Annotated in this window: 103 protein-coding genes and 1 pseudogene (1 of these 104 cut by a window edge); 54 read left to right on the top strand and 50 right to left on the bottom strand. The window is 69.4% G+C overall.

From position 1 onward, the window contains the following. Window positions 1-505, top strand: the 3' portion of a protein-coding gene (locus ABD882_RS15690) for an aspartate/glutamate racemase family protein (RefSeq protein WP_345188318.1). Its footprint begins 140 nt before the window's first position; 505 of the gene's 645 nt are visible here — the last part of the coding sequence; its start codon lies off the left edge, out of view; it ends in the stop codon at window positions 503-505. On the opposite strand, the gene ABD882_RS15685 is transcribed toward ABD882_RS15690, so the two are convergent. Next, window positions 490-1494 (bottom strand): sugar-binding transcriptional regulator, encoded by a 1005-nt coding sequence (locus ABD882_RS15685; RefSeq protein ID WP_345188317.1) that lies wholly within the window; start codon window positions 1492-1494, stop codon window positions 490-492. The genes ABD882_RS15690 and ABD882_RS15685 overlap by 16 nt on opposite strands. Continuing rightward, window positions 1494-4118, bottom strand: coding sequence for a family 78 glycoside hydrolase catalytic domain (locus ABD882_RS15680; RefSeq protein ID WP_345188316.1), 2625 nt, complete (start codon window positions 4116-4118; stop codon window positions 1494-1496). Before ABD882_RS15680 ends, ABD882_RS15685 begins: the two co-directional genes overlap by 1 nt. 26 nt (window positions 4119-4144) lie before the next feature. On the opposite strand from ABD882_RS15680, the gene ABD882_RS15675 reads away from it, so the two are divergent. Continuing rightward, on the top strand, window positions 4145-5044 hold the full coding sequence (locus ABD882_RS15675; RefSeq protein WP_345188315.1) for an NAD-dependent epimerase/dehydratase family protein: 900 nt from the start codon (window positions 4145-4147) through the stop codon (window positions 5042-5044). Window positions 5045-5075: 31 nt separating this feature from the next. Here the strand turns inward: ABD882_RS15675 and ABD882_RS15670 are convergent, their stop codons facing one another. Genes ABD882_RS15670 through ABD882_RS15640 form a run of 7 tightly spaced genes read right to left on the bottom strand, consistent with a single transcriptional unit; the run spans window position 5076 to window position 12744 of the window. Beyond that, complete coding sequence (locus ABD882_RS15670; protein ID WP_345188314.1) at window positions 5076-6797, bottom strand: D-apionate lactonase family protein; 1722 nt, start codon at window positions 6795-6797, stop codon at window positions 5076-5078. Window positions 6798-6813: 16 nt separating this feature from the next. Then, a complete protein-coding gene (locus ABD882_RS15665) occupies window positions 6814-7674 on the bottom strand; it encodes a phosphogluconate dehydrogenase C-terminal domain-containing protein (RefSeq protein WP_345188313.1) in 861 nt (286 codons plus the stop codon). After that, a complete protein-coding gene (locus ABD882_RS15660) occupies window positions 7671-8465 on the bottom strand; it encodes a sugar phosphate isomerase/epimerase family protein (protein ID WP_345188312.1) in 795 nt (264 codons plus the stop codon). Before ABD882_RS15660 ends, ABD882_RS15665 begins: the two co-directional genes overlap by 4 nt. Further along, complete coding sequence (locus tag ABD882_RS15655; RefSeq protein ID WP_345188311.1) at window positions 8462-9241, bottom strand: triose-phosphate isomerase family protein; 780 nt, start codon at window positions 9239-9241, stop codon at window positions 8462-8464. The genes ABD882_RS15660 and ABD882_RS15655 overlap by 4 nt, the downstream gene beginning before the upstream one ends. After that, window positions 9241-9711: a ribose-5-phosphate isomerase gene (locus tag ABD882_RS15650; RefSeq protein WP_345188310.1), complete on the bottom strand. Its 471-nt coding sequence runs from the start codon at window positions 9709-9711 to the stop codon at window positions 9241-9243. The genes ABD882_RS15655 and ABD882_RS15650 overlap by 1 nt, the downstream gene beginning before the upstream one ends. Continuing rightward, the gene (locus ABD882_RS15645) at window positions 9704-11476 is read right to left on the bottom strand and encodes a dihydroxyacetone kinase family protein (protein WP_345188309.1); all 1773 of its coding nucleotides are present in this window, start codon (window positions 11474-11476) and stop codon (window positions 9704-9706) included. Before ABD882_RS15645 ends, ABD882_RS15650 begins: the two co-directional genes overlap by 8 nt. Next, window positions 11473-12744: an MFS transporter gene (locus ABD882_RS15640; RefSeq protein WP_345188475.1), complete on the bottom strand. Its 1272-nt coding sequence runs from the start codon at window positions 12742-12744 to the stop codon at window positions 11473-11475. Before ABD882_RS15640 ends, ABD882_RS15645 begins: the two co-directional genes overlap by 4 nt. 204 nt (window positions 12745-12948) lie before the next feature. Between ABD882_RS15640 and ABD882_RS15635 the strand changes: the two genes are divergently transcribed. Beyond that, the gene (locus ABD882_RS15635; protein WP_345188308.1) at window positions 12949-13695 is read left to right on the top strand and encodes a FadR/GntR family transcriptional regulator; all 747 of its coding nucleotides are present in this window, start codon (window positions 12949-12951) and stop codon (window positions 13693-13695) included. Between the two features lie 43 nt (window positions 13696-13738). Here the strand turns inward: ABD882_RS15635 and ABD882_RS15630 are convergent, their stop codons facing one another. From ABD882_RS15630 to ABD882_RS15585, 10 genes are all read right to left on the bottom strand, one after another. Further along, entirely contained in the window at window positions 13739-14632 is an 894-nt protein-coding gene (locus ABD882_RS15630; protein ID WP_345188307.1) for a hypothetical protein, read from the bottom strand. 281 nt (window positions 14633-14913) lie between these two features. After that, complete coding sequence (locus ABD882_RS15625; protein ID WP_345188306.1) at window positions 14914-15756, bottom strand: tetratricopeptide repeat protein; 843 nt, start codon at window positions 15754-15756, stop codon at window positions 14914-14916. After that, window positions 15753-16808, bottom strand: coding sequence for a vWA domain-containing protein (locus ABD882_RS15620; protein ID WP_345188305.1), 1056 nt, complete (start codon window positions 16806-16808; stop codon window positions 15753-15755). Before ABD882_RS15620 ends, ABD882_RS15625 begins: the two co-directional genes overlap by 4 nt. Beyond that, window positions 16805-17791 (bottom strand): VWA domain-containing protein, encoded by a 987-nt coding sequence (locus ABD882_RS15615; protein WP_345188304.1) that lies wholly within the window; start codon window positions 17789-17791, stop codon window positions 16805-16807. The genes ABD882_RS15620 and ABD882_RS15615 overlap by 4 nt, the downstream gene beginning before the upstream one ends. Beyond that, window positions 17782-18273, bottom strand: a complete 492-nt coding sequence (locus tag ABD882_RS15610; RefSeq protein ID WP_345188303.1) for a hypothetical protein — start codon at window positions 18271-18273, stop codon at window positions 17782-17784. Before ABD882_RS15610 ends, ABD882_RS15615 begins: the two co-directional genes overlap by 10 nt. Further along, window positions 18257-19252, bottom strand: coding sequence for a DUF58 domain-containing protein (locus ABD882_RS15605; RefSeq protein ID WP_345188302.1), 996 nt, complete (start codon window positions 19250-19252; stop codon window positions 18257-18259). Before ABD882_RS15605 ends, ABD882_RS15610 begins: the two co-directional genes overlap by 17 nt. 208 nt (window positions 19253-19460) lie before the next feature. Further along, on the bottom strand, window positions 19461-20426 hold the full coding sequence (locus ABD882_RS15600; RefSeq protein ID WP_345188301.1) for an AAA family ATPase: 966 nt from the start codon (window positions 20424-20426) through the stop codon (window positions 19461-19463). Window positions 20427-21272: 846 nt separating this feature from the next. Then, window positions 21273-22883, bottom strand: a complete 1611-nt coding sequence (locus ABD882_RS15595; protein ID WP_345188300.1) for a hypothetical protein — start codon at window positions 22881-22883, stop codon at window positions 21273-21275. 301 nt (window positions 22884-23184) lie between these two features. Then, window positions 23185-24075 carry a hypothetical protein gene (locus ABD882_RS15590; protein ID WP_345188299.1) on the bottom strand — a complete coding sequence of 297 codons (891 nt, stop codon included), beginning with the start codon at window positions 24073-24075 and terminating at the stop codon, window positions 23185-23187. Window positions 24076-24134: 59 nt separating this feature from the next. Then, window positions 24135-25091 (bottom strand): DMT family transporter, encoded by a 957-nt coding sequence (locus ABD882_RS15585; RefSeq protein WP_345188298.1) that lies wholly within the window; start codon window positions 25089-25091, stop codon window positions 24135-24137. Window positions 25092-25316: 225 nt separating this feature from the next. On the opposite strand from ABD882_RS15585, the gene ABD882_RS15580 reads away from it, so the two are divergent. Then, window positions 25317-26603 carry an adenylosuccinate synthase gene (locus tag ABD882_RS15580; RefSeq protein ID WP_345188297.1) on the top strand — a complete coding sequence of 429 codons (1287 nt, stop codon included), beginning with the start codon at window positions 25317-25319 and terminating at the stop codon, window positions 26601-26603. A gap of 79 nt (window positions 26604-26682) precedes the next feature. Further along, window positions 26683-27810, top strand: a complete 1128-nt coding sequence (locus ABD882_RS15575; protein ID WP_345188296.1) for a lactonase family protein — start codon at window positions 26683-26685, stop codon at window positions 27808-27810. Window positions 27811-27965: 155 nt separating this feature from the next. Here ABD882_RS15575 and ABD882_RS15570 read toward each other — a convergent pair whose 3' ends face one another. The 5 genes from ABD882_RS15570 to ABD882_RS15550 are packed head-to-tail and all read right to left on the bottom strand — an operon-like array spanning window position 27966 to window position 32808. Beyond that, window positions 27966-29072 (bottom strand): adenosine deaminase family protein, encoded by a 1107-nt coding sequence (locus ABD882_RS15570; protein WP_345188295.1) that lies wholly within the window; start codon window positions 29070-29072, stop codon window positions 27966-27968. Further along, window positions 29069-30160, bottom strand: coding sequence for an extracellular solute-binding protein (locus ABD882_RS15565; protein ID WP_345188294.1), 1092 nt, complete (start codon window positions 30158-30160; stop codon window positions 29069-29071). Before ABD882_RS15565 ends, ABD882_RS15570 begins: the two co-directional genes overlap by 4 nt. A 37-nt stretch (window positions 30161-30197) precedes the next feature. Beyond that, a complete protein-coding gene (locus tag ABD882_RS15560) occupies window positions 30198-31193 on the bottom strand; it encodes an ABC transporter ATP-binding protein (protein WP_345188293.1) in 996 nt (331 codons plus the stop codon). After that, complete coding sequence (locus tag ABD882_RS15555) at window positions 31190-31987, bottom strand: ABC transporter permease (protein ID WP_345188292.1); 798 nt, start codon at window positions 31985-31987, stop codon at window positions 31190-31192. Before ABD882_RS15555 ends, ABD882_RS15560 begins: the two co-directional genes overlap by 4 nt. Further along, complete coding sequence (locus tag ABD882_RS15550; RefSeq protein WP_345188291.1) at window positions 31984-32808, bottom strand: ABC transporter permease; 825 nt, start codon at window positions 32806-32808, stop codon at window positions 31984-31986. Before ABD882_RS15550 ends, ABD882_RS15555 begins: the two co-directional genes overlap by 4 nt. Window positions 32809-32968: 160 nt before the next feature. Between ABD882_RS15550 and ABD882_RS15545 the strand changes: the two genes are divergently transcribed. Further along, window positions 32969-33946, top strand: coding sequence for a LacI family DNA-binding transcriptional regulator (locus ABD882_RS15545; RefSeq protein WP_345188290.1), 978 nt, complete (start codon window positions 32969-32971; stop codon window positions 33944-33946). Between the two features lie 42 nt (window positions 33947-33988). Here the strand turns inward: ABD882_RS15545 and ABD882_RS15540 are convergent, their stop codons facing one another. Together ABD882_RS15540 and ABD882_RS15535 are read right to left on the bottom strand one after the other, a co-directional pair. Further along, window positions 33989-35080, bottom strand: coding sequence for a flavin-containing monooxygenase (locus tag ABD882_RS15540; protein ID WP_345188289.1), 1092 nt, complete (start codon window positions 35078-35080; stop codon window positions 33989-33991). Between the two features lie 142 nt (window positions 35081-35222). Beyond that, complete coding sequence (locus ABD882_RS15535) at window positions 35223-36833, bottom strand: LuxR C-terminal-related transcriptional regulator (protein WP_345188288.1); 1611 nt, start codon at window positions 36831-36833, stop codon at window positions 35223-35225. Between the two features lie 355 nt (window positions 36834-37188). Here ABD882_RS15535 and ABD882_RS15530 point away from each other — a divergent pair, with 355 nt between their 5' ends. The 6 genes from ABD882_RS15530 to ABD882_RS15505 all read left to right on the top strand — a co-directional run bounded on the left by ABD882_RS15530 (window position 37189) and on the right by ABD882_RS15505 (window position 42371). Next, on the top strand, window positions 37189-38607 hold the full coding sequence (locus ABD882_RS15530; RefSeq protein ID WP_345188287.1) for a dihydrolipoyl dehydrogenase family protein: 1419 nt from the start codon (window positions 37189-37191) through the stop codon (window positions 38605-38607). 125 nt (window positions 38608-38732) lie between these two features. Beyond that, entirely contained in the window at window positions 38733-39065 is a 333-nt protein-coding gene (locus ABD882_RS15525) for a DUF427 domain-containing protein (protein ID WP_345188286.1), read from the top strand. 13 nt (window positions 39066-39078) lie between these two features. After that, a complete protein-coding gene (locus ABD882_RS15520; protein WP_345188285.1) occupies window positions 39079-39966 on the top strand; it encodes an ABC transporter ATP-binding protein in 888 nt (295 codons plus the stop codon). Between the two features lies 1 nt (window position 39967). Further along, window positions 39968-40669 carry an ABC transporter permease gene (locus tag ABD882_RS15515; RefSeq protein WP_345188284.1) on the top strand — a complete coding sequence of 234 codons (702 nt, stop codon included), beginning with the start codon at window positions 39968-39970 and terminating at the stop codon, window positions 40667-40669. Further along, window positions 40666-41406, top strand: a complete 741-nt coding sequence (locus ABD882_RS15510; RefSeq protein WP_345188283.1) for an ABC transporter permease — start codon at window positions 40666-40668, stop codon at window positions 41404-41406. The genes ABD882_RS15515 and ABD882_RS15510 overlap by 4 nt, the downstream gene beginning before the upstream one ends. Window positions 41407-41453: 47 nt before the next feature. Beyond that, the gene (locus ABD882_RS15505; RefSeq protein ID WP_345188282.1) at window positions 41454-42371 is read left to right on the top strand and encodes an ABC transporter substrate-binding protein; all 918 of its coding nucleotides are present in this window, start codon (window positions 41454-41456) and stop codon (window positions 42369-42371) included. Between the two features lie 58 nt (window positions 42372-42429). On the opposite strand, the gene ABD882_RS15500 is transcribed toward ABD882_RS15505, so the two are convergent. Both ABD882_RS15500 and ABD882_RS15495 read right to left on the bottom strand, forming a co-directional pair. Next, entirely contained in the window at window positions 42430-43200 is a 771-nt protein-coding gene (locus ABD882_RS15500; protein ID WP_345188281.1) for a dienelactone hydrolase family protein, read from the bottom strand. 342 nt (window positions 43201-43542) lie between these two features. After that, on the bottom strand, window positions 43543-44976 hold the full coding sequence (locus ABD882_RS15495; RefSeq protein WP_345188280.1) for a gamma-aminobutyraldehyde dehydrogenase: 1434 nt from the start codon (window positions 44974-44976) through the stop codon (window positions 43543-43545). A 100-nt stretch (window positions 44977-45076) separates the two neighbouring features. Between ABD882_RS15495 and ABD882_RS15490 the strand changes: the two genes are divergently transcribed. The 3 genes from ABD882_RS15490 to ABD882_RS15480 all read left to right on the top strand — a co-directional run bounded on the left by ABD882_RS15490 (window position 45077) and on the right by ABD882_RS15480 (window position 47418). Further along, on the top strand, window positions 45077-45544 hold the full coding sequence (locus tag ABD882_RS15490; protein ID WP_345188279.1) for an Lrp/AsnC family transcriptional regulator: 468 nt from the start codon (window positions 45077-45079) through the stop codon (window positions 45542-45544). A gap of 120 nt (window positions 45545-45664) precedes the next feature. Further along, entirely contained in the window at window positions 45665-47074 is a 1410-nt protein-coding gene (locus tag ABD882_RS15485) for an NAD(P)/FAD-dependent oxidoreductase (RefSeq protein ID WP_345188278.1), read from the top strand. Then, window positions 47071-47418: a cupin domain-containing protein gene (locus ABD882_RS15480; RefSeq protein ID WP_345188277.1), complete on the top strand. Its 348-nt coding sequence runs from the start codon at window positions 47071-47073 to the stop codon at window positions 47416-47418. Before ABD882_RS15485 ends, ABD882_RS15480 begins: the two co-directional genes overlap by 4 nt. 49 nt (window positions 47419-47467) lie before the next feature. On the opposite strand, the gene ABD882_RS15475 is transcribed toward ABD882_RS15480, so the two are convergent. Next, window positions 47468-47989: an Lrp/AsnC family transcriptional regulator gene (locus tag ABD882_RS15475; protein ID WP_345188276.1), complete on the bottom strand. Its 522-nt coding sequence runs from the start codon at window positions 47987-47989 to the stop codon at window positions 47468-47470. A gap of 92 nt (window positions 47990-48081) precedes the next feature. Here ABD882_RS15475 and ABD882_RS15470 point away from each other — a divergent pair, with 92 nt between their 5' ends. Genes ABD882_RS15470 through ABD882_RS15440 form a run of 7 tightly spaced genes read left to right on the top strand, consistent with a single transcriptional unit; the run spans window position 48082 to window position 56300 of the window. Continuing rightward, window positions 48082-48972, top strand: a complete 891-nt coding sequence (locus ABD882_RS15470; RefSeq protein WP_345188275.1) for an MBL fold metallo-hydrolase — start codon at window positions 48082-48084, stop codon at window positions 48970-48972. Window positions 48973-49016: 44 nt separating this feature from the next. Continuing rightward, window positions 49017-51077 (top strand): hydantoinase/oxoprolinase family protein, encoded by a 2061-nt coding sequence (locus ABD882_RS15465; RefSeq protein ID WP_345188274.1) that lies wholly within the window; start codon window positions 49017-49019, stop codon window positions 51075-51077. Beyond that, window positions 51074-52879 (top strand): hydantoinase B/oxoprolinase family protein, encoded by a 1806-nt coding sequence (locus ABD882_RS15460; RefSeq protein ID WP_345188273.1) that lies wholly within the window; start codon window positions 51074-51076, stop codon window positions 52877-52879. The genes ABD882_RS15465 and ABD882_RS15460 overlap by 4 nt, the downstream gene beginning before the upstream one ends. Window positions 52880-52925: 46 nt before the next feature. Then, a complete protein-coding gene (locus ABD882_RS15455; RefSeq protein WP_345188272.1) occupies window positions 52926-53888 on the top strand; it encodes an ABC transporter substrate-binding protein in 963 nt (320 codons plus the stop codon). Then, window positions 53888-54718 carry an ABC transporter permease gene (locus tag ABD882_RS15450; protein WP_345188271.1) on the top strand — a complete coding sequence of 277 codons (831 nt, stop codon included), beginning with the start codon at window positions 53888-53890 and terminating at the stop codon, window positions 54716-54718. Before ABD882_RS15455 ends, ABD882_RS15450 begins: the two co-directional genes overlap by 1 nt. Next, window positions 54715-55521 carry an ABC transporter permease gene (locus ABD882_RS15445; protein WP_345188270.1) on the top strand — a complete coding sequence of 269 codons (807 nt, stop codon included), beginning with the start codon at window positions 54715-54717 and terminating at the stop codon, window positions 55519-55521. The genes ABD882_RS15450 and ABD882_RS15445 overlap by 4 nt, the downstream gene beginning before the upstream one ends. Further along, complete coding sequence (locus ABD882_RS15440) at window positions 55518-56300, top strand: ABC transporter ATP-binding protein (RefSeq protein ID WP_345188269.1); 783 nt, start codon at window positions 55518-55520, stop codon at window positions 56298-56300. Before ABD882_RS15445 ends, ABD882_RS15440 begins: the two co-directional genes overlap by 4 nt. A 199-nt stretch (window positions 56301-56499) precedes the next feature. Here the strand turns inward: ABD882_RS15440 and ABD882_RS15435 are convergent, their stop codons facing one another. After that, complete coding sequence (locus tag ABD882_RS15435) at window positions 56500-58020, bottom strand: PucR family transcriptional regulator (protein WP_345188268.1); 1521 nt, start codon at window positions 58018-58020, stop codon at window positions 56500-56502. Between the two features lie 189 nt (window positions 58021-58209). Between ABD882_RS15435 and ABD882_RS15430 the strand changes: the two genes are divergently transcribed. Continuing rightward, window positions 58210-59724 carry a CoA-acylating methylmalonate-semialdehyde dehydrogenase gene (locus tag ABD882_RS15430; RefSeq protein ID WP_345188267.1) on the top strand — a complete coding sequence of 505 codons (1515 nt, stop codon included), beginning with the start codon at window positions 58210-58212 and terminating at the stop codon, window positions 59722-59724. Window positions 59725-59742: 18 nt separating this feature from the next. After that, complete coding sequence (locus tag ABD882_RS15425; RefSeq protein ID WP_345188266.1) at window positions 59743-61146, top strand: aspartate aminotransferase family protein; 1404 nt, start codon at window positions 59743-59745, stop codon at window positions 61144-61146. A gap of 109 nt (window positions 61147-61255) precedes the next feature. Here the strand turns inward: ABD882_RS15425 and ABD882_RS15420 are convergent, their stop codons facing one another. Together ABD882_RS15420 and ABD882_RS15415 are read right to left on the bottom strand one after the other, a co-directional pair. After that, a complete protein-coding gene (locus tag ABD882_RS15420; protein WP_345188265.1) occupies window positions 61256-61879 on the bottom strand; it encodes a histidine phosphatase family protein in 624 nt (207 codons plus the stop codon). 92 nt (window positions 61880-61971) lie between these two features. Then, window positions 61972-63201: an AI-2E family transporter gene (locus ABD882_RS15415; protein WP_345188264.1), complete on the bottom strand. Its 1230-nt coding sequence runs from the start codon at window positions 63199-63201 to the stop codon at window positions 61972-61974. Window positions 63202-63344: 143 nt separating this feature from the next. On the opposite strand from ABD882_RS15415, the gene ABD882_RS15410 reads away from it, so the two are divergent. The 6 genes from ABD882_RS15410 (at window position 63345) to ABD882_RS15385 (ending at window position 68573) form a co-directional block, all read left to right on the top strand. Further along, a complete protein-coding gene (locus tag ABD882_RS15410; protein ID WP_345188263.1) occupies window positions 63345-63641 on the top strand; it encodes a chorismate mutase in 297 nt (98 codons plus the stop codon). 325 nt (window positions 63642-63966) lie between these two features. Further along, window positions 63967-64881, top strand: coding sequence for an SIS domain-containing protein (locus tag ABD882_RS15405; RefSeq protein WP_345188262.1), 915 nt, complete (start codon window positions 63967-63969; stop codon window positions 64879-64881). A gap of 11 nt (window positions 64882-64892) precedes the next feature. Beyond that, a complete protein-coding gene (locus tag ABD882_RS15400) occupies window positions 64893-65921 on the top strand; it encodes an ROK family protein (protein ID WP_345188261.1) in 1029 nt (342 codons plus the stop codon). Beyond that, window positions 65918-66925 (top strand): 1-phosphofructokinase family hexose kinase, encoded by a 1008-nt coding sequence (locus tag ABD882_RS15395; RefSeq protein ID WP_345188260.1) that lies wholly within the window; start codon window positions 65918-65920, stop codon window positions 66923-66925. The genes ABD882_RS15400 and ABD882_RS15395 overlap by 4 nt, the downstream gene beginning before the upstream one ends. Next, window positions 66922-67800, top strand: a complete 879-nt coding sequence (locus ABD882_RS15390) for a class II fructose-bisphosphate aldolase (RefSeq protein ID WP_345188259.1) — start codon at window positions 66922-66924, stop codon at window positions 67798-67800. Before ABD882_RS15395 ends, ABD882_RS15390 begins: the two co-directional genes overlap by 4 nt. Beyond that, window positions 67797-68573, top strand: a complete 777-nt coding sequence (locus ABD882_RS15385; protein ID WP_345188258.1) for a DeoR/GlpR family DNA-binding transcription regulator — start codon at window positions 67797-67799, stop codon at window positions 68571-68573. The genes ABD882_RS15390 and ABD882_RS15385 overlap by 4 nt, the downstream gene beginning before the upstream one ends. A gap of 155 nt (window positions 68574-68728) precedes the next feature. Here the strand turns inward: ABD882_RS15385 and ABD882_RS15380 are convergent, their stop codons facing one another. Continuing rightward, the gene (locus ABD882_RS15380; RefSeq protein WP_345188257.1) at window positions 68729-69505 is read right to left on the bottom strand and encodes a nuclease-related domain-containing protein; all 777 of its coding nucleotides are present in this window, start codon (window positions 69503-69505) and stop codon (window positions 68729-68731) included. Window positions 69506-69780: 275 nt separating this feature from the next. Then, window positions 69781-70542, bottom strand: a complete 762-nt coding sequence (locus ABD882_RS15375) for an SDR family oxidoreductase (protein ID WP_345188256.1) — start codon at window positions 70540-70542, stop codon at window positions 69781-69783. A 101-nt stretch (window positions 70543-70643) separates the two neighbouring features. On the opposite strand from ABD882_RS15375, the gene ABD882_RS15370 reads away from it, so the two are divergent. Beyond that, window positions 70644-71498 (top strand): helix-turn-helix transcriptional regulator, encoded by an 855-nt coding sequence (locus tag ABD882_RS15370; protein ID WP_345188255.1) that lies wholly within the window; start codon window positions 70644-70646, stop codon window positions 71496-71498. A gap of 304 nt (window positions 71499-71802) precedes the next feature. On the opposite strand, the gene ABD882_RS15365 is transcribed toward ABD882_RS15370, so the two are convergent. Beyond that, window positions 71803-73764, bottom strand: a complete 1962-nt coding sequence (locus ABD882_RS15365) for a DUF5107 domain-containing protein (RefSeq protein ID WP_345188254.1) — start codon at window positions 73762-73764, stop codon at window positions 71803-71805. Window positions 73765-73830: 66 nt separating this feature from the next. Here ABD882_RS15365 and ABD882_RS15360 point away from each other — a divergent pair, with 66 nt between their 5' ends. The 4 genes from ABD882_RS15360 to ABD882_RS15345 all read left to right on the top strand — a co-directional run bounded on the left by ABD882_RS15360 (window position 73831) and on the right by ABD882_RS15345 (window position 78439). Continuing rightward, the gene (locus ABD882_RS15360) at window positions 73831-75018 is read left to right on the top strand and encodes a class I SAM-dependent methyltransferase (protein WP_345188253.1); all 1188 of its coding nucleotides are present in this window, start codon (window positions 73831-73833) and stop codon (window positions 75016-75018) included. A 263-nt stretch (window positions 75019-75281) separates the two neighbouring features. Beyond that, a complete protein-coding gene (locus ABD882_RS15355; protein WP_345188252.1) occupies window positions 75282-76586 on the top strand; it encodes a quaternary amine ABC transporter ATP-binding protein in 1305 nt (434 codons plus the stop codon). Beyond that, window positions 76583-77473: an ABC transporter permease gene (locus tag ABD882_RS15350; protein WP_345188251.1), complete on the top strand. Its 891-nt coding sequence runs from the start codon at window positions 76583-76585 to the stop codon at window positions 77471-77473. The genes ABD882_RS15355 and ABD882_RS15350 overlap by 4 nt, the downstream gene beginning before the upstream one ends. Before the next feature lie 75 nt (window positions 77474-77548). After that, window positions 77549-78439, top strand: coding sequence for a glycine betaine ABC transporter substrate-binding protein (locus ABD882_RS15345; protein ID WP_345188250.1), 891 nt, complete (start codon window positions 77549-77551; stop codon window positions 78437-78439). 66 nt (window positions 78440-78505) lie between these two features. On the opposite strand, the gene ABD882_RS15340 is transcribed toward ABD882_RS15345, so the two are convergent. The 8 genes from ABD882_RS15340 to ABD882_RS15305 all read right to left on the bottom strand — a co-directional run bounded on the left by ABD882_RS15340 (window position 78506) and on the right by ABD882_RS15305 (window position 85904). Beyond that, a complete protein-coding gene (locus tag ABD882_RS15340; protein ID WP_345188249.1) occupies window positions 78506-79474 on the bottom strand; it encodes a Gfo/Idh/MocA family protein in 969 nt (322 codons plus the stop codon). A 4-nt stretch (window positions 79475-79478) separates the two neighbouring features. Then, the gene (locus ABD882_RS15335) at window positions 79479-80309 is read right to left on the bottom strand and encodes a hypothetical protein (RefSeq protein ID WP_345188248.1); all 831 of its coding nucleotides are present in this window, start codon (window positions 80307-80309) and stop codon (window positions 79479-79481) included. A gap of 42 nt (window positions 80310-80351) precedes the next feature. Further along, the gene (locus ABD882_RS15330) at window positions 80352-81086 is read right to left on the bottom strand and encodes a DUF2786 domain-containing protein (protein ID WP_345188247.1); all 735 of its coding nucleotides are present in this window, start codon (window positions 81084-81086) and stop codon (window positions 80352-80354) included. 165 nt (window positions 81087-81251) lie between these two features. Continuing rightward, on the bottom strand, window positions 81252-81947 hold the full coding sequence (locus ABD882_RS15325; protein ID WP_345188246.1) for an SGNH/GDSL hydrolase family protein: 696 nt from the start codon (window positions 81945-81947) through the stop codon (window positions 81252-81254). A gap of 40 nt (window positions 81948-81987) precedes the next feature. After that, the gene (locus ABD882_RS15320; RefSeq protein ID WP_345188245.1) at window positions 81988-82134 is read right to left on the bottom strand and encodes a hypothetical protein; all 147 of its coding nucleotides are present in this window, start codon (window positions 82132-82134) and stop codon (window positions 81988-81990) included. Between the two features lie 41 nt (window positions 82135-82175). After that, window positions 82176-84503, bottom strand: coding sequence for a phosphoribosylformylglycinamidine synthase subunit PurL (gene purL / locus ABD882_RS15315; RefSeq protein WP_345188244.1), 2328 nt, complete (start codon window positions 84501-84503; stop codon window positions 82176-82178). Between the two features lie 115 nt (window positions 84504-84618). Then, on the bottom strand, window positions 84619-84954 hold the full coding sequence (locus tag ABD882_RS15310) for a DsrE family protein (RefSeq protein WP_345188243.1): 336 nt from the start codon (window positions 84952-84954) through the stop codon (window positions 84619-84621). 5 nt (window positions 84955-84959) lie between these two features. Next, window positions 84960-85904 (bottom strand): sugar-binding transcriptional regulator, encoded by a 945-nt coding sequence (locus ABD882_RS15305; RefSeq protein WP_345188242.1) that lies wholly within the window; start codon window positions 85902-85904, stop codon window positions 84960-84962. 174 nt (window positions 85905-86078) lie between these two features. On the opposite strand from ABD882_RS15305, the gene ABD882_RS15300 reads away from it, so the two are divergent. The 5 genes from ABD882_RS15300 to ABD882_RS15280 all read left to right on the top strand — a co-directional run bounded on the left by ABD882_RS15300 (window position 86079) and on the right by ABD882_RS15280 (window position 92577). Then, window positions 86079-87443 (top strand): MFS transporter, encoded by a 1365-nt coding sequence (locus tag ABD882_RS15300; protein ID WP_345188241.1) that lies wholly within the window; start codon window positions 86079-86081, stop codon window positions 87441-87443. Further along, window positions 87440-88870 carry a sulfatase family protein gene (locus ABD882_RS15295; RefSeq protein ID WP_345188240.1) on the top strand — a complete coding sequence of 477 codons (1431 nt, stop codon included), beginning with the start codon at window positions 87440-87442 and terminating at the stop codon, window positions 88868-88870. Before ABD882_RS15300 ends, ABD882_RS15295 begins: the two co-directional genes overlap by 4 nt. Then, entirely contained in the window at window positions 88870-89901 is a 1032-nt protein-coding gene (locus ABD882_RS15290; RefSeq protein WP_345188239.1) for an NAD(P)-dependent alcohol dehydrogenase, read from the top strand. Before ABD882_RS15295 ends, ABD882_RS15290 begins: the two co-directional genes overlap by 1 nt. 13 nt (window positions 89902-89914) lie before the next feature. Further along, window positions 89915-90892 (top strand): carbohydrate kinase family protein, encoded by a 978-nt coding sequence (locus ABD882_RS15285; protein ID WP_345188238.1) that lies wholly within the window; start codon window positions 89915-89917, stop codon window positions 90890-90892. Window positions 90893-90975: 83 nt separating this feature from the next. Then, window positions 90976-92577 carry an APC family permease gene (locus ABD882_RS15280; protein ID WP_345188237.1) on the top strand — a complete coding sequence of 534 codons (1602 nt, stop codon included), beginning with the start codon at window positions 90976-90978 and terminating at the stop codon, window positions 92575-92577. Between the two features lie 446 nt (window positions 92578-93023). Here ABD882_RS15280 and ABD882_RS15275 read toward each other — a convergent pair whose 3' ends face one another. Further along, on the bottom strand, window positions 93024-94019 hold the full coding sequence (locus ABD882_RS15275) for an SDR family NAD(P)-dependent oxidoreductase (protein WP_345188236.1): 996 nt from the start codon (window positions 94017-94019) through the stop codon (window positions 93024-93026). Window positions 94020-94125: 106 nt separating this feature from the next. On the opposite strand from ABD882_RS15275, the gene ABD882_RS15270 reads away from it, so the two are divergent. The 3 genes from ABD882_RS15270 to ABD882_RS15260 all read left to right on the top strand — a co-directional run bounded on the left by ABD882_RS15270 (window position 94126) and on the right by ABD882_RS15260 (window position 96321). Next, window positions 94126-94698, top strand: coding sequence for a TetR/AcrR family transcriptional regulator (locus ABD882_RS15270; RefSeq protein ID WP_345188235.1), 573 nt, complete (start codon window positions 94126-94128; stop codon window positions 94696-94698). 181 nt (window positions 94699-94879) lie between these two features. After that, window positions 94880-95461, top strand: a complete 582-nt coding sequence (locus ABD882_RS15265; RefSeq protein ID WP_345188234.1) for a hypothetical protein — start codon at window positions 94880-94882, stop codon at window positions 95459-95461. 551 nt (window positions 95462-96012) lie between these two features. Beyond that, entirely contained in the window at window positions 96013-96321 is a 309-nt protein-coding gene (locus ABD882_RS15260) for a hypothetical protein (protein WP_345188233.1), read from the top strand. A gap of 37 nt (window positions 96322-96358) precedes the next feature. On the opposite strand, the gene ABD882_RS15255 is transcribed toward ABD882_RS15260, so the two are convergent. The 4 genes and pseudogenes from ABD882_RS15255 to ABD882_RS15240 form a co-directional block, all read right to left on the bottom strand. Beyond that, the gene (locus tag ABD882_RS15255; protein ID WP_345188232.1) at window positions 96359-98092 is read right to left on the bottom strand and encodes a DNA/RNA helicase domain-containing protein; all 1734 of its coding nucleotides are present in this window, start codon (window positions 98090-98092) and stop codon (window positions 96359-96361) included. 71 nt (window positions 98093-98163) lie between these two features. Further along, window positions 98164-98481: pseudogene (locus ABD882_RS15250) on the bottom strand (nucleotide pyrophosphohydrolase); the annotation flags it as partial. Between the two features lie 13 nt (window positions 98482-98494). Further along, window positions 98495-101392 (bottom strand): DEAD/DEAH box helicase, encoded by a 2898-nt coding sequence (locus ABD882_RS15245; protein WP_345188474.1) that lies wholly within the window; start codon window positions 101390-101392, stop codon window positions 98495-98497. 9 nt (window positions 101393-101401) lie between these two features. Then, a complete protein-coding gene (locus tag ABD882_RS15240) occupies window positions 101402-101800 on the bottom strand; it encodes a (deoxy)nucleoside triphosphate pyrophosphohydrolase (protein WP_345188231.1) in 399 nt (132 codons plus the stop codon). A 152-nt stretch (window positions 101801-101952) separates the two neighbouring features. Here ABD882_RS15240 and ABD882_RS15235 point away from each other — a divergent pair, with 152 nt between their 5' ends. The 7 genes from ABD882_RS15235 (at window position 101953) to panB (ending at window position 108582) form a co-directional block, all read left to right on the top strand. Further along, window positions 101953-102213 (top strand): hypothetical protein, encoded by a 261-nt coding sequence (locus ABD882_RS15235; protein ID WP_345188230.1) that lies wholly within the window; start codon window positions 101953-101955, stop codon window positions 102211-102213. Window positions 102214-102256: 43 nt separating this feature from the next. Further along, window positions 102257-103945 carry a hypothetical protein gene (locus tag ABD882_RS15230; RefSeq protein WP_345188229.1) on the top strand — a complete coding sequence of 563 codons (1689 nt, stop codon included), beginning with the start codon at window positions 102257-102259 and terminating at the stop codon, window positions 103943-103945. A gap of 144 nt (window positions 103946-104089) precedes the next feature. Beyond that, a complete protein-coding gene (locus ABD882_RS15225; RefSeq protein WP_345188228.1) occupies window positions 104090-105442 on the top strand; it encodes a plasmid pRiA4b ORF-3 family protein in 1353 nt (450 codons plus the stop codon). A gap of 159 nt (window positions 105443-105601) precedes the next feature. Next, a complete protein-coding gene (locus tag ABD882_RS15220; protein ID WP_345188227.1) occupies window positions 105602-106369 on the top strand; it encodes a DUF2520 domain-containing protein in 768 nt (255 codons plus the stop codon). Window positions 106370-106472: 103 nt separating this feature from the next. After that, on the top strand, window positions 106473-107324 hold the full coding sequence (panC, locus tag ABD882_RS15215) for a pantoate--beta-alanine ligase (RefSeq protein ID WP_345188226.1): 852 nt from the start codon (window positions 106473-106475) through the stop codon (window positions 107322-107324). Continuing rightward, a complete protein-coding gene (gene panD, locus ABD882_RS15210; protein WP_345188225.1) occupies window positions 107324-107716 on the top strand; it encodes an aspartate 1-decarboxylase in 393 nt (130 codons plus the stop codon). The genes panC and panD overlap by 1 nt, the downstream gene beginning before the upstream one ends. Further along, window positions 107713-108582 (top strand): 3-methyl-2-oxobutanoate hydroxymethyltransferase, encoded by an 870-nt coding sequence (panB, locus tag ABD882_RS15205; RefSeq protein ID WP_345188224.1) that lies wholly within the window; start codon window positions 107713-107715, stop codon window positions 108580-108582. The genes panD and panB overlap by 4 nt, the downstream gene beginning before the upstream one ends. 28 nt (window positions 108583-108610) lie before the next feature. On the opposite strand, the gene ABD882_RS15200 is transcribed toward panB, so the two are convergent. Further along, a complete protein-coding gene (locus ABD882_RS15200; RefSeq protein ID WP_345188223.1) occupies window positions 108611-109357 on the bottom strand; it encodes a ribonuclease H family protein in 747 nt (248 codons plus the stop codon). Between the two features lie 286 nt (window positions 109358-109643). On the opposite strand from ABD882_RS15200, the gene ABD882_RS15195 reads away from it, so the two are divergent. Together ABD882_RS15195 and ABD882_RS15190 are read left to right on the top strand one after the other, a co-directional pair. Further along, entirely contained in the window at window positions 109644-110240 is a 597-nt protein-coding gene (locus ABD882_RS15195) for a PadR family transcriptional regulator (protein WP_345188222.1), read from the top strand. Beyond that, a complete protein-coding gene (locus ABD882_RS15190) occupies window positions 110240-112030 on the top strand; it encodes an ABC1 kinase family protein (RefSeq protein ID WP_345188221.1) in 1791 nt (596 codons plus the stop codon). Before ABD882_RS15195 ends, ABD882_RS15190 begins: the two co-directional genes overlap by 1 nt. Window positions 112031-112102: 72 nt before the next feature. Here ABD882_RS15190 and ABD882_RS15185 read toward each other — a convergent pair whose 3' ends face one another. Continuing rightward, window positions 112103-113326: an MFS transporter gene (locus tag ABD882_RS15185; protein WP_345188220.1), complete on the bottom strand. Its 1224-nt coding sequence runs from the start codon at window positions 113324-113326 to the stop codon at window positions 112103-112105. Window positions 113327-113405: 79 nt separating this feature from the next. Between ABD882_RS15185 and ABD882_RS15180 the strand changes: the two genes are divergently transcribed. Then, a complete protein-coding gene (locus ABD882_RS15180; protein ID WP_345188219.1) occupies window positions 113406-113726 on the top strand; it encodes an ArsR/SmtB family transcription factor in 321 nt (106 codons plus the stop codon). A gap of 242 nt (window positions 113727-113968) precedes the next feature. After that, a complete protein-coding gene (locus ABD882_RS15175; RefSeq protein WP_345188218.1) occupies window positions 113969-114349 on the top strand; it encodes a Fic/DOC family N-terminal domain-containing protein in 381 nt (126 codons plus the stop codon). The last annotated feature ends 39 nt before the right edge of the window (window positions 114350-114388 follow it).

Genomic DNA, 114388 nt, shown 5'->3' with positions numbered 1-114388 from the left:
CGCGGCGTCCGTTCCGGAGCGGGTCAACGACCTCGTGCGTGCCGCCGCGGCAGGGGGAGCGGATGCCGTGATGCTCACCTGCTCTTCCATTTCCGAACTGGCCGAGCCCGCGGCCGCGGCGGCCGGCATCCCGGTGCTCCGCGTCGACGAGGCCATGGCGGACGCCGCCGTGCGCACCGGGCGACGGATCCGGGTCCTCGCGACGCTGGCCACGACGTGCCGTCCGACGATGGCACTGATCGAGGAGCGCGCCGCTCTCGCGAACGCCCAGCCCGAGCTGACCAGCGAAGTCATCGAGGGGGCGTTCGCGGCGGTGTCGACGGGCGACCGCGCCACGCACGATCGACTTGTCAGAGCCGCGATCGGACGGGCTGCGGCGCACGCAGACGTCGTGGTCCTCGCCCAGGCGTCGATGGCATCGGCCGCGGTCGACTTCCCCGTGGATGTGCCCGTGCTGGCCAGCCCGCGTCTCGGCGTCGAACGTCTCGCTCAGCGCGCGGGCTGAGCCGCCGACACGTCGGGGGCTCGATCGATGAGAGCCTCGGCGGTACGCACGTCGGTGACGAGGGCGTTGACCCAGCCACCGGCGATCGCACCGTGAACCGCCTCCAGTTTGCGCTCGCCGCCGGCCACGCCGACCCGTCGCGGGATGCGACGAAGGTCGGCGGCGGGGATCGCGATGATCCGGTCATCGAGCGCGCCGAGCACCGGCGAGCCATCCGCGCGGAAGATCCGATGGCAGATGTCGCCCACCGCGCCCTCGTCGATGAGGGAGGCGGTCTCCGCAGCGGAGAACGCATTGCCGCTGGACGCCAGCAGATCGGACGGCTCCACGCTGCCGATGCCCATGATGGCCATCGTCAGGTCGCGCCAGCGCAAGGTCACCTCGCCGAGCGCCCCGTCCAGAATGCTGTCGCGGATGTCGGGACCGGCCACGACCCCGGGTGCCTGCACGTAGACGGCTTCCGCTCCGAGCATGCGGGCGAGCTCACCCAGAAGTCGATTCGAGTGGCTCTGCACCTCGGCGACGCCGACTCCGCCGAGCAACTGCACGACATCGGTGGCGCCGCGGACGGTGAAGGGGCGCATGCGATCGACCATCGCGAGGAGGGTCTGACTCCACGACGAGATGCCGATGCGGTCGGCGCCCGCGAGGGTGGCCTCCAGGTATGCGGCCGCGCCGGCGCCGATCGCGGCGATGGTCTCGGAATCGTCCGCGTCGGGGCTGACGTCGACGACCACGGCCTCGGCGAGCCCGTACCGCTGCTCGAGCTTCTCCTCGATGTCGGCGTACAGGCCGGGAGCCACGGTGACCGTGGTGCGCACGATCCCGACGTCGACCGCCCGCTTGAGCAGACGCGACACCTTCGCCTGAGAGATGTTCAGCGCGGTGGCGATGTCGGCCTGGCGGACGCCGCGCTCATGGTACATCCGAGCGACCTTGGTGAGCAGGCGCACCTGCCCGTCCAACGGGCGTGCATGGCCTTGCGTCATCAGTGTTCCCTTCCAGGGTCGGCGACTACCCTAGCGCCTGCCACGACACGCACGTGCTCGCCGTGGCCCACGGTCTCGAGTTCCGAGCCGGGCAGGTCGATGGTCGCCGAGGAGCCCACGGGGACGGACATGGTCGCGTGCAGATCGTCCCCGTCCCAGCGCCACGATATCGCCGCGTCGCCGTACGGGGTCCTGTGCCGGGCCGCGGCGTGGGTGAGCCCGCCGCCCGGCCTCGGGGCGAAGCGGATCCGTCGGTACCCCGGGTCCTCCGCGGCGAGCCCCGCGACGACGCGGTACATCCAGTCGGCCACGGCGCCCAGTGCGTAGTGGTTGAAGGACGTCATCTTTCCCGGGTTGACCGTGCCGTCGGGCAGCAACGAGTCCCAGCGCTCCCAGACGGTGGTGGCCCCCATGTCCACCTGGTAGAGCCACGACGGACACTCCCGTTCGAGGAGGAGGGCGTATGCCGCCTCGATGTGGCCCGCTTCCGTCAATGCATCCGAGACGAGCGGCGTGCCCACGAACCCCGTGGCGATGCGATTCCCGGATTCCGCGACGAGGGTCGCGAGGCGGTCGCCCGCGGCCCGCCGTCGCTGCTCGTCCCCGATGAGTCCGAACCGCAGTCCGAGGGCGTACGCGGTCTGCGCGTCGCTCGTCATCGTGCCATCCGGCCGAACGTAGGCGTTCTCGAACGCCGCCGTGACCTCATCCGCGAGGGCTCCGTAGCGGTCGGCATCGTCCGCCCGCCCCAGCACCCCCGCCATGCGGGACAGGATCCGTGCGGAGTGCGCGAAGTAGGCCGTGGCGACGAGGTACCGGTCGGTGCGGCCGGCGGCCGGATCCTCCGGCGGTGCGGCAGGATCCAGCCAGTCGCCGAGCTGGAAGCCGGAGTCCCACAGTCGATCCGGTCCCGTGAGACGGGAGACGAGATCCACCCAGGCGCGCGCGCTGTCGAACTGATCGCGGAGCACCGCTTCGTCGCCGAACCGCTGGTAGAGCGTCCACGGGAGAAGCGTGGCGACATCGCCCCACGCGGCTCCAGGGCGCAGCGGGGTCCACTTGTCGACCGCCGGGATCACGGGGACGTACCAGGGCACCGTGCCGTCGGGCAGCTGCTCGACGGCGAGATCACGCAGCCACCCGGTGAGCATCCCCGACACGTCGAACAGGGTTGCTGCGGTGGGCCCGAACACCTGGATGTCACCCGTCCATCCGACGCGCTCGTCGCGCTGCGGGCAGTCGGTGGGAAGGTCGACGATGTTGCCCCGCATCCCCCACACGACGTTCTCGTGCAGCTGCTGCAGGGCAGGATCGGAGAGGGTCAGCCACCCCGTCCGCTCGAGATCGGTGTGGTAGACGCGCGCCGTGAGCGCCCCGGCGGCCGCGTCGGCGTCGAGGTCGCCGGGCCACCCCGTGATCTCGACGTACCGGAAGCCGTGGAACGTGAATCGCGGCTCCCATTCCTCGTGAGCCCTCCCGGCGAGGGTGTACGAGTCGCTCGACCGCGCGGACCGCAGCGGCCGCGTGTAGAGCTCTCCGTCCTGCAGGACCTCGGCGGTGCGCATCGTGACCGTGGTTCCGACCGGCCCCGACACGCGGATGCGCACGCGCCCGACCAGGTTCTGGCCGAAGTCGAGGATCCGCGTCCCGGAAGGAGAGGTGAGCACCGCGATCGGCGCCAGCTCCTGCGTGCAGCGGACGGGCGGGGCTGTCGGGGCGACGAGCGTCGCGGGATCGCGGTGACGCTCGGAGACGACGTCCCATCCGGCGTCGTCGAAGTCGGGCAGCGACCATCCGGTCTGCTCTTCCCGCGCGTCGTAGTCCTCGCCGTCGTAGATGCCGCTGCGAAGGATCGGGCCGGCCGCCGACCGCCAGGACCAATCCGTGCCGACGGTCTCGCGATGGCCATCGGAGTACAGGAGCTCCAGCTGTCCCAGGAAGGACTGGTCGTCGCCGTAGAGGTTGCGGAACCCCCCGTACCAGCCGAGGCGACCCCGGTACCAGCCGTCACCGAGCCAGGCGCCGATCGCGTTGCTGCCGGTCCGCAGCAGTGGAGTGACGTCGTAGGTGTAATAGCGCAGCCGGCGTCCGTACACGGTCCACCCGGGCGAAAGGGCGTCGTCACCGACGCGGTGCCCGTTGATCTCGGCCTCATAGAGCCCGTGCGCCGTCGCGTACAGGCGGGCGCTGACGAGTCCGTCGTGAACATCGAAGGCCCGGCGCACGAGGGAAGGCCGGCGCTCATCCGAGTGCGGGTCTTCGGTGCGAACGGCGCCGACCGGACGAGCGATCCAGTCCGACGGAACCAGCAACCCGACCTCCAGCCGCGTGGGCGCCGAAGGCTCGGACCAGATCCCGTCCGCCCCCTGTACGCAGACGCGCACCGAGGCGATGTCGCGTGAGCGCAGGGGGTCACCCGGCCAGGGAACCAGGATCTGCTCGGCCGAGGAGACCTCGTGCTGCTCCCCGCGGCCGTCCCGGTCCACGAGCAGTCGGTAAGAGACCTGCCGCCATCCGGCGGGCGCGACCGCGACGGACCACGACACACGAGGGGTGCTCTCCCCGATGCCGAAGGGGCGGCGATGGTGCTCCAGGCGCGGTGCGTCGACGCTGACGAGGGACATGTACTCTCATTTTCTTGCAGATGTGTATGGTTATTCATATCCTAGCAACGGTCGCGTGGATGCGGCCAGTCCCGGAGGGAGCAGCCATGATCATCGGCGTCACCGGAAGCGGAGGAAAACTCGGACGCGCGACGGTCGAGAGACTCAGATCCGACGGTCATCGAGTGATCGGGTTCGATGTCGCGGGGCCGGCCGGTCCCGGCTTCACCCGCGTCGATCTCACCGATTTCGGCCAGACGATCGATGCGCTGTCATCGATCACCGCTCGTCATGATGGTCTCGACGCACTCGTGCACCTCGCCGCGATCCCCGTCAACGGCATCGTCCCGGACGCGGCGACCTTCCACAACAACACGACGGCGAGCTTCAACGTCCTCTTCGCCGCCTACCGGGCTGGCATCAAGACGGTCGTCACCGCATCCAGCATCACCGCGATGGGGTTCCCGTTCGACCAGGCTCCGCCCTCACTGCCCGTCGACGAGACTTTCACACGCGCGCACAACACGTACGGGCTGGGGAAGGTCGCCGAGGAGGCGATCGCGGCGCAGCTGGTCGGCTGGACCGAAGGCATGTCGATCACGGCGCTGCGCTTCACGAACGTCGTGGCTGCGGATGAGTACTCCACCTTCGATCGCGCCGGCGACGTCGACTACCGCCGCGATCTCCTCGGATCCTGGATCGACGCGCGAGACGGCGCCGCCGCGATCGCACTCGCGCTCGGTGCGGCGGAGCCGGGGTTCGAGGTCTACGTCGTCGCCGCGCCGGAGTCGGGGTCCCGGCATCCCTCGCGGGAGCTTGCGTCCCGCTGGTTCCCCGGGACGCCGGTCGCCGATGATCTCGGCGAGTACGAGTCGCTGCTGTCCACGCGCAAGATCCAGGAGCGGTTGGGCTTCCGCGCAGAGCACGACTGGCGACGCGCCGGATGAGGTGAGGCGATTCGTGCGCTGATCGCCCGCATCACGCCCTGCGCGTCGACCAGCTTCCGGCAGGGAGCTCGGCCGACAGGTCCGTGCGGGGGGTGCGCACCGTGATCGCGCGCTCGCGGCGATCGACGTTCGCGACCAGGATCGTCTCGGTGCCGTCCGGCAGGAGGCCTCCGATCGCCCACACCAGCCCGTCCGGGCTGGCGCCGTGCAGCAGACGCGCGCCGCGGAGGGCGTCCAGGGCGCGGACGGCATCCGCGACGGCGCGATCCGCCCCGTCCGACGAACGCACGCCGCGCGGGCCCCACTCTTCGAAGAATGCGATGCTCGCGGTCCCCGGCACGGCGAGTGCCGCCGCGGACGCGATCGTCCACGCGGCGAGCTCGGGGGCATCCTGGCGCTCATCGTCGGCGTCGATCAGCGCGGGTCCGTATCCGTCACGCAGGTCGGCGTGGGCCGGCATCGGCGGGGGTGTCGTCGCGGCGTCGTTGAACCGGGGACGGAGCGCGATCGGGCCGACGTGCACGGGAAGCGCTCCCGCGAGCCGGACCGCCTGCTCCACGATGAGCCGCTGCATCGCGAGCGACTCGACGAGCTGCTCCGTTCCGCGCGCATGGAACAGCGGCGTGGTGCTGAAGACGAGACCGTCGAGGTCGTCCGGCAGGCGGTGGCGCTCCCGGTTCAGCTCGGTGAAGTGCGAGCGCGCCCCGCCGACGATGGGAATGGTCTCACCCGCCGCGGCCAGCGCACGTCGGAGCAGATCGACCGCGGCCGCGTCGGACACGTGCCGCGCATCGCCGGACCGCTGGAATGCAGCCACCCGCCGCACGTCGAGGTCCCGCAGGGCGCCGGCCGCGGCGAAGAGCGCGTCGGGGTCGTCGTCGGCGAGGACGAACCTGACGTCGAGCGGTTGCCCGGAGCGCGCGGCACGGTCGAGCGCGGCGTGCCAGGCGGAGGAGGCCAGGTCGAGCTCCACGAGCACGGCCGCGCCGAGACGGTCGGCGACAGGAGCGGGATCCGGCGCGGTCGCGGCGCCCACCACGATGTCCGGGAACACGCCGCTCTCCGCGAGGGTGATCGTGCCGGACCCTGCCGGGGTGCTGGCCGCGACGACAGCCGCGCGCATCTCGACGCTCTGGCGGATCCGAGATCCCGCGGCGAGCCGGTAGGGGAAGGGAAGGGCGAGCGGACGACTGTACGTCTTGAAGGACGCATCGCTCCAGTTGCGCTGGTCCTCCATCTCGAAGACGTCGCCGGAGAACCGCAGATCGACGGCCAGCCCGTCCACGATCCAGCCGAGTCCGGCGATGTCGAACGCCGGCTGGTGCGCACTGATCTCAGCGGGGAATTCCGAGTGCTCGACCGGGCCGCTCGCGTGGATGACCTCGAGGGGACATCCGGCCACTCCCGCCGGATGCAGGACGACGAGTCCCGTGCGATTGGTGTCGACGTCCGCAGCGGTCTCGAGGTCCAAGCTCACGCGCAGGGCGCTCGTCGCATCGACCTCGACGTGGACGCTTCCTCGCAGGTCGAAGCCGAGCTCCGTGGTTCGCACATGCAGGGTCGCTGTGGTCGCGGTGGAGTCGATCCGGTCGACCGTGAAGGCAGCGGTGGCCCACTCCCGATCGCGGACCACGGCGCGGATGCTGCGCAGCGCCACCCGTCCCTCGTAGGCGATGTCGGCGAGCTCGTCGTCGCGCAGATCGAGAGACCACGGGCCACTGCGCCACGCGGGCCATGCGGTGTGCCAGGTCATGTCAGAGCAACGCTCCTCAGCGCTCGATGTGGTCCAGGTGCAGCATCCGCGCGAGGTTCTTGTCGAGCTCGTCATCGCGGAAGATCTTCTTCCAATCCTCCTTGATGATGCTCTCACGGCCGTAGTCCATCGCGATGAGGCAGGCATCCGAGAACGGGTTGTCACCCCGGAGGCCGTTGGCGAGGGCCACCTGCGTGTGGCCGAGGAGGATGCTGCGCGCGGCTGCCTCCGGCACGCCCATGGTGTTGACCGTCTCCTGCAGCGCCTCGTTCAGGAGCGCGCCGATCATGCACGCGACCGTCTCCACCAGGGTGGGCTCGAGCTGGGCGAGCTGCTTGATGGTGACGAAATGCACATCGATCACCGGGGCGTAGATCGCGCGCACCGTCGCCTCGACGGTCGCCCGCTTCGCAGGCTCGTCGGACTCGACCGCGGCGATCGCGTCCTGCGGCGCCGCGATGCCGCCGAACGTGTCGGCATACTCCTCAGGGGTGGTGCGCTGCAGGAAGATCGAGGGATGGCACGGATGTGCGACCGCGCGCACGACGTCATCGCGGTCGGTGAGCAATCCCGCGTACGCGGCAGCCGGGTCGAGGGTCAGCGCGATCGCGCCCGCGCGCATCTGCGGGACGAGCTCCGCGGTCACGGCCTGGAGGGCCAGGTCCGGCACGGCGAAGACGACGATGTCCGCGTCGGCGACCGCGGTCGCCGCATCCGTCAGCTCCCGCCCCGCATCGCGCGTACGCTGCTGGCCCGCGGGTGAGTTCTCGACGTACGAGACCACATGATCGGTCCGGACCAGGTTGTCGGACACGCGCATGCCCATCTTGCCGCCCGCGCCGATCACGGCGATGCGGTAGAGATCCGTGCTGATCATTTCGTGCTCCTCAGGTATTCCAGGGTCGTGCGGGTCCATTCCCGCTCCGTTCGGATGGTGGTCTCGGCGTCGCCCTGCCAGCTCAGCCAGTGCTCGACGATCTCGTCGACACCGCGGTCGCGGGGCTGAACGGCGTCGAGCAGGTGCCGGTAGTCGTGCAGCCCGGCGCCCATCGGGGCGCCCCCGTAGGTGAAGCCCACCCAGCCAGGCTGCCGGGCGAAGGCGAAGTCCTTCGCGTGCACGTTCTTGACCAGGCCAGCGGTCAGCTCGACGCAGTCCCTCGGGAGTTCGAGCCGCGCGACCACGTTCGCCGGATCCAGGCACACGCCGAGCCGGTCGCTGCCGATCCTGTCGATGAGGGCGACCAGATCGCCGGTGGCGACCTGCTCGTAGGTCTCGAGGGCGAGGGTCACACCGGCCGCCTCGTATCTCGGCAGCATGCCGCGCAGCCAGTCCTCCGCCTGACCGGGAGTCGGTCTCGAGTCGGGTCCGTACAGCATGCTGCGCACGAGGCCCGCATCGAAGACGCCGGCGAGATCGAGATAGCGGTGCAGGCGATCGGGCTCGATCCCCTTCGTCCCGAGCTGGACGTGAACACCCAGGTCGCGTGCCGCAGCGGCGGCATCCTCGAGCTCGTGCGCGTCCATCTCGTCCAGCGGCGCGTAGTCGCAGATCTGGAACAGGTCGACGTCGAGTTCCCGGGTCGCCTCGAACGCGCCCACCAGCGACAGCGGCTCCGGCACCAGGTCGGAGTGCTGCCAGAAGAACGCATAGGTGCCGAGGCCGATCACGACGGGACGCTTTCGCGGGCCGACGCGAGGGCCGATGCTTCATCGAGCACGGCGACGAGTGCGTCGAGCTCGTGCGCGAATCGACCGAGAAACAACCCGTCGACATCGTGGCCGACTCGGCCGAGGAGTCCCGGCCCTGCGGAGCCGCCGTAGATCACCGCGCTGCCCGCGCGGGCGGGATCCGCGGCCAGGGCCACGCGCAGTGCGCGCGTCGTGGCGCGGATGTGCTCGTCGTCGGCGGGTTCGGATGCGCCGATCGCCCACACCGGCTCATACGCGACGATGACGGGTCCGGCCGGCACGCCGGCCAGTGCGTGCGAAAGCTGCGCCACATTCGCGAGCGCGGCAGCGGATCCCGGCAGCCGCTCGGACTCGCCGATGCAGAGCACCGGCGTGATGCCGTTCGCGATGGCAGCCGAGGCCTTTCGAGCGGTCACGATGTCCGTCTCGCCGAAGAAGCGGCGCCGCTCGGCATGGCCGATCTCGGCGAGCGAGACGCCGGCCTCGGCGAGATCCTCGGCGGTGACCTCGCCGGTATAGGGGCCGCGAGGGAACTCCGACACGTCCTGGGCCCCCACCAGCACGGGCGTCCCACGGAACGCCGTCAACGCCGGCAGCACCTGCAGATACGTCGGGACGACGAACAGCCGCACGCGACCCGCGGCGACCGCCGGATGCACGGACGATCGTCGTGCGAGCTCGGCGAACCACGCCTGCGCCCGCTCCTGCCCGAAGTACGCCTTGAGGCTCACGCCGACGGTGACCGGGGGTGTCATCAGCAGGTGCCGGAGCTCTCGTACTCGCCGATCGCGGCGACCTTGGCGGCCGACGCGGATGCGGGGTCGAAGCGGTACGTCAGCCACTCGCGCACGAGACGCCGGGCCACTTCGATGCCGATGACCCGCTGGCCCATCGTGAGGATCTGCGCGTCATTGGAGAGCACGCCGCGCTCCACCGAGAAGGAATCGTGCGCGGTGACGGCACGGATGCCGGGCACCTTGTTCGCCGCGATCGCGACTCCGAGACCGGTGCCGCACACGAGCAGCGCGCGATCCGCGGTGCCGTCGGCGACGCGCTGCGCCGCAGCGATCGCCACCTTGGGGTACGGGGTGTGTCCGTCGGCATCGACCCCGACATCGATCACCGACGCGACGCCGGGATTCAGCTCCAGATCCTTCTTGAGGATCTCCTTGTAGTCGTATCCGGCGTCATCCGCGCCGATCACGATGCGCAGGGGCTCAGCCATGTGCGTTCTCCTTCTTGGCGTCTTCCGACGTCTTCTCCGCAGCGAGCAGCGTGCCCACGGCGGTCACGATCAAAGCGAGGGATACGGCTCCGGGATCGGGGGTTCCCAGGCTGTGGGCACCGTGCGTCCTGGCGCGCCCCATCCGGGGGAGCAGATCAGCGGTCGCGGCCGCGGCGCGGGTCGCCGCCTCCGCCGCCGTGAGCCATGCGTCGACGAAGCCCGATCCGCCCGCGAGTTCCTCGGAGAGGGTCGTGCTGAACGGGACGAGGGCGTCGACGAGCGTCTTGTCGCCGACGACGGCCTTGCCGTACGCGGTCACGCCCGCGGATCCGGCTGCGACGCCCGCTGCGATCGATGAGGCCGCAGGTGCGCCCTGATCGCCGAGCTGCGCGGCCAGGGCGGACAGGATCACGCCCCACAATGCTCCCGAGGTGCCGCCGGCCTTGTCCGACCAGGCATCGGCCGCATGCTCGAGCGTGGTGGCCGCACCCGCCCCGCTCGCCACAGCGGTGACGGCCGCATCGAGGGCGGCGTGCGAGCCGCGCTGCATGCCGATGCCGTGATCGCCGTCTCCGGCGATGGCGTCGAGGCGGCCCAGCTCTTCGACGTGCGCATCGATGGTGGCGGCAACCGTGCGCACCGCGGCGAGCACGGTGCGGGCGGCCGCGTGCGAGGCATCGTCCCCTGGCGCGATCTCGGCGGCCTCCGCCACCGCGGCCTCCGCCACGGCGGCGGCCGCCTCGCCCCGCTCTCTCGGCGCGATCGTGCCGCGGCGGTAGGCGGGCGTCTCCACCGGGGTCTGCCAGAGCGTCTCGAGCTCGTCGTCCAGCCAGAACAGAGTGAGCGACCCGCCGGCCATGTCGAAGCTCGTGCAGTACTCGCCGACGTGCGGATCGATGATCTCAAGCCCGGCGGCTCGCAGCAGGTTCGCCACTCGCCGGTACACGACGAACAGCTCCTCGTACTTCAGGGAGCCGAGACCGTTCAGGATCGGCACGATCCGCGCGCCGGCGGTCGCCACGCCTTCGGGGATCTCGGCGAGCACCCGGGACACGAGCAACTCGGCGAGCCCGTCCGCCGTGGGGATGCCGGCCTCGTCGATGCCGGGCTCGCCGTGGATCCCGAGGCCGATCGCCATCCGCCCCGTGGGGACGGTGAACAGCGGCTGGGCGGCTCCCGGGAGCGTGCATCCCGTGAATGCGACGCCGATCGAGCGCGTGCGCTCATTGGCGCGCGCGGCGACCCTGGTCACCTCGTCGAGGTCGTAGCCGGCTTCGGCCGCTGCGGCGGCGATCCGGAAGACGGTGAGGTCCCCCGCGATGCCGCGGCGCCGGTGCCGCTCCGTCGCCGGTGCGCTGCTGATGTCGTCCGTCACGGTGACCGTCTCGCAGGCGATGCCGTCGGCGCGGAGCCGCTCCTGCGCCGCATCGAAGTTGAGGACGTCGCCGGCGTAGTTGCCGTAGCTGAAGAAGACGCCGCCGCCGTTGTCCGCGGCCTGGGCGACCGCATGGATCTGCTGCGCGGACGGCGAGGCGAAGAGGTTGCCCATCGCGGCGCCGTGGGCGAGCCCCGGGCCGACCAGTCCGCCGAACGCCGGGTAATGGCCGGAGCCGCCGCCGATCACGACCGCGACCTCGCGGGCGGGGCTCGCACTGCTGCGCACGACTCCGCCCGGGACCCGCCGCACGTGACGTTCGTTCGCGGCGACGAAGCCGTCGATCATCTCGTCGGCGAAATCGGCCGGGTCGTTCCAGAGGCGCGTCATCGCTGGTGCTCCTCGACGAGCGGCATGGGAGCGTCACTGCGGAGACGGCGATCCTGTCGGGCGAGCAACACCATCAGCACGGCCGACAGCAGCATGAATCCGCCGACGATCACCATCGGCACCTGGTAGCCCCCGGTCCAGTCGTGCACGGCGCCGGTGATGTAGGGGGCGCTGAACCCGGCCAGGTTGCCGACCGTGTTGATGAGCGCCACGCCGGCGGCGGCGGCGATGCCGGTCAGGAAGCGCGTGGGAAGCGTCCAGAAGTTCGGAAGTGCCGCGAAGATCGCGCACGCGGTGATCGTGATCACCGTGATCGTGGCCGCGGGTGAACCGGTGAACAGTGCGAGCGGGATGGAGACGGCGCCGGCCACCGCCGGAATGACGATGTGCCATGTCTTGAGCCCGCGGCGGGACGCGCTGCGTGACCAGAAATACATGACGACAGCCGCCGGCAGATAGGGGATGGCGGTGATCAGCCCCTTCTGGAAGACATCGAATGTCGTGCCGAACTGCTTCTGGAATCCGTCGATGATCGTCGGCAGGAAGAAGGCCAGCGCATACAGTCCGTAGATGAAGCCGAAGTAGATGAACGACAGCATCCAGACTCGGCCGCTCGAGAAGGCGAGCCACACGGAGGGGTGCTTCTCGCGGGTCTCCGTCTGGGCGGTCTCCTTCTCGAGAGCAGTGGTCAGCCAGGATTGCTCCTCAGCGGTGAGCCACTTCGCGTCGGCGGGCCTGTCCTTCAGGTAGAACCACGCGATGACGCCGATGACGATCGCGGGGATCGCGACACCGAGATACATGAAGCGCCATCCCTCCAGCCCGAACACGCTGTGCTGCTGGATGAGCCAGGCGGCGAACGGTGCACCGATGACGGTCGTGAGCGGCTGCGCCAGGTAGAAGAGCATGAGGATGCGTCCGCGATGCCGCGAGGGCACCCAGAGGCTCAGGAAGAGGATCGCGCCGGGGAAGAACCCGGCCTCCGCGACACCCAGGAGGAAGCGGAGCGCGACGAGCTGCTCGACGTTCTGCACCCACGTGAACAGCAGAGCGACGATGCCCCAGCTGACCATGATCCGCGCGAGCCAGCGGCGGGCGCCGAACTTGTGCAGAGCGAGGTTCGAGGGCACCTCCAGCAGGATGTAGCCGATGAAGAAGACGCCGGAGGCGAAACCGAACTGCGCGGCGGAGAGCCCGAGATCCTGATTCATCCCGTTGGGGGCGGCGAACCCGATCGCGGTGCGGTCCAGATAGTTGATGAAGAACATCAACGCGACGAAAGGGACGAGACGGATGGCGATCTTGCGGATCGCGGACTGCCCCACAGGTGGGGTGAGGGCGTCGGGTAAGTCCACGGTGACTCCTGATATCGGCGGTGATCGAATGCGCCTCGGAGGACGCGTAACTCATTTTGGCAAACCGGTTGACCAATTGCAAGACCTTGACTGCTTTTCTTCCGATAGGTTGTGCGCATGCCCGCGTTCTCCGACTCGTCCGCTGAGATCGCGGCCGCGCTCGACGCCCTGCCCAGTGGCACACCGGCGTCGGAGGTCGCGCGCCGGCTGCTCGACCTCTTCACGAGCGGATCCATCGCCGCCGGAACCCGCCTGCCGCCGGAGCGGCAACTCTCTACCACCCTCGGGGTGGGTCGATCGGCCGTGCGGGAGGCACTCGCCGCCCTCGAGATCCTCGGCATCGTTGACGTGCGTCCCGGCTCCGGAACCTATCTGCGGGGAGCCGCCAGCGAACTGCTGCCGCAGACTCTGCGCTGGGGTCTGCTCATCGGACGCCAGAGCACCACCGAGTTGCTGGAACTCCGCTCCGGCCTGGAGATCTACGTCGCGAGGCTTGCGGCAGCGCGCGCCGACGACCGCGCACGTGCCGAGCTCGGGCGGCACCTTGAGACGATGCGAGCCAATCTGCAGGATCTCAGGGCGTTCGCGCGTGCCGATCTGGAGTTCCACGGGACGCTCGCCGTGTCGGCACGGAACACGACTCTCGTCGATCAGCTCCACGTCGTGCGGTCGTTGCTGCAGGTGTACTCCGATCGCGCCGTGCACGATGAGCAAGGAGCGCGGACAGCCCTCGCGGAGCACGAGGCCATCCACCGTGCGATCCTCGCCGCCGATGAAGACGGTGCCGCGTCCGCCATGGCCGTCCACATGGCCACGGCATCCACGCGGCTTCAGGCGGAGACGAAGCCCGCCATCACGCCGTGACACCGCAGGGCGGGGATCCGACAAGGGCGGGCGTCGTGACGGATCAGGGGTACTTCGAGAGCGCCTTCTTGAACGCGTCGACCTTCGAGGCGCTGAGCATGTAGCGTCCGACCACCGCGAGCTGCAGGCCCTCGAGCGGCTCGCCGGTGCGCTGCGAGGTCTGCTCTCTCGAGGCGCGGTACTGCCCGCTCGCATCGTTGGCGAGGTCGGTCATGGTCGCGTAGAACCAGCCCGGATCCGGCTGCTCGTCGCTGAACCACTCCCAGTCGACCTGGGTCTGCGGGGTCGCCCCGCCGTACATCTTCGGGATCACGCTGGGATCGACTCCGCTGGCCGGGTCGTTGAACGCGATCATGCCGCGCCAGCCATGCTGCGCGATGATCGCATCGATGGTCCGCATGACCTCGAGCTTGTGCGCGTAGCCGGTGACGGGCTGCGTGGTCGCCCACACCGGCGAGGCGTATCGCACGAGCATCGACTCCCCGCCGTAGCCGTTGCGCTCCGGGCGATCCTGCGCGTCGCTGACCTTGACCCAGGTGAAGCCGTACTCGGCGGTGAGCCGGGTGCGGATGTCGGTCATGGTCTCGTCGGCGATCGTCTGCAGCTGCTCGAGCGACTGCTGCGTCAGGAACCGGTTCGGATCCTTGTCCTTGATGCCCGGATACGCCTCCCAGAGCTTCTGCTTGTCGGTCTTGTGGCCGGCGTAGGATCCCGTCGCCGCCACGCGCACCGCGGTCAGCGCGCCCAGCGTGCCGACGTTCAGCACCAGGGCGACGGTGAGCGCGGCGGCGCCCAGCGTGCGGCCGCCCCGGGTCGCGAGGGCCGCGACGACGAGGCCGACCACCACGAGCTGCAGCACGAGCATGGTCGCGCCGAAGAACGCGTCGGCGTTGCCGACCGCGAGCAGGATCAGCATCACGATGGCGAACGCGATCACGGCGCCCAGGGCGACCCAGCCGAGGAGGCTCCGCTTCGGTCCGGTCGCTGAGCCATCTGGGGTCGTTGAGCGAGGACGGAGCGCCAGCGACGACGGAGACGAAACGCGGTTCTCCGCGGGAAACCACGTTTCGTCTCGCGCCTCCTTCGTCGGTGCTCGCTCAACGACCCCCACCGGCACCTGGCCGAGCAGGGCGCGGCGCGCGCCGCGGTAGCCGCCGGGGGGTGGGACGGGCGGGGCGCCGGCCGAGTCGGAAACGTATCGGGGCGGATCGCTGCGCTCTACCATGGCTTGTCCGTTCCGGTGCTGCCGCCGTTGTCGGTGCCGTCCTTCTGGTTCTGCTGACGATCCTGCTCGCCCTGCTGCAGCTTCTTCTGCAGGTCGTCGAGCTTGCCCGGATCGGGCTGCGGCTGCGGCTGCTGCGGAGGGTCGTTCTTGCCCTGGTCGGGGTTCTGTTGCTGCTGTTCCTGCTGCTTCTGCTTCAGACGGTCCTGCTGATCCTTGTTCGACTGGCTCATGTCGCGCTGCGGATCCGGGGACTGCTGCTGGGCCTGTGTGCTGTCGCACTCCTTGGGCTTGTCGGCGTTGATCTGCAGGGCCTGCGCGTAGTACTCGAGCGCGGTCGTCGGATCCTGCTTGTCGGCCGCCGCATCGCCCTCGCGCTCGAGCACCAGGGCGAGGTTGAAGCGCACCGCGCACACCTCGAGGCCGTGCGCGAGCTTCAGCGACTCCTCGAACTTCTTCTGCCCGGCGGCGAGCTTGCCGGAGTCGGCCAGGCCCACGCCCTGATCGAACGGCGCCTTGTACGGCTCGAACCAGTTCGCCGGGTTCAGACCCTCCGCGGCCGCGACCGATCCGCTGTAGTCGCCCGCGACATACGCGGTGATCGACTGGTACGCGAAGGCGTACAGGCTCACGAGCTTGCCGACGAACAGGACGGCGACGAGCAGCAGCGGCAGCGATCCCCACGCGATCCAGCGGCGGATCGTGCGGCGGCGCCGGTTCGCGGCGCGCAGCCGTGCGAGAGCCTCAAGGGCCGAGGGGGCCTCAGGGGCCGAAGCGGTGGCGGAACCAGAGCGATCCGAGATGGACGGATCCGCGGGGGAGGTCAGCGCGTGCGTCATGAGTCACCGCCGGATGTCGTGGCGGCCGTCGCAGGTGCCTCGGACACCGAGAGCCCGCGCATGCGCACGATGAGCACCGTGGCCCGGGCGATCTCGACGAGCAGCAGCGCCACGACGACGAGAGCGACGATCCAGGACAGGTCGGTCGGCTGGGTGAGCGGGTCGTTCTCGCGGTAAGCCGTGGTCGAGCTCGGCGCGGGCGGGAACACGGCCTTCTGCTTCGCGGTGCGGTGCTGGTAGGTCACGCCGAGCTCGCTCGCGATCTTCTGCAGGTTCTTCTCGTCGATCCTGCTCAGCGCGTCGGATCCCTGGTACTGGATGTAGCCGCCGCCCGAGCCCGCCGAGGGGGCGCCGAGCGCGCCCGTGGTCTCGCGCATGGGCCCGCCCTCGGTCGTGCCGTAGCCGAGCACCCCGCCGCCCGACGCGTACTTCTTGGCGTCGGCGAACGACTCGGGATCGCTCGACACGGTCTGCTCGCCGTCGCCGAGGTAGAACACCAGGCGCGCGCGATCCGGCGAGGCCTTCTGCGCGTTCTGCAGCGTCTGCGCGACGAGCTGGTGGGCGATGCCGATCGAGCTGCCCTTGGACTGCCGGGTCACCTCGGGCTGCAGCACGTCCACGGCCGAGACGAGGGCTCCGCTGTCGGTGGTCATCGGCAGCCGCAGCACGGGCGTGGCGTCGAACGTGATCAGCGCGAACCGGGCGCCGGGATAGGCGGCGATGATCGCCCGCACGTCCTGGCGGACGCCGTCCATGCGCGGATCCTTGCCGTTCCAGTCCTCGGCGACCATGCTCGCGGTGGTGTCGACCGCGATCAGCACGTCGGTGGCCGAGGCGAGCGTGCGCACCTGACCGCCGGGCACGCCGGGACGCAGCAGCAGGATCCCGCAGGCGAGCACCAGCGCGACCCGGAGCGCCCAGATCGCGGGGCCGCCGGATCCGCCCCCGTTCGTCCGGCGGATCGCGCGCACCAGCATCCACACGGCGGCGCCGAGCACGGGAAGCACGAGCAGGATCGCCAGGAACGGCGCGATGACGGGTTGCAGGATCACAGGCGCACCCTCCACAGCAGCACGACGAAGCCGAGCGCGAGCACGATCAGCGCGGCGATCCACAGTTGCGGCACGTCGGTCCAGATGACCGTGGACTGGCCTTTGAGCTGCGACGCCTCCTGCTTCTGCACCTCGGTGATGATGTCGCTCACGGTCGTGGTCGCGCGCAGCGCGTAGGCCTTGCCGCCGGTGGTCGTGGCGGCGTCCGCGAGGGTCTTGCTGTTGGGCAGGTCCACTCCGTCGACCGGGTTGATCGTGTAGATGCGGATCTTCTTCGAGGCCGCGTAGTCGGCGGCCTCGGCCAGCGTCACGATCGGGGATCCGTTCAGCTCGTTGTCGGTGGCGAGGATGATCGAGCGCGCGCGCTGCTGGTCGGCGTGATCGAACCGGAGCACGCACGAGGCGAGCCCGTCGCCGATCAGTGAGGCCCCGACGCCGTTCATCGTGCCGACCCACTGCTCCGGCACCGTGGTCGAGTAGTCGAAGCCCTTCATCAGGCTGCGCAGATGATCCTGGATGAACGCGTAGTCGTCGGTCAGCGGGAAGACCTGCACGGCGGAGCTGTTGAAGATCGTCAGGCCGATCCGCTCGCCTTTGAAGCCGTCGGCGAGCTTGTCGAAGATCGACACGATCTCCTTGTCGACGTCGGTCATGGACCCGGAGACGTCCAGGCACAGCATGATGTCGCGATTCGTCGAGACGGGCTGGATCGTCCGCTGCGCCACGGGACGGGCGGCGACCACGCCGCCGAGCGCGACCGCGAGGATCCCGAGCGCGACGATGCCCGCGAGCGCAGCCTGACGCCGGCGGACGGCGCGACGGAACGCGGGCAGGGCACGGATCCGCTCGGCCCGGGAGATCGGAGCCCCCGCAGCGGAGGAGCCGGTGCCGCGGCCGCGCAGGCCGAGCAGCACCCCGACGACGATCGCGACGACGAGCGCGCCGAGCACGGCGTACAGGATCCAGGCGTTGGTCAGTACCACGTGGTCACCACCGTGCGGGCGGCCGCGGCGCCGACGAGCGGGTCGATCGGAGCGGTGCGCCGGAAGATGCTCGGGTAGTAGTTGCGCCCGATCGCGTCGATGAGCGCGGGGTGCACGCCCATGCGCACCAGGTCGTCGAGGGCCAGCACGGGCGCCTCGATGCCGCTGTACTCGTTCACGAATCTGCGCACCGTGTGGCTGAGATCGAGATGGGCGCGCCGGGCGTCGGTCGCGCCTGCGCGGTAGTCGGCCTCGATCTCTGCGATCGCGGCCAGGTACTCCTGGCGGAGGAGGGTCGCCACGTCGGCGGTCAGGCCCGGCAGCGGAGCCGGCGCCGACGCGACCGCGAGCGCGCGCCGCGGGCGGGTCAGCACGATGACGAGCCAGGCGATCCCGGCGATCAGCACCAGCACGCCGATCGCGAGCAGGGCCCAGCCCCAGCCGTACTGGGCGGGCGGGTAGAGCTCATCCGTGCCGGACATGCGACCTCGCATCCAGCATCTCGAGCAGCGCGCCGACGGCCTCGTCGTGTTCGGCGAGGGCGACGTGCGTGATCTCGAGCTTGCGCAGCAGCGTCTCGGTGCGCGCGGTCTCGGCGGCGTCGGCGGCGTGCAGTTCGGCGGCGAGCTCGGCGTCGCCCTGCAGGAACTCCGGGATCGCCCAGTGCGACGCGACGTCGCGGCGGGCGCGCTGTGGGGTGGCCGGCCCGGTCCGCTCGGTCTCTGAGCCTGTCGAAGGGCCCCCGGTCCCTTCGGTCCCTGAGCCTGTCGAAGGGCCCCGGCGCCGCCCTGCCCGCGCCGGCGCCGTCTCGAGCACCGGCTCGGCGTCGCGCAGCGTGATCCACAGCACGTCGTGCTGCACGCGCAGGCGGCGCAGCAGCCGCTCGGTCTCGGCGCTGACGGGAGTGTCGTCGGTGAGCACGACCACGATCATGCGCCGGGCGATCGTGCGGGCGACATAGGAGAGCAGCTTGTCGCGGTCGCTCGGCGCCGAGGCGTTGTCGACGGCGCGATCGATCGTGCGCAGCGTGTGCTCGAGGGCCGCCTCCGAACGACCGATCTGCCGGCGTCCGACGGATTCGGAATCACCGCTGACCAGGCAGAAATCGTCACCGTGTCGGAGTGCGAGCAGGCCCAGCACGCCGACCGTGAGGATCGCGAGATCCTTCTTCGGCTTCTCGTCGTGCGCGAGAGCGGTCATGGACAGCCCGGTGTCGACCGCGAACAGCACCGTGTGCATGCGGGTGGCGAGCGAGCGGCGCACCACGGCGGATCCGAGCCGGGCCGTCGCCTTCCAGTCGATGTCGCGGATCTGGTCGCCGTACTCGTAGCCGCGCAGGTCGTCGAAGTCGAGGCTGTGGCCGCGCAGCAGCGACGCGTACGCGCCGTCGAGCGCATGCGTCGACCGGCGCGACGACTGGATGAAGAGCTTGCCCTTCACCGGTGTCAGCAGGCTGGCCATGGTGTCTCTCCCGTCGCCGGCGACCCCGCGCGTTCCGCCATCGCTCTCGCCGGAGATGGAAAACGTCGCCCGACTGCGCGTCCGGGGTGCGAAATCCATCCCTGAGCCGAACGGCTGGCGCGGCGGGGATGGAAAGGGTCGCTCGCCAGCGACCCGGAGAGGCGTAAGCCATCTCCGACTCGGACGGGGTGGGCGTACCGGGTCATGGTCAGGGGGTCGGGACGGCGCCGAACACGGCGTCGATGATGTCTTCGCTGCGCACGTTCTCGGCCTCGGCCTCGAAGGTCAGCAGCACGCGGTGCCGGAGCACGAGGTGGCGGAGGCTCCGCACGTCCTCGGGGATCACGTATGAGCGTCCCGCCAGCAGCGCGAGCGCGCGCGACGCCTGCAGGAAGGCGATGGATCCGCGCGGGCTGGCGCCGTACTTGATGTAGCCGCCGAGCGTCTCGCCGATGTAGGGGACGGGGTTTCGTGTGACGTACACGAGCGACACGATGTAGTTGCGGATCGCCGGATCCACGTAGACGCGGGAGGAGATGTCCTGCAGTTGCTCGACGTCGGCGAGCGAGATCGTCGTCGTCGCATGCCGATCCGGATCCAGGGCTCCGGAGTCGATGCGCGCGAGCACCTCGAGCTCGTCGGCCGGGCTCGGATACTCGACGATCTCCTTGAGCAGGAAGCGGTCCATCTGCGCCTCGGGCAGCTCGTACGTGCCCTCCTGCTCGATCGGGTTCTGCGTCGCGATCACCAGGAACGGCCGCGGCACCCGGTGCACCTCGCCGCCGATCGTGGTCTGCCGCTCCTGCATCGCCTCGAGCATCGCCGACTGCGTCTTGGCGCTCGAGCGGTTGATCTCGTCGAGCAGCACGAAGTTCGCATGCACCGGCCCGAGCACGGTGCGGAAGGTGCCGCTGGCCGCGTCGTAGATCTGCGTGCCGGTGATGTCGCTCGGCAGCAGGTCGGGCGTGCACTGGATGCGCTTGAAGTCGGCCTTGACCGTGTCAGCGAGGGTGCTCGCGGCCGTGGTCTTGGCGAGGCCGGGAACCGACTCGAGCAGGATGTGCCCGCCGGCCATGAGTGCGAGCAGCAGGCTCGTGCGCAGGCGCTCCTGCCCGACCATGCGCGTGGAGTACGCGGTGGAGACGGCGCCGAGGATCTCCCGCGCGCGAGCCATCTCAGCCTCGCTCGGAGCAGGCTTGGCCGGGGTCGCGGTCGCGGCCGGCGCGGCGGTTCCTGAGCCGGTCGGGGTCCCTGAGCCTGTCCCTGAGCCTGTGCCGGTCCCTGAGCCTGTCGAAGGGCCCGCCACCGGTGCGCCCCCCACAGGTGCGCCCGCCACCGGTGCGCCCCCCACAGGTGCGCCCGCCACTGGTGCCGGCGGCCTTGGTGGCGCAGGCGGCATCACGGGCGCAGCGGTGAAGCTCCCTGCAGGCGGTGCAGGCGGGTTCACGCCGGGGGTGCCGGGGTACTGCGGCGCGGCGTCGTCGGTCTGGCTCACGTGAGGATCCCCCTGATTCCGGCCGCCCGTGAACGGCCTCTGACAGCGTAACCGCCGCCCCTGACCACGATGGGTCGGATGGGCAGTCCTGCCCATCCGACCCATCTTCCGGTCAGTGATCCGGGGGCGATCCACCGACGTCCGCGAGTGCACGGGTTGCCGTCGAGCGCACCGGGAAATCACGTCAACAGGCCGTGCGCTCGGAAACAAGCCGTGCACTCGGCGCTGCGGGAGACTGCCCTCGTGTGCCCTTCCGCGCCAGCCGGCAGGGAGCCTGCTCAGATCACGCCGGTCAGGCCAGGATCGGCGGAAGTTCGAGATCCCCGGTGATCGACCAGACCTCGGTGATGAGATCGCCGCGCGTCGTCGAGGCGCTCCACCAGAGCTTCGACACGTGGTGCGAGACGGATCCGGCCAGCTCCTCGGGGAGCGCCGCGTTGCCGTACCGTATCCGAGATGTCCATCTCTGCCTCCGGCAGGGAGTGATTGCCGTGGAGTCCTTGCCGATGGTGGCGAACCTCGTGGCTAGGCGTGCCTCACCAGCCACGAATCCGCGCCGAGATGCGACAACGCGCGGGAACTGAGCTGGAGTCGGACATCTGCCCAGAGCCGCGCGACGGACTCGTCGAATTCGCTCGGGGTCAGCAGCCCCTCCTCGACGGCGTCCTCGTCGGCGATCAGACCCCCCAGCAGCACCATCTCCGGCGTCGCTTCACGGGCGAGCGCAGTGAGGAGGTGATGCCTCTGCGTCGTATCCAGTTCCTGATGTCCGCGCACGGCGCTGAGCGCGAATGCCCACCGCCACTGCGACGCCGACGGCGCACTGTGACCGCGCAGCGTCAGGATCTCCCCGATCGCGCCGTCGATGTCGACGGATCGCGCCGAGCGATCCTCGCAGAGTTCGATGAGTGTGCACAGCGGGAGGTCCAGCTCAGCCTCGGCCGTCGGCAGCCAGCGCAGCGAGGCCACTCCCAGCCCGTCTCGATCGTGTGCGTCACCTGCGTATCGGATCAGGGCGCGGAGCCACGCCACTTCCCGAGACGCCCTCGCGCCCCCATCCCGACCGCGCTCGATCTCGCGGGGAGCACTGGATGTCAGCAGAAGATACGACTCCCCGTCGTAGACCGAGACGAGTATCGCGACCACCGCGTCGACGACGACGTTGCGCACGTGCTCATCCACCAGTCCACGTCGACTCAGCCCCAATTCCTCGGGCGTCCCTCTGCACACGAATGCGTTCAGTGGAAAGCCGGACGAGACGTGCAACAGGCGGATGCCTGCGTCGTCGCTTGCGGACAGGGCTGCCCAACGCAGCACGCGATCTTCGACGAAGGCCAGATCGCCGATCAGTCCGGAGTCGCTTGTGCGTGCGAACTCGTCTTCCACGATCAAGGTCGTCACGCCCGTCGATGCCATCGCAATGAGGACTTCGCTTGCCGTCTGGTCCGATTCGCCCGCAGACAGCCCGCGACTGCGATTATCGAGAGTGGAGTCGGTGAACTGCTCTCGGGTGAGCACCGCTGCAGCATCCATCTCCTCAAGACGCCGAACGAGAGCCGATGAAACGGCGGATCCCTGCGACAACGACGCGCGCGCCCACGCGGCAGCGGCGTCAGGGTCTACAGCGCGCACATCCCCCATCGTCGAGGGCCTCAGGGGATCGACCCCTGCGGCGGGCGCGCGAGGCGCGGCTCGCAGCGTCGGAGGAGGCGATGTGACGATGCCGTTCTGCGCGCGCCAGCTGTCGAAACGCACGAAAGACTTCAGCGTTCCGATGGGGACGAAGACGTGGCGCGCCGAAAGCTGTGTCAGATGCTCCGACGCGAGGGCCCGAGATCGTCTCCGCGCGCGAGTCCAGAGCGTCAGCACAAGAACCGTCACGCAGAAGTAGGCGATGACGAGCCCGACCAGGATCGGCCTGTAGCTCTGCGGGCCGGCGATCATCACGATCGCACCGCCCAGTGCCCCGGTGAAGAACGCGAGCGGCGTGAGCAATCTGACGAACATCCACAGCATGACCTCGCGCCAACGCTGCTCCGCCGCGGTGGGACCGATCCGATCCGACCACGCGGTTACCGTCGGTGCCTTTCTCGTCCGCCACCACGGTGCTGGCAGCCTCCTCGTCGCTCCCGGCACCGGCGATCCTTCCTTCGAGCCCGCTTCGGGCGACTGTGCGATCGCCGCCGCCGACCCGGATGCCGCGATGGTAAGTCGCGGAAGATATCAGCGGGCTGGCAGAGGCGAGATGCGTCGGCGGACGTGACCGATCTCGATCCCTGACCTCACCGTCGTCGTCGAGTGCACCGGGTGCCGTCGAGTACATGGGGAGATTCACGTCAACAGGCCGTGCGCCCGGCAACAAGCCGTGCACTCGGCGCTGCGGGAGACTGCCCTCGGCGGCTGCGGGCACCGTACCGTGCGCCCTGCGCCAGTCCGCTCAGAGCGCGCTGCGCCGGGCCTGGATCGGAGCGCCAGCGGTGCCGTCGGAGTACGCGACGCGGATCACCGGATCGCCGAGGCCCAGGTCGAGCAGGCCGCCGCCGACGGTGAGCGAGGCGCGGCCGGCCCCGTCGAAGGTAACGGATCCGACCGACGTCGAGTCGTAGCTGACGCTCGCCGTCGACCCCGGCTGGCCGGACAGCGAGAGCGTGTCGCTGCTGAGGATCCGGATCCCGAGGAGACCGATCGTGGAGTGCTGGGTGAGCCCGGTGAAGGCGAGCGGACGCGGGGCGGCGGGGGCCGGAGCAGCGGGTGGGGTGGTCGGGCTGCTCGGGGCGGCCGGGGCAGACGGGCCGCTCGGGGCGGAGGGCGCGTTCGGCGTCGAGGGCGCGCCGGCATCCCCGGGCGCGGGAAGCGTTCCGCCCGTGACCGGCACAGCGGGCGACGAGCCGTTCGGGGCCGTGGGGTCTGCCGGGTGTGGTCCCTCCGGCACGGCCGTGGGAACGACAGGCGTCGGGGTTGCACCGGTCGGCAGGTCGGGCGCGGTCGGCGATCCACCGCCCTCGCCGAGCAGGGCGTTGACGGATCGCGGCGCATCGCCGGAGTCCGACGCGCTGGTGGACAGGTCGTATCCGGCAGCCGGATTTGCTTCCGGCGACCCGTTCCAGACCCCGACGACCGTGGCGACAGCGGCGCCGAGCAGCAGCACGACGGCGATGAGCCCGAGGATCAGGAGTGCCCGGCGCCGGCGAGGAGTGGGAGATCCCGTGCCGCTGTGCGTGACGGGCACGGCGACCGGAAGCACGGCGGGCGTGGGCTGGCGGAGCCGGGCGGAGCGTCGCGATGGCTCGGCACGCATCGCGGCGTCGCGATCCGCGTCCTGGGTCATCCGTGCTCCGTTCGGCGGCGGACGCACTCGCGCGCCTCCCGCTTCACGATATCCGACCGTCAGGCGGGGTCGCCCGGCCGTCGCCACCGGAGCCGCGTGACCAGCACCCCGAGCAGGCAGAGCGCACCGCCGAGCAGCATGAGGGGCGTCGGCACCTCGCCGAGGATCAGCCAGGAGAGCAGGATCGCGATCGCCGGCACGACATACGTGGTCGCCGAGGTCTGACCGGCCGTGCTGCGCTGCAGCACGTAGGCCCAGGTCGTGAACGCGATCGCGGTCGGGAAGACACCGAGGTAGACGACCCACAGCGTGGCTTCGAGCGGAGCCGTCTGCAGTGCGCCGACCAGGCTGCCGGACCATGGCAGCAGCGCGACCGTTCCCGCCGCGGCGCCGAGCCACGTGAGCGTCGTCGCATCGGCCCCGGCACTCAGCAGTCGTTTCTGCAGCAGTGTGCATCCGGCGTACATGACCGCCGCGAGCAGCGCGAGCAGGAGGCCGACGATATCGAAGCCGTTGCCCTTCCCCGAGTTCATGCCGATCAGCACGACCCCACCGAACGCGATCGGGGCACCGATCAGCAGCGGCCGGGGGAAGCCTTCGCGCAGGAACAACCCGCTGAACACGACCACCATGAGCGGGGCGAGGTTCACCACCATCGCAGCCGTCCCCGCGTCGAGCGTGTGCTCGGCGGCATTGAGCGCCAGGTTGTAGACGCAGAACCAGCCCACCCCCCACACGGCGACCTGGAGCCACTGCTCGCGGGCCGGCATGCGGATGCCGCGACGCAGCGCGATGGCGCCGAGGGCGACGGTTCCGACGACCATGCGCAGCAGGGCGAGGGAGCCGGGGTCGAAGTGCGGTCCGGCGCCGCGGATCCCGATGAAGGCCGATGCCCAGAGCAGGACCGTGACCAGTGCCGCGATGAGAGTGAGCGCGCCGGTGCTCTTCGGACGTACCGCGTTCGCCCCATCCGCCCCTGCGGGCTGCATCGATCGTCCCTGTGTCGTGTCCGGCATCCTCCGATCGTCTCAGCAGCCACCGACATCCCACGAGTGCGCCGACCGCCATCGTCCGCGGAAATCCGGCCAGCCGTCCGCTCCGGGCCTCCCCGCAAGGGCGTTCTCCGCAACGGCGTCCGGGCCCTCAGATAGGATGGATCCGCCCGATCGGGCCAGCTCATCTGCCGGTGCAAACCCGGCGAAAGCACGGCGGCTTCCGCCGCATGCAAGGGGGATGCACCCATGCCAGGAATCGTGATCGTCGGCGTCCAGTGGGGCGACGAGGGCAAGGGCAAGGCCACCGACCTGCTCGGTGAGCGCACCGACTGGGTCGTCAAGTTCAACGGCGGCAACAACGCGGGCCACACGGTCGTGGTCGGCGACGAGAAGTATGCGCTGCACCTGCTCCCCTCCGGCATCCTCTCGCCGGGCGTCACCCCGGTGATCGGCAACGGCGTCGTGATCGACCTCGAGGTCCTGTTCCACGAGCTCGAGGCCCTCGCTTCCCGCGGCATCGACGTCTCGCGCCTCAAGGTGAGCGCGAACGCGCACATCATCACCCAGTACCACCGCACGCTCGACAAGGTCACCGAGCGCTTCCTCGGCAAGCGCATGATCGGCACCACCGGCCGCGGCATCGGCCCGGCCTACGCCGACAAGATCAACCGGGTGGGGATCCGCGTGCAGGATCTGTTCGACGAGAACATCCTGCGTCAGAAGGTCGAGGGAGCCCTCGACCAGAAGAACCACCTGCTCGTGAAGGTGTTCAACCGCCGCGCGATCACCTGCGATGAGATCGTCGACGATCTGCTCGCGTACGCCGAGCGGCTGCGCCCGATGGTCGCCGACACCGGGCACCTGCTCGACGAGGCGCTCGGCCGCGGCGAGGTCGTCGTGTTCGAGGGCGGTCAGGCGACCATGCTCGACGTCGACCACGGCACCTACCCGTTCGTGACGTCCTCCTCGGCGACCGCGGGCGGCGCCGCGACCGGTTCCGGCGTCGGGCCCGGGCGTCTGGACCGCATCGTCGGCATCGTGAAGGCGTACACGACCCGGGTCGGATCGGGCCCGTTCCCCACCGAGCTCTTCGACGAGCAGGGCGACTGGCTGCGCGCGCGCGGCTTCGAGTTCGGCACCACCACCGGGCGTCCGCGCCGGGTGGGCTGGTACGACGCTCCGATCACCCGGTACGCGACCCGAGTGAACGGCATCACCGACCTCGTGCTCACCAAGCTCGACATCCTCGACGGGCTGGAGCAGATCCCGGTGTGCGTCGCCTACGACGTCGACGGCGTGCGCTTCGACGACGTGCCGGTGAACCAGAGCGACTTCCACCACGCGAAGCCGATCCTGGAGTACTTCCCCGGGTGGAGCGAGGACATCTCCTCCGCGCGCCGCTTCGAGGATCTGCCGAAGAACGCGCAGGACTACGTGCTCGCGCTGGAGAAGATGAGCGGCACCCGCATCTCGGTGATCGGCGTCGGTCCGGAGCGCGACCAGGTCGTCGTGCGGCACGACCTCGTGGACTGACGACCACCCGCCACGGACGAACACCGGCCGCGGGGGACGACCACCCGCTACTGACGTGCACTCGCGAGAGGAGGATCCGATGACGCGATTCTGGATCGGCGGCTACGGCCCCGAGATGAACGGCGCGGCCGACGGGATCGGGCTGCTCGCGGTGGACGAGGGGCATGGGCCGACGACCCTCGCCTACCGCGGTGCGGTGACGCCCGTCTCCTCGCCGTCGTGGCTCGCGCAGCATCCGAAGCTCGACGTCGTGTACGCGGCGCTGGAGGGATCCGGCGAGGTCGCGGCCTTCGTGCGCTCCGGCGAAAGCGCGCTGCGTCCGCTCGGACGTCCGGTCGCCGCCGGCCAGTACGTGTGCCACCTCGCGGTCGCGCCCGATGGCCGCTTCCTCGTCGCCAGCTGTTACGGCGATGGGCGGGTGGTGCGGATCGGGCTGGGCGCGGACGGCGGGCTGGTTCCCGATGCGCGCGACAAGGCGGCAGAGCTGCGTGCCGCGCTGTTCGGCGACGAAGCGGAGGACGATGCGAGCCTCGAGGCCGCGGACCCGCACGCCGCCGTCGATCCCTACGCCTCGGATCCGCACAGCCTGGATCCGAACGGCGACCCCCGGGTCTCGCACGCGCATGCCGCCGGGTTCCTGCCCGACGGGCGGATCGCCACGACCGACCTCGGCTACGACCTGGTGCGGATCTGGCGTCCTGCTGCATCGGGGCTGACGCTCGACCACGAGGTGGTGCTCCCGCGCGGAGCCGGCCCGCGGCACATGGTCGTACATCCCAGCGGGCACCTGCACGTCGTCACCGAGTACTCGTGCGAGTTGTTCACCCTGGCCGCCGATCGCGAGGGCCGGTGGGGGCTCGTGGCCGGCACTCCCGTGTCGGCGATCGCGACACCAGGGCACGACTATCCGGCCGAGGTCAGCCGATCCCGCGACGGCGAGACCCTGTACGCCGGGGTGCGGGGCAGCAACACGATCGCCGCGTTGCGCGTGCGCGGATCCGGGGAGGTCGTCGATCCCCTCGCGCTCACCGACGCCGGCGTCGGCTGGCCCCGCCACCACCTCCTGCACGACGGAGCGCTGCTCGTCGCCGGCCAGCGCTCCGACGAGATCAGCGTGCTCGATCTCGACGAGCGCACCGGCGTCCCGGGCCGTGTTCGGCACCGCGCCCTTGCGCCCGCACCGACGCACCTGCTGCTCGCGCGCTGAGGCCGGCCGCCCACCTGCGGCCCCGGGGTCGGGCCGCTTCCACCGCCGCGGCTCGCCGGGTGGATCCGACACGAACGCCCGGGGCAGGATGGCGCCTGCTCCGGGCGTTGGTGATTGCCGGCGGCCCTGAAGGGGGCATCAGGGCCGCCGCCGGCTCACACGCCGGCTCTGTCCAGCTCAGCCAGCGACTCCTCGACCTCGGCACGCAGGGCGCCTCGCTCGGCGTCGGGCAACCAGGATGCGTCTACGGCGCGCAGAGCCATGCGGCTCAGCTGCTCGCGGGACGCGCCGATCTGCTCGTTGAGGATGGTGTACTCGTTCGCGAGGGTCGTCGGGAACATCCCGGGGTCATCCGAGCAGGGGATGACGTTCAGCCCCTCGTCGAGCATCGCCCGGATCGACGCGCGTCGCCACGACCGCCAGGAGCGGCGCGACGTGGTGGAGCCGACCGTGAACGCGACGCGATCATCCCGGACGCGCGCGACGACCTCCGGATCCTCCAGCACGTAATAGCCGTGATCGATACGATCACAGCCCAGCAGATCGAGGCAGGTGATCGTGTTCTGTGCACTCGGAGCGTGCTCCGAGGAGTGCGCAGTGCGCTTCAGCCCCGCCTCGCCGGCCAGCCTGTAGGCATCCGCGAACCGCTCCGGCGGGCCGACCGTCTCCAGGTTGTCGAGGCCGATCCCGGCGACGTACTCGTTCGGGTTGGCAACCATTTCTCGCACCCGCTCGAGCGCCTCTTCGCCGCTCTTGGAGCGGTCGATGCCCTTGATCAGACGGCCGGACATCCCGAAATCGCGCTCCGCCATGCGGATGCCCTCGGCATAGGCCGCCACGCTGCCGGCGTAGCCGAGCGAGGCGAGATGCTCGGGCACATCGTCGAAGAACAGCTCGAGGTGACGCACACCGCTCAGGCGGTGTGCGTCCTCGAACGCTTCGTAGACGATGCGAGTGAGGTCGTCCGCTTCGCGCAGCGCCTCGATCACCCACGCGGATGCCTGGAAGAGCGAATAGGAGACCTCCGGTTCATCCGGCGATCGCTCCTGCGGCACCGGGATCACCGTATCGCGATACAGGGAGGGATCCGGCGGCAGGGAGTTGATGTCCGCGAAGATCCGCTCAGGGTCGTCCGGCAGCTCCAGATGCGCGCGCCGCGCGAGGTCCGCGAACGTCGTCGCACGCACGGTGCCGATGAGGTGACAGTGCAGTTCGACCTTGGGAAGCTTCCGGATCCACTCGTCCGAGACGGCGGGCGTCACTTGGACGTCACCTCGCGGGCGAAGCGGTCGACCCAATCGCTGCGGGTGGGGACGAGCTTGGCCGGGTCGAGCGTCTTGTACCCGGCTGCCACCGGATCCTTGGCGATGTCGCCGACGACGGCCGTGGCGTCCGCCGGGATCTCCGCGGACGGGTTCACGGGCAGGTCGCCCACGATCTTGGCCGACGCGGTCTGAGCCTCGGTGCTCAGCAGGTAGTCGATGAACTTGTACGCGGCGTCGGTGTGCGCGGCGCCCTTGGGGATCATCGCACGGTTGGTCGCCATGTAGGCGCCCTTCGCCGGCGCGGTCCAGGCGATCGGCTGACCGGACGCGATCAGCTTCGTGGCGAAGCCGTTCAGCGTGTCGGCGGCGACGATCTCCTTCTGAGTGATCAGGTTCGTGACCTCGGTCGACGAGCTGTAGAACTGCAGGATGTTCGGCGCCCAGCCGTGCATCGTCTTGAATGCGGTGTCGACGTCGTACGGGCCCTTGCCGTACGCGGTGCCGACCCCGCTGATGGTGAGCTGACCGGCCGTCACGGCGATGTCGGGCAGCGCGAGCTTGCCGGCGTAGGCCGCGTCGCCGTACAGACCCCAGTCTGCGGCCTGCTTCTTGTCGAGCACGTCGGTGCGGTACATGGTGCCGTTGAGCTGGTAGCTGTAGGCGGGGCCGTCGTACGCCTTCTCCTTTGCGAAGTCGGCGATCTTGCCGAGCCCAGGGATCTTGGACGCGTCGACCTTCTGGAACAGGTCGTCCTTCTGGCCGAGGGCGGCATAGAAGTCGCTGATCAGCATGACGTCGACGCCCGGATCGACGCCGCCGGCGAGCTGGAGCTTGGAGATGCGGTCGGCGTTCGCGCCGGTATCGATCTCGACCTTGATTCCCGTCTTCTTGGTGAACGGATCGAGGATGGCCTGCTTGAGCTGGTCGGATCCGAACGAGAAGGTGCTGAGGACGAGCGTCTTCGAGGCCGTGGTCGGCTCGGAGGAGGCCGCGGGGGCCCCGGACGAGCTGCAGCCGGCGAGGGCCAGGGCGGATGCCGCGACGGCGGCGATGGTCGCGACCGTGCGGAGGTGAGGCGTGGTCATGGACGTTCCTTTCGGGGAGGATTAGGGAGGGAGGAGGTCAGTCGGTGAGGGCGATGAGGTGCCTGGGCCGGGCCGTGACGGTGACGGCCTGCCCCGGGGTGAGGCGGGGTGCCTCCTCCGCTCGCACGTGCGAGCGGAGGAGGATCGCCTCGGATCCGTCGGGCACCTCGACGGTGGTGAGGATGTCGACGCCGCGATAGGCGATGTCGCGTACGGTGCCGGGCAGCGCGAGCCCTTCGGCGGCGGACGTCTCTCCTGGCACGAGGACCACGTGCTCAGGGCGGACCGTGACGAGGCCGTCCGCGGTCGACACGAAGTTCTCGTAGCCGAGGAAGTCGGCGACGAAGCGGTTCGCCGGGGCGCTGAACACGTCGGCGGGTGCCCCCTGCTGCATTATCCTGCCAGCGCGCATCAGCACCATCTCGTCGCTCATCTCGAGCGCCTCGTCCTGGTCGTGAGTGACGAGCACGACGGTGAGCCCGGTCTCGTGCTGGATGCGGCGGATCTCCGCGCGCATTTGCACGCGCAGGCGCGCATCGAGGTTGGACAGCGGTTCGTCCAGCAGCAGCAGCTTCGGGCGGATCGCGATCGCGCGGGCCAGGGCGACGCGCTGCTGCTGGCCGCCGGAGAGCGCGCGCGGCTTGCGAGCGGCGAGGTGGCCGAGGCCGACGAGCTGGAGGCTCTCGGCGACCCGGGCGTCGCGCTCTTTGCGGCCCGTGCCGCGCAGCTTGAGGCCGTAGGCGACGTTCTCCGCGACGGTCATGTGCGGGAACAGCGCGTACGACTGGAACACCATGCCGAGTCCGCGCTTCTCCGGCGGCATACGGGTGGCGTCGACGCCGTCGATGAGGATGCGTCCGCTGGTCGGCCGGGTGTAGCCGGCCAGCATCCGCAGCGACGTCGTCTTGCCGCATCCGGACGGGCCCAGCAGCGTGGTCAGCTTGCCGGCCGGGATGGTGAGGTCGATGTCGTCGACGGCCGTGAAGTCGCCGAAGACCTGGGTGACGGATTCGAACTGCGCTGCGGCGTTCACTTGTTGATGCCTCCGAAGATCTTGGCGAAGCCCACGGTCTTCTCGGCCAGGATGGCGATGACGACCGTGACGGCGAGGATGAGGGTGGATGCCGCGGCGACCATGGGGTCGTAGCTCTGCTGCACGTAGTCGAGCATCGTGACGGGCAGCGTCCGGGTCGTCCGGCTCTGCAGCAGGAGCGACAGCGGCACATTGTTGAACGAGGTGATGAAACTCAGCAGCGCGGCCGAGAAGATCCCCGGACGAAGGATCGGCAGCGTGATCGTCCAGAACGTCCGCCAGGGCGACGCGCCGAGGCCGCGCGCAGCCTCCTCGAGGAACGGATCCGCGCCGGCGACCGCCGCGCCCGTCACGCGCACCGCGTAGGGCAGCAGCAGAGCGGTGTGCCCGATGAGCAGGACGAACCAGTTGTCGATCCGGAACGCGACGATGAGCTGCTGGAACAGCGCGAGGCCGACGACCAGCTCGGGCACGATCAGGGGCGAGAGGAAGAGGCCCTCCACGATCCCCTTGCCGGGCAGCTTCCCTCGGTGGATCGCGAGCGTCGCCGGCACGCCGACCAGCAGGGCCAGAAAGGTGGCGAGCAGGCCGATCTCCAGGCTGGTCAGCAGCGCGCCGACGAACGGCTGGTAGGCGATCGCGGCGCCGAACCAGCGCAACGAGAACCCGTGCGGCGGGAACTGCAGGGTGGGCCGGTCGGTGAACGCCACGGCGACGACGAACAGGATCGGGACGATCATGACGATGTAGCCGGCAACGGCGAACGCCGTCGCGACGGGGCGTGAGGTCTTCACGAGGTTGCTCCCTTCCGGCCGATGATCGAGGCCACGGCCGAGACGGCGAACACGAGCACGGTCATGATCAGGGCCGTCGCGCTCGCGCCCGCCCAGTCGATGGTCACGCTGGCGTAGTTGAACAGCTGCGTCGAGAGCACGCGGTTGGCGGATCCGCCAAGCAGGTACGGGGTGGTGTAGGCGGTGACGGATCCGGCGAAGACGAGCGTCGACGCGACCACGAGCCCGGGTAGCGACAGCGGCAGTACGACGTCCCAGAAGGTGCGGGTGCGCGAGGCGCCGAGGCCGCGCGCCGCGTCGTCGAGGCCGGCGTCGACCTGCGACACCGCGGAGTAGCAGGTGATGATCGCGAGGGGGAGGAACAGCTGCGTGAGGCCGAGCACGATCGCGAGCGGCGTGTACAGCAGCTGTGGCGCCTTGTCGATGATGCCGAGTCCGGTGAGCAACTGGCCGAGCGCGCCGTTCGAGCCCAGCACGACCAGCCACCCGAAGGTGCGCACGACGTTGCTCAGCAGCAGCGGGAAGATCGCCAATGCGAGCAGCACCCCCGACCACTTCGACGTCGAGCGTGCGAGGAGGTAGGCGATCGGGAAGCCCAGCACCACGCAGACCACGGTGACGACCAGCGCCAGCAGGACGGTGCGCCCGATGATCGCGAGGTCGTACGGATCCGTCAGCATCTTCCCCACGCGGACGAAGATGTCGAGGGTCTTGGTGCGCGGCGGTGCGAACAGCATCGCGAGCGAGGGGATCAGGAACCCGACGAGCAGGAATGCGAGCCCCGGCAGCAACAGCAGTGTCGGTGTCAGTCTGCTCCGCATCGAATCTCCTTTGATCGGTTTGAAGTACTGTAACCGGTTACATTCGATTGCGCAACGAAGAGGGTCAATGATTTCAGACAGGCATGCGCGATTTGTCGGTGCTTCAGTAACCGGTTGCAGGAAGTCGGTCAGTAAGCTTGCCGAAGGACAAGGAGCACTCATGGCCACGATCGCGGATGTGGCGCGACTCGCCGGCGTGTCGAAGGCGACGGCATCGCGCACCTTCACGCGCCCCGAGGTCGTGACGGCCGAGACGGCCAAGCGGGTTCGCGCAGCCGCAGAGAAACTCGGCTTCGTCGTCAACAACGCTGCGAGACTGCTCGCGGGCGGCCGCAGCGGGATCCTCGCCCTGGTCGTGCCGACGCTCGACAACAGCTTCTTCGCGCCCATCATCGCCGGGGCTCAGATCCGGGCGGATGCGGAAGGCTACCAGCTCACGGTCGTGGTTCACCCGCTCGAGTCGGCGTCCGAGATCCCCGCGTTCGAGCGACTGAGGCGTCAGGTCGACGGGCTTGTCGTGCTTGCGCCGCGAGGGTCGGATGAGTTCATCCGCGCCGCCCTGGGCGAGACGCCCGCCGTCCTCGTGGACCGCGAGATCGACGGGATCCCGTCGGTGATCGCCGACTCGGCGTCGGCATTCGGCGCGCTCGTCGCGAGCCTCATCGCGGGCGGGCACCGTCGCATCGCCTATCTGGGCGGGCCCGCGGGATCCTGGCAGGACGGGCAGCGCACCGCCGCTGCCCGTGCGGCGGCGACCGGGACCGACGCACACATCACGGTGCACGGCCCCTACGATTCGACGTTCGCCGCCGGCATCGACGCGTCGGCGTCGGTGCGCGACGGCGCTCCCACCGCGGTGGTGCCGTACGCCACGGCTCTCGGACTGGGGGTGCAGTTCGCCTATCTGTCGGCGGGGGAGCAGCCCCCGCTGGTCAGCTCCGAGCGCGCGATCGTGCGTGCGCTCGGCAAGGAGGACACCCCGGCGATCGACGCCGACGGGCACGAGCTCGGCCGCACCGCCGCTGAGATGCTCATCGATCGGATCGGCGCACCGGACGCGCCCGCGGCCAGAGTGCGCCTGGATGTCGTGCTCGATCTCGGCCGGACGCTCTCGTCCACCCCGTCTTCGCGGATCTGACGCAGTGGCGCCGGCAGTCCCGCGTCCCGTGCGGACCCGGGCTCACGCCGCCCGCAGCACCGGGGAAGGCTGCAGCAGCCGCTCGACCACGTACTCTGCGTCGCGGCCCATGCCCATCAGGGTCGGCGAGGCGATCGAATACTGGAACGGCAACCCCATGAACGCGAGCCCTGGCACGACCATGGACATGCCGCGTTCGTGCCGGACCCCGTCCCCGTCCGCGAACCCGGGGATGTCGATCCAGTCCAGGATCGGCCGGGATCCCGTGCACCACACGATCGTCGCCGGATCCAGCCATTCGCCGCCCTCGAGGATCGGGCGACCGTCGTCGACCGCAGTGACTCTTCCGACCTCGCGGATCCCAGCCCTGCGCAGATCCGACATGTGGTTGCGCACGAGGTTCACGCCGTGCCCGCGCCGCTCCTCCCACGCGCGACGCCCCTTCTCGGTGTCGCTGGTGGCGTTGCGGAGCCTGCGGATGAAGATCTCGCTGATCAGGTTGCCGATCGGGGTGTCGATGTGGCCGGGGACCTGCCCGGGATTGCGTCCCGCGATGATCGTCTCATGTCCGGCGGCCGCCGCCTCGAGCGCGATGTCGGTGCCCGAGTTCGCGGCGCCGACGACGAGCACCGGTCCCTCCGCGAGGTCCTCGGGGCCGTGATAGTCGAGCGAATGCAGCTGCCGGATCGAGGGATCCGCCGCGGCCGCGAACGGAGGCACGATCGGGCGGTGGTGCACACCGGTGGCTACGACCACGCGCTCCGCGACGACCTCCTCCCCGGTGTCGAGCGCGACTCCGAACAGCCCGTCGTCACCGACGTGCAGGCGCTGCACGCGCGTGGCCGTGCGCACCGGGATCTCGAAGGTCTCGGCATACCGTTCCAGATAGTCGGCGAGCTGCGCGGCGGTGGGGTAGTCGAACATGCCGATGCCGAGTCGCAGGCCGGGCAGCTCGGCCCAGCGCCGAGGGGTGAACAGGCGCAGCGAACGGTAGCGCTCCCGCCAGCTGTCCCCGATGCGGGCGTGCGCGTCGAAGACCTGGATCCTCGCGCCACGATCCAGGGCGCGCCGGGCGGCGTGCAGTCCTGCGGCCCCCGCGCCGATGATCGCCAGGTCGAGTGTCGTGGTGGACATGGTCGCCTCCTTCTCAGGCTTTCCCGCACGATATGGCGGGTCACGGGGGCGCGGCATCGGCAGAAATGACCATTCCCGGGGCGAAGTCCGGATCCCGGTCGGGGTCCGCAGAAACAGCCCCCCCGGACGGATACGGCTGGGCTCAGGCCGCGGCGACGAGGCCGTGCGCGTACGCGTAGGCGGTCGCGGCGGATCTCGACGGCACCTCGAGCTTGCTCAGGATGCTGCCCACATGGCGGGCGACGGTCCGATCGCTGAGGAACAGGTGCTCGGCGATGCGCCGGTTCGACCAGCCCCGGGCAACGAGCTCGAGCACCTCGCGCTCGCGGCGGCTGAGGCCCGGATCCGCGGGCGTCGGCGGCGAGGTCACCGCGAGCCGTTCCAGTCGGACGAGGTCGGGCACCGCGCCGAGAGGTTCCAGCACCGCGCGGGCGGCGTCGAACTCGAGCTGCGCACCCTCCTCATCGCCGGCCGCACGGGCGGCGGATCCGATCGCCACGCGCACCAGCGCCGCCGCGTGGGGAGCGTCGAGGTGGCGCCAGTCCAGCCATGCGGCGCGCAGCAGTGTCTGAGCCTCGGCGGCCTTCCCCTCCCTCAGTGCGACCGCGCCCCGCGCCTGGGCGGCGAGGGCGCGCATCGACAGGGTGTTGAAGACCGCCGCGCACGCGCCGAGCTCCTCGACCGCGATCCGGGCGGCGGGGATACGTCCGCGATCCAACGCGACGAGCACCGCCGCGGCGAGCACCTCCGCGCGCTCGGCGGGACCGAGCACGCTCGCCCTGGCCCGCTCGAGGCCGCTCCAGGCCGTGTCGAGCTCGCCGGCGTCGCGGTGCAGCAGTGCGAGGCCTGGCTGGATCTGGGTTCCGAGCGCGGCGGCCCGGCGGAACGCGTCGCGCGCCTGCGCCGCCCGGCCGGCGACGCGATGCAGTTCCGCGGCCCGATACCACGCATTGCCGAGCGTCTCCGGGCGCTTCTCCGTGCGGCAGACCTGCTCCGCGGCCTTCGCCGCCGCACTCCATTCGCCGCCGAGCTGCATCACCGTCGCCCGGTGCAGGGTGCACTCGCCCCGGAACGGCTCCAGGCCCCGCTGCGTGTCGCACCAGTCGCCGAGATCACGCGTCCACACCCGCGCCCGCTCCAGATCACCGCGCGCGAGAAGGCTCGCCACCACGGCGCAGAACGCGGGCCCGGCCGCCCGGTCGCTCACCCGCCCGGAGCCGATCAGGAGCATGACCCGATCCAGGCAGTCGAAGCCCTCCTCCGCCTGACCGAGCTGCACGAGGGCTCTGCCCAGGCCCATCGTGGCGAGCGCGTCGAGGTCGCCGTCCGCCACGGCGACGGCCAACTCGGCCGCCCGGCGATACAGCGGAGCGGATCCTGCGACGTCACCCTGGGCGAACCGGGCGACCGCAAGGCACAGCTCCTGGAACGCATCCGTGCGCGGATCCGCATCCGCGCGGGCGCACAGCTCGAGCAGCCGGCCCATCCAGGTGCGGGCGAGCACCGGCTCCCCGTGTTCATGGTGCGTGAAGCTCAGCCAGAACACGCACCGTACGGCCGCCGCGAGGTCACCCGCATCGAGGAACGCCAGGTGTGCGCGCTCCCAGGCGCGGGCGCTGACCTCGTCGCGGCCGGTGAACCACGCCGCCTGCCCGAGGTCCTCGAGCTCGGCCGCCCCGAGGAGCGCTTCGCGCGCGACGAGCCGATCGAATCGCCCGGTCCAATCCATCACGGGCGTGCCCCGGATCGCCATGCGCACAGTATGTTCCCGAGTCGGGCGGGCGACAAGGGTGGGAGGGGGATCCGGGGGTGGTCCCGTGCGGTTCGCCGGGATGACGCGCGCGCCCGCCCCGCTGGCCCCGCAACTCTGCAGGACGTATGCAACTCTGCAGGATGAACAGCGCCGAAATGTCCGACAGAGTTGCAAACGTCCTGGATCCTTCGGGGGCGGACGGACTCGCTCGCCGGATCCCTCCGGCCCGCCCCGCCCCATTTCTGACGATTCCGTAGGAATTCGTGCCCTGCGGCGCGCGTTCTGGCATCGTGAACCGAACGTCCTCGGCGGTAACCGGCCGAGCGGCCGAGTATCACGGGATGACGGAGGCGGCATGACCGACGAATACGACCTGATCGTCCTGGGCGCGGGTCCGGTCGGCGAAAACGTGGCCGACCGGGCGGTGCAGGGCGGACTCACCGCGGTGATCGTGGAGAGCGAGCTCGTCGGCGGCGAGTGCTCGTACTGGGCGTGCATGCCGTCGAAGGCGCTGCTGCGCTCGCCGCAGGCGCTGCGGGCGGCGCAGCACGTCGGGGGAGCCGCCGAAGCCGTGACCGGCGACCTCGACGTGCGAGCCACGCTGGATCGCCGTGACTCGTTCACCAGTCACTGGAAGGACGACAGCCAGGTCGCCTGGCTCGATTCCGCCGGCATCGACCTCGTTCGCGGCCACGGCCGTCTGAGCGGCGAACGGCAGGTCACGGTCGCCGGATCCGACGGGGCCGAGCGGGTGCTCACCGCACGGCACGCGGTCGCGATCAGCACCGGATCCGACGCCGCGGTCCCGCCGATTCCGGGCCTCCGCGAAGCGAACCCGTGGACCAGCCGCGAGGCCACGAGCGCGGAGGAGATCCCCGCCTCTCTCGTCGTGATCGGCGGCGGCGTGGTCGCCGCCGAGATGGCCACCGCCTATGCGTCGCTCGGCGCGACGGTCACCGTGCTGGCCCGCGGCGGACTGCTCGGATCCGTCGAGCCGTTCGCCGGCGAGCTGGTCGCGGAGGGCCTGCGCGCACTCGGCGTCGACGTGCGCACCGGCGTCGCGACGCTCTCGGTCGTGCGTGACACCGACGGGGTGACGGTCACCACGGACGGCGGCGAGGTGCGTGCCGCGGAGATCCTCGTCGCGACCGGGCGCACGCCCCGCAGCCGCGCCATCGGGCTCGAGGTCGTCGGGCTCGAACCCGGCCGCTCGATCAACACCGACGACACCCTGCGCGTGCTCGGATCCGACTGGCTGTACGCGGTCGGCGACGTGAACGGCCGCGTGCTGCTCACCCACCAGGGCAAGTATCAGGCGCGCGCGGCGGGCGACGTGATCGCGGCGCGGGCGCGGGATGAGGCCGTACACGACGGCCCGTGGGGACGGCACGCGGCGACGGCGGATCGGGCGGCCGTGCCGCAGGTGGTGTTCTCCGAGCCGGAGGTCGCCGCGGTCGGTGTCACCGAGGCCGCCGCGCGGGATGCGGGGCACCGGGTGCGCGCGGTGGACGTGGAGTTCTCCTCGGTCGCGGGAGCCTCGCTGCACGCCGACGGCTACCGTGGAATGGCGCGGATGGTCGTCGACGAGGATCGCCAGGTGCTGCTCGGCGTGACCTTCGTGGGGCCGGATGTGGCTGAGCTGATCCACGCCGCAACGATCGCGGTGGCAGGCGAAGTGCCGCTCTCCCGCCTCTGGCACGCGGTGCCGTCCTACCCCACGATGAGCGAGATCTGGCTGCGCCTGCTCGAGGCGTACGGGCGCGGATCTGCGTGAGATCCGGGACGGATCCGTCGCCGTCGGGAATCCGGAACGCAGGATCCCTGTTCCCGATGTCGGAGGGTCCGCGTACTGTCGAAACGGCGCAAGCCGTAGCAAGACACCCTGAGGAGGGTCGACGCATGCAAGCCGTATACGAAGGAACCGTCATCGCCAACGCCGAGGACGCCGATGTCGTGCTCATCGAGGGCAACCGGTACTTCCCGCCGACCTCGATCACGGAGGGCGCGCTGCAGGAGAGTCCGACGCCCTACACGTGCCCGTGGAAGGGCGAATGCCAGTACTACTCGATCCGCGTGAACGATCAGGTCACGAAGGATCTCGCCTGGGCGTACCTGCACCCGTACCCCACGGCGATCGAGCGCGTCGGCGCGGACTTCTCCGGCTATGTCGCGTTCGATCCGACCGTGACCATCCGCGAGGGTGTCGTGCCGCGGGAGGGATCCCTGCCCTGAGGGCGGGCCGCCGATGATCGAGTTCCGCTCCGTCTCCAAGACGTTCCCCGACGGCACGCACGCTGTCGATGACTTCAGCCTGGTTATTCCGGCGCGAAAGACCACGGTGCTGGTCGGCTCGTCCGGATCCGGGAAGACCACGCTGCTGCGCATGATCAACCGCATGGTCGAGCCGACCGGCGGCACGGTCGAGATCGACGGCGAGAGGGTGCGAGATCGGGATCCCGTGGCGCTCCGCCGCAGCATCGGCTACGTCATGCAGAACTCGGGGCTGATGCCGCACTTCTCGGTGATCGACAACGTCGCCACGGTGCTGCGCCTGAACGGTGTCTCCCGGCGCGCGGCGCATGGGCGTGCGCGTGACCTGCTCGACACGGTCGGCCTCGACCAGGCGCTCGCCGACCGCTATCCGAGCCAGCTCTCCGGAGGGCAGCAGCAGCGCGTCGGCGTTGCGAGGGGCCTCGCGGCCGACCCCAACATCCTGCTCATGGACGAGCCGTTCGGCGCCGTCGACCCCATCGTGCGCACCGAACTGCAGCAGGAGCTGCTGCGTCTGCAGCGCGAGCTGGACAAGACGGTGGTGTTCGTCACGCACGACATCGACGAGGCGTTCCTGCTCGGCGATCAGATCGTGATCCTCGACAAGGCCGCGCGGATCGTGCAGCGCGGTACCCCGGAGGAGATCCTCTCGTCTCCCTCGGACGACTTCGTCGCCGCGTTCGTGGGCGCGGACCGGGGCAAGCGCGCGCTGCATCTCAAGCAGACGCCGCACGGCACCGTGATCGTCGACGCCGACGGGCGTGCCCAGGGCACCCTGGTGCAGACCCCCGCCTCGTTGCTGGATGCTCATCCGCCGCGGGCGGCTGACGACGTCGCCATGGACGCAGGGACCGCAGGCTGACATGACCTGGATCATCGACAACCTCGGGCTCATCCTCGGATACGCTGCCGTGCATCTGCAGCAGAGCATGATCGCGCTCGTGCTCGGGGTGGTCGCGTCGGTGCCGCTCGGGTGGATCGCCTGGCGGTACCGCCTGGTGCGCGGTCCCGTGATCGTGCTCACCGGGCTGCTCTACACGATCCCCTCGCTCGCCCTGCTGATCCTGTTGCCCGCGCTGCTGGGCTACTCCGCGATCAGCCCGACCAACCTCGTCGTGGCTCTCACGATCTACAACGTCGCGATCCTGGTGCGGGCGGTCGCCGACGGCCTCGACTCGGTCGATGCCGACGTGCGCCGCGCGGCGACGGCGATGGGCTACGGATCCTCGCGCCGGTTCTGGACGGTGGAGCTTCCGCTCGCCGGTCCCGTGATCCTCGCCGGCGTCCGGGTGGCGGCGGTGAGCACGATCGCGCTGGCGACCGTCGGAATCCTGGTCGGCGTCAGCAACCTCGGCTATCTCTTCACGAACGGGCTCGATCGGCGCCTCATCGAAGAGGTCTTCGCGGGTGTGATCGCCGTGGTCGTGCTGGCCCTCCTCGTCGACCTGGTACTGGTGCTGGTCGGGCGCGTGCTCATGCCGTGGCAGCGGGCGGACCGGGCACAGGCGCGTGGTGTCCTTCGGCCTGTCGAAGCGCCCGCCGTCGTGACGGGAGGCGCGGCATGAACCTCTTCGCCGATGCGATCCGCTGGCTGCTCGATCCGGCTCAATGGACGGGATCGTATGCGCTGCCCGTGCTGTTCGGGCAGCACCTGCTCTACACGTTCCTGTCGGTGCTGGTCGCCGCCGCGCTCGCGATGCCCGCGGGCTGGCTGATCGGGCACACGGGACGCGGCCGCGAGGCAGCCGTGGCGATCTCCGGGGCGGCGCGCGCCATCCCCTCGTTCGGCCTGCTGATCCTGCTCGTGCTGCTGTTCGGGGTGCTGCAGGTGCCCGCCGCGGCCCTCGTGACCTTCGTGCTGCTCGCGATCCCGTCGCTGCTCGCCGGCGCCTACACCGGGATCGAGGCGATCGACCGGCGAGTCATCGACGCCGCCAAGGCCGTCGGGATGACTCCCTGGCAGGTGTTCTGGAAGGTCGAGTTCCGGCTTGGGCTGCCGCTGCTCATCGGCGGGCTCCGCGCCGCGACCCTGCAGGTCATCGCCACCGTGACGATCGCCGGCTACGTCAACCTCGGCGGCCTCGGCTATCCGATCATCCAGGGGATCCCCCTGGGCCGCTTCGACGAGGTGCTCGCCGGAGCCCTCCTGGTCGCCGCCCTCGCGCTCATCGCCGACCTGCTGTTCGCGATCGCCCAGCGTGCCTCCGTCCCCGCAGGCGTGCGCGCCGCGAACGGGGCCCGCAGCGAGGACGAACCCCGCGCCCGCATCCGCCTGCGCGCCCCGCGCCTCGCGCGCTCCTGATCCTGTCCCGCACCACAGACCCCGAATTCGTCGAAGAGAGGAACACCATGTTCACCGCTCGAATCCCCCGCATCGCCGCCACGGCCGTGGCCGCTGTCGCTATCGCCCTCGCGCTCAGCGCGTGTGGATCCAGCAACCCGCTCGACAAACCCACCTCGACCGCCGGATCCGGATCATCCGACACGATCGTGATCGGATCCCAGGCGTACTACTCGAACGAGATCATCGCGGAGATCTACGCGCAGGCCCTAGAGAAGGACGGGATGAAGGTCACGCGCCAGTTCAACATCGGCCAGCGCGACGCCTACATGCCCGACGTGAAGTCGGGCGCGATCAGCCTGTTCCCCGAGTACACGGGCAACCTGCTGGAGTACCTGGGAGGCAAGGCCGACACGAACAGCCCGGACGAGGTCTACGCCGCTCTGAAGAAGGCGCTGCCGAGCGGGCTCGTCGCGCTCGACTACGCCCAGGCCGCCGACCAGGACACCTACACGGTGACCAAGGCCAACGCCGACAAGTACGGGCTCTCCTCGATCGCCGATCTTTCCAAGGTGCCGGCCCCGGTGACCGTCGGCGGAGCTCCCGAGTTCGAGAAGCGCCCGTACGGCCCCGCCGCGGCGAAGACCGACTACGGCGTCGACCTGGCGTTCTCGGCCACCGGGCAGACCACGCTCGAGGCGCTGCAGGCCGGCACCGTGCAGGTCGCCGACATCTACTCGGCCGACCCCGCGTTCGAGAAGGGCGACCTGGTCGCGCTGAAGGATCCGAAGAACATGATCCTGTCGTCGAACGTCGTCCCGATCGCGAGTGCGAGTGTCTCCGACAAGATCTCGAAGGCGATCAACGCGGTCAGCGCCAAGCTCACCACGGCGGAGCTTGTGAAGCTGAACGTGCAGAGCACGGTGGACAAGAAGCAGCCGGCGGACATCGCGAAGGCCTGGCTGAAGGTCCAGGGCCTGAGCTGACCCTGCATGCCTGAAAGGACGGCCCCGGGAGCGGATCCCGGGGCCGTCCTTGTGCCGGTCAGCCTCGCGCCGCGAGGTGCCGGGCGAAGAACCGCCCGGCGTCCTCACCGGCGTGCGCCGGGACACCGGTGTGCCCGCCGAGGTTCGCCTGCAGGGTCTTCTCCGCGGATCCGAACGCGTCGAACACGTCGAGCGCGCGCTGCCGGTCGTTGCCCTCGTCGTCCCACTGCAGCAGCACGTGCACGGGGATTGTGATGCGGCGCGCCTCGTCGAACATCCGGAGCGGTACGTAGCTGCCGGCGAACAGCCCGGCCGCGACGATCCGCGGATCGATTGCCGCGAGCCGGATCCCGATGGCCAGCACGCCGCCGGAGTAGGCGACCGGGCCGCCGACCTCAGGGAGGGCGAGCAGAGCATCCATGACGGCCTGCCACTCGGGGACGACTTGTTCGACCAGTGGGAGGACCAGCCGGTCGATCACGTCCTCACTCGGGCGCGTGCCGGTATCGAGCGCCTGCCACAGGTCGGCACGGGCGCTCTCGAGCGTCGGTGGGGCGGGGCGGTCGCCACTGCCTGGCATCTCAAGTGCGGCAGAGGCGAAGCCGAGTTCTGCCGCCGCGCGGGCGCGGGCGTCCAAGCGGGGACGCATCCGTTCCAGGCCGATCCCGCTCGGATGGCCGAGCAGGATCAACGGCACCGGGGTGGATGCGGAGGCGGATCCGGGTGTCCAGAGGATTCCCGGGACGCCGCCGAGGGTGAAGCCGCGCTCGACGATGCCGTCGTCGCGCCGGTTCTCAAAGGTGAATTGCAGTTCAGAGGTGGAGTTCATGGTCGTGCCTTTCGGGAGTGCTGAGTACGGCGCTCCCGGACGACCTATCGCCCGACCGTGACCCCAGAAAGGAGCACCCACGTCGATTCGTTCATGGGTATCACCTCCTTCATCCGGGCCAGCACGGCGTAGGTGACAGTAGCACTTCTGGCGGCGGCTGGCGAGGAACCGGCGACGGCGACGGCCCGTTGTGCAGGGTCGGGCCGCAGTTGTGCAGGGTCGCGCGATGTCGCAGCCAGCTGAGGATCGGAAACCGGGGCCTCGGGACGCGGCGGATCGTGCGTGACCCTGCACAACGACCGGGGCTCCCTGCAGAACCGCAGCCCGCCCCAGGGGCGCAGGTCAGTCCAGGGCGCTCATCACGTGCTTGATGCGGGTGTAGTCGTCGAAGCCGTACTGCGAGAGGTCCTTGCCGTAGCCGGAGTGCTTGAAGCCGCCGTGCGGCATGTCCGACACGAACGGGATGTGCGTGTTGATCCACACGCACCCGAAGTCCAGGTCGCGGGAGAAGCGCAACGACCGGGTGTGATCCTTCGTCCACACCGATGCCGCCAGCGCGTACGGCACGTCGTTCGCGAACGCGAGGGCCTCCTCGTCGTCCTGGAAGGACTGCACGGTGAGAACAGGCCCGAAGATCTCGCTCTGCACGGCCTCGTCATCTTGCCGCATGCCCGAGACGATCGTGGGCTCGAAGAAGTAGCCGACGTCGCCCTGACGGCGCCCGCCGGTCTCGATCTTCGCGTGCGCGGGGAGGCGGTCCACGAAGCCCTGCACCTGCGCGAGCTGTGCGGCGCTGGAGAGCGGCCCGAAGAACACGCCGTCCTCGTGCGGCGCGCCGGTGCGGGCGTGGGTGCGCACGCGCTCCACGAGCGCCTTCAACAGTTCGTCGTGCACCGAGGCGTGCACGATCACGCGTGTTGCCGCGGTGCAGTCCTGACCGCCGTTGAAGAACGCGCCCGTGACGATCCCCTCGGCGGCCTTGGAGATCGAGGCGTCGTCGAACACGATCGCGGGTGCCTTGCCGCCGAGCTCGAGGTGCACGCGCTTCACGTCGGCCGCGGCCGATTCGGCGACAGCCATGCCGGCCCGCACGGATCCGGTGATGGCGACCATCTGCGGAGTCTTGTGCGCGACGAGTGCGGCGCCCGTGCCGCGGTCGCCGAGCACGACGTTGAGCGTGCCGGCGGGGGTGTGCTCGGCGACGATCTCGGCGAGCAGCAGCGTGGTGAGCGGCGTCGCCTCCGCAGGCTTGAGCACGACGGTGTTGCCGGCGGCCAGGGCGGGGGCGATCTTCCAGACCGCCATGTTCAGCGGGTAGTTCCACGGCGTGACCTGCCCGATCACGCCGATCGGCTCGCGGCGCACGTAGGAGGTGTGCCCAGCCAGGTACTCCGCGGCGGCCCTGCCCTCGAGGCTGCGTGCCGCGCCGGCGAAGAAGCGCAGCTGGTCGACGGACTGGTCGATCTCGTCGGTAACGAGGTTCGCGCGAGGCTTGCCGGTGTCCTGCGACTCCAGGTCGGCGAACTCCTCGGCGCGCGCGGCCATCGCGTCGGCGATCCGGAACAGCGCGAGCTGGCGCGCGGCCGGCGTGGTGTCGCGCCAGAACGGGAACGCGGCTGACGCAGCGGCGTAGGCGGCGTCGACGTCGATCTGATCCGAGATCGGGGCTTGGCCGTACACCTGCTCGGTGACGGGGTCGATGAGGTCCATCCGGCCCTCGCCGTGGGCGGCGACGGAGCGGCCGCCGATGAAGTTCTGCAACAGGGAGGTCTGCATGCTGATCAGGATAGGCCAGAATCAACGAAATCTGAAGAAATCTGGATGGAAAACTTCGATATCGGTTGCGACGGATGGTTTCGAATGTCAGGATCGTCACATGAACGATAAGCCGAAGGTGCCGGTGCTGGACGACGTCTCGAAGCGGATCATCGAACTCCTGCAGGAAGACGGCCGTCGACCCTACGCCGAGATCGGCCGCGCGGTCGGGCTCAGCGAGGCAGCGGTGCGCCAGCGGGTGCAGCGGCTCACCGACAGCGGGGTGGTGCAGATCGTCGCGGTGACCGATCCGCGGCAGCTCGGGTTCGACCGGATGGCGATGCTCGGGATCCGCGTCGACGGCGATCCTCGCGTCGCGGCCGAGGCGATCGCGAATATTCCGGACATCGCATATGTCAATGTGACGCTCGGATCCTTCGACATCCTCGCCGAGGCCATCTGCGAGAGCGATGAGGATCTGCTCGCGCTGATCGCGACGCAGATCCGCACCATCCCGGGCGTCTCGCACACCGAATGCTTCCTTTACGCGGGGCTGCACAAGGACCTCTACAACTGGGGCACGCGCTGATCCGCTGACCATCCCATCACATCACCCTGGCCGCAGCACACGGCTCCGGGGCGCCGATCGCGCCCGGGATCGAGTACCGCACCGCAACATCCACCACCATCCCGAACAAGGAATCCACTCATGGGAACGACCGTCTTCGAACGACGGCAGCCGAGCGCGGCGGTCATCGAGCGCTCACTCGAGAACACCGCGCACGGCGCGTTCTGGCTCGACGACGTCGAGCGCCCCGCCTACCCGCAGCTCACCGGAGAAGTGCGCGCCGACCTGGCCATCGTCGGCGGCGGCTACGCGGGCCTGTGGACCGCGATCCGCGCGAAGGAGCGGGATCCGCAGCGGTCGGTGGTGCTGCTCGAGGCGAATCGCGTGGGCTGGGCCGCGTCCGGACGCAACGGCGGATTCTGCGAGGCGAGCCTCACTCACGGCGAGGAGAACGGCCGGAACCGCTGGCCGGATGAGCTGGATACGCTGGAGCGCCTGGGGCTGGAGAATCTCGACGGCATCCAAGAGACGGTCACGCGTTACGGCATGGATGTCGACTGGGAGCGCACCGGCCAGATGGCGGTCGCCGTCGAGCCGCATCAGGTCGAATGGATGCAGGGCGAGCACTTCCTCGACCAGGCTGCGGTGCAGGCCGAAGTCGCCTCGCCCACGTACCTCGCCGGATCGTGGGACCGCGAGGGCTGCGCGATGGTGCACCCGGCAAAGCTCGCGTTCGAGCTCGCCCGCGTCGCCACCGAGCTCGGGGTGCAGATCTTCGAGCGCACCCGGGTGACGGGGCTGCGGGGGTCAGCAGCGGGCGGCAAGGGCGTGCAGACGGTCACGGCGGAGACCGGATCGGTGGTCGCCGATCAGGTCGCCCTCGCCACGAACGTGTTCCCGTCACTGCTCAAGCGCAATCGGCTGATGACCGTGCCTGTCTACGACTACGCACTGATGACCGAGCCGCTGACCGCCGAGCAGCACGACGCGATCGGCTGGAAGAACCGGCAGGGTCTCGCCGACAGCGCGAACCAGTTCCACTACTACCGGCTGAGCGCCGACAACCGGATCCTGTTCGGCGGCTATGACGCCGTCTACCACTTCGGCGGCAAGGTGCGCGAGGAGTACGAGGAGCGACCGGAGAGCTTTCGCAAGCTCGCGTCGCACTTCTTCACGACGTTCCCGCAGCTCGAGGGGCTGCGGTTCACGCACCGCTGGGCGGGGGCCATCGACTCGTGCAGCCGGTTCTGCGCTTTCTTCGGCACGGCCCGCGGCGGCCGTGTCGCCTACGCCACGGGGTTCACCGGACTTGGGGTGGGCGCCACCCGATTCGCCGCCGACGTCATGCTCGATGAGCTCGCCGGTCTGTCCACCGAGCGCACCCAGCTCGAGATGGTGCGCACCAGGCCCATCCCGTTCCCGCCCGAGCCCGCCGCCTCGATCGGCGTCAACCTCGTACGCGCCGCGATGAACCAGGCCGATCACAACGACGGCAAGCGCAACCTGTTCCTCAAGGCGCTCGATGCGGTCGGCATGGGTTTCGACTCGTGACCGCGCTGCCTGCGGCCGGGACGGCCGTGGTCGCGGATCTCGCCCTCGCGCACGAGCCACTTCCCGTGTCTGAGGTGGTGGACGGATCCCCCGCCACTGCGGTCGCCGTGCTCGATGACACCGGCGACCGCGAGATCGGGATCTGGGAGATGACGCCCGGCACGGCTCGCGACACTGAGGCGGACGAACTGTTCGTCGTGCTCTCGGGGCGCGCGACGATCGCGTTCGAGGATCCTTCGTTGGTCGATCTCGAGGTCGGACCGGGATCCGTCGTGCGGCTCGCGGAGGGCATGCGCACGGTCTGGACCGTGACCGAGACGCTGCGCAAGGTGTACATCGTCTGAGCCTTGTCGGCGCGAACGCGCCGTCTCGTCTCGCTCCTCATCCCGGCGGTCAGCTCGTCGTGGTAGAAGCCGCTTCCGTGCCCTTTAGGGCGTCATGGCCGCTGGCGGCGCGCAGGAGCGGGCCGAGTCGCGTCGGGATCAGCTCGTACATGACCAGCGTCGACCGCGTACGCACGATGCCCGGAGCACGAAGGATCCGCTGGGTGACCCGGTAGAGGTGCCCGTTGTCACGAGCGGCGACCCGGGCCATGAGGTCGCCGTCGCCGCTGACGGCGTAGACATCCAGCACCTCGGGGATGTCTCGCAGCGACTCGGCGACGGAACGCGGATTCCCCTGCACGAGCTCGATCGCGACGAAGGCCAGCACGGGGTGACCGAGGGCCTTCGGAGCGATGCGATGGCTCGGCGCACCCAGGACATCCGCCTGCTCCAGGCGCTTCAACCGAGCCTGCACGGTATTGCGTGAAAGGCCGGAGATGCGTGCCAGTTCGACGCTGGAGGCGCCGGGAGACCGGTCTCGGGCGAGCAGGATCCGCCTGTCGATCTCGTCCAGCTCCGGCGAAGTGCTCACGGGGTGCCATCCTCTCGAGTCATTGATGTGCGTTCTGCATGTTGATAGCATGATTTGGTGGTCGTAACGCATACGGAGTATACGCTCACGGCATGCAACGAACACCGTCAGCGACGACGGTCGCCGGTCCTCGGACCGAGCGCCCCGCCCAGGCCCGCCTGCACCTCCTCGGCACCGCCGGAGGACCGACGCCTAAGCAGACGCGCTCCGCTCCGGCGCAGGCGATCGAAGTCGAAGGACGGATCTACGTGATCGATGCCGGCAATGGTGTCGCGCATCAGATCCGCCGTGCCGGAATGGACCTCGCAGACCTCACTTTCGTCGGCATCACGCACCACCACTCGGATCACAACGCTGACCTCGGTACGCTCCTGCACCTGGCCTGGTGCGACAGCCTGAGGACGCCGGTCGAGGTCCGCGGGCCGCGCCCGCTGGACGAGATGATGGAGGCCTTCTTCCGGTTCTCCGACGCGGACGTCTCCACCCGCATCGCAGACGAAGGTCGCCCGCCGTTCCGAGGGCTCGTGCGCCATGCGGAGGTGCACCAGGCCGGGGTCGTGTTCGAGGACGACCTGGTGCGCATCAGCGCCGCCCGGGTGGAGCACCCGCCGATGGACGCCTTCGCGTACCGCATCGACACCGCAGATCGCTCGTTCGTGATCTCCGGCGACACGGCGCCCTCCGAGGCGCTCATCGACTTGGCTCGCGGCGCCGACGTGCTCGTGCACGAGGCGATCCACTTGCCCTCGATCGAGGCATCCGTCGCGCGCAGCAACGGCACCCGGCTGCGGGAGCACTTGATCGACTCGCACACCAGTGTGGACGACCTCGGCCGCATCGCGACCGCCGCCGGCGTCGGCACGCTCGTCGTCTCGCACCTCGTGCCGGCCGATGCCGCGCTGCCCGACGAGGATTGGATCGGGCCGGCCCGGCGCACCTTCTCCGGTGAGGTGCTCCTCGCCCACGACTTCCGAGTCATCTGAGCAGTCTCCGACCGATACTTCTGAGACAAGGATTGGATCCGCACATGCAAGGAACCCTCCCCGGCTGGCGTCTCGCCGTCGACGTGGGCGGCACGTTCATCGACTTCGCCCTCGTGCACGCCGAGACCGGCCGTGTCATCGTTGAGAAGCAGCCCTCGGATCCGCGAACCCTCGTCGACGAGTTCATGGCAGGCCTCGCGCGCCTGCCGGTCGCACCCGGCGACCTCGACCTCATCGTGCACGGCACCACGCACGGGCTCAACGCCCTTGTTCAGGAGACCGGAGCGAGCACGGGACTGCTGACCACGCGCGGTTTCCGCGATGTGCTGCAGATCGGCCGTGCCGCTCGCGTGAACATGTACGACCCGCACTACGCCCCGAGGCCGCCGCTCATCCGCCGCTCCCGGATCCACGAGATCTCCGAGCGCTTCGACGTGCACGGCGAAGAGATCCTGCCGCTCTCACTGAGTGACGTCGACGAGGCTGCCGACGCGCTCGTCAGGGTGGGCGTGCAGTCCATCGCGATCGCCTTCCTGCACTCTTACCGCTACCCCGCGCATGAGCAACGCGCGGCGGAGCGGATCCGGGAACGGCATCCGTCGATTGCGGTGACCTGCTCGAGCGACCTCACCCGGGAGTGGCGAGAATACGAGCGCAGCTCGACCGCGGTGGCGAACGCGTTCATCCAGACCGGTTTCGCGGCTTACGTCGACCTGCTCCAGCAGCGGTTGCGGGAGGCCGGCTACGCCCGCGACATCGTCTTCGTGCAGTCCAACGGCGGCACCATGCCGGCCGGAATCGCCGCGGCCCAGCCCGTGCGCACCCTGAATTCGGGCCCCGCCGGAGGCATAACCGGTGCCGGAGATCTGGCCCGCCGGCTGGGGCTGGACAATGTCATCGCGACGGACGTCGGCGGCACCACCTACGACGTCGGACTCATCCTCGGCGGCGAGGCGCAGGAGCGCTCGATCACGACCGCGGGCGGTCGCCCGATTCTCGCCCCCTCGATAGACATCGTCTCGATCGGCGCCGGCGGAGGGTCCATCGCGCAGATCGACGCGCTCACCGGCGGCCTGCGGATCGGGCCGGAGAGCGCCGGCGCTGTGCCGGGTCCGGTGTGCTTCGGGCGGGGCGGACAGCGCCCCACCCTGACGGACTGCCAGCTGCAGCTCGGCAGGCTCGACCCGGACCGCTTCCTCGAGTCCCGCATGACGCTCGATGCGGCGGCCGCGACCGCCTCCATCGAGCAGGCGCTCGCCGAGCCGTCCGGGATGTCCGCCGATGAGGCGGCCGACGGCGCGCTCGAGGTCGCGGAGGCGAACATGGCGAACGCGATCCGGCAGATCACGACCGAGCGAGGCCTCGACCCGGCCGACTTCACCGTGCTGTCCTACGGCGGCGGGGGAGGGCTGTTCGCGGCCTTCGTCTGCGAGAATCTCGGGATCCGGCAGGTCGTCATCCCGCCGCACACAGCGGCCTTCTCGGCCTGGGGCATGCTCAGCTCCGGATTCCGGGAGGACCGCACCGCGACGTCACTCCGTCCGCTCGCGGTCGACACCGTGCCCGATGTCCTCGCCGACCTCGAGGGGCTCGTCGCTGAAGCCACCGCGCAGCTGCGCCGCTATGGTCTCGACCTTGCGGACGCACGGATCGTGCGGCGTCTCGACCTCCGTTATGCGGGCCAGGCCCACTCGCTCGAGATCACGCTCGACGACGCCTGGCCGGATTCGGCCGAAGCGTTCCTGGAGGGGGCGTCCGCGGCCTTCCACGCCGCCCACCGTCGCCGTTACGGACACGGCGACGCGAACGCCCCGCTCGAGGCGGTGGCCGCCCGGATCCGGGTGAGCTTCGACCAGGACATCGCCCGTCCCGGGGCAGAAGTCGAGCCCGCGGCCGCAGAGAAGCGCACCAGGAGCATTCACTTCCGCGGACTCGGCCGGGTGCAGACTCCCGTCATCGCGCGGCGGACGCTCGAGATCGGCGAGAGGCTCGCGGGGCCCGCTGTCGTCGACGACACCGCCACCACGATCATCGTGCCGCCCGGCTGGTCGGCACATCGCCACGGGAGTGACTCGCTCGTGCTGGAGAAAGAGGAGACGCGATGAGGTCGACGCTGAGCCCCGCGCGCATCGAGATCATCCGCAACGCGCTGGTGTCTGCCGCCGAGGAGATGTCCGAGACGATCGTGCAGACGGCCTACAGCCCGCTGCTGTACGACATCAAGGACTTCGGCGTCACGATTCTCTCCGCACGCGGCGAGATGTGGGCCGAGGCCTCCGGTCTCGCAGTCTTCCTTGGCGCCCTGCGGGGCACGATCCAGAAGATGCTGGAGACGAAGGATCCCGCGACCTTCGCTGACGGCGACGTCTACGTCGCGAATTGCCCGTATCTGACCGGCACGCACCTCTCCGACACCGCGATCTACATGCCGGTGTTCGTCGACGGCGAGCTGGTCGCGTTCGCGGCGACCATGGCGCACTGGGCCGACATCGGCGGGCGGAGCCCGGGCGGGTGGGATCCCAGCAGCACCGACATCACCATGGAGGGCCTGCGCTTCACGCACCAGCGTCTGCATGCCGCGGGCGAACCCGTAGCCGAGCTCTACGAGGTCATTCGCAACAACGTCCGCCTGCCTCGCCAGGTCATGGGCGACCTCGCCGCCCAGATCGCGGCGTGCCGCACGGCCGCCGATCGTATCGCCTGGCTGTGCGGCAAGTACGGCGCCGCGACCGTCGACTCCGCCATGTCGACGGTCATCGAGAACACCCGCGTCGCTCTGCGCGAGTCGGTGCGCGAGCTCCCCGACGGGCGCTGGAGCGGGCAGCAGCACCTCGACTTCGACGGTGTCGACCGCGCCTACCGACCGCTGGTGTCGGTGGACGTCCAGGTGAGCGGTGACGTGCTCACGGTCGACCTCACCGGCAGCTCCGGCCCCGCGCCCGGGCCTGTGAATTGCCCGGAGATCGGCGCCCGCAGCGTAGTCCTCGCTGCGCTGAAGGGGGTGTTTTCACCGCACGACGCGACCAACGAGGGACACCTGTCGTTCGTCCATTTCGTGTCTGCGGACCAGCCCTCCCTCGTGCACCCCGTCGAGCCGGCGCCCTGCGATTCTTACGGGCTCGTGTGCCGCACGCTCGTAGAGACCACCATCCGGGTGATGGCGGGCCCGCGCCCAGCACGCTCCCGTGCAGGCGGCTATCAGATGGTCGGCTGCTACATCATGCGCAGCACGGTCGCCGAGAGCGACAGGTTCACGTATACGGAGCCGATCCCGGGCGGTTATGGCGCCTTCCCGGGGAGTGACGGCAGCACGCTCGTGTTCGGCGGCGACACTCCTCTGCTCCCGGTCGAGATCATGGAGTCGCGCTACCCCTTGCGCTGCGACGGCCTTGCGCTCGACCTCGAGTCCGCCGGTCGGGGGCAGTACCGAGGAGGCTACGGGATCCGGCGCGATATCCGGATCCTGGACGACGGCTGCCTCGTGAAGCCGAGCTTCGAGAGCGTCTCGGATCCGCTTGCCAAGGGTGTCGACGGCGGTGCCGCGGGGGCGCCGACCAGGCTGGAGGTCATCCGGCCGGACGGGGGTGTCGAGGTGCTAACCGAGCGTCCCGAGCAGTTCTCTGTCCCTGCGGGCACGGTGCTGAGTCTGCACACCGGCGGAGGCGGCGGCTACGGGGAACCCTTTGACCGGGACCCCCAGGCGGCGCTCGCCGATGTCGAGGACGGGTTGCTCACACCCAACGAGGCCCGCGACAGGTACCGCGTCGCGATCGGGCGGATCCCGGACGGATTCGTGCTGGACGCACCGGGCACGACGCAGCTGCGCGCAGCGCAGAACGACCCCGCTTGCGGTGCGGAGGCGGCGCATGAAACGGGCGCGGGACCCGAACCCGCCCGATCCCGATGACTCAGGACATCGACGTCCTGAGTCCCACGCACAAGGAGCAACAAACATGAAGAAGACACTGATCGGCCTGATCGCGGCGACAGCCCTGATCCTGACCGGCTGCTCATCGGGCCCGGCGCCCTCGACGGCGCCTGAGACCAAGGGCGCGAAGACCCCGATCACGGTCGCCGTCGTGCCGGTGGCCGATGTCGCGCCGCTGTACCTCGGAGTGGAGAAGGGGTTCTTCGCCGAGGAGGGGCTCGACATCACGATCAAGAACGTGCAGGGCGCTGCGGCCGCAGTGCCTCTATTGCTCAACGGCGAGATGCAGTTCGCCTACGGCGCGCTGATCCCCGTGATCTCGGTCGCGGCCTCCGGCGTCCCCGTCACGTTCGTCGTCGGCGGGATCGCCAAACCGCCGTCCGCGAAGGCCGACTACTCCGCCATCGTCACCAAGCAAGGCAGCTCGATCAAGGATCTGAAGGGCCTCGCCGGCCACAGCGTCGCGGTCAATGCCTTGCGCGGCGGTCCGCACCTGTCGGTGATCCTCGCCCTGAAGAAAGCCGGGGTCGACCCCAGCACCGTGAACTTCGTCGAGCTGCCGATGTCCGACGGCATGGCCGCCGTGCAGCGCGGCGACGTGGACGCGGCCTACCTCGCCGAGCCGTTCACCTCGCAGGCGGTCGCCGCGGGCTTGCCGGTGATCAGTTCGCCGGTCTACGAGACCGCGCCCGACGGCGCGACAAGCGGCTATTTCGCCGTGCGTCCCTATCTGGACCAGCACGCATCGACCGCTGACGCCTTCGCCCGCGCCATCGCGAAGTCGGACGAGTACGCCAACGGCCATCTCGACGAGGTGCGCGCGCAGATCGTGAAGTACTCCGGGATGGACGCGAAGACCGTCGAGAACATGCGTATCCCGACCTTCACCTCGAAGCTCGAGGCCTCCAGCATCACGGCGATGGCCGGCCAGATGGACAAGCTGGGCTGGCTCACGGCCCGCCCCGACGCCGCCGGCATGGTGCGCTGATGTCCGGCCGGGCCACGGCATCGGTGCGGATCCGGGCACGCGCTCCCCGCACATCGCCCGCCTCCGCGCGAGCGGTGTGGGTCGGTGCCGTGGCCGTTGTGGCCGTGCTGGTCCTCTGGGAGCTGCTCGGCCGGCTCGGCGGCGGAGGCGCGCGGATCCCCGTGCCCACCGCGATCGGTGCCGCGCTCGCCGGCCTCGTCATCGACCCGGGGTTCTGGGCAGCAACTGGACAGACCCTGCTCAGCGCCGCTCTGGGTCTCGTGCTCGCCGCGCTCGCCGGAGTCGTCGCCGGCACCGCCTACGGGACCTTCGTCTTCCTGCGGCACAGCACGAGCGCCCTCATCGAGCTGTTGCGCCCGATTCCCCCGGTCGCGTTGCTGCCCGTCGGGTTGCTGCTGTTCGGCACCAGCCTGCAGATGAAACTCGCGCTCATCGTCTACACCGCCTTCTGGCCGGTCTTCATCCAGACCGCGTACGGGCTGCGCGACATCGACGGGACACTCGTCGACATGGCCAGGATCCACCGGGTGCGGCGCGGCCGCCGGCTGCTCGGGATCGTGCTGCCCAGCATCGGGCCCTACATCGCGGTGGGTCTCCGGCTCTCGGTCATCGGCGCCCTCATCGCGAGCATCGTGAGCGAGCTCATCGGCGGCGCACCGGGTCTCGGTTACGCGCTGGGCCTCGCGCAGAGCACCGGTCAGACCGCCCGGATGTACGCACTCGTCGTCGTTATCGGCGTGCTCGGGCTCCTCGCGGATCGGTCGTTCGGTCTGATGGAACGGATCTCGCCGGGCTGGAGCCCGGCGAACCGGGAACGGGGACGCTCATGAGCGCGCGCACCCGCTCCGCCGGCCGCAGCGCCGTGCGACTGGTCACGTCGTTGTGGTTGATCATCGCGATCGTCCTCGTCTGGTACTTCCTCTCGCAGGGGTCTGCGAGCTTCTACGTCCCGCAGTTCCCGGCCACGGTGCGCGCGATCGGCGTCTACTTCACCCCGGCGGGGTTCCAGGCCCAGGTGCTCCCGACCGTGGCGAACCTGCTCGCGGGCTTCGTCGTCGCGGTCGTCGTCGGAGTCGCGCTGGGCATCGCGATCGGACGCTCCCGGCTGCTCGGGGAAGCGACGGCGCCAATCATCGGCTTCGTGCGGTCTGTGCCGCCGCCCGCGCTGCTGCCGATCGCGATCGCGCTACTCGGGATCGGCGCCCCGATGCGGATCGGGCTCATCGCGTTCGGCGCCGTCTGGCCGACGCTGCTCAGCACGATCGACGCGGTGCGGAACATGGATCCAGGACTCGACGACATCGCGCGGGTCTACAGCATCCGCCGACGCCGCAGGCTGTTGCAGATGGTGATGCCAGCCGCGGCGCCGATGATCGTCGCCGGTATGCGCACGAGCCTGCTCTACTCGATCACGCTCATCGTGCTCTCCGAGATGGCGGGGGCGAGTGCGGGTCTCGGCCATTCCGTGCTGCTCGCGCAGCGCACCTTCCAGATCGCCGACATGTGGGCGGCGATCCTCATGCTCGGGCTGCTCGGCCTGGTGCTGAACGTCCTCTTCCTGGCGTTCGAGCGCACGGTGTTGCGCTGGCACATCACACGACACACGGAGCGAGGGGGATCATGGATCTCATGACGCAGGACACATCGACCCAGGTGCTGACCACCGCCGGCCTGACCAAGGGGTTCGGCGCGGATCCGGGGGCGAACCTCGTCATCGGCGGGCTGGACCTGTCGATCGCGCGGGGCGAGTTCGTCTGCGTGGTCGGTCCGTCCGGCGCGGGCAAGACGACGCTGCTGCGCTGCCTGTCCGGCCTGGAACGGCCGACCGCGGGCACGATCATGTTCGATGGCGAGCCCATCGACGGCCCGCCGCGGCACCTCGGCATGGTCTTCCAGGACTACACCCGGTCACTCATGCCGTGGATGAACGTGCTGCAGAACGTTGTCTTCCCGTTGCGGGACAAGGGCATCTCGAAGGCCGAGATGCGCGAGCGGGCAGAGGAGAGCCTGGCTGCCGTCGGCCTTGCCGGCACCGAGTCGAAGTCACCTTGGCAGCTCTCCGGTGGCATGCAGCAACGTGTGGCGATCGCGCGTGCTCTCGCCTACCGCCCGCACCTGCTACTCATGGACGAGCCGTTCGCCTCGGTGGACGCGCAGACGCGCGCCGAGCTGGAGGACCTTGTGCTGCGCCTTCACGGCAGGTATCGCACGACGATCCTGCTCGTCACGCACGACGTCGATGAGGCTGCTTATCTCGCCGATCGGGTAGTGGTGCTCGGCGGCCGGCCGACCGAGGTGCGGGAGGTCGTACCGGTCGATCTGCCCCGTCCGCGCGACCAGATCACAACCAAATCGCTTCCGAAGTTCACCGAGGCGCGCGCGAGGATACTTGGACTGATCGCGAGTCGCTAGATGTACTCGGTCAGCATCCTGTTGCGTCACGACTCCGTCGCACGTACCCGCTGTGGACGATGAAAGAGTCGCTCGGCGCTCGCCCCGTTAGGCGGTCGCGAACGCACTGCAGCGCGGAGCGCGCGTGTCGCCGCCTGGCCCCCGCTCTCAGGGGACAAGGACGACTGCGACTCAGAGAACCCACGGGATCGCGCTTCACTCAGCGCCCGTGCGCCAGCAAGGCCAGGTGCAGGGCGGACAGGGTCTCGCCGTCGTCGAGGTCGGCACCGAGCAGATCCGAGATCAGGGTGAGGCGCTGGTAGAACACCGAGCGGGACAGGTGTGACGCGGATGCCGCCGCGGTGCGATTGCCGGGGTGGGCGACCACGGCCCGCAGGACCCTGATCAGGTCGCCGTCCGTGGCGTCGTCGTGCCGGATGAGCGGGGCGAGCATGCGGGCGCTGTGCTCCTGCAGACGGTGGTCGCCGCTGAGCTCGGCGGCCAGGCGTGCGAGCGGACGGTCGGCGACGTGCAGCAGCTCGCCGGGCGCGGCCTGACGGGCGAGGCGGCGCACCACGGGCAGTGCAGAGAGCAGCCCTGCGGTGCCGGACAGAGGATCGCTCACCGCACCTCCGTCGAGCGCGGCCAGCGCCGATTCCGGCAGGCGGGATCCGGCGGGAAGCGAGAGCAGCAGGATCCGCTCCGCACCGATGTCGGCGATCAGGCTCCTGACGGATCCCGGCGCGTCGACAGGTTCGAGGACCGGTGCGGCCGCCGAACCCACCGCGACATGCAGTACGCGATCCCGCACCGGGAGGCCCGACGCCTCCAGACGCGCCTCGATGCCGGCGTCCGACGCATACTGCGCGCCCACCAGTGCCGTCAGCACCGTGTCTGCACGAAGCCGCGACCAGGCGCCCTCGCCGTCTGCCAAGCGTGACAGCGCGAGCGCCGTCGCCGCCTGCTCCAGCACGGTCGATCGCCCAGCCGGATGCGGCGGACCGGGCAGCGCGACGAGCTCGCCCCACCGCGCGCCGCGCGCCGCGACCGGCACCCGAGTCCACTCCGGCGGCAGGCGTCGCGATCGACCGGTCCACCCCGCGAGCGCCTCCGCGTCGGTGAGTTCGGCCGTGTCGGCGACCACCACCTCGTGCGCCAGATCCTCCAGCACGACCGGCGCACGCAGCGCGCGGGCAGCCTCGTGCACCACGACCTCGACGGGCGCCCCGCGCAGACTGAGGCCGGTGAACAGCTCGTGCAGACGCTGTCGCTCCTGCAGCGCCTCGACCTGACCGGCGATGATGCGGCGGTGCACTTCTTCGGTCACCGCGACGAACTTCACTTCTTGCTCGAGCGTCACCAAGGCCAGATCTCGGCGCCGGCAGGCCGCGACGAGCGCGGGCGGCGCGACGGTGAAGCGGGTGCCGAGCTCGAGCACGATCCCGGCCAGGCCCGCGTCGGCCAGCTCGTCGACGAGCTGTGCGAGCGGTGCAGGCGCGCCGGACCAGCCCGCACCTGTGGTGAGCAGCAGCTCGCCGCCGTCCAGCAGTGCCGCGACGCGTTCGCTGTCGGAGACGTGCACCCAGCGCACGGGAGCGTCGACGGATCCGGCCAGAACCTCGGGCAGCCCGGCCTGCAGCGAGGCGACGCCGAGCACGTCGGCGACGGTCGGCAGGCCCGGGTCGAACCCGTCCGGACGATCTGTCCGATCCGGGCTGAAGTCAAGACGATCTGCGGCCACGGATCCATCCTGTCCTCTGTGAGCATAGGAGAACAAGCCCACGGACACATCCGACAGAGTGTCCGGATCCTGCGCCACCGGCTCGCGAGAAACCAGTTCGGGCATGAGACACCACATCTGCCGTGGTGTCTCATGCAGGATGTGGTTTCTCGTGGATCCTGGCCCACCCAGAACCCGAGGAGCACCATCGTGACCCTGATCCCGCACTTCATCAACGGCGCTGAGGCCGGCACGGCCGAGCGCACCGGCCCGGTCTACAACCCCGCCACGGGCGAGGCGCACCGCCAGGTCGCGTTCGCGAGCGTCGGCGAGGTCGAGCAGGCCATCGATGCCGCCAAGGCAGCCGGCCCGGCCTGGCGCGCGACCAGCCTGATCAAGCGTGCCGACGTGTTCTTCCGGCTGCGCCAGATCCTCGCGGACCGCACGCCCGAGCTCGCCGCCATCGTCACGAGCGAGCACGGCAAGGTGCTCTCCGACGCGGCCGGAGAGGTCTCCCGCGGCATCGAGAACGTCGAGTTCGCGGCAGGCCTCGTGCATCTGCTCAAGGGTGAGCGCGCCGAACAGGTCTCGCGCGGCGTCGACGTGCACTCGGTCAAGCAGCCGGTCGGCGTCGTCGCCTGCATCACGCCGTTCAACTTCCCGGTCATGGTGCCGCTGTGGATGATCGCCTCCGCGATCGCGTGCGGCAACACGGTCGTGCTCAAGCCCAGCGAGAAGGATCCGTCGGCCGCGGTCTGGATCGCGAAGGCGTTCCAGGAGGCGGGGCTTCCGGACGGCGTGCTGAACGTCGTGAACGGTGACAAGGTCGCGGTCGACACCCTGCTCGACTCGCCCGTCGTGAAGGCGATCAGCTTCGTCGGATCCACCCCGATCGCCCGCTCGATCTACGAACGCGCCTCCGCCAACGGCAAGCGCGTGCAGGCCCTCGGCGGCGCGAAGAACCACATGGTCGTCATGCCCGACGCCGACATCGACGGCGCGGCCGCCGCCGCCGTCTCCGCCGCCTACGGCTCGGCGGGGGAGCGCTGCATGGCCGTGTCCGTGCTCGTCGCGGTGGGTGACGTAGCGGAGCCCCTCATCGCGGCGATCACCGAGAAGGTCGCGAACCTGCGGATCGGCGATGGCACTGACGCGTCGAGCGAGATGGGACCGCTGATCACCCGGGAGCACCGAGACCGCGTCGAGAGCTACGTCACCGGCGCCGAGGCCGAGGGCGCGACCGTTCTCATCGACGGCACGCGCCAGATCAATGGCAAGCGCATCGCCGCCGGTCAGCCCATCGAGGGTGACGGCTTCTTCACCGGAATCAGCCTGATCGACGGCGTGAAGCCCGGCATGAAGCTGTACGAGGACGAGATCTTCGGCCCGGTGCTCTCGGTGGTCCGCGTCGACAGCTACACCGAGGCCGTCGAGCTCATCAACGCGCACGAGTTCGGCAACGGCGTCGCGGTGTTCACCCGCGACGGCGGCACCGCCCGTCAGTTCGAGTTCGACATCGAGGTCGGCATGGTCGGCGTGAACGTGCCGATCCCGGTGCCCGTGGGCGCGTTCTCGTTCGGCGGCTGGAAGGCCAGCCTGTTCGGCGACTCGCACATCTACGGCCCCGAATCGGTGCACTTCTACACGCGCTCGAAGGTCGTCACCACGCGCTGGCCCGACCACACGCCGGCCCAGGTCGACCTGGGCTTCCCCAGCAACCACTGACGCGGAAGGATCCTGATCATGAGCACTCTCACCGACACCGCACAGTTCACCGACCGACACGGCGCTGTGCACACCCTGCCCGCCGCCGAGGCCGAGGCGCAGGTGCGCGCCGACGATCGCGCGCACGTCTTCCACTCCTGGAGCGCGCAGGGCCTCATCGACCCGGTGCCCGTCGCCGCGGGCGAAGGATCCACGTTCTGGGACTACGAGGGCAACGCCTACCTCGACTTCTCCAGCCAGCTGGTGAACCTCAACCTCGGGCACCAGCAGCCCGACCTGGTCGCGGCGATCCAGCAGCAGGCCGGCCGTCTCGCGACGATCCAGCCGTCGATCGCGAACGACGTGCGCGGCGAGCTGGCCCGGCTCATCGCCGAGGTCGCCCCCGACGGCATGGAGAAGGTGTTCTTCACCAACGGCGGCGCCGACGCGAACGAGTACGCCGTGCGCATGGCGCGCACCGTGACCGGGCGTCGCAAGGTGCTCTCGATGTACCGCAGCTACCACGGCTCCACTGCGACCGCGATCTCACTGACCGGCGACCCGCGGCGCTGGGCGAACGACGGCGTCGACAACGGCACGGTGCGCTTCTTCGGCCCGTACATGTACCGCTCGGCATTCCACTCCTCGACACTCGCCGAGGAGTCGCAGCGCGCGCTCGAGCACCTCGAGCAGACGATCCAGCTAGAAGGCCCGAACACGATCGCCGCGATCATCATCGAGACGGTGGTCGGCACCAACGGGGTGCTGATCCCGCCGCCCGGATACCTGCCGGGCGTGCGAGAGCTGTGCGACCGCTACGGCATCGTCTACATCGCCGACGAGGTCATGGTCGGCTTCGGCCGGCTCGGCGAGTGGTTCGGGGTCGACGCGTTCGACGTCACGCCGGATCTCATCACCTTCGCGAAGGGCGTGAACTCCGGCTACGTGCCGCTCGGCGGGGTCGTGATCTCGGATCGGATCGCGGCCGCGTTCGACACCGTGCCGTTCGCGGGCGGGCTCACGTACTCGGGCCACCCGCTCGCCTGCGCCGCGGGGGTCGCGACCTTCGAGGTGTTCCGTCGCGACGGGATCCTGGAGCGCGTGCGCGACCTCGGATCCCGGATCGTCGAGCCGACCCTGCGCGCGTGGGCGGAGACGCACCCGAGCGTCGGCGAGGTGCGCGGGCAGGGCCTGTTCTGGGCCGTGGAGCTGGTGCGCTCGAAGGAGACCCGCGAGCCGCTCGTGCCGTTCAACGCAGGTGGTGCAGATGCGGCGCCGATGGGCGCGTTCGCGGCGGCCGCGAAGAAGGGCGGCGTCTGGCCGTTCACGCACTTCAACCGCACGCACGTCGCCCCGCCGCTCGTGATCACCGAGGACGAGCTCGTGCGCGGTCTCGCCGTGATCGACGAGGCGCTGACCGTCGCGGACGGGTATACGGTCTGACGGATCCTGCTCGCGCTGTCCTTTCCTGAACCAGCTGCGCTTCTATCTGGCGCGCCTTCAGGAAAGGACAGCGCGAGCGTGACGGGTCTGCAGGGGGCCGCGGCTCGGGTCACACCGCGACGGGATCCGGGCTCGCGATGTGCTCCACCCGCCACCCGTCCTCGTGGCGGTGCACGGTCGAGACGGAGAGGTTCGCGGGGCCGGTCGTCAAGTGACCGAGGTCTGCGCCGAGCGTCCGCAGCAGCGACATGATCGTGATCCCGCTGGTCACGACGAGGACCTCGGATCCGGATCCCGCGACATCGTGCAGCGCTTCGAGCGCGCGCCGGGCGACGTCGGCCGGGGACTCCGCGAGCGGATCCACGGCCGCGAGCGCATCGAGCGTCGCGATGAACGGGTTCTCCGCCTCCGCGTGCGCGCGCATCAGGCGGAAGAACTTCCGCGCCCGCACGGCCTCGAGCCGGCCGAAGCAGAGCTCCCGCCAGCGCGGATCCGGCTCCGCGCGCAGGTCCGACCCCGCAGCGGAGAGCAGTCCGGCCGCCGTCTCGCGGTGTCGGGTCCCGTCGCCGGAGAAGGCGGCGTCGAACTCGATCCCGGCTGCGGCGAAGTCGAGCCCACGCTCCACGGCCTGCGCCCGGCCGACCGCGGTCAACGGCGCGTCCGACCAGCCCTGCATCCGCTCCGCCGCGTTCAGCATGCTCTGCCCGTGCCGCACCACCCAGATCCGCGTCATGATTTCAGCCTAGGGCGAGCCGTGGAGCGCGGCCTTCGCGCCAGGCCCCACGGCAAGCCCACGGCGACCCGGAGACGTGCTGGCCCGGCGACTCAGACCCGGGAATCCTGCCGCGGGATCCAGACCTGCTTGATGATGATCAGGATCGACGCGGTCACCGGGACGGCGATCAGGGCTCCGAGCAGCCCCAGCAGGGTGCCGCCGACGAGCGCGCCGATCACGACGAGGGATCCGGGGATCGAGATCGCCCGGTTCATGATGCGCGGCGTGAGCACGTATGCCTCGATCTGCATGTAGACGAGGTAGATGACGGCGAAGATCAGCGCCATCAGCGGTGAGCTGAACAGGGCGATCCCGGTGCCGATGATCCAGAAGAGAATCGGGCCGACCAGCGGGATCAGCGTGATGAGGAACGCGACAGTCGCCATCAGCGGCGGGAACGGCAGCCCGAGCACGAGATAGAGCACGAACACCAGGACGGCGTTGATGAGCGCGAGCACGACCATGCCCATCACGTAGCCGCCGACCGAGTCGGTGATCTGCGTGGTGATCCGCGACACGCTCTTGCGGTCGCGGGCCGCCGCGAGTCGCAGCAGACCGTCCTTCATCGACGGCAGCGTCGCCAGGAAGTACAGCGTCAGCACGATCACGATGAGTCCGCCGGAGATGCCGCTCGCGATCGCCGCGCCCACCTGCAGGGCCGCGTTGCCGACCTGCAGCGCGCCGCCGCCCATCTGCAGGAGCTTGTTCGGATCGCTGAGGAACTTCTGCACCTCGCTCATCAGGTCGGTCACGCCGCCGCCGAACTGCGTCTGGATCCAGTGGTACAGATCACTGCGCAGGAACGACTGGATCGTGGCGGGGATCGACTTCACGAACTCCGCGATCTGCGTGACCACGATCGGGACGATCGAGAGGATGACCAGCGCGAGCGCCACCGCGAAGGCGACGATCACGATCACGACGGACCAGGCGCGCGAGGCTCCGCGCCGTTCCAGCCAGCGCACGGCGGGGTCGAGGCCGAGCGCGGCGAACAGCGCGAACGCGATGTAGATGAGCACCGTGGACAGGCTCGACAGCGCGAGGCCGAGCAGGATCGCCGCCAGGGCGCCCAGCGTGACCAGGAATCCGAAGGCGAAGGGGCGGTCGATCCGCGTCCAGAACGACGCCCGCGGGATGCCCGCCTCGGCGACGGGGCGAGGCGTCTCGTCGGCTTCCGCGTCGACGCTGGTCTCGTCGACCTGATCCTCTGCCGCGGAGTTCTCGTGTTCTGCGGTCTCGGCGACTGCGCTGTTCTCTGGCCCGGAATCGTCGCTGGTCATGCGCTCACTCTAAGGGAGGGGTTCGGCCGCGCGGCATGGCGGGCCGGGCTTTCCCGATCTCCGGCCGTCACGTCGGCGCCGTCGTGTGCGCGAGGCGTTATCGTCGGAGGGATCGCACGTCCGCCGCCCGGTGAGGAGACCCGATGACCGCCCCCGATCCCCAGGCCGAGCTGCTGCGTCTGCGCGCCAGCATCGACAACATCGACGCCGCCCTGATCTACATGCTCGCCGAGCGCTTCCGCTGCACGCAGCAGGTCGGCGTGCTCAAGGCCGAGCACGAGATGCCCGCATCGGATCCGGGCCGCGAGGAGCAGCAGGTCGCCCGGCTCCGCGCGCTCGCCGAAGAGGCTCATCTCGACCCCGAATTCGCGCAGAAGTGGTTCAACTTCGTCGTCGCCGAGGTCATCCGCCACCACACCGAGGCCGCCGAGTCCCGCTGAGCGTGCGCCGTTCGTGCTGAACGTGCGCCGTTCGCGCTGAGTTCGTGTTGGTGCTGAACTTGCGCGGTTCGTGCTGAGTCGCATCGGTCTGCGCAGAGTTCGCACCGAGCCCTGCGGTAGCGCGCTGAGTCCGCGCCAGTCTGGTTCGTCCCGCCCGCCCTCCCACCATTCGAGTCGTCCCCGTCAGCGGAGGCTATGGCGTGCGCTGACGGAGACGACTCGACGACGGGGAAAGAAAATATGACGGAACATGATTGTTTGAGGTATTATCGTGCATGTTCACGCATCATGAGGCCCCTGACTGCTCTTCCGAGGAGGACGAAGCATGACTGATCCGAACGAGATCCTCGCCCCCGGCGCCCACATGCGCGCCGAGCTGGACTCCCAGCCCGAGACCTGGGCGCGCGCGGCCGGCATGCGCGCCGAGCAGGGGCTGCTGCCCGCGAACGGACAGCGCGTGGCCGTGATCGGCTGCGGCACGTCCTGGTTCATGGCCCAGTCGTATGCGGCGCTGCGTGAGACCGCCGGCTTCGGCATCACCGACGCCTACGCCGCCTCCGAGGCGTTCATGGATCGCGGCTACGACGCCGTCGTCGCGCTGACCCGCTCCGGCACCACGACCGAGGTGCTCGAACTCGTCGCCGACCTCAAGGCGGCAGGGAACGCGCCGCGGATCATCGGTGTGATCGGCGATGAGACCTCGCCGCTGGTGAGCATGGTCGATGACGCGATCCTGCTGCCGTTCGCCGACGAGAAGTCGGTCGTGCAGACGCGTTTCGCGACCACCGCGCTCGCGCTGTTCCGCGCCTCACTCGGCGAAGACCTCACCGGCGCGATCGCCGATGCCCGCGCCGCGATCACCGACGTCGACGACACCCTCGCCGGGGCGGAGCAGTACACCTTCCTCGGCCGCGGCTGGACGATCGGCCTGGCGCACGAGGCCGCGCTGAAGATGCGCGAGTCGTCGCAGTCGTGGACCGAGTCGTATCCGTCGATGGACTACCGGCACGGCCCGATCGCGATCGCCGCGCCCGGCCGCATCACGTGGCAGTTCGGCGTCGCGCCCGAGGGCCTGGACGCGCAGGTCGAGGCGACGGGTGGACGGTTCGTCCAGCACCCGATCGACCCGATGGCCGACCTCGCGCGCCTGCACCGTGTCGCGCTGGATCGCGCGCTCGCGAAGGGCCTGAACCCGGACGAGCCCCGCAACCTCACCCGCTCCGTCGTCCTCGACGGCTGAGCCCCCTCCTCATGACCACCCCTCCTGACCGCGAGACTCCAACTGGGCGGCGAGACAGCCGCACGTTGCCGCAGTCTCGCCGCGGGGTTGCAGTCTCGCGGGAAGAAGGGCCGGGCGAGGCCGCCGAGCTCGGCGCGGGGGCGGTCGTGCTGGCGTTCGACGTCGGCGGCACCGACATCAAGTCGGCGCTGTTCGACGCCGAAGGCAACGCGCTCGGACTGCGCCGCACGCCGACCCCCGAGCCCGGGCCCGACCTGCCCGTGCGGCTGATCGCCCGGCTGGTCGAGCTCGGCGATCAGCTGCGAGCCGAGCATCCCGAGGCGGATCCGGTCGCCGTCGGGCTGGTCGTGCCCGGGATCGTCGACGAGGTCGCCGGGATCGGCGTGTTCGCGAGCAACATGGGCTGGCGGGATGCGCCGATCCGCGCGCTCGCCGAGGAGGCGTTCGCTCTGCCCGTCGCGTTCGATCATGACGTGCGGGCCGGCGGATGGGCCGAGCACGTGCTCGGCGGTGCACGCGGCTACGACGACGCCGTCGTGCTCATCATCGGCACCGGGATCGCGGGGGCGCTGCTGCTGCAGGGGCGTCCGTTCACGGCGGGCGGTTACGCCGGCGAGGTCGGGCACTCGCCGGTCGCCGACGAGCCGGTGTGCGCGTGCGGCGCACGCGGCTGCCTGGAGGCCATCGCCTCGGCCGGCGCCATCGCGCGCCGCTACACGGAGCGTTCCGGTGCAGCCGTCGACGGCGCGAAAGAGGTCATCGCCCGCGCCGCAGCCGGAGACGAGATCGCCGCGGGCGTCTGGGACGAGGCGCTGCACGCGCTCACCCTGTCGATCGCCCAGCTGACCGCCGTGATCGCCCCCCAGGCCGTCGTCATCGGCGGCGGACTCTCCCGCGCCGGCGGCGCCCTGTTCGACGAGCTGCACGCGCGGCTCGAAGCGCGACTGAGCTTCCATCGCATCCCGGCACTCGTACCGGCGCAGCTCGGCGGCGACGCCGGGATCCTCGGTGCCGCCCTGTGGGCGAGGAGCCTCACATGATCATCACCGTCACGCCGAACCCGGCGCTGGATCTCACCTGGCACGTCGAGCGGATCGTGCCCGGAGCCACCCACCGCGCCGACACCGGCGTCGCTCGTGCCGGTGGCAAGGGACTCAACGTCGCCCGGGTCGCGCACACGCAGGGGGCCGCGGTGATCGCGGTCACCACGACCGGCGGCTCGACCGGCGCCGAGTTCGCGGAGGAGCTCGCTTCGTCCGACGTGCCGCACGAACTGGTCCCGGTGCAGAGCGCCACGCGCCGCAGCGTCGCCCTCGTCGATGCGCACCTCGGCGACACGACGATCCTGAACGAGCGCGGCGTGAACCCGACGGATGCGGAGTGGGACGCGCTGCGGGCGTCCGTCACGGGAACACTGCACGGGCGAGCCGCGAAGGAAGCACCCGTGCTCGTGCTCTCCGGATCCCTTCCTCCCGGAGCCCCCGACGACCTCGTCGGGTCGCTGATCCAGATCGGGCGGGACGCGGGCGCGACCGTCATCGTCGACACGTCGGGCCCGGCGCTGCTCGCCGCCGCCGCCGCGGGCGCATCGGTGCTGAAGCCGAACGCGGCTGAACTCGCCGAGGCGACCGGGATCGCGGATCCGCTCACCGGCGCGTGCGTGCTGCTGGATCGCGGTGCGTCGCTCGTGCTGCTCTCGCAGGGCGCCGATGGCATGCTCGCGATCACCTCCGACGAGATCGTGCGTGCGCGGCTCGCGACACCGCTGGCGGGGAATCCGACCGGAGCGGGCGACGCCGCGGTCGCCGCGTGCGCGGTGCTGCTCGCCGAGGGCGTGACGGATCCCGAGACCCTGCTGCGCCGCGCGACCGCGTGGTCGGCCGCGGCGGTGCTCATGCCGCTCGCGGGCGAGATCCACGAGTCCTGGCCCGCGCTCGAGGCCGCGCTGATCGTGGACCGCCCCTCCATCACCGCCTTACGCCCGCCTGCTGCCTGCCCGACGTCCCCGCTGCGCCAGCCCTCCCTGGAAAAGGACCTCAGATGACCCTCGTCTCCGCTCGCGACCTCATGCAGGACGCCGCTCGTCTCGGCACCGGCATCGGGGCCTTCAACGTCATCCACCTGGAGACCGCGGAAGCCCTCGTCGCGGCCTCAGCGCAGGCCGAGCTGCCGGTGATCCTGCAGATCTCGCAGAACTGCGCCGACTACCACGGCGGCCTCGAGCCGATCGCGCTCGCCACGCTCTCGGTCGCCCGCCGCGCTGCGACCCCGGTCGCCGTGCATCTCGACCACGCCGAGCGGCCCGAGCTCGTCGATGAGGCGATCGCCCTGGGCTTCGGATCCGTGATGTTCGACGGCGGCAAGCTCGAGTACGCCGACAACGTCGCGCTCACCGCCTACGTGGCGAAGCGCGCGCACGCGGCCGGCGTGTACGTCGAGGGCGAGCTGGGCGAGGTCGGCGGCAAGGACGGTGCGCACGCACCCGGCGTCCGCACGGATCCGCAGGAGGCGCGCGCATTCGTGGCCGAGACGGGTGTCGACGCTCTCGCCGTCGCCGTCGGATCCTCGCACGCGATGCTCGACCGATCGGCAGCCCTCGACCTCGACCTCATCGCCCGGCTGCGGGAGGCCCTGCGCGGCACCGGCGCGGACGGGGCCGACGTGCCGCTCGTGCTGCACGGATCCAGCGGCGTCCCCGACGACACGATCGCGGCGGCGGTTGCGGCCGGGATGACCAAGATCAACGTCTCGACGCACCTGAACGGGTTCTTCACCCGGGCGATCCGGGCCCGCCTCGCCGAGGATCCGCGCCTCGTCGACTCGCGCACGTACCTCGCCCCCGCCCGCGACGCGGTCGCCGGCGAGGCCGCCCGCCTGCTCCGCCTGTTCGCGCTGCAGACCGCGCCCGCCGCATCATGAATCGGGCGAATCGCCTCACCGCGATCCTCGACCTGCTCGCCGCGCAGGGCGACGTGTCGGTGGAGGAGCTCATCGAGCGCTTCGACGCCTCGGCGGCGACGATCCGCCGCGATCTGGACAGCCTGTCCGCGCGGCGTCTGCTCACCCGCACCCATGGCGGGGCGGTCGCGCAGTCGGTCGCGTACGAGCTGCCGATCCGGTACAAGAGCCACTACCGTGCCGAGGAGAAGGATCGGATCGCGCGCGCCGCGTCGGATCTCGTCGCCCCCGGATCCGTCGTGGGGCTCTCCGGCGGCACCACCACCACGGCGATCGCCGCGGCCCTCGCCTCCCGGGAGGACCTGGCCGAGCACGGCCTCACCGTCGTCACGAACGCCGTCAACATCGCGGCTCAGCTCGCCACCCGGCCGGACATCAAGGTCGTCGTCACCGGCGGTGTGATCCACGCCCGCAGCTATGAGCTGGTCGGCCCGTTCGTGGAGCAGCTCCTGCAGGGGATCACGCTCGACATCGCCTTCATCGGCGTGAACGCGCTCTCCGCATCCGATGGGGCCAGTACGCACGATGAGCGCGAGGCGGCCGTGAACCGGATGATGGCGAGCCGCGCCCGCCGCGCCGTCATCGTCGCCGACTCGTCCAAGATCGGCAGCTCGGCCTTCGCATCCGTCGGCGATGCGACCCTGTTCCCCACGATTCTGACCGACGCCCGGATCCCCGACGCCGAACTCGTCGCCCTCCGCGACGCCGGTTACGAGGTCGTGCAGGCGGACTGACGCCGCGCGGCGGGAACGCGCGTTTCGCCTCAGTCGTCGCTGGCGCTCCGTCCTCGCTCAACGACCCCGAGGCGCGATCGGGGTCGTTGAGCGAGCAGCGACGAAGGAGCAGCGAGACGAAACGCGCCGCCCGGCGCGAAAACACCCCTGCCCCGTCAGCGCCAGAACACCGCGCCCGCGACGGCGAGCAGCCCGCCGATCACCACGAGCATCCCGACCGTCGCCCAGAGCAGACGCCGCCTCCTCGCCGACCCGACGGCCTCGCGGAGCTCGGTGAACGTGGTGAGGTCGGCAGCCGGCGGTTCCACGGTGCTCCAGGTCGTCGGATCGACGGCGACGTGCATCACCGCGGCGATGTCCGCCGGACCCAGGATCGACGGATACCGCTCCAACCGCCGCACGAGCTCCCCCGCGCGCAGCACCACGACCCGCGCCGGCTTCTCCTTGATCTGGATGCTCTTCGCCGCCACGATGGCCAGGATCGGGGTCACCGCGACGGTCTGCCCGGTCGCCCCGCTCAGGATCTTCGCCGCACGCGTCGCCTCGAATTCGGAGTTGCGCAGGTGGTCGGTCTTCTGACCGTTCACGAGCAGCCGGCTCGACCCGACCCAGAGCTTCGCGTCCTCATGGAACTTCGTGTTGATGGTGAAGACGCCGCCCGGCCCGATCACGACGTGGTCGATGTCACTGCCCTGGGATCCGACCGGCACCGCGTGCAGCGTGTGCCAGTCGTCACCGAGACGGTCGAGGATCCTGCCCACCTCGAGTTCGCCGAGCGCTCCCAGGTACCAGCTCTGCGCGTCGGCGGAGAGCGGACTCATCCCGAACAGGCGCTGCAGTGCCGACCGTGGCGGCGCGGCGGACTGCACGCGCAGCGCTTCGGTGATCACCGCGGACGCGGGAGCGCGGAACCGCAGACCGTCGGGAATCACGGCGCCAGGTTCGTCCGAGGGTGCGGCGGGACAGGCGGCACTGCCCGGCGTACCTGAGCCGCATTCGTCGCGCGGCCGGATCCGAAGTCGTCATGCGAGGAGCGTACCGAGGACGGACCACCCGCGCCCTCCCCTCTCGGGGTCGTTGAGCGAGCACCGAGGAAGGAGGAGCGAGACGAAACGCCGCCCCGGCGGGAAGGCGCGTTTCGTCTCGGTCGTCGCTGGCGCTCCGTCCTCGCTCAACGACCCCGACAATTCTGGCGTCGCCCCGGAGATCAGGCGTTGCCGTGCGGATCCAGGCGGTTCAGGATCGCGACGGTCTCGGCATAGTCGCCGCGCACCGCGCTGAAGCGCAGCAGTGCGACGTTCTCGACGAGGATCTCGTGCGCGTCCGGCTGCGTCTCGATGAGCGTCATCGTCTCGTCGACGAAGGCGTCCAGGGGCATCGCGAACGAGCTCTCGCTCTGCCCCGGCATCAGCTCGGTGGCGACGGCCGGCGGCACCAGCTCGAGCACCGCGACGCTCGTGTCGGCGAGCTGCAGACGGATCGACTCCGAGAGCAGGTGGATCGCGGCCTTGGTGGCGTTGTAGGTCGGCGTGACGCGCAGCGGCGTGTGCGCGAGACCGCTCGACACGGTGACGATCGTCGCGTCGGGGCGGGTCTGCAGGTGCGCGATGAATGCGGCGATCAGCCGGATCGGGCCGAGCAGGTTGGTCGTCACGATCTCCTCCGCGTCGGCGAGGAAACCGTCGCCGTGCCAGTCCTCGACACGCATGATGCCGGCCATCGCGATGAGCGTGTTCAGGTCGGGATGGGCCGCGATCACGTCGGCCGACGCGCTCCGGATGCTCTCCGCGTCGGAGGTGTCGATGCGCACGACGTCGAAGCCGTGCTCGGCGCGCAGCTGTGCGAGCAGGTCCGTGCGGCGCCCGCCGATCACGACGGTGTTGCCCGCCGCCTGGAGGCGCAACGCCAGGGCGAGGCCGATGCCGCTGGTCGCGCCGGGGATGAAGATGGTGTTTCCCGAGATGTTCATGGCCCCAGGATCCGCGCGATCCGACCCGGGATGAAGAGCCCCGTGGATCGGGGGATCCGCGATCCCTGGCTGCGATCCGTCGCGCGCGGGACAATGAACGCATGGACCGTGCCACCCTCGCCGACTTCCTGCGCCGCCGCCGGGAGGCGCTGCGCCCCGGCGACGTGGGCCTGCCCGAAGGATCCCGGCGGCGTGCGGCCGGGCTGCGCCGCGAGGAGGTCGCCCAGCTGACCGGCATGTCCGTCGACTACTACACGCGCCTGGAGCAGAGGCGCGGGCCGCAGCCGAGCGAGCAGATGCTCGCGGCGCTGGCCAGGGCGCTGCGGCTCACCGCGGACGAGCGCGACTACCTGTTCCGCACGGCGGGCCATTCGGCGCCGGACCGTCGCGGCGGGCTGCCGCACGTCGCCCCGGCGCTGCTGCGCGTGCTCGACCGGCTCGAGGACACTCCGGCGCTCGTGCTGTCCAACCTCGGCGAGACGCTCGTGGCCAACCGGATGGCGCAGGCGCTGCTGGGCGACTCCTCGGCCCGCGTCGGGCTCGCCCGCAGCGACGTCTACCGCTGGTTCCTGGAGCCCGGTGCGCAGGACGTCTACCCCGCGGAGGATCGACCCCGGCACGCGCGCGCCCAGGTCGCCGGGCTGAGGGCCGCGTACGGGGTGATGGGCCCCCGCTCCCGCGCGGCAGAGCTGGTGCGGGCGCTGCAGGCGGCGAGCCCGGAGTTCTCCGAGCTGTGGGAGCGGCACGAGGTCGCCACCCGGTTCGAGGATCACAAGACCCTCGTGCACCCGGAACTCGGCGCGATCGAACTGGACTGCCAGGCGCTGTTCACCGAGGACCAGTCCCAGGCGCTGCTCGTGCTCACCGCGCCGCCGCATACGGAGGGCTGGCAGAAGCTGCAGCTGCTCGCCGTGATCGGCACGCAGCGCTTCGAGGCGACCGCCGACCGAGCCTGAGTCGCGGCATGAAGAGACCCGCCCTGATCGGATCAGGGCGGGTCTGGCGCTGCTCGAACGTCTACTTCTTACGCGCCCGCGGAGTGGGATCGGCCTTCTCGCGCTTCTGCGCGCGCTTCTCCTTGAGAGTGAGTTGGGGCTTCTTCTTCTGCGTGGACATGGATACTCGCTTCCCTTCGTAGCTGGCGGGTATCCGACCGACCATAGCAAAGAACACGGGCCGGTGCCGGGAATCTCGCTCCGGGCGGAAAAATGCCCCGAATCAGCACTTTTTTCGCGCGCGGTTGGGATGCGGTGAGCGCCGTCAGTCCTCGGGGCTCATCGTGAAGTCGTACCAGGCCGGGACGGGCCGGTCGGGGAAGGCCTCGTGCCACAGTGCGGACATGCTCAGCTCGCCCTCGCGGAGGTTGGCGACCTCGAAGCGCTCCTCGAGGATCCGTCCCGCGGTCTCCCGGTCGCCCGTCGCGAGTGCGGCACGGATAGCGACGACGCGGAAGCGGCCGTGCGCGCGCACCTCCGGCGCGAGCGATTCGACGAGGGCGGCGGCCTCCTCGGCCCGATCATCGGCGAGGAGGGCCTCGGCGAGCTCCAGTGCGAGCGGTGCCAGCTCGGGGGCGAGTTCGCGCGCCTCGACCAGCCGGGCGATGCCCGCGGCCTGCGCGGCGCTCCCGCCGTCCGATTGGCGGAGCGCAAGACCGAGCCCGCGCAGCGCCCACGGGGTGCGCCGCTGCCGCAGCGACGCCTCGTAATGGGAGGTCGCGGTGCCGTGCTCGCCCCGCGCATGCGCGGCGACCGCCCGGTGATAGTGGGTCAGCCACGTCGCGGGCGCCTCGGCCAGCAGGTGATCCCACTCCTCGCCCGTGACGTAGGAGGCGGGCGGCAGCTGCGCATCGGCGTCTTCGAGCGCCGCAGAGGTCGTGTCGTCGAGCAGCGCGGCCCAGTATGCGCCCTCCGGGCCCTCACGGGAGAACCGCACACCTGGCAGCGTCGCGAACGGCGACCCGGTGCGGGCGGCGAGCTCCTGTTCGAGCGCGCCCCAGGGGGATCCGGTCGACAGCAGAGCGTCGGGGGCGACGTCCGCGGCCGCGTCGAGACGGGCGCTCGCGGCCGAGCCGAGTCCGTCCGCGGCCCGCGCCACATGCTCGCCGACAGCTGCCGCGGCCTCGGTCCACCCGGCCGCGGTGCGCGGATCCTCGACCTGCAGCGGCAGGAACGTCTCGGTCCACTCCCAGGTCGCACCGCCCGGCATCCGCAGATGCTCGTACTGCGTGGCCGCGAGCCCGGCCTGGATCTCGAAGTACGCCCCCGTCTCGCCGCCGAGCCAGTCGCACCAGCGCCGCCCGCCGGAGGCGTCGCCCCACACGAAGAGCTTGCGTCCGGTGAGTGGCGCGGTCGAGACGTGCGCCAGGCCGGATCCTTCCGCGTCGAGCGCGGCGATCCACGGGCGCGATGACGGATCCGCGGTCAGGCCAGGCGCCAGGTCGAAGAAGTAGTCGGCGGCGGCCGAGGCGGCGGCGGGGTGGCGCGGGTCGGCTTCCTCCAGATCCACCGTTCCGAGGCGGCCGTCGTAACCCGTCTTGTAGGCGTGGGTCGCGGGCGCGAACACCCGGCTGCCCTCGCTCTGCGCGACGGCGATGTTCGTCCACCAGTACATGCCCGTCTCGCGCTCGCGAGGATTGCGCACGCGCACCCGCACGTGCAGGGCGGGGGCGTCGGCGTCGAGCGTGGCGTCGATCTGCAGGATGACCCCGCGCACACGCTCGTACTCCCACATCCGCAGGATCGGCTCGCCGTCGGCGCCGGTGATCTCGGCCGCGTACAGCGGGTCGGCCGTGAGCGGCCAGTGCCCGCGCATGCCGATGTTCCACTCCGCGCCGCCGGAGAACCACGCGTCGCGCAGGGCGAGGTTGGCGGGCTGGAAGATCGCGTTGCGGTACACGAGGTCGCGCCCGGTCGCCTTGTCGAAGAGCCGCACGAGCCGCCCGCCGAGGTCGAGCGCGAACTCGGCGCGCAGATGCTCGTTCTCGAGCACGGCGACGCGCATCGGCGCCGGGACGCGTTCGCGCCCGTAGCCGTCCTGGATCAGGTACGGGTGGATCGACGTCACCTGCCCGTACCGGATGTTCGCCGCGAGCTCGGCGGGGAGCCCCTCGGTGGAGGCCTCGTACGGCGCCTGCGGCATCGCGGCGACAGCCGGGAGCGGATTCACGGATCCCACGGCAGCGGAGGGGAGGACGACGTCGGTGACCGTCAGCGTTGCACTCATCGGATCCAGTATCCCCCCGGAGGGGAGTCTCGACGGCTCGGCACCCGTTCCGCGTACGCTGATCGGGTGCCCGAGTTCCCGTATGCGCGGCTGCGCCGGTCCCCCGACGTCGAGGCTGCGAACCTGCAGGCCTGGGACGCGACCGACGAACTCCTCGTCGCGCGGGCGCTCGAGTTCGCGCGCGAGTCAGGGATCCCCGGATCCGCCATCGCCGTGATCGGCGACGGCTACGGCGCCCTCACCCTGCCGCTCGCCGCCGCAGGGCTGCACGGCGTGCCCGTGCACCAGGATCTGGTGACGGGCCGGCAGGCGCTGGCCCGCAACGCGGCCGTGCTGCCCGTCGCCGACGCCGCCCCTTTCCGTCTTCCGACCGACGCCGTGCTCTTCGCCTCGCACGAGCTGGACCAGGATCTGCTGCGCGACGCGCGCCTCGTGCTGCTGCAGCTGCCGAAGGGCCTCGCCGAGCTGGAGGAGATCGCCGACGCGATCACGCGCTGGGCGTCTCCCGACGTCGTGCTGATCGCGGGCGGCCGGGTGAAGCACATGACCCTGGCGCAGAACGAGGTGCTCGGCCGTCACTTCGCCCATGTGCAGCCCCAGCGGGCGGAGCGGAAGTCTCGACTCATCGTCGCGAGCGGGCCGTTGCCGGTCCCGCCGGATCCGCCGTTCCCGGTGTCGACGCGGCACCACGAGTACGGGCTCACGCTGTGCGCGTTCGGCGGATCCTTCGCGGCCGACCGGATCGACATCGGCACGCGCGTCCTGCTCGACGTGATGCGCGAACGCGCCGCGGAGCTGGACGCGCTCGGCCGGCGGGAGGCTTTCACCGCCGTCGATCTGGGCTGCGGAACCGGGGCGCTCGCCGCATCCGTGGCGCTTGCCCTGCCCGAGGCGCGCGTGATCGGGACCGACCGCTCGGCCGCCGCGGTGCGCTCCGCGCGCGCCACCATGGTCGCGAACGGCCTCGCCGACCGCGTGACCGTGACCCTCGACGATGCCGGATCCGAGATCCCGGACGGATCCGTCGACCTCATCCTGCTGAACCCGCCCTTCCACCTCGGCGCGAGCGTGCACGAGGAGGCGGGGCGCCGGCTCATCGACGCGGCCGCGCGGATGCTCCGTCCCGGCGGCGAGGTCTGGACCGTCTTCAACTCGCATCTCGATCATCGCCGCGCCCTGGCCGCCGCGGTCGGGGAGACCGAGCAGCTCACCCGCACGCCGAAGTTCACCGTGACCCGGTCGGTGCGCCGCTGAGCGGAGTCCGCGCTGATTTGCCAGGGCACCAGCACGTCGTTACGTTGGAAAGAGGGCCTTTCGGCCCCAGACCAGTCCGCGGCCGCGTCCTTCTTTCGATTCTGCTGTGCACGAAGAGGCGTGGGCGTACGGTCGATGATCTCTGTCGAGGATCCGAAATCCTCCTCCTGCGCCGCCAGCATGGTAAGTCGAAGCGGCCCTGTGATCGTCACCCGGGCGTGACCGAAGCAGGTCTCCCGTTCCGGTGAGGCCGCGGGGGAAACGTGTCCGAAACCGCTCTTGAAGCGCGTCATCTGTTCAAAGTGTTCGGTCGTCATCCGAACCAGGCCGTCCGGCGCCTGAAGTCCGGCGAGACCCGATCCGAGGTGCTCGACGCGGGCACCGCTGCCGTGATCGATGCGAGCTTTACCGTGAACCGCGGTGAGATCTTCGTCATCATGGGCCTGTCCGGATCCGGGAAGTCGACGATCATCCGCATGCTCAACGGCCTGCTGACCCCCACCGACGGCGAGGTGCTGATCCAGGGGCGGAACGTCACCACCGCATCGGCGAAGGAACTGCGCGACATCCGTCGATCGCACGTGTCGATGGTGTTCCAGCACTTCGCGCTGCTCCCGCATCGCACGGTGCTCGACAACGCCGCCTACGCGCTCGAGATCCAGGGCGTCGCGAAGGACGAGCGTCTGGCGCGCGCCCGCGAGATCCTGAGCAAGGTGGGGCTGGCGGACTGGGCCGACCACCTGCCCGACGAGCTGTCCGGCGGCATGCGCCAGCGCGTGGGCCTCGCCCGCGCCCTCACCGCGGGTACCGACATCCTGCTCATGGACGAGGCGTTCAGCGCGCTCGATCCGCTGATCCGCCGTGAGATGCAGGAACAGCTCATCGAGCTGCAGCAGGAGCTCGGCCGCACCATCATCTTCATCACGCACGACCTGAACGAAGCCATGTATCTCGGCGACAGGATCGCGGTCATGCGCGACGGCAGGATCGTCCAGAACGGCACCCCTGAGGAGATTCTCACCGACCCCGCAAACGACTATGTCGCCCAGTTCGTGCAAGACGTCGACCGCACCCGCGTGCTCACCGCCGCGGCCGTGATGGAGCCGCCGCATCAGACCACGCCGATCAGCGCGGGCGTGCGGGGAGCCCTGCGCACGCTGCGCTCGCAGCAGACCAGCGCCGTGTTCGCGGTGGAGAACCGTCGGCTCGTGGGTGTGGTCACCGACCGCGCCGTGATCCGCGCGGTCAAGGCCGGGCAGACGGAGCTGCGCAGCATCGTCGACGCCTCGGTGCTCACGGTCGGCCCCGACGACCTGCTCACCGACATCGTCGAGCGGGCGGTGGAGACTCCGATCCCGCTCGCCGTCATCGACGCCGAGCGCCGGCTGATCGGCGTGATCCCCCGCGTCACGATGCTCGCCGCCCTCGGCAACGTGCCGCCCACCACCCGCGAGATGCCGATCGTCCAGACCCCGATCGACATGGTCGCCGAATTCACCCCGCTGGTGGACGCGATGGCCGGGTTGACGCCGGAACCGAGCGATCCGAGCGAAGGGAGCCGCGCATGATCGACGGATTCCGGATCCCCATCGGCGACGGGATCACGTCCGTCATCGACGCCGTGACCGGCGCGCTCGGCGGCCTGTTCGACCTCATCGCGATGATCTTCACCGCCTGCTACGACGGTGTCGCGTGGGCGCTCACGGCCCCGCCGTTCTGGATCGTGATCCTCGTGATCGCGGCGATCGCCGTCCTCGCGAAGGGGTGGAAGCTCGCGCTCGGCAGTGTGATCGGGCTCATCCTGATCGTGGGCGTCGACCAGTGGGACAAGGCGATGCAGACGCTCGCGCTCACCCTGGTCGCGGCGATGATCGCGATCGTCATCGCGATCCCGGTCGGCATCTGGGCCGCCCGCGTGCCCGTGGTCTCCGCGGTGATCCGCCCCGTGCTCGACTTCCTGCAGACCATGCCCGCGTTCGTGTACCTGATCCCGGCGATCACGGTGTTCAGCGTCGGCGTCGTCCCGGGCATCGTGGCGACCGTGCTGTTCGCGGTGGCCCCCGGCGTCCGGCTGACCGAGCTCGGCATCCGCGGCGTGGACGATGAGGTCGTCGAGGCCGGACAGGCGTTCGGCGCGACTCCCGGCCGGATCCTGCGGCAGATCCAGTTGCCGCTCGCGATGCCCTCGATCATGGCCGGCGTGAACCAGGTCATCATGCTGTCGCTCTCGATGGTCGTCATCGCCAGCATGGTCGGCGGTCCCGGCCTCGGCAAGGACATCATTCAGGCCCTCAGCCGGGTCGACATCGGCCTCGGCTTCGAAGCCGGCCTGTCGGTCGTCATCATCGCGATGATCCTCGACCGGGTCACCAGCGGGTTCGGCCGGCGGGAGCGCGCGCGGCGCACCGTTCCGGCGTCCTCCACAGCGGAACAGGCGGAGCCCGTCGCGAGCTGAACGCGTGTCGAGCTCCGCGGTCTTCGACCCACAGATCCCCACCAATCGCGCTCGGCGCGGGACGAAAGGAACACCATGAACAAGCGACACCTGCTCTCCACGATCGCGCTCGGCGCCGTCGCGGCGGTGGCTCTCGCGGGCTGCTCCGGCAGCGCCGGCGGCGGCAAGGCCGACGCCAAGCACATCACGATCGGCGTCTTCAACGGCTGGCCCGAGGGCGAGGCCGCCTCGTACGTCTGGAAGGAGGCGCTCGAGGCGAAGGGCTATTCGGTCGACCTCGAGTACGCCGATGCCGGCCCCGTCTTCGCGGGTCTCGCCAAGGGCGATTACGACGTCGCGCTCGACGGCTGGCTGCCCGTCACGCACAAGTCGTACTTCGACAAGTACGGCAGCAAGATCACCGACCTCGGTGCCTGGAACAAGGATGCCAAGCTCACCGTCGCCGTGAACAAGGACGCCAAGATCGACTCGCTCGATCAGCTCGCGGCCGCGAGTGACGACTTCGGCGGCAAGCTGATCGGCATCGAGCCGGGTGCCGGTCTCACCGAGATCACGCAGAAGAAGGTGATCCCGGAGTACGGCCTCGACAAGATGGACTTCGTCACCTCCTCCACCCCGGCCATGCTCGCCGAACTGAAGAAGGCGATCGACGCGAAGAAGGACATCGCGGTCACCCTGTGGCGCCCGCACTGGGCGTACGACGCGTTCCCGATCAAGGATCTGAAGGATCCGAAGGGAGCGCTCGGTGCGGCGGAGTCGATCCACACCGTGACCCGGAAGGGCTTCGACGCGGACCACGCCGAGGTGAACGCGTGGCTGAAGAAGTTCACGATGAAGTCGGATCTCCTGTTCTCCCTGGAGAACAAGATGTACAACAACGGCGGCAAGAAGGTCACCGACTACGGCCCCGTGGTCAAGGACTGGATGAAGGACAACAAGGAGTTCGCCGACTCCCTGACCAGCTGACGTCGAACGACGTGCACCGGCCGCGATCCCGCTCGGGATCGTGGCCGGTCCCGCGCGCAAGACGGATCAGCGTGCGCCGGGGCTGACGGCGGATCCGCCCGCGGCGACCGACGCGTAGGCGGCATCCACCACGGCGACGGCGGCCACGCCGTCCGCAGCGGTCACCCGTGCGGGACCGCCGGTGCGGATCGCCTCGGCGAAGTCGGCGATCTGCGCGCGGTAGGGATCGCCGTCCGTCGGCGGCAGGTAGCCGGCGTCGGCGGAGGGAGCGCTCGCGGCGGTGTCGTACGCTCGCACGCCGTCGGTCCCGGCCACGTCGATGGTGGTGCGGAACGGGGTGGCCTCGCCCAGCCAGCCCCCGTCGATGCGGGTCACGGCGCCGCCGGTGTGCACGAGTTCGACCGTCGCGGTCACGGGGGTGGTGAAGCGGCCCTCGATGCTGGGCGGATCCTGCCGGGCGGTCACGGTCGCGACGGGGCCGGCGAGCCACAGGGCCTGGTCGATGTCGTGGATCAGCAGATCGCGGATCAGTCCGCCGCCCGCGTGCTCGTCGAAGAACCAGGGGGCCGTCGGCCCGGATCCGGTGCGGCTGAGCCGCAGCGCGCGCACCGTGCCGACCCCGCCCGCGTCGACGTCGTCCTTGATCCGGCGATAGGCGTCGAAATAGCGCACCACGTGCGCGGGGAACAGTCGCACTCCCGCGCTTGCCGCGGCGTCGGCGATCCGCCGGGCATCACCCGCGGAGCCGGCCAGCGGCTTCTCGCACACCACGTGCCGCCCGCGGGCGATCGCGCGCAGTGCGTAGTCGAGATGGGTCGGGGTGGGCGAGAGGATCCCGACCACGTCCGCGCGATCGATGAGGTCGTCCGGGTCGTCCACGATCTCGACACCGAACCGCTCCGCGAGTGCGGCCGGGCGTGTTCGTGACGTCAGCAGGCACTCCGCGCCGATCGCCTGCCAGGCGTCGAGGTGCGAGGCTGCGATCCCGCCGGCGCCGATCAGGCCGACGCGCAGCGGGGTGTCCTGCCCGACCACCGGTTCAGGGTTCCGGGTTCCGTGACGGAGCCGCCGGGCGCAGCGGATCCGCCTGCGACAGCGGATCCCGCACCGGGAGCGGATCCGCCTGCGGGACGGGAGTCGCGGACCGATCGGCTTCCGGAGCTTGTCCCGGCTCCAGCTGCAACGCCACCCTCTTCTCCAGATTCTCGACGGCGGCGTCGGAGAGGTCGATCAGACCGTCGAGCTCTTCGCGCACCCGACGGTACGCCGTCTGCCGTTCGGCCGAGGTCGCGGACTCGTCGACCGCGACCTTCAGCATGTGCTGGGCGCGCTCGAGGCGCTTGCGCTCGTCTTCGGTGAAGCTCGAATCCCGCAACCGGCGCGCGTCCTTCTCCGCCACCTCGAAGGCGACGGCATAGTTGCCGACCGCGTCGAGGTACTCGGAGACCTGCCGCTCGGTGACCTTCGCGTCTGCCGAACCGGGACGGAGCGCATCGGCCGTCTTCTTCGCGCGCAGGAACGCCGCGGTGAGAGGCTGGCGCCCGTCGCTCATGGCGGGGAACGCGATCACCTTCGCCACGTCGAGCTCGTAGTCGAGCCAGCGCGCGGTGATCTCGTCGTGCTCGGCGAACAGCCGGCCGAGCAGTTCGCTCGATGACGCCGGCTGAGATGCGGCGATGGGGGAAGCGGTCGTCGAGCCCTGAGGGAGTCCCGCCTGCGCGTTCAACTCTGCGACCCTGAGTTCGGACTCCAGTCGCATTGTCTCGAGTTGGCGCACGTGTCTCCGCCGTAGATAGCCACCAACCAGGGCGCCGACCGGAAAGATCAGCCACCACGGGAACATGCCCACCGCGCGCCAGAGATCGTCCATGATGCCTTCAGCCTATGCCGCGCGGGCGCGCAACACCCGCGCTCACCCCGACCGCCGGCCCAGCGCCCGGCCCTGACCGATCACCCCACCTCCCGTGTTGGCCTCACGACCCGAACGGTGTCCGTCGGAGAAGGCCATCGCGTCGGCCCCGCGGCGACGACGCGCCTTCCCTCCGGCGATGGCGTTCGCCGCCGCGTCCACGCGATCCCGACGGGATGCCAGCACCAGATCCGTCCCGGATCCTGCCTCCTCGACGATCGCCCGCCGGCTCTCCCGGATCCGAGCGGCGGCACCCACGCCGAACCCCCGCACGAATCCGCTGCGCGCGCGACGCTTCTCGCCCTCCGACGCCCAGTGGTACAGGGAGCGCTCGACGGCCCACCAGGTGCGCATCGCGACCATCGCCTGCACCTGCAGGCTCGCGGTGAGCACCCTGGCCTGGCGCACGTCGGACGCGAATCCGACGAGGTACAGCAGCGATCCTCCGGCGGGATGCTCGCCCTGCAGCGGACGGATCGTGCCGAGCGCGAGTGCGACGCCGACGCCGAGTTCGCGCATGTCGCGCGCGTAGGTCCCAGTGAACAGCATCCGCTCCTGGACGATCTCCTCCTGCGGCTGCCCGAGCCGCGCCCGTCGTTCATCGATCCGCGCCTGCTCGATGCCGTACCGCACCATCAGCCGCTCGGCGTGTTCGGTGAGGGCTTCGGCCTCCTCCGGGGTGGTCCGCTCGGCCTTCGCGAGCAGCTTCGCGATCAGTTCCACCTTGGCTTCGCTCACGGGAGTCTCCTGTCTTTCGTGACGAGGATCATCCTGCGCGGGGCCACCCACACGAGGACCCGTCCAGCCCACGATCGGTGCACAACGCCGGAAATCGGCGCCCTGTGGAGAAGCCGCCTCAACCGCGTTGGCAGGCGCGCGCGGTCCGGACCAGGCAGGATCCGATCAGCCCAGACGCCCCGCGGCGACGTCCGCGCGGAGCTTCGGCAGCACGCGCGACGACTCCGGATCCAGGCCGAGCACCGTGGCGAGCTCCAGCGCGAGCGCGGCGTGCCCCGTCGCGCCCGGGTGGAACGGGTCGTTCATCAGGCCCCACGGCACACCGCCGCCGCCGATCTCGGCGAACCGCGCGAACTGGTCGACGAGAATGGTCTGCTCCGCCGCCGCGGCGTCACGCACGGCCTGGGCGAACTCGCCGATCCTGGCCCGCTCAGGAGCGTTCGGCACGTCGACGGCGGGCGGGGTCTGCAGCACCGGGATCGCGCCGATCGCGCGTACGCGACGCACGAACTCCGTGATCGAGTCGCCGAACTCCGCGGCCGTGATGACCGGGAAGTCGCCGCGATCGGAACAGTCGTTCGTGCCGATCATGAGCGTCACGATCTGCGGCTTCCAGTCCGCGACGCGGCGGTCGAAGTGCTCCAGGATCTGCGCGATCCGCCAACCGCTGATCGCCGTGTCGATGAGGGCATCGTCGGCTCGGAACAACTCGCCGCGGATGATCTCGTGCAGGTGCTCCGGATACGTGCGGCCGCCCTGCGTGTGCACGAGCCCGTGCGTGATCGAGTCTCCGGTGAGCACCCAGGTGAGCGGGGATTCGGAGGCGAGGGCGCGGGCGAGCAGGTCGGCGTCGGCGGTCATGGGATCCATTCTGCTGGATCCGGATCCCCACCCGGGACGGTCAGTTGAACAGGACTGCGATCACGGTCGATCCGCCGCCGACGAGGATGAGCGCGACGATCACCACCCAGGCCGTGACGCGGATCCGGCGCTGCCGGCGCTCCGAATACAGCGTCAGGTCCTCGGTCTCGTCGGGGGTGCTGTTCATGCGATCTCCTCGCGGACGCTGAGCATGTCGGGGTGCCGGGCTCAGGCCTCGGCGGGCTCCGCGACGGTCGGGCCGAACACGGCGGGCAGGGTCGCCTGCGAGGTCGCGCGGAGGTCGGCGGCCGAGATCGTGAAGATGCCCTGCACCTCGAGCTGCGGGGCGCTGTCGGTCACGCCGATGCGCAGCACCGGGTAGTTGCGGCCTGCGCACAGGCCCTGGAACTTCACGTCGTCCTCGCGCGGCACGGTCACCAGCACGCGGCCGGCCGACTCGGAGAACAGGGCGGTCGCGGCGTCCACGCCGTCGCGCTCCATGAGCTCGGTGAGCCACACGCGGGCGCCGACGCCGAAGCGCATGACGCCCTCGGCGAGCGCCTGGCCGAGGCCGCCCTCGCTGAGATCGTGCGCCGAGGAGATCAGCCACTCGTCGCGCGCGGCGCCGATGAGGCCGGCAAGGCGCTTCTCCGCGGCCAGATCCACCTGGGGGGGCAGACCGCCGAGGTGGTCGTGGATGACGTCGGCCCAGGCGGATCCGGAAAGCTCCGTCGAGGTGGTGCCGAGCAGGTAGATGTTCTGGCCCTCGTCCTGCCAGCCGGACGGGATCCGGCGCGAGACGTCGTCGATGATGCCGAGCACGCCGACCAGCGGGGTCGGGTGGATCGGCACGTCGCCGGTCTGGTTGTAGAACGAGACGTTGCCGCCCGTGACCGGGGTGCCGAGCTCGAAGCAGCCGTCGGCGAGACCGTCGACGGTCTGCCCGAACTGCCACATGACCTCCGGGTTCTCCGGGGAACCGAAGTTCAGGCAGTCGGTGATCGCGGTGGGCACGGCGCCGGTGACGGCGACGTTGCGGTACGCCTCGGCGAGCGCCAGCTGCGCGCCCGCGTACGGGTCGAGCTGGCTGTAGCGGCCGTTGGCGTCGGTGGAGATCGAGAAGCCGAGACCGGACTCCTCATCGACGCGGATCATGCCGGCGTCGTCGGGGAAGGCGAGGGCGGTGTTGCCGAGCACGTAGTAGTCGTACTGGTTGGTGATCCAGCGGGTATCGGCGAGGTTCGGGCTCTCCAGCAGCGCCAGGAACTGCTGCTCGAGCGCCTCGGGATCGTTGTCGCGGGGGAGCAGCTCGGCGGCGTCGGCCTGCAGCGCGTCGATCCAGGTCGGGTAGGCGACGGGACGGTCGTAGACCGGACCGTCGACGGCGACGGTGGAGGGATCCACGTCGACGATCCGCTCGCCCTGCCAGTCGATGATGAGGCGGCCGTCGCCGGTGACCTCGCCGAGGACGCTCGTCTCGACATCCCACTTCTTCACCACGGCGAGGAACGCGTCGAGCTTGGCGGGAGCGACGATCGCCATCATGCGCTCCTGCGACTCCGACATGAGGATCTCCTCAGCGGTCAGGGTGGGGTCGCGCAGCAGCACGTTGTCGAGTGACACATGCATGCCGCTGTTGCCGTTGGCGGCCAGCTCGCTCGTGGCGCAGGAGATGCCGGCGGCACCGAGATCCTGGATCGCCTCGACCAGCTCGTCGCGGTACAGCTCGAGGCAGCACTCGATGAGCACCTTCTCGGCGAACGGGTCGCCGACCTGCACGGCGGGGCGCTTGGTCGGACCGCCGTCGTCGAACGAGTCGGAGGCGAGGATCGACGCGCCGCCGATGCCGTCGCCGCCCGTGCGCGCACCGAACAGCACGACCTTGTTGCCGACGCCGGTGGCGTTCGCGAGCTTGAGATCCTCGTGGCGGAGCACCCCCACCGCGAGCGCGTTCACGAGCGGGTTCGCCTGGTAGACCGCGTCGAACACGGTCTCGCCGCCGATGTTCGGCAGGCCGAGGCAGTTGCCGTAGAAGCTGATGCCGGCGGTGACGCCGTGCACGACGCGGGCCGTGTCGGGGTCGTCGATCGCGCCGAAGCGCAGCGCGTCCATGACGGCGACCGGGCGGGCGCCCATCGAGATGATGTCGCGGACGATGCCGCCGACGCCGGTCGCGGCGCCCTGGAACGGCTCGATGAAGGAGGGGTGGTTGTGCGACTCGGCCTTGAACGTGACGGCCCAGCCCTCGCCCACGTCGACGACGCCCGCGTTCTGCCCCATGCCGACCATGAGGCGCTGCTTCATCTCGTCGGACACCTTCTGCCCGAACCGCTTGAGGTAGTTCTTGCTCGACTTATAGGAGCAGTGCTCGCTCCACATGACCGAGTACATGGCCAGCTCGCCACTGGTGGGGCGGCGGCCCAGGATCTCGCGGATCCGCGCGTATTCGTCGTCCTTGAGGCCGAGCGCCGCGTACGGCTGCTCCTTCTCCGGAGTCGCTTCCGCGTTGCTGACGGAGTCGGGGACGTGGGTGGTGAGGGTGTTCGGGGTGGTCACGCGCACTCCAAGATCGGGCCGGCGGGGCAGGGACCAGTCTACCGGCGGGATCGGGGCGCCGATCCCGCCCGATCGGCGGAGCCCCGGTAGGCGAAAGGGCGAAAGACGCGGGCGTTCAGATCCGCACGTACGCCGCACCGGCGAGCTGTGCCTCGCTCAGCGCGACGACGGCGGAAGCAGTGGTACGGACGCCGGCCTGCAGCGTGTCTGTGGGGATGCCGCGACTGCGCATGCCCACCTCGCACGCTTCGATGCCGGCGCCTTCGGGCAGGCGGGAGAGGTCGAGCGGCGCGCCGTCGACGGTCGCGCCGCGGAGCGCCGGACCGTTGACGATGATGCGGATCCTGTATGCCGGGCGGTTCGCGTGCAGGGTATGAGCGGAGTCGATCGCGCGAGCGACGTCTTCCGGGCGATCCGAGACGTGCAGCACGACGGTGTTTGTGGTGGGCATGATGCCTACCTCCCCTTCTGGGCGAGGATCGCCTGTGCCAGAGGCTCGTCGGCGACGAGCACGTCCATGAGGCCAGCACGGGCGGCGGCGATGGTGGCCGCGGCCCGGTGCGCGCCGTATGAGGACGCGATGATCTCCGGCACGTCGCGCAGCTCGGCGAGACTGGCGCCGATGACACGGTCGTCCAGTTCGCGGCTCACGGGCTGGCCGTCGGCATCGAAGACGCGACCGGAGAGCTCTCCGACCGCGCCCGCCGCGGTCGCGGCCTCGGCAAGTTCCGTGGGAACGATCGGATACAGCGCCGATCCGGTCTCCTCCCAGGTGCCGACGGACAGGATCGCGACATCGAGCGTCGACACGCGCTCAAGGCATTCGGCGATGTCGGGCTGACGGCGCAGTGCCGCCGCAGCGTCCAGGTTCTCGAGGAACAGGGGGGCGTACATCGGATGCGCTGTCCCTCCGGAGACCCGCGCCGTGTGCCGGACCACCTCCACGGATCCCCGTCGGTCGCCGGTGAACGTGAGCGCACCGGCCAACTGCACCACGTCGCAGGGGGGCAGTACATCGAGATGGTGCGTCATCGCCTCGATCGCCCGGCTCCAGGTGAGCCCGATTGTCTGTCCGGCGGTGATCTCCTGCGCGAGCAGTCCGGCCAGCGCACGACCGATCCCGTCGATGGTGGGCCCATGCGCCGAATCGTCGGCGCGTGAGATGACGACCGTCGATCGCAGGCTGAGCGCCTTGGCGAGGCGACGGCTGAGGTCCTCGTTCTCCTCGCTGGGGTCTCCGACGTGGATCCGCACGAACCCTCGAGTGCGGGCCGAGGTGAGCAGTCGCGCCACCTGCCATCGGGACAATTCGGTCTCCTCGGCGATCTGCACCTTCGAGCGGTCTTCGAGGTAATACGCGCGAGCAACGCGCAGCATCACCTCATCGTCGAAGGACTCCACGGAACTCCTCAGATTCGACATCTTCTCCCCCACCCGCACCCGAAGGCGCTCATATGAGCGCTATCATAGCGCTCAGAATTGAATTCTCGTGGAAGCTTGCGTATGGTGGCGATGGCCTCGCTCAAACGTGAGCTTGGCAGCGCTCAAATGTGAGATTCCACTGGAGGACTCCCCATGACCACACCCAGCCGCGGCACTGCCGCCGCGCGCGCTGAGGCTCAGACCGCACGCCGCGCCACGACCGCCGCCTTCGCCGGCGCATTCATAGAGTGGTACGACTTCTACCTCTACGGCACGGCATCGGCACTGATCTTCCCCAAGGTGTTCTTCCCCGAGACCTCGCCCGAGCTGGCGCTGATCCAATCGTTCGCCGCATTTGCCGTCGGATTCCTCACGCGTCCACTCGGGGCGATCCTGTTCGGCCACTTCGGCGACAAGATCGGTCGCAAGCCGATGCTGCTGCTGACGGTGCTGCTGATCGGCATCGGAACCTTCGGTATCGGGCTGATCCCGGGTGCCGGAACGATCGGCGTCTGGGCTGCGGTCCTGCTGATCGCCCTTCGCCTCGTGCAGGGAGTCGGAATCGGCGGCGAGTTCGGTGGCGGATCTCTCGCCGCACTCGAGAATGCGCCGAAGGGCAAGCGCGGGCTGATGGGCAGCTTCCACCAGATGGGCACGCCCGCCGGTCTTCTCGTCTCCACGGGTGTGTTCGCGCTGGTGAAGATGCTACCGGACGCGGCACTGTTCGACTGGGGCTGGCGCATTCCGTTCCTGCTCTCGGGTGTGCTCACGCTCGGTGCCTTCTACATCCGTCGCCACCTGCCCGAGACGAAGTCGTTCGTCGAGGACTCGGAGAGCACCCGCAAGATCCCGTTCTTCTCGCTCATCCGGGAGAACTGGCGCGGTCTGTTGATCGGCATCGGCGCCCGCATGGCCGACGCAGTCACGTACAACGTCATCAACGTCTTCGCGATCTCGTACGCCACCACCTACATGGGTCTCGACGGCAGCTACCTGCTGACCGGCTTCATCATCTCTGCCGGAGTGCAGATCTGCATCCTGCCGTTCATCGGTCACCTGTCCGATCGCATCGGGCGTCGCCCCGTGTACATCTCGGGGATCGTGCTCTGCGCGATCGGCGGCACGTTGTACTTCCCGGCGCTGCAGCTGGGCAGCCCTGTCATCACCTGGCTGATGATCGTGCTCGTGCACGCGATCGGCACGGGCAGCATGTTCGCCATCCAGGGCGCGTTCTTCGCGGAGCTGTTCGGCACCCGCATGCGGTACACCGGCCTGGGTGTCGTCTACCAGGGCTCGGCGCTGCTCGGCGGCGCCCCGACCCCGGCCATCGCGCTCGCGCTGAGCATCGCGTTCGGCAGCTACTGGCCCGCCGTCATCTACCTCGTCACGATCTGCATCATCAGCATCGTGTGCGTGGTGCTGGCCGGTGAGACCAGTCGTGTCGACCTCAACGAGGTGGGCCGTCGCCGTGACGACAGTGAGCCGCACTCCGCAGTCGCTGAGAAGGAAACCGTATGACCCGCCCCAACATCGTTCTGATCATGACCGATCAGCAGCGATTCGACTCGATCGCCGCACTCGGCTACACGCACGCGGTGACGCCGCACCTCGATCGGCTGGTCAACGAGGGCGCTGCCTTCACGCACACCTACGTGGCGAGCCCGTCGTGCGCGCCGAGCCGGGCGAGCCTTTTCACGGGCCTGTATCCGCACAGCTCGGGCGTGCTGCGCAATGACGACCCGTGGAAGCACTCCTGGGTCGAGCTGCTCGCTGAGGCGGGCTACCGCACCACGAGCATCGGCAAGATGCACACCTATCCCTATGAGGCGTCGGTCGGCTTCCACGAACGGCACGTCATCGAGAATAAGGATCGAGCGCACCCGAATCTGCCGTACTTCCTGGACAACTGGGACAAGGCGTTCTGGATCCGCGGTCTGCAGAAGCCCAGCCGGGTGACCTACCGCGACCTCCCCGACTACGGGGAGCGTCTCGGCGCGTTCGAGTGGGAGCTGCCCGAAGACATGCACGCCGACAACTTCGTCGGCGGTCTCGCAGAGCACTGGCTGCGCACCTACCCGAACCGCGATGCTCCGTTCTTCCTGCAGATCGGGTTCCCCGGCCCGCATCCGCCGTACGATCCGACGCCGCGGCACCTCGATCCGTTCCGCGACAAGGAGATGCCCGGGGTCCCTCGCACTCGACAGGACCTTGACAGCCAGCCGGCGCCCCTGAAGGCGCTGCGCAAGCACCACCAGGAGAACGATCACGACGCCATCGTGATGCTCGAGGACCCCACCCTCGAGCAACTGCAGCGTCAGCGCCGGCACTATTTCGCGAATGTCGCGATGATCGACGAGAAGGTCGGCGACCTCATCACCGCGCTCGACGAACGCGGGGTGCTCGACAACACGGTCATCGTGTTCACCTCCGACCACGGTGATGCCCTCGGCGACCACGGCCACTCGCAGAAGTGGAACATGTACGAGGGCTCGGTGCGCGTGCCCGGCATCATCTGGGGCCCGCCGTATGTGCAGGGCGGTCAGGTGCACGACGGGCTCATCTCACTGATGGACCTCGCGCCCACCATCCTCGAGCTGGCCGGGCTCACCGCGCCGGAGTGGATGGAGGCCGAGTCGCTCGTCCCCGCCCTCAAGGGCGAGGCCTGGAGCGGCCGCGAGTACGTGTTCAGCGAGCACGCCCGAGACTTCATCCTCACCGAGACGGCTCTCATGACGATGGCGCGCGATGAGCGCTACAAGCTCGTCGAGTTCATCGACGACGACGACGGACAGCTGTTCGACCTGCAGATGGATCCGAAAGAGGAGTTCAATCTGTGGCGTGCACCTGAGCACCTCGCCACCCGCACGCGGCTGGAGAAGGCGATCGCACGCTGGCGGGCCGAGAGCTCGATGCACACCGCGACATGGGCGAAGGACATACGCTGATGGATTTTCGAGACACCACCCCCGCACGCATGCGCTCCTCCGAGCTGCTCGCGCAGGACTCACTCATCGTGACCGAGCGCGCTGTGCCGACCCCGGCCATGGATGAAGTGCTCGTGCGCGTCGCTTCGGTGGGGGTGTGCGGTTCGGACACGCACTACTTCACGCACGGTCGGATCGGTCCGTTCGTCGTCGAAGCTCCTCTGATGCTCGGGCATGAGGCGTCGGGCGTGATCGTCGCGGTCGGCGCCGGGGTGGATGCTTCCCGCATCGGATCCCGCGTCTCGATCGAGCCGCAGCGGCCGTGTCGCACCTGCGAGCAGTGCAAGAAGGGCGCCTACAACCTGTGCCCCGACATGCAGTTCTTCGCGACGCCGCCGATCGACGGCGCATTCTGCGAGTACGTCACGATCCAGAGCGACTTCGCGCACGACGTGCCCGCAGCCGTGTCGGATGATGCGGCGGCGCTCATGGAACCCTTGTCTGTGGGGGTGTGGGCGTGCCGGAAGGCCGATATCACCGCGGGTTCACGTGTACTCATCGCCGGCGCCGGCCCGATCGGGCTGATCACCGCGCAGGTGGCGCGGGCGTTCGGGGCGACCGAGGTGGTCGTCACGGATGTGTCGGAGCAGCGGCTCGCGTTCGCTTCCGCGCACGGGGCGACGCGCACGCAGCACGCGGGTGAGGCTTTGGCGGATGCGCACTTCGACGCCTTCATCGACGCCTCGGGCGCGGAACCGGCGATTCGCGCAGGCATCCCGGCGGTCAAGCCGGGCGGACGGATCGTGCTCGTGGGCCTCGGCGCCGACGAGCTGATGCTGCCGGTGAACCTGCTGCAGAACCGCGAGCTGTGGTTGACGGGTGTGTTCCGCTACGCGAACACCTGGCCGACCGCGATCGACCTCGTGGCGAGCGGGCGGATCGACCTCGATGTGCTGGTGACGAAGCGTTTCGGTCTCGATGAGGTCGAGCAGGCGCTGCTGGCCGGCCGCGAACCGGGCGCGCTGAAAGCCGTCGTCCAGCCTTGGCGATGACCGGGGCGCGGCGATGACCGGGGCTGGGCTCGCTGTCGTCGGCGAGTCGCTCGTCGACGTGATCATCGATCCGGGCGGCGGGCGCGTGGTGCGTCCGGGCGGTTCGCCGATGAACGTGGCCATCGCCGCAGCCCGATTGGGGATGCGGGCGAGTCTCGCCACCGCGATCGGCGACGACGAGCACGGTGCGCTCGTGCGCGAACACATTCGTCGGGACGGCGTGACCCTCATCGAGTGCGGGCGGCAGGATCGGGCCACGAACGAGGCGATCGCCTCACTCGCCCCGGACGGCAGCGCCTCGTACGCGTTCCGGCTCGGCAACACCGTCACAGACATCGACCGCGCCCTCACGACGGCCGGTGTCGACGTGGATCACATCCACACCGGTTCACTGACGGCGGCGACCGACGCGGAATGGGCGGAAGCGCTGGCCGTTGTGCGCGCCTGGCGTCCGCGCGCCACCGTGAGTTACGACCCCAACTGCCGCCCCGACATCGGTGTCACCAGGACCGAGTACCGCGAGAGAGTCTCGGCATTCGTCGCGGAGGCGAACATCGTCAAGGCGAGCGATGAGGATCTCAGCTGGCTGTTCCCTGGGGAGGATCACGACGCCGTCGCGGCTCGTTGGCTCGCCGCCGGGCCGCAGCTCGTGGTCATCACGAGAGGGGACGCCGGACCCGTCGGCTACGGATCGGGCTTGCGGGTCGCGCGGCCGGCCTCGCGCGTCATCGTGGCCGACACCGTCGGTGCGGGCGACTCGTTCATGGCCGCGATGCTCGCCTGGCACGACGATCACGGACTTCTCGGCGAGAATGCGCGACGGCAGCTCGACGCGGAGGAGCTTGGCGCGATGTTGGACTTCGCCTCGGTTGCCGCAGCGATCACCTGCACCCGCTCCGGAGCCGACTCCCCGAGGCGTGACGAGCTGCGGGAACGCGGAGAGGCAGTGCAGCACGCGCCCGGGTTCGCGCCACATTCAGCAAAAGCATAGGATTGGGGAGGGATGCGTCGTCGCGAAGAGGCAGCGTCGCCATCAGGGCGGCCGTGCGGCAGTGCTCAGGAAGCAGGAATCGCATGACTGTCAAGTACGACCAAGCAGCGCCGGATCCGGCGACGCGGACGCTCGACTCGGTCACCGGGATCAGCAAGAAGGGCCTCCCGACCGGCACCGTGGGCGTGCTCGGCGCGCTGGTGATCGGCATCTCGACCTGCGCGCCGGCGTACACCCTGACCGCCGCGGTCGGCCCGGCGGCGAGCGAAGTCGGCTACCAGACCCCCGCGATCTTCCTCATGGGCTTCATCCCCATGCTGCTCGTGGCGCTCGGGTACCGCGCGCTCAACGCGGCGATGCCCGACTCGGGCACCTCGTTCACGTGGGCGACCCGCGCCTTCGGACCCTGGATCGGGTGGATGGCCGGCTGGGGTCTCATCGCCGCCACCGTGCTCGTGCTCTCGAACCTCGCCGGCATCGCCGTGGAGTTCCTGTTCCAGTCGATCAGCATCGTCGTCGGCGACCCCGCGATCGCGGATCTCGCGGCGAACAAGTTCATCAACATCGCGGTCTGCCTGGCGTTCATGGCGCTGGCGACATACATCTCCTATCGCGGCATGACCTCGACGAAGATCTTCCAGTACATCACCGTCGTGTTCCAGATGGCCGTGATGGTCTGGTTCGTCGTCGCGCTGTTCGTCGGCGCGAACGATCCGGCCAACAAGGCGGCCAAGCTGCCCGAGCTGAGCTGGTTCAACCCGTTCGAGGTCTCCAGCTTCAGCGCTTTCGCTGCGGGTATCGCGGTGTCGATCTTCGTCTACTGGGGCTGGGACACGGTGCTCACGATGGGCGAGGAGACCAAGCCGTCGAAGGGGCGTCTCTCGACCGAAAGCAAGGCCGCGATGATCCTCGTCGCAATCCTCGTCGTCCTCTACGTCGGCACCGCGACCGCCACCGTCGCCTACGCCGGCCTCGGCGACGGCCCGACGGGACTCGGCAACCCCGCGATCATCGAGAACGTGTTCGCGGCGCTCGCGCACCCGGTCATGGGCCCGCTCGCGATCCTGCTCTCGCTCGCGATCCTGGTCAGCGCCATGGCGTCGATCAACTCGACGGCGATCTCTCCGGCGCGTACGCTGCTCGCGATGTCGCACTACGGCGCGCTGCCCGCGTCGCTCAAGAAGGTGCACCCGAAGTACAAGTCGCCGCACGTCGCGCTGTTGCTCTCGTCGATCGTGGCCTCGGTGTTCTACGCCGTCATGCGCTTCATCAGCGAGGACGTGCTGTGGGACACGATCACCGCGCTCGGCATGATGGTCTGCTTCTACTACGGCGTCACCGCGCTCGCCAGCCCCTGGTACTTCCGCAAGTCCGCGATCCGCGAGGGTTTCCGGTCGATCGTGATGAAGATCGTGCTGCCCGGCATCGGCGGGATCCTGCTGCTGATCGTGTTCGTGAAGACGACGATCGACGCGATGGATCCGGCCGCCGGATCCGGCAGCAACATCGCCGGAGTGGGCCTGGTCGGCGTGATCGGCGTGGCGGTGCTGGGCATCGGCGTGATCCTCATGTTCGTCCAGGCGAAGGTCGCGCCCGACTTCTTCCGCGGTCGGCTGCTCGCCCGCGCCGACGCCACGCAGGACACGTCGGCGCTGCCGGTCTTCGACGACGGCCTGGGGAGCTGAGGGCGGGCCGGCTGAGGCCGAGGCGGTCGCGGGTCAAGTCCCGCCCGGCTGGAGATGCTTTTCGCGCCTCGCGCGGTCATTTCGGCGACGTTTTCCATCCCCCGGGCCCCACGTCGGTACCCGGGAGATGCTTTTCGTCGCCCTGGTGGGCCGGGGAGGAACGAAAAGCATCTCCGAGACGCGCGACTCGGGACCGCGATCGCTGCGATCGCCTCGCGCGCCGACGCGACGGTGGCCACGCGCAACGTGCGTGATCTCGCCGGGGTCGGCGTGCGGGTCATCGATCCGTGGAGCACGACAGCTCCGCCCGATTCCTGACCGCCGATGAGCGCCGTGAACCGTCTGCACGATGCCGCGACGCCTGTGGGACGGATCCGGGGGTCGCGTCCTACAGGCGTCGCAAGGTCGTGCGGGTGTTGCAGCGCACGGCCGCCCGACCGGCCCGACTACTGCACCGACCACCCGCCGTCGCTCGCGAGGATGGCGCCGTTGATGTTCACGGCGTCGTCCGACAGCAGGAACGTGATCGAGGCGGCGAGGTGCTCGGCGGTCGCGACGGTCGGGATCGCCTGCTGGAACGGGGCGAGGCGGGCGGATCCGGCCTCCGACATGTGCGGAGGCATCGGGATCCCGGTCGCGACACCGCCGGGAGCGACCGAGTTCACGCGGATCCCCTTCGGTCCGTACATGAACGCGGCCGACTTGGTGACGCCGACGATGCCGTGCTTGCTGGCCGTGTAGGCGTTGCCGGACGCGTTGCCGCGCAGTCCGGCCTCGCTCGAGACGTTCAGGATCGCTCCGCGTCCGGCCGCCTCCATGGCGGGCAGCACCGCGCGCATGAGCTTGAACGGCGCGGTGAGGTTGATGGCGATGACGCGGTCCCAGACGGCATCGGGCGTCTCGCCGGCGGGGGAGAAGTCGTCGTTGATGCCCGCGACGTTCGCGAGGCCGTCGATCCGGTCGCCGGCGGCGGCGATCACGCGGTCGATCGCGTCCTGCTGGGTGAGGTCGCCCGCGACGGTGACGATGCCCGGGAGCTCCGCGGCCAGCGCGTCGAGCTTCTCGGCGGCGATGTCGCATGCGATGACGCGGCCGCCCTCGCGCGCGATGCGGGAGGCCGTGGCCCTGCCGATGCCCGAGGCGGCGCCCGTGACGATCACGGTCTTGCCGGCGAAGCGCCCAGGGGTCACCTGCTCGGTCCAGCCGTGCTCCGCGGTGTCTTCGGGGATCTCGCCGCCGTTCGCCGCACGCACGAGGTCGTCGACGACGGACTGCGGCATCGCGCCCTGGCTCATCACGACGAGCTGCTGCAACGGCAGTCCGAGCACGGGGGTGAGCGACTCGGCGTTCGCCCCGGACTGCGCGAGCAGCCCGCGGATCAGCTCACCGCCGGTCGGATCGGCCAGCCACTCGCCGATGGTGGAGTTCGCGGTCAGGGCCATGGGGTCTCCTTCGTTCGAGGGGCGCGCTCTTGTTCGAGGGGTGCGAGCGAGTTTCGCAACGGCGCGTCCAGTTATTGCCGAGCGTACACCTCGATACGCTCGGAGGGTGCCCCGTCCTCGCAGTGAGAGTGCGCGCCAGTCCGTCCTGGCGGCGATGCGTGGCGCGCTCTCCGCGGACGGCTACGACGCGGTGACGATCGAGGGGCTCGCCGCGGAGGCCGGCGTCTCGAAGCAGACGATCTATCGGTGGTGGCCGTCGAAGGCCGCGATCCTCGGCGAGGCGCTGCTGGAGGGCGAGCTCCCGGGTGGGGATGTGGCGCTGTCCTTCTCTTCTGACGTGGAGGCGGATCTGCGGGGCTGGCTTGCCACCGCAGGTGCGAATCTGGCTCGCCCGGAGAATGTGGCTCTGGTGCGGGCCCTGATCGCGGTGACCGCGACGGATCCGGCGCTGGGCACGGCGCTGAACCACCGGTTCGCGGATCCGATCGTGTCGTGGATCGTCGCGCGGATCGCGCGCGCCCAGGAGGACGGCGCGGTGCGCGCGGACGCGGATCCGGTGGTCGTGGCCGATCAGTTCGTCGCCATGACCTCTTACGCCGCCCTGACCGGCCGCCCCCTCACGCCGGATCGCGTGGACGCCCTCGTGCACCACCTGATGCAAGGCATCGCCACCCGTTGACCCCTATCGGGGTCGTTGAGCGAGCCCGCATGGGGGTCGCCGGGTAGCGCTCTTGGGGTCGTTGAGCGAGCACCGAGCGCAGCGAGGAGCGAGACGAAACGCCGCGTCCCCGCGCCCAACACGTCCCCCGCCCTGTGGATAACTCCAACCCCGGCCCGGCAGATCCGGTTACGGTGTGTGAGTGATTCCTCGGCACAGTCCTCTCGACGTTTCCTCCGGCCGCACCGGCCGCGGGCGACGTTCCGCTGGGCCGATTCGCGCCGCCATCGCCACCGCCCTCATCGCTGCCACGATCGGACTCGCCGGCTGCACCCCCGGCCCGGCCCCTAAGCCGACTCCGACCCCGCTGTTCACGAGCGAAGCTGACGCCTTCAAGGCTGCGGAGCGGGTGTATCGGGACTATGTGGATGCGGCCAACGCGCAGCAGAACGGAAACGCTAGTTCAAGACCGCAACAGTATCTTGCAGGGGCTGCTCTGGACGACGACCTAAAGTCCATCCGTGACTTCGAGAAGTCGGGACTGCAGATCAAGGGAACTTCCACGATCAAGTACTTCCAGGCACAGACCTATGATGCCAGGTCAGATGGAGTGGAGAGTCTCGCCTGCCTCGACGTTTCTCAGAGCCGAGTTGTGAACTCTGCTGGCGCAGACGTGACGCCAACGAATCGTCCGGCGCTGGTCGGCCTCTCGGTGCGAATGTCACCGGACAAGAGCGGCCTCAAGATCGTTTCGCTCGCCCCGAGCGACCAGTCGTGCCAATGACTATCACTAGGGCGCGGATGCCTTTTGCGGTGACGGCGCTGTTGCTATTGGCATGGACCTTTCTCCCATCGAGCAGCGCTGGCGCGGCTACATATCAAGTAGCAGCCTGCTCGTGGCGTGAATCTCAGGCTGGACTTTGTAGCGCTGGTGACGGCGGTGTAACTATCGGTGACACCAAGACCGACGGTGACAGCGGTTCTGGCGGCGAAGACGGCAGCACCGGTTCCGGAGGCACCGGCGACTCAGGCGGCGGTGGCACCACAGAACCATCTCCCTGGGATATCTGCGCCGCAACGCCGGGGCCACCCAGCGCCTTCTGCCGCTCACTCCCACCCATCGGTGTACCGATCGGGCAGCCCTCCCCGACCACCCCGGGCTGGAGCGCCACGATCTCCGACCTCGTCCGCTTCGTCCCGGCCCAGGCGACGCTCTCCGCCGAGCCGCAGAACGTCGCCGTCGTCGGCCTCCCCGCAAACTTCGTCAGCACCGCGAAGACCGAGACAATCCCCGGCACGATCCTGGGTCGCGCCCTCACGATCCGGTTCACGCCGGTGAGCCACCACTTCGACTACGGCGACGGGATCCAGCTCGACAGCGCCACCCCCGGCGCGGCGTGGGACGCGACCGGCCAGGCCCAGTTCACGCCCACCGACACGAGTCACGTCTACAAGGAGCCCGGCACCTACACGGCTTCCGTCATCACGACCTACACGGCCGAGATCGACCTCGGCACCGGCTGGATCCCCGTGAGCGGAACACTGACCGGCCCGTCGGCGACCCAGCAGATCCGGGTCGTGAAGGCGCGCACCGCCCTCGTCCAGAACACCTGCACCGAGCGTCCCTCGGCACCCGGCTGCTGACGACGACCTGCGAGCGCCGCGAACCCGCCGGTGAATCTCAGCCGAACGCCCGCCGCAACCGCTCGCGCAGCGCCGGATCGCAGACGTACACGTAGGTCCCGAGCATCCCTCGGGTCAGCAGCACGCCGTAGATGTTGCGGATGAACGTCAACAGCTCGTCGTCGCTGAACACGTTCTTGAGGTGGCCGGTGTTCTCCTTGCCCTTCTTGTCGCGATACGCGTCGCGGTCGGCGACGATCCTCCCGGTTGCGGGATCCAGCTGCACGTCGAGGCCGATGATGACGCCGGCGTAGTTGAGGTCGTATCCCTGCACCGTGTGGATCGAGCCGACCTCGTCGAGCGCTCCGGGGGAGTTGATCCAGTCCTTCTCGGCCTTGTTCCAGCGCATCCGCTCCCCGTCGAGCTCGATGTCGAACGCCGCGGGATCCTTCTTCGAGACCCAGTCCCAGGCATACCCGGCGACGAGGCGCGACAGCCCGAAGCGGCGGTCGGCGTCTCGGATCGCGGTGCGCATCTCGCCGACGTCGTCGAAGAAGCGCAGATCGTAGTCTCCGAAGTCGGGTCGCACAGGGTCCTCCCCGCGCAGTGCCGAGCGCACGAATCCGATGTAGTCGGATCCGGCCTTCACGCGCAGTTGCGTCATGAGGTGGAAGTGATGGTGCCGTTCTTTCGCCCGGCGCACGACGTGCTGCAGCGTAGCGGGCGCGAGGTCGTGCGGGCGCACGCTCTGCTGCTCATCGATGAGCAGGAGCTGGTGGCGGCTGCGATGCCGGATCCAGTCGAGCTGGGTGAAGGTCGCATCGTCGCGACCGAAGAGCTTCTCGTTGATCTCGCGGAACTTCTTGTTATGCACACCGGACGCCTGGTTCGCGCGCTGCCCGAGCCGATGCGCTTCGTCGACGAACACGAGGTCGTACTCGTCGGGCGACTCGGCAAGCTGGAACGGCGTGAGCACCTGCTTCGGATCCAGCCGCGGAGTCTTGCGGAACACTCGCTTCACCGATTCACGCAGAGACTGCTGCGGGATGACGAGCGCGGTGCGCAGACGCGAGAGATCGTCGCGGTTCTCCTCGAGGAAGTAGTCGGCGAAGATCGAGCCGAACTCGAGGTCGTCATCCGGCGCGTGGGCCGCGATATCCGCGAGGAGCTTCATGAGGAAGATCGCGACGATGGTCTTGCCCGTGCCCGGGCCGCCCTGCACGACGAGCGTCGACTCGCTGCCGGGCGTGCGGAGATCCTCGAGAAGCGCCTTGAGGATCCCGTCGACCGCGATGTTCTGATCGTGCGCCTTGAACGGCGACAGCTTGAACATGTCGCTGTTCTCGATGTCGGCGATGCTGCGCGTGAACAGTCCTTCGCCGCGCAGCTGTTCGAACACCTCGCGGAACGATTGCCGATACGACTCGCGGTCGAAGTACTGCGCGTCGGCGGTGAGCCCGGCGTTGCTGTTGAGCACCTGGTACTGCGCCTCGCCGGAGAACCAGCGGATCAGGTGCGATTCCAGGTCGAGGCAGGCCGACTTGTTGAAGCGCTCGTCGATGACGACGCGGATGCTGTCGAGCCGCGCCTCCTGCTTCGGGCCGGAGAGGTGCTGGATCATCCGCTTCTGCGTGTTCACGGTCTCGCCGACGTACAGTCCCGGATTCGCGCGCCGGCGGGCGCCATCGATCACGTAGACGACGGGCCAGTTGGTGAGGTGCGGATTCGCGACGGCGTGCGCATCGACCGCAGCACGACGGAACGGGACGTGCTCGATGCGGAAGGTGGTCATGACGGATCCGGGTGGTCGGATCCGGTGTCGGGTTTGCGCCCGGCGGCCCCTGCCGTCTCGCGCTCGGCCGCGAGCTGGGTGTACTTCACCATGCGTCCCTTCGCCTGATCGGCGGGGTACTTGGCGCGGGTCGATTCGAGCTTGCGCAGCACGATCTCATCGAGATCGACCCCGATCCGGTTCGCCAGGTGGATGCAGTATGTGACGACATCAGCCAGCTCCTCCTCGACGCGCGTCTGGTCGAAGTCAGGCCCCCACTGGAAGCATTCGAGCAGCTCGCCGGCCTCGATGGAGATGCTCTTCGCGAGGTTCTCCGGGCTGTGGAACTGGTCCCACTCGCGCTCCTCGACGAAGGCCCGGAGTACGGCGAGAGTCGTGGGGGACGGCATGGGGGTGAGGGTATCAGGCGCGATCGTGCCGAGATTCGGTTGCTGGAACAACGGGTGAAGCGCCAACAAAGTAGTCGTAGAGGCTCGCCTCAAGTCGTGACGGGAGATTCAGTGACATCGTGACCACGTTGGTCACCCCATTTGGCATTACTGATTGCTTAGGCTTTGAGGAACTCACTTCGCCCAGGTAGTAGTGATCCGTGCCCTCGCCATCCTCCTTCTTCACGAAGAGGTGCATTGATACGCGGTTACCCAAAATGGGTTCGAGCTCGGGTGACGCGAGTGTTCGCTGTGGGCGCGAGAACCAGTGCATGGTGGATTCATTGATGAACTCATCGCCGTAGTCGGTAGTCTCAGAGACGTCGCCACGCTTGTCGTACGTGACAAAGATCGGGCACGTTCCCGTTGTGGTATCAACCTTGTACCCGTAGACGGTACTGCCGTCGTTGTTCTGCCAATTGAGCAGGCGGCACGCATCCTTGCGCGAGTAGGTAGCGCCGACGCGCAACGAGCTCGACCAGTTGTGTCTGTGGCGTGCCAGGAAGATTCCCGTGTCGATCAGGTCGTGAACATGACGCGAGAAATCTTGGTCTTCAAGGAGGCTCCGGAACTCGGGTGCAAGTTGGAGCCCATCATCCTGTCTCTCTACTACGGGGGAACCGTATTGCTCGCGCTGCGGCATGGTAAAGAAGTCGTTTGTGAGCACGCGGTGAACTGACGTCAGTGTGGCGTCGTCAGATGTGCAGCCCGACTCTTCGAAGAGTTGGCGGCACGCGGAGGCTGAAAGTCCCCCTGCCCGGTTCATCAGCGCCTCCAGGACAAGAAGTTCGTGAGGCCGTTTGCCATTGAGTAGTTCGCGAGATAGAAACTTCAGAGGCCCGGTCTGTGATTCGGATGGCCAGCGCGTCTCCTGCCGGACAGTGCAGAGTAGATGCCAGTAGCTCTCTCGAGTCGTGGCAAGGACCACGGGATCAGCGGTATCGAATCTTGCGAAATCGAGCAGGGCAGGGGCGTGTCCCAACCGATTTGTCAATTCGGCGATGGTCTTCTTCATATTTTGGATACTGTCGAGCTTCGTCGTCGCGAGGGACGCAAAGATCCGCTCTTTCGAGATCTGATCGAAGTTCACACTCGACAGTCCGGAGATCGACCCCGCCTCTTGCGCGTCGATGATGCTGCGACGGATTGAGTCCTTGTTCAGTGACGTGTTCCCGAAGAGCGCGACGGGGATCAGATAGTTGTTGGTGTAGTTGCCGATGAAGTCAATGACGATCAGGTGATCTTTGCCCGCGGCCTTGCGTAGACCGCGGCCGAGTTGCTGCGTGAAGACGATGCTCGACTGTGTCTGGCGTAACATCACCACCTGATTTACAGACGGGATGTCTATGCCCTCGTTGAAGACATCGACGGTCAGGATGTAGTCGAGACAGCCTGCTTCAAGTTCGGCGACGACGCCCTCACGCTCTTCGATGGTGTTCTCACCGGTCAGCACCTTCGTCCGAAGCCGCTTGCCATGAACTTCGCGAGCATTGAGCAACCGGGAGAGCTCTCGCGCCTCGTCCCTGCGGCTGCAGAACATCAGCCCCCGGACGGAGGCTCCCGCGTGGCCGTAAGTCATCAGAGCGCGAACCACGTGGTCCGCACGTTCGGGAGCTACGAGCAGACTCAGCCGGGCAGCGTCGTCCACGACCTCGCCGTCAAGCTCAAAGTCCGTCACGCCGAAGTAGTGGAACGGCGCCAACATGTCTTCTTCGAGAGCGCGCTGAAGCCGGATCTCATACGGAACGTTGAAGTCGAAGAGTTCGAAGACATTGAAGTCGTCCGTGCGTTCCGGAGTGGCAGTAACGCCGAGAAGAAACTTCGGCTTCAGGTGGTTGATGAGTCGCCGATAAGACGGTGCTCCGGCGCGGTGCACTTCGTCGATGAGAACGTAGTCGAACTGTCCCGGCGGGATGGCAGCCAGGGTTTCCGGCCTAGAAATCGTATTGATCATCCCGAAGAGGTAACGGCGATCCAGCTCGCGGCGGATACCAACGAACTTCCCGAAGTCTGAATCGGGGGCGCCGAGCACTCGTTGGAACTCCTCGATCGCGCGATCGAGGATCTGATCCCGGTGCACAACGAAGAGCATGCGTTCAGGATTGAACGATTTCACATCGAGCGCGGAAAGGATCGTCTTGCCGGTGCCCGTCGCCGATACGACGACAGCCCGAGTTTCACCGGAGTCGCGGACCTTTCGGATCTCCTCGAGAGCTTCCATCTGCATTGAATTCGGAACGATCTGGGCGGTTGCGTCGCCGCCCGGGAGCATGATGGTCCCGCGGGGCGGTGGCGTGTATGTGCGCTCGTACTCATCGATCCACTCCGTCGTAAGTGGTTTCGCATTGTGAAGCTGATCGCCGATCGCTTGGTCTAGCTGCGCGACGATGTCGCCGTCGGGCAACGCTGAAAAGCGTAGGTTCCACTCCTGATTCTTGATCAGGGCCGATGCGGTGAGGTTCGAGCTGCCAACGATCGCGGTCGTGCTTCCATCGTCGTGCGAGAAAACGTAACCCTTGGCATGGAAACCGCCCTGCGTTTGATCCACGACGAACACTTCAGTGTTCGGCATGTTGAGTAGTTCGCGAAACGACGCAGGGGAGTTGAAGCCGAGGTAGGTCGATGTGATAAGACGACCCTGCCCACTAAAATCAAGCAATGACTGCTTGAGCAGCGACAAGGCGCTTGCCTCCACGAAAGCTACCGAGAAGGTGAAGGACTTAGCCCGCCGCAACTCTGCGGTGATGGCTTTGACCATGGTGTTTCCACCGCTATTCGAGACGAGGAGCGGGTGGAACTGTTGATCCGATGAGACAGTTCGATCAAGGAATCCAAAAGCGTTGTCGAGCTCGATCTTGGAACCGGACTGCATCACAGTCGGCTACTCCCCGTGGTCATACATGACGCGTTCGACCGCGGGCATATCCGCCGGCGCCCACTCGACGCTGCGCAACTCCGCGACGGGGATCCACCGGATCTCCGAGTGCTCGGTCAACTTCGGTTCGGCGTCGATGAGCGTCGCGTAAAACGTCGTCAGAGTGACGATGCCGAAGTCATATTCGTGGGTTGTCGTCTCCACGAGCTCTCCCACGGAGACGGTGCACAGGAGTTCTTCGCGCATCTCGCGAGTGAGAGCTTCCTGCGCCGACTCTCCGGGCTCGATCTTCCCTCCGGGGAACTCCCAAAAGCCCGGCAGGGACATTAACTGACTACGTTGCGCGGAGAGCACCGCGCCGTCGCGCATGACGACGGCGCCGACAACATTGATCTGCTTCTTCACACGACACTCCAGATGCTCGCGGGCGGGCGTACACGCAGCCTATCCACCAGTCCGGACAACGATCAGTCTCGTCGTCGACAGTCTGCGATTTGCCGGCTACGGTGCGGGGTGGACGGTCGTTTGCACGCGCGACTGGTGCGAGGAGGAGTGACATGACTGACCTGCAACAGGCCGCCAACGCGTTCGCAAGCGTGATGTCAGACGCGTGGGACGCCGACGACATGTGGCACGCGATGCAGTGGGGCGAGGCGTTAGCTATGGCGGAGCTGATGTTCCAGGCTGGCCATGGCGATCTGGCTCAAGAGATTGTCCGTTGGTGGCTCCGAGCGAATGATCCGAACGACGCTGAGCTGGCGGATCTGCTGCCGAATCCCGCGGTCAAACTCTCGGAGTGGCAACCAGCAGACAGGTAAAGGCACCGACCCCGCCTTCCCCGTCCCCCGTAGGCTTGCCCCCATGCTCGGCGAACCGCAGCCCTCGCTCATCGATGACCTGTCCCACGCGCTGCGGGATCCGCATCCGCTGGCGTTCCTCGAGGCGGCGAGTGGCCTCGCCCAGGTCACCGCGCCCGATCCCTATGCGGGTCTTCGTCCGGGTGCCGCCGCACAGCGCCCGGCGATGGATCGCGATCAGCTCATCGACGCATTCCTCGAGGTGGGTCACCGCGAGACCGACGCGCTGCTGCTCGTGTGGGCGGCGATGCTCGATCGGCCGGAGCTCGCGCTGCGGGTGCGAGAGGCGAATCGGCGGCACTCGCTGCCGCGGTGGGTGCATCAGCTCGATCAGATCCGCGTCGTGCGTGCGATCGAGAACACGCACGTTCTGGGCGACGGCGACAACCTCTTCCTCGGGGTGGAGACGGCGGGCCGTTCGTTCACGATCGTCACGTACGTCGACCACAACATGGGCTCGATCGTGAAGGACGGGTATTTCGCCGACGTGCCGATCCGTGAGGCCCTTGCCCGTCTTGATGCGATGCGCGGCGACGACACCGACCTGCACGAGATCCTGCTCGAAGACGCGGCCGCGAAGCTGACTCAGGCCGTCGAGCACGGCGACCGCATGCTGGAACCCTTCACGACCGACACCTGGCCGCAGGCCAAACCACTGCTCGCGTGGATGCTGCGGGGCATGCCGCCCGGCGGCGAAGGGTACGAGTGGACGGAACTCAGCGACGCGCAGTGGAAGAAGCTCGGGCGAGACTTCGCGGCGTCCGAGTTCGGTCGCTCCCTCGACTCCGACCAGCGTGATCAGGCCGACACCCTGATGAACTTCGCGGCGGGCTACGGCACCGGGGATCCTCTGCGGTGGAGCAAAGTGGTCGTCGAGATCGTGCTGCTCGACCTGATCCCGCGCAAGGTCATCGCGCCTGTTGAGTACCTGCGCACGATGCCTGAGACGCTCCGCTCCGTGATCCGGTACGCGCATCAGCAGCGATCCATCCCGGCGGCGTACACCGAGGAGGCGCTCGCGGCGATCGACGAGTTCCTGCCCGACTACCTCGAGGCCATCTCACGCCCGCGCCGGCAGGGACCCGCGGCGATCCTGGAACGGATGGGGGTGCTGGATCCGCTCGGCGACGACGAATACGAAGATGTCGCTCCGACCGACTATCTCGACCTGCTCGCGCAATCCGTTGGGGGGAGGGAGGAACTGGACGCCCTCGACTCCACGCCTCTGCCGGATGAGGTGCTCGACGTCGTATCTCTCGAGCCTGACATCGTCGACAGAGTGCGCATCGTGGCGGGCCTCGCGGACGGCGCCTGCGTCGAGGTGTTCGAGGATCCTGAGCTGCGCACGGCCGCACGACGAGCACTTGTGCGGATCGCGGCAGCGGATCCGGCGATCTTCCGGCGCCGATCCAGTGACGCGACGGCCGCCGCCGCGCTGTGCTGGATCGTCGCGAAAGGCAACGACTACCTGGACTTCGGCGAGGACGTCACCGTCGGCGAGCTGATGGAGTTCTTCGGACTCAAAGGATCCCCGGGGCAGCGCGCGCAACCGATGCTGCGGGCGCTGGGGCTGCGGGAGTTCGACTGGGCGTACGACCCGCAGCTGGGCGCCGCCGACCTGCTCACCTCAGAGGTGCGCGCAGAGATCATCCGTCAGCGCGACCAGTGGCGGGCGGCGTTCGAGCAGGACTGACGGCGGGGCGGCGGGGTTCCGCGGCCGCCGCGTCCTTCGCCCGCGCTGACGCTCCGCTGGAGGAAACAGGCGCATAGCTCCCTGCGCCCGGCGATGTCGGCCCAGGTCGTTAGGCTCACGGATGTGAGTCGATACAGATTGCGCGTGACGCTCGAGGAGGCGGATCCTGCGATCTGGCGCGCCTTCGAGATCGACGGACGGCTGCCGCTGCGGATGCTGCACGTCGCGCTGCAGACGATCATGGGGTGGCGCGAGCTGCACCTGCACGCCTTCGTCGACGCCGACCCTCAGAGCCGGTCGGGCGTGATGCCCCTGCGATGGGCGCCGCAGGACTTCGAGAACCCGGTCGGCACGCGTGCCGAGGAAGACTACGCGATCGATGATGTGCTGCGCGATCGGTCGACGCTCTGGTACGAGTACGACTTCGGCGACGGCTGGGTGCATCGGATCGACGTCACCGACGTACTCGAAGATGATTCTCTTCGCGCGCCCGTGGTGCTGCTCGACGGAGGCGGGCGGGGCCCCTTCGAAGACGCCGGTGGCGTGCACGGGTACGCGGAGAAGGTCGAGGCGCTGGCGGATCCGCAGCATCCCGAATACCGGGAGCTCAGCAACTGGGCGCGCGCGACTGTGGGGCCGTGGGTGCCGCTCGCCTCGGATTTCCTGGATCCGATCGGCGTGCAGAGCGAGCTGAACCTGCTCTTCAACCCGCAGGGATCCGGGATGTCGCCGTACGACATGTCGGGGCTGGTGAAGGATGACGCGCTGCGGCGGCCGTCCGACCTGGACGTCGATTCTCCGTTGGTCGCGCTGGCGTCGACGCTCCCGCCGCCGATCCGATCCGAGTTGCGCCAGCACCTGGGCCGCACGGGCGTGCTCGACGCGGTCGACGTCGACGATGCGACGGCGCTGCGGCTGATCCGGCCGTTCGCGTGGCTGATGGACGCGGTCGGACCCGAGGGTATCGCACTGACCTCCGCGGGCTGGCTGCCGCCCGACACCGTTCTCGACGGGATGACGACCCTCGGCTGGATCGACGACTGGATCGGCAAGGGCAACCGCGAAGATCTCACGCCTCCGATCGCGAATCTTCGCGAGGGCGCGCAGCGGATGGGCTTGGTGCGCGCGCAGAAAGGGCGGTTGCTGCTGGGCGCGGCGGCGAAGAAGGCGCTGGGCGACCCGCAGGCCCAGCTGCGGCTCGTCGCGGGTGCGACTTATCGCAAGCTCAGCGACGCAGAGACCGACGCGGCGGTGCTCCTGCTGCTGAGCATCGCTGATGGGACGCCCGCCGGCGAGCGCTGGAAGGCGGTGGCGTTCGGGCTGGAGATGTGCGGATGGCAGTCGGCGTCGGGGAGAGCGTTCACGCCGACCGACATCGACCATGTGACTCACCACGTGCAGCGCGTGCTCGACGCGATCGGCGAAAGTGGCCGTCGGGAACGTCGGACGCTCGCTCTCGCCGATCAGCGACTGTTCGCGCGCGTCGCACTGCGCTGAGCCTAGATCAAAAAGCCTTGTCACATCCTGCAGATGGAATAAGTCTGCGTAGACTAGTGCGCTTGTAGGGTGGCATTATGATCTGAGATTTGGACCAGATCCCTGCTCGGGCGGATACTCGACCCATCCCGGACGCCCGATCTCGGCCGGGATCCAACAATGAACTCGACCTCCTCCTCACTGCCTGGCGCGCTCGACCGCCGCATCGCCGTCGTCGGCGCCGGACGGCTCGGCGTGGTGCTCGCGCGGGCGCTGACCGAAGCCGGTCTCGACGTGAGCGGGCCGCTCCGCCGCAACGAGGCGATCCCCGCCGTCGATGTCGCGATCCTCTGCGTGTCTGACGGGGCCATTCACGACGCGGCTGAGGCGGCGCTGCCCTACGCCCGTCTCGTCGGCCATGCGTCGGGCGCCACGGGGCTCGACGACGTCGACTTCAGCATCCACCCGCTGCAGACGTTCACCGGATCCGAGTCGCCGGACGTCTTCCACGGCATCGGCGCGGCGATCGACGGGCGCACGGACGAAGCCCTCGCCGTCGCCGACGGTCTGGCACGGGCGCTCGGCGCCCACCCGTTCCGCGTCGACGACGCGCACCGCGCCGGATACCATGCCGCCGCTTCGATCGCTTCGAACCTGCTGCTTGCCGTGCTCGACGCGGCGGAGCAGGTCGCCGGATCCGCGGGGATCGATCCGGACGAGGCGCGTGCGATCCTGGCGCCGCTCGTCCGCCAGACCGTCGAGAACTGGGCCGACCGGGGTGCGCAAACGTCGCTCACCGGGCCGATCGTGCGGGGCGACGAGGCGACGGTCGCGCGGCAGCGGGCGGCCGTCGCCGCGGACGCTCCGGAGGTGCTGTCGGTGGTCGACGTGCTCATGGCGCGGGTCCGCGAGATCGCCGCTATGCGCGAGAAACCACTTTCGACATGAGACACCACGCCAGGCCTGGTGTCTCATGCAGGATGTGGTTTCTCGCAGGAAAAGCGGGCCAAGCGGGACGAGCAGTACGAGCAGTAGAGGACAGGAGCCGCGCATGAGGATCATCCGCACGATCGCCGAGCTCCGCGACGCGGTGCGCGCGGCCAAGCTCGACAAGAAGAGCGTCGGCCTGGTCCCGACGATGGGCGCGTTCCACGAGGGGCACCTCACGCTCATGCGCGAGGCCAAGCAGAACACCGGCCTCGTCGTCGTGTCGCTGTTCGTGAACCCGACCCAGTTCGGCCCGAACGAAGACCTCACCGCCTACCCGCGCGACGAGGCGCGCGACGCAGCCCTCGCCGTCGCGGAGAACGTCGACATCCTGTTCGCTCCGGATCCCGCCGAGATCTACCCGGACGGCTTCGCCACGACGATCCACATCGCCGGCCTCACCGACGTGCTCGACGGCGCGAGTCGCGGCGCGCACCACTTCGACGGCGTCGCGACCGTCGTCGCCAAACTGTTCGGCATCGTCGCGCCCGACGTCGCCTACTTCGGTCAGAAGGACGCACAGCAGGTGCTCGTGGTGCGCCGGCTCGTGCGCGACCTGAACCTCGACGTGCGGATCCAGGCCGTCCCGACCGTGCGGGAGCCCGACGGTGTCGCGATGAGCTCGCGCAACGTCTACCTCGACCCTGCCGCCCGACAGCAGGCGACGGCGCTGAACCGGGCGCTCGAAGCGGCCGCCGAGGTCGTCGAGCACGGGGAGCGCAACGCCGCCACCATCGAAGACGCGGCTCGCGCCATCCTCGCCGACGCCGGCATCGTCCCGGAATACCTCGAGCTGCGCACCGCCGACGACCTGCAGCCCATCACCGTCCTCGCCGGCGACGCCCTGCTCGCGGTCGCCGCCCGCGTCGGTTCCGCCCGCCTGATCGACAACCGCCTCCTGAGAGTGAGCGCCTGATGCGACGCACCATGCTGAAGTCGAAGATCCACCGCGCGACGATCACCGGAAGTGATCTGCACTACGTCGGATCCATCACCGTCGACCTCGACCTGCTCGAGGCCGCCGACATCCTCCCGCACGAGCAGGTGCACGTCGTCGACGTCGACAACGGATCCCGTTTCGAGACGTACACGATCGCGGGGGAGCGCGGATCCGGCATCGTCCAGGTCAACGGAGCCGCCGCGCGCCTCGTGCACACCGGCGACACGGTCATCGTCATCTCCTACGCCGACTACTCGGCCGAAGACCTCGCCGCCTACGCGCCGACCGTGGTGCACGTAGACCGGGCGAACGCGATCCTTCAGGTCGACGACGCCGTGGACACGCTGCTGACGGAGGCCCGCCGATGAGTGCGCACGCAGCCCCCTCTCGTCGGCTCACCCTCGGTGACATCGCCGCGAAGAAGGCCGCCGGCGAGCCGATCGTGATGGTCACCGCGTACGACCACCCCGGCGCGCAGATCGTCGAGGCGGCCGGCGTCGATATGGTGCTCGTCGGCGACTCCGCCGCGATGACCGTGCTCGGTTACGACAGCACCGTGCCGGTGACCGTCGACGAGATGATCATGCTCACGCGCGCGGTGCGGCGGGGGCTGACCCGGCCGCTGCTCGTGGCCGACCTGCCGTTCGGCTCATACGAGGCTTCCGACGAACAGGCCATCGCCACGGCGCAGCGCTTCGTCAAGGAAACCGGCTGCGACCTCGTCAAGATCGAGCGCGGCGGCACCTCGGTCGATCGGGCGCGGGCGCTCGTCGCGGCGGGGATCCCGGTCGTCGGCCATGTCGGCCTCACTCCGCAGACCGCCACCTCGCTCGGTGGTTACCGCGCCCAGGGTCGCACGGCCGAGGCGGCGCTCGCCGTGATCGACAGCGCGCTCGCCCTGCGGGACGCGGGATGCGCGCTGCTCGTCGTCGAGGCCGTGCCCAGCGACGTCACCGCCGCGCTCATGCCGCTGCTCGACATCCCGGTGATCGGGATCGGGGCCGGATCCGCGACCGACGGGCAGGTGCTCGTGTTTCACGACCTGCTCGGCATCTATGACGGACCCGCGGCGAAGTTCGTGAAGCGCTACGCCTCGCTGCGGGCCGCCGCGATCGACGGCGTCACGGCGTACGCGGATGAGGTGCGGGACGGTATCTACCCGGCGCCGGAGCACGGGTATGCGATGCCGGTCGAGGAGGCTGCGCGGCTGCGGGAGCTGCTCGACGGGCGGTAGGGGCAAGAAGGAGCGTCTCGGATCAGGCTCAGATCAGCCGGCGCAACGCCTCTTCGAGTGTGATGCGCTGAGCGTCGGCTCGGTCGCGGAGGCGGGCGTGCTCCTCGGTGGTGAGGGCCACGGTCAGCGTGAGGGGGGTCGCATCCGCGGAGCCGTCCAGACCGTCGAGCAGATCTGCGGGCTCTGCCCACAGGGTCGGGGCGGCCGGGCGAGCGGAAGTCCCTTCGACAAGCTCAGGGACCGGGACAAGCTCAGGGACCGGCTCAGGCTCAGGGACCGGGGTCGGGGTTGCCGCCGGGGTCGCAGCCGCCCCGGCGAATCCGGGACCGCGATCCGGATCCTGCTTGCGCTGATACGCGGTGGCCGCACCGTTCGCCCGCTCGTCTGCGGCCTCGTTCAGAGGGTGGCCGGCATGGCCCTTCACCCAGGTGAACGACACATCGCGCCCGCGCAGCGCCTCGTCGATGCCCTCGAGCAGGTCACGGTTGAGCACGGCGCCGCCGTCGGCCTTGCGCCAGCCCTTGCGCTTCCAGCCCGGCATCCATTTGGTCACCGAGTCGATGACGTAGCGGCTGTCGCACTCGATCACGAGCTTCTCGTCGGCCACGCTCGCCGTCGCGCGCAGCAGCTCGAGCACGGCGCGCAACTCGCCCTGGTTGTTCGTGCCGTGCGGGGATCCGCCGGCGGCCCAGTTGTCGTCGTCGATGTACCAGGCCCAGCCGTTGGGTCCGGGGTTGCCCAGTGCGGATCCGTCTGCGGCGGCGGTGATCGTCATGATTCCACCGTAGGGCGTGACGAGGCGTGTCTCTTCCGGACGAACGCGCAGGCGCACCCACCCTCGGGAGGAGAACTCGCGTTCGGACGGAAGGATCCCGGCTGATTCTCAGCCCCAGCGTGAGATCTCCTCCCGAACGTGCGCGCGCTCGACCGGCGACCGGATCCAGGCCACGATGGTCTTCGAGAAGCTCACCTGAATCCGCTTACCTCTTCCCTTCCGATACATAGCGACATATCGTTGACTATCGCTCGAGGGGATCGGGTGAGACCACGAGGAGGTCACCATGAACGGCACACACACGTCACGGGGATTCGGCGGAGCGGGCTTCGGCCCCGGCGGCGGACGCGGATTCGGCGGACGACCCGGCGGGCCCGGCGCGGGCATCTGGGAGGCGATGGATCAGCTGCGCGCTTCGTTCGAGCAGCGCGCAGGATCACCGCGGATGGCACGCGGCGACGTGCGGGCGGCGGTTCTCGCCCTGCTGGCCGAGCAGCCGATGCACGGCTACCAGATCATCCAGGAGATCGAGGAGCGCAGCGGCGGCGCGTGGAAGCCGAGCGCCGGATCCGTGTATCCGACCCTGCAGCTGCTCGCGGATGAGGGCCTCATCGAGGCGTCGGAGCAGGGCGGACGCAAGACGTACGCGCTCACCGAGGCCGGCAAGGCCGTCGCCGATGAGGCCGGCGAGACCCCCGCGCCGTGGGAGGGATCCGGTGCCCGCGTCGGCGGTGCGCAGTTCAGCGCGCTGCCGAAGGCCGGCGTCGACCTCGCCGGAGCGGTCGCGCAGGTCGGGCGGACGGGCACGCCGGAGCAGGTGCAGCAGGCGATCGAGGTGCTCGACGAGGCCCGGCGCAAGCTGTACGCGATCCTCGCTGACTGATGGGTGACGGCGAGTCCCTTCGACAGGCTCAGGGACCGGGGTCGGGGCAGGATCCGGTGCTCCGGGCCCGCACCCGGCGGATCCTGACGTTCGCCGCCCGCGCACTCGTGCAGACCTGGTGGTTCGAGATCGCGCTGCCGCGGATCGGGTTCGCCCGTGTGGCCGAACGCTCCCGCGGGGGGCGGACGCGGCGGCTGGCGCAGCGGTTCCATGCGCTCGCGGTCGAGCTCGGCGGGCTGATGATCAAGGTCGGCCAGTTCATGTCGTCGCGCCTGGACGTGCTGCCGCCCGAGATCACCCAGGAGCTCGAGGGACTGCAGGACGAGGTCCCCGCGGTGCCGTTTCCGGCCATCCGCGCGCTCGCCGAGGCCGAACTCGGCGTGCCGCTCGCGCGCGCGTTCGCGTCGTTCGACGAGACACCGCTCGCTGCGGCGTCGCTGGGGCAGGCGCATCGGGCGCAGCTCTCCGCCCTCGACGCGGCTGATGCCGGCTTCACCGACGTCGTCGTGAAGGTGCAGCGCCCGGGGATCGACCAGGTCGTCGCGACGGACCTCGCCGCGCTCCGGCGCGTCGGCGGATGGCTGCGGCGGATCCGCTTCGTCTCCGACCGCGTCGACGCGCCTGCCCTCGTCGAGGAGTTCGCGCAGACCAGCCTCGAGGAGATCGACTATCTGCACGAGGCGGCCTCGGCCGAACGGTTCCGCGCGGATTTCGCCGAGGATCCGCGCGTCGACGCTCCGCTCATCGCCTGGGAGCGCACCACACGCCGGGTGCTGACGCTCTCCGACGTCACCGCGATCAAGATCAACGACGTCGACGCCCTGCGCGCGGCGGGGATCGACCCGGCAGACGTGGCGCGGGCCTTCGCGGAGGTCATGTTCGACCAGCTGTTCACGCACGGGTTCGTGCACGCGGATCCGCACCCGGGGAACATCTTCGTGACCCCGCTGGGGGGAGGGAACGGCGTTTCGTCTCGCTCCGCTCGCTCAACGACCCCGGAGGGGCAGAGAGGCGGCGGCGCCGGTCGTGACTGGCGACTCACTTTCATCGACTTCGGGATGATGGCCGAGGTGCCGGAGGGGATTCGGCACGGCCTGCGCACCCTGTTCATCTCGGTCGCCTCGCGCGACGGGCAAGGGCTCGTCGCCGCCGCGCAGGAGATCGGCGTGCTGCTCCCCTCCGCCGAGACCCGCGAGCTCGAGCGGGCGCTGACCGCCGTGTTCGGCCGGTTCGGCGGCATGGGGTTCGGTGAGCTGCGCGATGTGGATCCGCGCGAGTTCCAGCGCTTCGCCGACGAGTTCGGCGACACCGTGCGCTCGCTCCCCGTGCAGCTGCCCGAGGGTCTGCTGCTGCTGATCCGCGCCGTGTCGCTGACGTCCGGCATGTGCAGCGGGCTGGATCCGCAGTTCAACATCTGGGAGTCGATCGAGCCCTACGCGACCCGGCTGCTCCGCGACGAGAGCGGCAACGTGCTGCAGGATCTCGGTCGGCAGGCCGTGTCGACCTTCGGGCTCGCGTGGCGGCTGCCGAAGCGGATCGATGACGTCATCACGCGCATCGACGAGGGATCCGTCACGTTCGACACCTCGCGGCTGGAGCGCCGCCTCGACCGCATCGACGGCCTGATACGTCGCGGCGTCTCGGCGGTGCTGTTCGGCGCGCTGCTCATCGGCGGCGCGATCCTGCTCGCTCCCAACGCGGTGCTCGGGATCATCCTGATGGCCGTCTCAGCACTGCCCCTGCTGCATGCGCTGTTCGCCGGACTGTTCCGGGGTCGCGGGCCGCGCTGATCTCGGACTGAATCGGGCTGTGCGCCCTCCGGATCCGGATCCGGATCCGGATCCGGATCCGCCGGCCGCGCCTCAGGCCCGGTAGCGGATCCGCAGGACCAGGGCGGTCACCGACAGCGCGATGACGACGATGCCGTAGCCGATGCAGACGGTCCCCAGGCCGAGTGGCGCGACGAGTATCCCGGCCACGACCGCGGGAACGCCGAACGCGAGGTACGCGAGCAGGAAGATCACGGCGAAGGCGTCAGCGCGCTGCGCGGCAGGGATACGCGGGGCGAGGGACCCGATGACGCCGAAGAACGCGGTGCCGAAACCCATTCCGGTCACGGCGACGGCGACGAGATAGGCCGGGAGCGACACGACTGTGAGGGCGATCAGTGACAGCACGGTGCCGCTGGCGAGAGCGGCGGTGCCGAAGATGGTGATCGTGCGCGGCGAGCGGCGCCGGATCAGCACGGCCGTGATCGCACCGACGCCCGCGAGCAACGCCACCGACAGGCCCTGCCAGAAGTGCGCGGTGCCACCGAGCTGTCCGCGGACGATGTTCGCGCCCAGCGAGAGGAACAGGCCACCCGTGGCCCACCCGGCGATGATCGCGGGGGCCGCGCGCCAGAAGTCGGTGCGGATCTGCACCGGCACGGACAGGCGGAAGCCCAGCGACGCCCACGCTCCGGGGAGGAGCCGCGCGGTCTCCGGGACGAGCAGGAACAGCGCGGCGAGCACGAGGTAGATCCCGCTGAGGGGTGCGAACACGTCGGCGAGGGCGTTCGGCGTCGCATCCAACGCGATGCCGGCGAGGAGCGCGCCCAGGGAGAGGCCGATCCCGGGGCACAGCGCGTTCCAGAGCGCGGCGATGCCCGGGCGCCCGGCCGGTCCCAGGTCGAGCACGGCCGCGGACAGCGCAGACAGGAGCAGACCGCTGGCGATGCCCTGCACGAGCCGTGCGACCACCAGGAGCCCGACCGATCCGGCATTCCAGAACAGGAACATGCTTCCGGCGAGCAGGATGAGCCCGGCGATGATCACAGGGCGGCGCCCCACGTGATCCGACAGGGACCCGGCGGTGAGCAGGGTGAGCATCAGGGCGACGGCGTATACCGCGAAGACGGCGGTGATCAGCGTGGCGCCGAAGCCGATGCGCTGGGCGAGCACCGGGTAGAACGGCGACGGCGCGCTGGCGCCGATCATCATCAGGATCTGTGCCGCGATCGCGAGGACGAACCCGAAGCGGATGCGAGCAGGTGCCGCAGTGGCGGGTACGTCGATCCTCGGCAGGGTGACGGGCTGGGTGGTCATCGGACTCCTTATCGTTCGATAATCATCGAACAGTGGGAGCGTACTCGCCCTTCCGCAATAGTTCAAGTATTATCGAACCATGCCCGGTGTCGTCGATCTTCCCCACCCGGAGCGTTCCGAGATCCAGCTCACGGAGGTGCTCTTCGCGCTCAGCGACCCCGAACGCCTGGCGATCGCGCGGCAGCTCGTCGACGGACCGCTCGACATGGCGGCGTGCCACGCGACGGATCCGAACCTTCCGAAGTCGACCAAGTCGCACTTCATGAAGGTCCTCCGCGAGGCGGGCGTGATCCGCAACGAGCCCCACGGGCGTCAACGTCTGCTGACGCTGCGCCGGGACGACCTCGAGGCGCGGTTCCCCGGCCTGCTCGACGCGGTGCTGGGCGTGACGACGGCCTGATCCGGGCTCAGCTGCCGCTTCCGATCTCGGTGGAGAGGGCGCCGGCGTACTCGGCTCGTGAGGGCGACGTGTCAACGGTGCAACCACGTAGGCATAACTTGTAAAAATATCGGCTGTATTTTTACATGTTCTCGGGTCGTGTGACTACCTTTGACACATGAGCTGGTCCGCCGAAGTGCCATAACGAGCTTCCCCTTCTCCCACCGGAGGAGGACTTCGAGTCGCGCGTCGTTCTCAAGGATGTGATCCGAGCGCGTTCGGCACTGGCAGCGCTGGATCAGGCGGCGAAGCGCATGCAGAACCCGTTGGTGCTCGTCAACTCGCTGTCCCTGTTGGAGGCGCAGGCGAGCTCCGAGATCGAGAACATCGTCACGACAACGGATGAGCTCTTCAGATTCGCTGAGCAGGCCGTGACGGATTCGGCGAGCGCTGAGACGCGCGAAACGCTGCGGTATCGCGCGGCGCTGTTCACAGGAATGCGCGCGATTCAGAAGCGGCCTATCTCCGTGAACACGGCGATCGAAGTCTGTCGACGGATCCACGATCGCGAGATTCGTGTGCGGGATCTGCCCGGAACGATCATCTGGAACGCGCAGGCGGTCAAGTCCCGTGTCGTGGTGTAATTCCTGTTGCTCCGTGGTGGGTGGGGTTTAGGCGGTCAG

Origin of the sequence: Microbacterium panaciterrae, assembly GCF_039541635.1 — a bacterium.
Lineage (GTDB): Bacteria > Actinomycetota > Actinomycetes > Actinomycetales > Microbacteriaceae > Microbacterium > Microbacterium panaciterrae.
Note: the sequence above shows the minus strand (reverse complement) of the source record. Positions and strands in the feature narration are given on the sequence as shown.

Bases quoted from the DNA above. Each gene is read 5' to 3' on its own strand.
- ABD882_RS15185 (WP_345188220.1), bottom strand. From the start codon at position 113,326: ATGACCACCCAGCCCGTCACCCTGCCGAGGATCGACGTACCCGCCACT.
- ABD882_RS15180 (WP_345188219.1), top strand. From the start codon at position 113,406: ATGCCCGGTGTCGTCGATCTTCCCCACCCGGAGCGTTCCGAGATCCAG.
- ABD882_RS15520 (WP_345188285.1), top strand. From the start codon at position 39,079: ATGATCGAGTTCCGCTCCGTCTCCAAGACGTTCCCCGACGGCACGCAC.
- ABD882_RS15455 (WP_345188272.1), top strand. From the start codon at position 52,926: ATGAAGAAGACACTGATCGGCCTGATCGCGGCGACAGCCCTGATCCTG.
- ABD882_RS15495 (WP_345188280.1), bottom strand. From the start codon at position 44,976: ATGCAGACCTCCCTGTTGCAGAACTTCATCGGCGGCCGCTCCGTCGCC.
- ABD882_RS15505 (WP_345188282.1), top strand. From the start codon at position 41,454: ATGTTCACCGCTCGAATCCCCCGCATCGCCGCCACGGCCGTGGCCGCT.
- ABD882_RS15345 (WP_345188250.1), top strand. From the start codon at position 77,549: ATGAACAAGCGACACCTGCTCTCCACGATCGCGCTCGGCGCCGTCGCG.
- ABD882_RS15665 (WP_345188313.1), bottom strand. From the start codon at position 7,674: ATGATCAGCACGGATCTCTACCGCATCGCCGTGATCGGCGCGGGCGGC.
- ABD882_RS15580 (WP_345188297.1), top strand. From the start codon at position 25,317: ATGCCAGGAATCGTGATCGTCGGCGTCCAGTGGGGCGACGAGGGCAAG.
- ABD882_RS15465 (WP_345188274.1), top strand. From the start codon at position 49,017: ATGCAAGGAACCCTCCCCGGCTGGCGTCTCGCCGTCGACGTGGGCGGC.
- ABD882_RS15290 (WP_345188239.1), top strand. From the start codon at position 88,870: ATGGATTTTCGAGACACCACCCCCGCACGCATGCGCTCCTCCGAGCTG.
- ABD882_RS15635 (WP_345188308.1), top strand. From the start codon at position 12,949: ATGCCCGCGTTCTCCGACTCGTCCGCTGAGATCGCGGCCGCGCTCGAC.
- ABD882_RS15510 (WP_345188283.1), top strand. From the start codon at position 40,666: ATGAACCTCTTCGCCGATGCGATCCGCTGGCTGCTCGATCCGGCTCAA.
- ABD882_RS15320 (WP_345188245.1), bottom strand. From the start codon at position 82,134: ATGAACAGCACCCCCGACGAGACCGAGGACCTGACGCTGTATTCGGAG.
- ABD882_RS15545 (WP_345188290.1), top strand. From the start codon at position 32,969: ATGGCCACGATCGCGGATGTGGCGCGACTCGCCGGCGTGTCGAAGGCG.
- ABD882_RS15400 (WP_345188261.1), top strand. From the start codon at position 64,893: ATGACCACCCCTCCTGACCGCGAGACTCCAACTGGGCGGCGAGACAGC.
- ABD882_RS15195 (WP_345188222.1), top strand. From the start codon at position 109,644: ATGAACGGCACACACACGTCACGGGGATTCGGCGGAGCGGGCTTCGGC.
- ABD882_RS15670 (WP_345188314.1), bottom strand. From the start codon at position 6,797: ATGACCTGGCACACCGCATGGCCCGCGTGGCGCAGTGGCCCGTGGTCT.
- ABD882_RS15420 (WP_345188265.1), bottom strand. From the start codon at position 61,879: ATGACGCGGATCTGGGTGGTGCGGCACGGGCAGAGCATGCTGAACGCG.
- ABD882_RS15625 (WP_345188306.1), bottom strand. From the start codon at position 15,756: ATGACGCACGCGCTGACCTCCCCCGCGGATCCGTCCATCTCGGATCGC.
- ABD882_RS15190 (WP_345188221.1), top strand. From the start codon at position 110,240: ATGGGTGACGGCGAGTCCCTTCGACAGGCTCAGGGACCGGGGTCGGGG.
- ABD882_RS15220 (WP_345188227.1), top strand. From the start codon at position 105,602: ATGAACTCGACCTCCTCCTCACTGCCTGGCGCGCTCGACCGCCGCATC.
- ABD882_RS15470 (WP_345188275.1), top strand. From the start codon at position 48,082: ATGCAACGAACACCGTCAGCGACGACGGTCGCCGGTCCTCGGACCGAG.
- ABD882_RS15675 (WP_345188315.1), top strand. From the start codon at position 4,145: ATGGTTATTCATATCCTAGCAACGGTCGCGTGGATGCGGCCAGTCCCG.
- panD (WP_345188225.1), top strand. From the start codon at position 107,324: ATGCGACGCACCATGCTGAAGTCGAAGATCCACCGCGCGACGATCACC.
- ABD882_RS15550 (WP_345188291.1), bottom strand. From the start codon at position 32,808: ATGCGGAGCAGACTGACACCGACACTGCTGTTGCTGCCGGGGCTCGCA.
- ABD882_RS15390 (WP_345188259.1), top strand. From the start codon at position 66,922: ATGACCCTCGTCTCCGCTCGCGACCTCATGCAGGACGCCGCTCGTCTC.
- ABD882_RS15230 (WP_345188229.1), top strand. From the start codon at position 102,257: ATGCTCGGCGAACCGCAGCCCTCGCTCATCGATGACCTGTCCCACGCG.
- ABD882_RS15200 (WP_345188223.1), bottom strand. From the start codon at position 109,357: ATGACGATCACCGCCGCCGCAGACGGATCCGCACTGGGCAACCCCGGA.
- ABD882_RS15610 (WP_345188303.1), bottom strand. From the start codon at position 18,273: ATGTCCGGCACGGATGAGCTCTACCCGCCCGCCCAGTACGGCTGGGGC.
- ABD882_RS15540 (WP_345188289.1), bottom strand. From the start codon at position 35,080: ATGTCCACCACGACACTCGACCTGGCGATCATCGGCGCGGGGGCCGCA.
- ABD882_RS15600 (WP_345188301.1), bottom strand. From the start codon at position 20,426: ATGGCTCGCGCGCGGGAGATCCTCGGCGCCGTCTCCACCGCGTACTCC.
- ABD882_RS15445 (WP_345188270.1), top strand. From the start codon at position 54,715: ATGAGCGCGCGCACCCGCTCCGCCGGCCGCAGCGCCGTGCGACTGGTC.
- ABD882_RS15525 (WP_345188286.1), top strand. From the start codon at position 38,733: ATGCAAGCCGTATACGAAGGAACCGTCATCGCCAACGCCGAGGACGCC.
- ABD882_RS15335 (WP_345188248.1), bottom strand. From the start codon at position 80,309: ATGGACGATCTCTGGCGCGCGGTGGGCATGTTCCCGTGGTGGCTGATC.
- ABD882_RS15650 (WP_345188310.1), bottom strand. From the start codon at position 9,711: ATGGCTGAGCCCCTGCGCATCGTGATCGGCGCGGATGACGCCGGATAC.
- ABD882_RS15235 (WP_345188230.1), top strand. From the start codon at position 101,953: ATGACTGACCTGCAACAGGCCGCCAACGCGTTCGCAAGCGTGATGTCA.
- ABD882_RS15575 (WP_345188296.1), top strand. From the start codon at position 26,683: ATGACGCGATTCTGGATCGGCGGCTACGGCCCCGAGATGAACGGCGCG.
- ABD882_RS15500 (WP_345188281.1), bottom strand. From the start codon at position 43,200: ATGAACTCCACCTCTGAACTGCAATTCACCTTTGAGAACCGGCGCGAC.
- ABD882_RS15245 (WP_345188474.1), bottom strand. From the start codon at position 101,392: ATGCAGTCCGGTTCCAAGATCGAGCTCGACAACGCTTTTGGATTCCTT.
- ABD882_RS15350 (WP_345188251.1), top strand. From the start codon at position 76,583: ATGATCGACGGATTCCGGATCCCCATCGGCGACGGGATCACGTCCGTC.
- ABD882_RS15605 (WP_345188302.1), bottom strand. From the start codon at position 19,252: ATGGCCAGCCTGCTGACACCGGTGAAGGGCAAGCTCTTCATCCAGTCG.
- ABD882_RS15285 (WP_345188238.1), top strand. From the start codon at position 89,915: ATGACCGGGGCTGGGCTCGCTGTCGTCGGCGAGTCGCTCGTCGACGTG.
- ABD882_RS15405 (WP_345188262.1), top strand. From the start codon at position 63,967: ATGACTGATCCGAACGAGATCCTCGCCCCCGGCGCCCACATGCGCGCC.
- ABD882_RS15640 (WP_345188475.1), bottom strand. From the start codon at position 12,744: ATGTTCTTCATCAACTATCTGGACCGCACCGCGATCGGGTTCGCCGCC.
- ABD882_RS15325 (WP_345188246.1), bottom strand. From the start codon at position 81,947: ATGACCGCCGACGCCGACCTGCTCGCCCGCGCCCTCGCCTCCGAATCC.
- ABD882_RS15655 (WP_345188311.1), bottom strand. From the start codon at position 9,241: ATGACACCCCCGGTCACCGTCGGCGTGAGCCTCAAGGCGTACTTCGGG.
- ABD882_RS15425 (WP_345188266.1), top strand. From the start codon at position 59,743: ATGAGCACTCTCACCGACACCGCACAGTTCACCGACCGACACGGCGCT.
- ABD882_RS15395 (WP_345188260.1), top strand. From the start codon at position 65,918: ATGATCATCACCGTCACGCCGAACCCGGCGCTGGATCTCACCTGGCAC.
- ABD882_RS15280 (WP_345188237.1), top strand. From the start codon at position 90,976: ATGACTGTCAAGTACGACCAAGCAGCGCCGGATCCGGCGACGCGGACG.
- ABD882_RS15415 (WP_345188264.1), bottom strand. From the start codon at position 63,201: ATGACCAGCGACGATTCCGGGCCAGAGAACAGCGCAGTCGCCGAGACC.
- ABD882_RS15410 (WP_345188263.1), top strand. From the start codon at position 63,345: ATGACCGCCCCCGATCCCCAGGCCGAGCTGCTGCGTCTGCGCGCCAGC.
- ABD882_RS15440 (WP_345188269.1), top strand. From the start codon at position 55,518: ATGACGCAGGACACATCGACCCAGGTGCTGACCACCGCCGGCCTGACC.
- ABD882_RS15645 (WP_345188309.1), bottom strand. From the start codon at position 11,476: ATGACGCGCCTCTGGAACGACCCGGCCGATTTCGCCGACGAGATGATC.
- ABD882_RS15375 (WP_345188256.1), bottom strand. From the start codon at position 70,542: ATGAACATCTCGGGAAACACCATCTTCATCCCCGGCGCGACCAGCGGC.
- panB (WP_345188224.1), top strand. From the start codon at position 107,713: ATGAGTGCGCACGCAGCCCCCTCTCGTCGGCTCACCCTCGGTGACATC.
- ABD882_RS15685 (WP_345188317.1), bottom strand. From the start codon at position 1,494: ATGACGCAAGGCCATGCACGCCCGTTGGACGGGCAGGTGCGCCTGCTC.
- ABD882_RS15295 (WP_345188240.1), top strand. From the start codon at position 87,440: ATGACCCGCCCCAACATCGTTCTGATCATGACCGATCAGCAGCGATTC.
- ABD882_RS15490 (WP_345188279.1), top strand. From the start codon at position 45,077: ATGAACGATAAGCCGAAGGTGCCGGTGCTGGACGACGTCTCGAAGCGG.
- ABD882_RS15255 (WP_345188232.1), bottom strand. From the start codon at position 98,092: ATGACCACCTTCCGCATCGAGCACGTCCCGTTCCGTCGTGCTGCGGTC.
- ABD882_RS15565 (WP_345188294.1), bottom strand. From the start codon at position 30,160: ATGACCACGCCTCACCTCCGCACGGTCGCGACCATCGCCGCCGTCGCG.
- ABD882_RS15370 (WP_345188255.1), top strand. From the start codon at position 70,644: ATGGACCGTGCCACCCTCGCCGACTTCCTGCGCCGCCGCCGGGAGGCG.
- ABD882_RS15365 (WP_345188254.1), bottom strand. From the start codon at position 73,764: ATGAGTGCAACGCTGACGGTCACCGACGTCGTCCTCCCCTCCGCTGCC.
- ABD882_RS15485 (WP_345188278.1), top strand. From the start codon at position 45,665: ATGGGAACGACCGTCTTCGAACGACGGCAGCCGAGCGCGGCGGTCATC.
- ABD882_RS15385 (WP_345188258.1), top strand. From the start codon at position 67,797: ATGAATCGGGCGAATCGCCTCACCGCGATCCTCGACCTGCTCGCCGCG.
- ABD882_RS15535 (WP_345188288.1), bottom strand. From the start codon at position 36,833: ATGGCGATCCGGGGCACGCCCGTGATGGATTGGACCGGGCGATTCGAT.
- ABD882_RS15590 (WP_345188299.1), bottom strand. From the start codon at position 24,075: ATGACCCAGGACGCGGATCGCGACGCCGCGATGCGTGCCGAGCCATCG.
- ABD882_RS15275 (WP_345188236.1), bottom strand. From the start codon at position 94,019: ATGGCCCTGACCGCGAACTCCACCATCGGCGAGTGGCTGGCCGATCCG.
- ABD882_RS15450 (WP_345188271.1), top strand. From the start codon at position 53,888: ATGTCCGGCCGGGCCACGGCATCGGTGCGGATCCGGGCACGCGCTCCC.
- ABD882_RS15300 (WP_345188241.1), top strand. From the start codon at position 86,079: ATGACCACACCCAGCCGCGGCACTGCCGCCGCGCGCGCTGAGGCTCAG.
- ABD882_RS15680 (WP_345188316.1), bottom strand. From the start codon at position 4,118: ATGTCCCTCGTCAGCGTCGACGCACCGCGCCTGGAGCACCATCGCCGC.
- ABD882_RS15515 (WP_345188284.1), top strand. From the start codon at position 39,968: ATGACCTGGATCATCGACAACCTCGGGCTCATCCTCGGATACGCTGCC.
- ABD882_RS15310 (WP_345188243.1), bottom strand. From the start codon at position 84,954: ATGCCCACCACAAACACCGTCGTGCTGCACGTCTCGGATCGCCCGGAA.
- ABD882_RS15585 (WP_345188298.1), bottom strand. From the start codon at position 25,091: ATGCCGGACACGACACAGGGACGATCGATGCAGCCCGCAGGGGCGGAT.
- ABD882_RS15460 (WP_345188273.1), top strand. From the start codon at position 51,074: ATGAGGTCGACGCTGAGCCCCGCGCGCATCGAGATCATCCGCAACGCG.
- panC (WP_345188226.1), top strand. From the start codon at position 106,473: ATGAGGATCATCCGCACGATCGCCGAGCTCCGCGACGCGGTGCGCGCG.
- ABD882_RS15530 (WP_345188287.1), top strand. From the start codon at position 37,189: ATGACCGACGAATACGACCTGATCGTCCTGGGCGCGGGTCCGGTCGGC.